Raw genomic sequence first — 115,343 nt, 5'->3', positions numbered from 1 at the left:
TAGATAACCAATAAAAGCCAAAGCGCCAACCAAGATAAATGAAAGCATCAACGCGCCGGTAGCAAACTCCTTTGCTAAATGCGTTTCTCCTGAACCAAGAGAGCGACCAATAGTCGCTGAAGTTCCGATTCCTAAACCAATGTTTAAGCTGATAATGGTAAAAGTAACAGGGAATGTAAAACTAATAGCGGCCAATTCATCGGTGCCTAACATACTGACGAAAAATGTATCGACTAATCCGAATGTCATCAACATTATCATGCCCACAATCATAGGCAATGTCATGCGCTTTAGGGTGTCGTAAATGGGCCCATTCAGCAAATCATTATTTCTGTGTGTTGCTTTTGGCTCACTCACTATTCTTGTACTCTTTTTCGGCTAATCGACAATGATAATAGACATAGCAAAAATTAACTACGTCAAAATGGTTTTAACGTTATTTTTGATGTCGTTTAGGCGCTGCGAAAGCAACCAAATAATTATATGACAATGAGAAAACTGAATATATGGTTTTTTGTTGAGAATTTTACTCCACTCTCCTCCCCTTACATTTTAAAGCGTCACAATGCGGATGCTTTTCGCTTATAAATGAACTTGGCGAAATGTTAATAAAATGTCAATTTTCAATATCTTACTCAACAAAATCAAGGTCTTTAGCAAAACAACACACAACAAAATTGAAACAGGTAACTTTTTAACCCGAGGTCAATACCACTTTAGTGTAAATATTGTAAATTATTGATTTATAATGCTTTTTAATTTTTTAAAGAAAATTTCAATTGCGTTATTGACATCTCAATACAAATTGATTTCCTTTTTTTTGGAGCGTTATGCACAAAGTTATCCACAGGAATAGTGGATAACTGTACCTACACCAATAAACCCGCTATGTTACAGTAATGTGACTAAAAAATAGGTAAGTCGCTACTAACCTGATGGACTGTAAGTTTATGTTTCAGATTTATTAAACACTGTGATAAAACACAGTGATCAACAAAATCTTTATAACAAAATAGAATAGCCTGTAGTATTTTTGGTTATTTTTATTCAGTAAAAATGTGGCACTTTATTTGCCGATTCAAGGGATATTTTATAACCAAAATAGTGCAAAATGTTATTACCAATTATGGGGAATTTATCTTCACCATTTTATAATTTTCACTACGTATCTTTTTACTCGCTATTAACCGTAAAAATCCAATGTTTTTTACTCGGCAAAATATAGTCGATCGAGGTGAATCTAGCTTAGATGTAAAAATAAATTCGAAATAAGCTATTTTTACAGCAATTTTAGCCGCTTATTTGACCAATTTAAAAGAATGCCGAAAAAACTAAGATATTGTATTGACAGGAAGGGTCTTGCTCATTAATATTCGCCTCCGTTGAAAATCTGGTCCCCCTTAGCTCAGTTGGTTAGAGCGACGGACTGTTAATCCGCAGGTCCCCCGTTCGAGTCGGGGAGGGGGAGCCAACTTCAACGATACAATTTGATTCCCCCTTAGCTCAGTTGGTTAGAGCGACGGACTGTTAATCCGCAGGTCCCCCGTTCGAGTCGGGGAGGGGGAGCCAAATCTCCTGGCTCTATCTCTTTATTTCAATTGCACATACAAATTGACCATTTTTTGGTCGCAATAACCTTATGATTATCAAGTTGTTAATCGGTCTGTAAACAGAGATAATACCCACTGTTTGCAACATCGTTAGGCGATACACGAATCAAATGAGTGAATTTTTAGTTTTATTGGTAGGCACAGTACTGGTAAATAACTTTGTATTAGTCCAATTTTTGGGCTTATGCCCCTTCATGGGCGTGTCTAACCGTTTAGAAACGGCCATTGGCATGTCGATGGCTACCACTTTCGTCCTCACTCTGGCTTCGCTTAGCAGTTATTTAGTTGAACATTATATTTTACTTCCATTAGGCATTGGCTATTTACGCACGCTAAGTTTCATCTTGGTTATTGCTGTAGTGGTGCAATTCACCGAAATGGTCGTTCATAAAACCAGCCCTACCCTATATCGCCTACTTGGGATCTTTTTACCGCTTATCACAACTAACTGTGCTGTTTTGGGTGTTGCATTGTTAAATGTGAATAAAGACCACAATTTTATCCAATCCATAATATATGGTTTTGGCGCAGCCGTTGGCTTTTCTTTAGTGCTTATTTTGTTTTCAGCCATGCGTGAACGTCTTGCTGCGGCGAATGTGCCAGCACCATTTAAAGGCGCGTCAATAGCGATGATTACAGCTGGCCTCATGTCTATGGCATTTATGGGCTTTACTGGATTGGTGAAGTTTTAATGACCTTAATGATTGCACTGATTGCGATAGGAATGATGGCGCTTATATTTGGCGCTATCCTTGGTTATGCAGCTATTCGCTTTCGGGTTGAAAGTGACCCGCTAGTAGAACAGATTGACTCTTTACTACCGCAAACTCAGTGTGGTCAATGTGGATTTCCAGGATGCCGCCCATACGCAGAGTCGATAGCGAATGGGGATGAGATTAATAAGTGTCCACCTGGTGGTGAATCGACTATTAAACAGCTAGCAGATTTAATGGGCGTTGAGGCCAAGCCGTTGGATGCAGCTCATGGCCAAGAAGACGTGAAAAAAGTCGCGTTTATTCGTGAGGACGAATGCATTGGTTGTACTAAATGCATTCAGGCATGCCCAGTAGACGCTATTATCGGCGCAGCGAAACACATGCACACGGTTATTACTGATGAATGCACAGGTTGCGATTTGTGCGTCGATCCCTGCCCTGTTGATTGCATCGATATGATTCCTGTAGAACAAAATACGTCTTCATGGCGATGGCAGCTCGATGCTATTCCCGTAAAGCAAGTCAGTTGAGGTAATGTAGTTTTGTATTCTGACTATGACAGTATTTTACAGCGTTTGAAGCAAGGGAAATTGTGGGACTTTCCAGGCGGAGTCCATCCTCCTGAATTAAAAGACCTTTCAAATCAAAAGCCCATTGAAACCATACCAATGCCGAAAACCTTGCATGTAATGGTGAAGCAACATATTGGTGTTGAAGGTGGCTTGTTAGTAACCGAAGGCGATAGAGTCTTAAAAGGACAGGCCTTAACTCACAGCACCAATCCATTCTCGGTCCCCGTGCATGCTCCTACTTCAGGCTATGTGGCTAGGATTGCGCAACACGTTTCAGCACATCCATCCGGTTTACCCGAGTTAGCCATCGATATCACAACCGATGAATTTGAAACATGGGCACCACGACAGCCCATTTTAGACTACCAACAAAAACCCAAAGCCAAAATTATTGAAGCCATTTGTAATGCCGGTATTAGTGGCATGGGTGGTGCTGGATTCCCAACTCACATTAAATCGTCTCCTAAAAAAGACGTCGAATTTTTAATCATCAATGGCGTGGAATGCGAACCTTACATCACCTCAGATGATCGTTTGATGCGTGAACACGCGTGGCAAATCCGTCAAGGTATCGATATTTTGGTGCACTTGTTATCTCCCAAGCTGGTGATCATTGCAGTGGAAGATAACAAACCAGAAGCCATTGAAGCGATGCAAGTGGCTTGTCAGGAAAATGCTAAATATCGCGTTATTTCAGTGCCAACTAAGTACCCTGCCGGTGGCGAAAAACAACTTATTCAAATTCTCACCAATCGTGAAGTACCAGGCCATGGTTTACCTATCGATGTGGGCGTTATTATGCAGAACGTGGGCACTTGTTTCGCCATTGCTGATGCAATATTTACTGGTACGCCATTGATACGCCGAGTTGTTACGTTAACCGGTAAAGCCTTTAAGCGACCGCAAAATGTATGGGCACCGATCGGCACGCCAATTTCGCATTTATTGGATATTGGTCATTATAAACAACATAAACAACGTGCTAAAAAACTTATCATGGGCGGGCCGATGATGGGGTTTGAAATTGTTGATGATGAAGTGCCAGTTGTAAAAATTACCAATTGCATTTTAGCGCCAGCGGCTAGCGAAATTCAGCAACCTGCCGCCGAACAACCTTGCATTCGCTGTAGTGCCTGCGCGGACGCTTGTCCTGCAAGTTTATTACCTCAGCAGCTTTTCTGGCACAGTCAGGCAAAAGAATACGAAAAAGCGAGTGAATTAAACCTATTTGACTGCATTGAATGTGGTGCCTGTGCCTATGTTTGTCCGAGTGAAATACCGTTAGTGCATTATTATCGCGTCGCGAAAGCAGATATTCGTTCACAAGAACAAGAAAAAGCCCAGGCAGATAAAGCCAGAATAAGGTTCGAAGCAAGAAAGGAACGTTTAGAGCGTGAGCAAAAAGAGCGTGAAGAGAAACACGCTCGTGCAGCAGAAGCCCGACGCCAAGCCATGAGCGAGAAAGGCAACGATGCAAAAGATAAAATTGCTGCTGCTTTAGCTAGAGCAAAAGCTAAAAAACAAGCGAACTCAACACAAGCGGATATTGTAGAACCAGACAGTCAAGCAACATCTACACATTCAAATGCCGAACCTGAGCAATCTGCTACGACAAGCAAACAAGATAAAGTAGCGGCAGCGATAGCGCGTGCCAAGGCTAAACGCGCAGCAGCGAAAGCTGACAATAATAACGAATCGACAGAGCAAGCTACATCTACAGATTCAAGTACCGAATCTCAGCAGTCTGAAACGACAAGCAAACAAGACAAAGTAGCGGCGGCAATAGCGCGCGCCAAGGCTAAACGCGCGGCAGCGAAAGCACAGAGCGATGCAGTAAAAACCGATAGTGAAAGTACTGCAAATGGTGACTCTGCTATACAAAATCCTCCAACTGCCAATGAAGAAACTCAAAGTTCCGCAGTAGACGAATCCGCAGCACCAACTAAACAAGACAAAGTTGCCATCGCGATTGCAAAAGCAAAAGCCAAACGCGAAGCAGTGAAAAAAGCACAACAAGCTGAAAAAGAAGCAACTTTGCCTGATTCAAATACGACTGATGCTCAAGAAACTAACACAGTCGCAGCTCAACATAGTGACGAAGTTGAACAAAAAACAGCAAAACAAAAGGCAGTTGCCGCTGCAATCGCGAAAGCAAAAGCAAAGAAATTAGCTAACGCAAAAACGGATGAATTGGCTCAGAACCAGCCAAAATCAAGTACACAAGATTCAGCTGAAACAGCGCCGCCAACTGAGCGTTCTCAAACTCCAGAAAAGTTGACGGCGACACAGTTGCGCAAACAAAAAGTAGAAGCTGCCGTAGCTAAAGCACGTGAAGAAAATAGGCTAAAAAAACTAAAGCGCGAGCAAAAGAACACGGAAACAAAAAAAACTAACCAAAAAAAGGATGAAAGCTAACCTTTTATGAGCTTTAAATTTACTAGTTCTCCGCATCAGAGAGTCAAGCGCAATACCGGTCAGGTTATGCGGTTAGTTATGTATGCGGGCATTCCAGGTTTAGCGGTGCAAACTTGGTTTTTTGGTTGGGGAGCGTTTATTCATTTTCTTATAGCCAGTGTGACCATCATAGTCACTGAAGCCGCTATATTGGAAATGCGCAAGAAGAATTTCGAAGTCGCGATTAAAGATTGCAGCGCGTTGGTAACTGCATTTTTAATTGCAGTCAGCATCCCGCCATTTGCCCCTTGGTGGATAACGGTTATAGGTAGCATTTTTGCCATCGGCGTAGTTAAGCAGCTTTACGGTGGATTAGGATTTAATTTATTTAACCCTGCGATGGCAGCTTATGTTTTGTTACTCATTTCGTTTCCGGTGCAAATGTCGACTTGGGCAATTCCGCAAGCATTGAGTCAGTTTCCACAATCATTTGCAGATTCCTTTAGTATCATTTTTAGTGGTTTTAGCGCTGACGGATACAGCATTGAGCAATTACGAACGCATATTGACGGTTACACTATGGCGACTCCTCTTGATGCCGTCAAGACTGCCGTATCTCAAGGCTTAACAGTATCCGAAAGTTTACAAACTGCGGTATTCAATAATGGGATTGGTGTGGGTTGGTTTTGGGTGAATTTCGCTTACCTACTTGGTGGCTTGTTGTTACTAAAACTCAACGTGATTAAATGGCAAATTCCAGTGGGCGTGATTGCCGGCATCATGGGATTTTCTCTGGTTATGTATCTCATTGATGATGGCATTTATACCAGTCCGCTATTCCACATATTCAGTGGTGGTTTGATGTTAGGTGCGTTCTTTATCGCTACCGATCCCGTTTCTGCCACTACCACCAACAAAGGAAGGATTATTTTTGGATTAGGTATTGGGGCGTGGGTTTATATTATTAGAACTTGGGGGGGATACCCTGATGCAATCGCGTTTGCAGTTTTAATCATGAATATGGGTGTACCTCTAATTGATTATTACACTCGACCTCGCACTTATGGACATCACACAGAACATAAAAACGTGATTAAAATTAAACAGATAGAGAGTAGCAAAAAGGATAAGGGAGCCTAGTTAATGAAAAAAAGCATCGTTAGCAATGGACTCAAACTCACTGCATTTGCGCTTGTCATTACAGCGGTAATTGCGGTTACTTACGCGGTTACTCGAGAGCAAATTGCCACTCAGCAAATAAATAAACGTCTTGGCATATTAAACGCGATCATACCAAGTTCATTATACGATAACGACATTCAACACGACTGCGTAGAAGTTATTGTGCCCGATTATTTAGGTACAAACGAAACGCACTCGATATTCTTAGCGAGAATGGGTAATGAACCAACCGCTGTGGCCATTGAAACCACCGCTCCAGATGGATATAGCGGAAAAATCGAACTGATTGTGGGGATTAATATGCAATCAGAAGTTTTAGGTGTACGTGTTTTAAATCATAAAGAAACCCCAGGTCTGGGTGATAAAATTGATATTCGTATTAGTGATTGGATTACGTCCTTCACGGGTAAATCTATCGATTCTGAAAAAGTAAAAGAATGGCAAGTAAAGAAAGACGGCGGACAGTTTGATCAATTTACCGGTGCCACTATTACACCTAGAGCCGTTGTGAAATCAGTCAAAAATACCGTATTGTATTTTCAGCAGAACAAACACACTCTATTTAGCTTGTCACAACATTGTGACTTGCCAAATGATCCGCCTATGACAGGCAAGGCAGAATAATATGAATCAATTTCAACAACTTAGCTGGCAAGGACTGTGGAAAAACAATCCCGCCATAGTGCAACTTTTGGGCTTATGTCCGTTGCTCGCGGTAACTATGACGGTGATCAATGGTTTAGGGTTAGGGCTTGCTACCACGCTGGTTTTAATTGGTTCTAACTGTACAGTTTCAATGGTGCGTAATCTGGTCCCTAACGAAATTCGCATTCCTATTTTCGTGATGGTAATCGCTGGGTTTGTGACAGTTGTGCAACTGTTAATGAATGCGTATACCTTCAGATTATATGAAGCACTTGGGATCTTTATTCCTTTGATCGTCACCAACTGTGCCATTATTGGTCGCGCTGAAGCCTATGCCTCTAAAAATCCGGTCGGACATGCAGCATTTGATGGATTAATGATGGGCTTGGGCTTTACCATTGTGCTAGTTATTCTTGGTGGCATGCGTGAATTATTGGGATACGGCACCCTGCTTTCAGGTGCAAATTTGTTATTTGGTGAATGGGCAAACGCCTTAAAAATAACGGTATACGAGACTGATAGTCCATTTTTAATCGCAATTTTACCGCCTGGTGCATTTTTAGGCATGGGGTTATTAATCGCGTTAAAAAATGCATTGGATAAACGCGTGGAGTCATGGGTAGTCAAACCCGATACCGACAAAGTTGTGCAGCGCGCCAGAGTGACCGCTGAAAGTTAAGGTAGTAGTTAGATATGAACAATCTTAAACGGAAAGAGATCCTCACTCGCTTACGAGCAGAAAATCCAGAGCCAACAACAGAATTAAATTACAGTAGTCCGTTTGAACTACTTATCGCGGTTATTCTGTCGGCCCAAGCTACAGATGTAGGGGTAAATAAAGCCACAGATAAACTCTATCCTGTGGCAAACACACCAGAATCAATATATGCCCTAGGCGTAGAAGGGTTAAAGCAGTATATAAAAACCATCGGCTTGTTTAATGCCAAAGCCGAAAACGTGATTAAAACCTGTAAAATATTAATCGAAGAGCATAACTCTGAAGTTCCTGAAAACCGTGAAGCGTTAGAAGCTTTACCCGGTGTAGGCCGAAAAACTGCAAATGTGGTGCTCAACACAGCTTTTGGCTGGCCGACCATAGCTGTGGACACCCACATATTCCGAGTCTCTAATCGCACTAAGCTCGCCATGGGTAAAAACGTCGATCAGGTCGAACAAAAACTGCTTAAAGTGGTACCTGCTGAATTTAAGGTCGATGTACACCACTGGCTAATCTTACATGGCAGATACATCTGTGTAGCTCGCAAACCCCGCTGTGGTGCATGTATTATTGAAGACTTGTGTGAGTTTAAAGATAAGATCGAATAAATTTCAAATGGCTTGGAGTTAGGAGCGTTCATAGGTGTTATTGATGGTTAAAACAGTCCCCGTACTCAGATCTTTCCAGCTATTTGAGAGTTAGCGTTAAACTCATTAATATTTTCTACGATTTTTCCATTTATAAACTTCTTTATTTAAGGTGTTCCAATCCGCTAATTCCGACAGCATTTTATTAATAGCATCTCGATTCAACCATCTTCCGTTTACAAACACTCCGTTTATTTTTCGTGTATTTTTAATGTTACTAAGTGGATTTGCATCCAATAACAAAAGGTCAGCATATTTACCAACCTCAACGGTGCCGACCTTTTCACTAATTTCCAACCATTTGGCAGGCAGCCTTGTTGCAGAAGTTAATGCTTCACCCGTCGTTAGCCCCGCGTCAACCAACAACTCAAGCTCATCGTGCAGTGCAAATCCAGTTACAACTCCTGAAACTCCCGCATCAGAACCTGCCAGCATTGGCACTCCAGCGTCTTTAAAAGCTACTACCATTTCTTTATGGAATACAATAAGGTCGTTTAAGTATTTGAGAAATTCTGAGCTGGAATGTTTGTGATAGTTGTTAGAATTTAACCATTTGTCCTGAAGTAGTGGGTGCACATATTTTAGGGCTTCCATTGAGCTAATTGAGTCAAGGGATTGAACTTGTTCCTTTATTTTTACAATTGCTATGAGATTCGGAATTAACCACGTATTATTATTCTTCGATAATTGAGCAAATCTTTCGGCATCTTCTTTTGTCTTTTCTTGTTTTCTTATCTGTTTTGAAAATTCTTCAGCGTGTGCAACCAATCCAAAATTTGGGACAAATGCTTCTTCTGTTTTACCTTTAAAAGCATCTGGAATATGCCCTACAACCTTAAGACCTTGTTTTTGTGCTTCTTCCACGACGGCTTGAAAGGCTTCAATATTTAAATCTGAATAAGCTTTGATGAAGTTATAACCTTCGGCTTTCAAACTTCTTACAGCCTGTTTAGCATCTGAACTGTTGTTCACTGTTCTTCCGCCATTATTCGTGTCCCCACCGTTTATCATTGCTGCTATTGCCATTCGGGGACCAATCACTTTTCCTTTTGCCACTTCATTTCTTTGTCCAAAATGCTCAACTCTACCACCAAGTTCAAATATTGTTGTGACTCCATTCGCTATATATGTAGTCATAACATCTTGTGTGTCCATAAAAAATGTAGCGCCTTGAGTGGGTGAATTTCCTTTGAAATTTAGATCTGCATTGGTGTGAACATGCATGTCAATTAAACCGGGAATTAGCCACTTCCCTGTTCCGTCGATTACTTTTGAATTACTAGGAGTTTGTCCATTAATTGAGAATATTTTCTGACCTTTGATTACCACTGATGCATTTTTTATGACTTCGAAATTACTTTCTGTCATTGGAATGACATTCACATTTTTTACAACATAAGTATTAGGTTCGTGTTTGTTTTCCTTCAGAACGTTATTTGAAGTTTGATTTGCACAACCCCAAAGACTTATTGCGATCACTATCAATAAATTCTTTAAGATATAATTCATAAGGTCGATTCCATTCATCTGCGAGTTAAAGTAATAAACTAAACATAAGTGACATACAATAAAATGTGTCTAATTTTTAATAATATAAACAAGTTCATTTGATTAGTTACTCCGAGTTTGTATTGAAAAAAACAAATAAGGATAATCTTAGCTTACTGAATAGTATCACCAACAAACGTTTTAACCCCATCTAAATCGCAAACTATGTGTTAAAGGTATTTATGTATTTCCTATTTTTTTTGACAGAAATGCACCTGTTCTTTTGAGAAGCTGGCTTCCTTATTTTGATATCAACACTTGCCCCTACCCCTACTAAGAGAGATATTGAATCGACCAACTGAACTAACTCCTCAAAGCAGACAAAGGTTATAATCCCTTAGTTAAAATCTACTTTAATTATCCTTCGGCTGGCCGACCATAGCTGTGGACACCCACATATTCCGAGTGTCTAATCGCACAAAACTGGCTAATCTTACATGGCAGATACATCTGTGTGGCCCGTAAACCCCGCTGTGGTGCATGTATTATTGAAGACTTGTGTGAGTTTAAAGATAAGACAGAGCAGCGTTGCGTCGGCTATTTGAATTCACAGCGAATTTTGAACGGTTGGGTAAGTGTTTAATACAATCACGTATACAATAAACTTATCTAATGGTGTCTGAGAAAAAAGCGCAAAACAATTCTACTGCGCAAGTGCTTGTCTTCTATGACAATCTGAGCACTAGAGCTCACAACTCTGCGCGGTGAACTTAGTTTCCTCCCATATTTTTGATGCTAGAATAAACGAACCTTTCCGGTAGATTCTTTTGCCGCTCGCGCAATAAAGTTGGCAACACCCACGCGTATAATCTGTTTTCGAATCATCACTGGTTACTATTCCTACAGTTCTCAATTCAATGAACGACTATGAAGCTAACTGTTGCTTGCGATACTCTCCTGGAGTGCAATCAGTAAACTGCTTAAATGCACGTGTAAAGGGAGCCGCTGAAGCAAAACCACTTTCAATTCCAATAACAAGCACTGGCCAGTCGAGTTTATCAGGTGAGCTCAATAGGGTTTTAGCGTATTCAACCCGCTTCTGATTAACGTAGTGATTGAAGTTTTTGGCATTGAAATGTTTCAGCATAATAGCGCGAATACGATACTCAGGAACGTCTAGCTCGCGAGCAATATCGGCAACGCGCAAACTCGATTCCAAAAAACGTTTTTCTTCATCCAATAGAGCATGGATTTGATGAGCGAGCATGTTTTCTTCTTCAATGGCGGAATCGGTACTTTTCTCTTTTTGGCTAAGTTGCTGCTGGCGAAAGTGAATCAGCACATGTGAGCTGGTAAATATCAACACATAAGCGAAAACCACCAGCCAGTCTCTTCCTGTGCCAAGTAATAAGTCTGTTGGCAGTGCAACTGCAATTAACATGACACTGACAATACTTACAATGAATGCAGATAAGTAAATAGTGGAAATCATACGTTGGGTTGCTGTGGCGCTTTGCAATACTCGGTAGCCCTCCCAAAATGCAAGAATGAGCATACCTGATGATAATATTGTAATAGTTTCGGATAAAACAGTGATTAACGTATTAAGCCAAGCGGTATCTAACAGCCACATTTTTTCTGAAAAACGTATCAGATGTCGTAATATCAGGCATGATGCTAGTAACCCAGCAAAAAGGAGGTGATGACGATTAATAGGATTGGATTTACGGAAAAATGTGCGTGCAAATAGCCAATACCCGCTACAGGTTGCAAAACCTAATGTACCGATCAAGTGATTATAAGGTGTCCAAAAATCTGCGGTCAACATAGATGCTATATGCATGGACGAAGATACACAAAAAAACGCGAAAGCTAAATGTAAAACATGCTTTTTTCGAAGACGAAAGTGAAAGATAGCAAGTGCCAGACTCAGCAACACAACGAATAATTGCGCAATTTTTAGCAGGTCCAATTTTTACTCCTCTCTAATTTCCAAGGCTATCTTATTTTAAATCCATTCGTTTTCGATAATCTACTTATTCATCGTTTTTTCATGCATCGATTTTCGAATTCGATGCTCCTGAGGCCCCCGCTTGTGTCAGCATTAAGGCGAAATTTGGAAAACGAGTGTGATTCAACACAAAGAAGTGCCCCACCAGTGCCACTTTGGAAAACATGGGGGCTTCGAATCATTTTTGCAGCAATGGTAATAGTTCTTGGCTCAAATCAATTGAATTATATTCTAGGAGGAAGTTCTGATTGGACAAATTGGAGAGGACTAGGACATTCAATGTTATTCACGCTTGCAGTGCTAGCAATTGGAGGTATCTTTCGTCCCTTAGCATTTCTACCAATTATGTTCTATGAAATCGCTTGGAAACTAGTCTGGCTGTATACTGTCGCGCTACCACCATGGCTGGCAGGTCAGGAAATTCCGAACATCGTAAACGCTAGATCATCGATAATTGGAATTTGCATATTAATCGTTTTGATTCCGTGGAGGTACGTTTGGTGGCGATATTTCAGTCAACCTATTGAACCTTGGCGACGCAAAAAGCAAGCAAGCAATAACAAATAATATTTGCAATAGTCAGCCAGTGACTGCGACGATATCTTGGTTATCACCTAAGAATACATCCATCACTGCTTTTGATTCACACTTTAGTAACCCGAGAGCGGATTGCTAGCCGCTCTTGCTTTAAAACATAAAAATAATTTAAGACACAATCCCAAACTAGCGAATACAAAATGTTAGATTGATGGTGAATATGACTTGACCAGCTCAAGCGAATTATGTGAAAGTCATAATTGTACATTTAACAACCAATTATTTAACTCAGTATATAAAATGCGTTGTATCCATGTTTACCAATTCGCTTATCACGACATCAAATTAAAGAAACCTTATGAAACAATCAAATTTGTCCATAAATAATTTAATAGCAATAACATCATTATTGTTCATGGCATTCGCACCTACTTCTGCACGAAGCAGTGAACAAGAGCAAGTTGTCAAACAACTTTGTTCAACCTGTCACAGTATTAGCAATATTGAGCGTAGTTCAGGGTACAATAAAGAGCAGTGGAAAACCCTTATTTCTTATATGGTCGATCATAGTTCTAATCCACAGCAGCTAGACATACTTGGTGAATTTTTAGCTAACAAATACCCCGCCAATAATGATCGTGCTTCAAAAGTAGTCGACGGTGATATCAAACTTCAATTTAAATACTGGCAAGTACCGACACTTGGTCAACGTGCACGCGATCCTGTGCAAGGCAAAGACGGAATTATATGGTGGGTCGGTCAATGGGGAAATATCCTAGGTCGCCTTGATCCCACGAGTGGCGAAACGAAGGAGTATACACTTCCAGCTGGTACCTACCCGCATAGCGTTACGTTGGACAAAAATCTTAGGCCGTGGTTCTTAGGCAATAAGAATGGCACGGTAGGATATTTGGATCTCGATACCGAAACATTCAAAGTATTCAACATGCCAGATGAAAAAGCACGCGATCCCCACACTGGCGTATTCGACGATAACGGAATATTTTGGTTTACGCTGCAACACAGTAATATGATAGGTAAGTTAGATCCCACCAGTGGTGACATTCAATTAGTGTCGTTGCCGACGGAAAAATCTCGCCCATATGGAATAAAGCTTGATTCCAATGGAACACCTTGGGTTTCTTGTAATGGTTCTAATTGCTTGATTAAAGTCGATAAGAATTCAATGGCGTTAAAAGAGATTAAATTGCCAAATCCAAACTCTCATACCAGACGTCTTGCTATAACACCCGATGATATGGTGTTTTATGTCAATTCCGGCATGGGTAAACTGGGCAGATAAAACCCGAAAACTGACGAAATAACCGAGTGGGATAACCCAAGCGGTGAAGATAGTCACCCTTATGCCATCGTATATGGAGATGGTGCAATCTGGTTTAATGAATCGGCGAAAAGGCCCGAAACCTTGGTCAGGTTTGATCTCGCTACTGAAACCATGCAGAGCTGGCAAATTCCAAGTAAAGAAGGTATTTACTCAGGACTAATCCGGCATATGAGGATGGGTAATAAAGGCTTAATAATTCATCAAACTGCGACCAATCAAATAGCTGAAATTACGTGGTCTAAATAACATCGAGTATATTTGTTCATTTGACAGGTGTGATAGTACAAGATTGATATAATTCTTCATGGATTATATAACTGCGTAGCGCGCAAACTTTGATTTAGTTATTGTATAATTGAAAACTTATGTGAGTTTAAAGACAAAACTGAGTAGCAAGGTTTTATCACATACACGCATCTAAACGTAATAACTTGTAACTATTTCCACTGGAGAATCCATGCAACAACTGAAACGCCTTACCTTTGGCGCTGTGTTAAGTATTGTTAGTGTTCAATTAATGGCAACACAAGCCGTAATAACTAACGATCAAAAACAAACTGCGACACAACTCATGCAAACCGCCATCAAAAGCGATTTAGGTATGGAAATAGTGACTTCTCTTACAACCGAAATAGGTCCCCGTTTAGGCGGTTCTGAAGCAGAAGAACGGGCACGCGACTGGGGAGTAAAACTTGGTGAAAGCTTAGGTTTCGACAATGCTAGAATCGAAGAGTTTACTATGCCATTTTGGGATAGAGGTCATTTACATATATCGCTTTCTTCTCCGTACCAACAAGAATTATACGGAACGGCACTCGGTGGCGCTGCGCCGACAAAAGAAAAGATCAATGCCGACGTAGTTTACTTCAGAGATATTCACGCATTGACAGAGGTTAAGGATAATAGCCTAACCGGTAAAATTGTTTTTGTAGATGGCGATAAGATGGTAAAAAGCCAAACCGGAGCGGGTTATGGTCAAGCCAACCAGCGTCGCAGAATTGGCTGGCAACATGCACAACGTAGTGGTGCAAGTGCCTTAGTTGTTCGCTCTGTGGGCTCGGATTCTCATCGATTCCCGCATTCAGGAATGATGAGTAAAGACGGAGAAAATTGGGCTGACATTCCAGTCATTGCAATTTCAAACCCCGATGCTGACCACCTTCGTCGTTTACATAATTTAGGTAAACCGCTGGCGATTTCGCTTCATTCAGAATCAAAATGGAAAGGTGAAGTTAGCAGTGGTAATGTCATTTTAGACTTAATTGGCAGTGAAAAGCCGGAAGAAATCGTCCTAATTGGTGGTCATTTAGACAGCTGGGATTTGGGTACCGGAGCGGTAGACGATGGCGCTGGCGTTGCAATTACCACTGCAGCAGCGGCGCTCATTGCTAAATTACCTAAACGTCCGAAACGCACCATTCGGGTTGTCATGTTTGGCGCAGAAGAAGTCGGCCTACTTGGCGCATTTGCTTACGCTAAGCAACATGAAGCAAATTTACATAATCATGTACTGGCAACTGAATCTGATTTTGGAGCACAAACCATTTGGCAATTAGTCTCAAACGTCAATCCTCAGGCCACCTTATTAGTCGATGAAATTGCCAAAATTTTATCTCCACTTGGTATTGTCAGAGGCGGCTCTGATGTTGTTGGCGGTGGTCCTGATATCATTCCCATGGCAGCAAAAGGCGTCCCTACGATTCGTTTAAATCAAAATGGACGAGACTACTTTGATTTACATCACACGCCAGACGATACCCTAGATAAGATTGATCCTGATGAATTGGCGCAAAATATAGCCGCATATGCAGCGAGTATTTACCTTATTGCTGATTCGGACGTAGATTTAAAACCTTAATTAGATAAACGCGGGTGAAGTCTAGCCTCGCCCGCAATTTTCACTAAACATGCATTTTTGGCAGCGAATAATCTAACGCAACTGTTTCATCGGCTCGCCGTAACTTGTCTGTTTAGCCCATACTTAAAACTACTATCTGAACTTTTGCAGCCACTTTGGTTGTTGCTTAAGGGGTTTCATTTCATTAAATAGCTCGAAAAACAGTAGAATTAGATAAACATTCACTGTTTATTTTTTACCGATATTGTGTGAGATTTATACAACTGTGTATTACTAACGTTTAGCATTAGATATCAAGTCGCACGAAAACGAAAAATCTCAAATAGGTGACACGCTATGACTTCTTGGTATAGTTTGATGTCTTTGCTGACTATTTAGGGCAGGATAACATAGCTTAATGCGGTTCGCAGAGTCCTAATCTAAGTAAGGAAACCCAATGAAAAAATGGAAGAAGATAACACTTAAAATTCTACTTGGGGTTTCCCTAACAACGACAAGCATTTACCTATTCGCTCCTTGGGAATATGCACTGTACTATTTAATGCCTCTTCCCAATTCAGTTGAAGAGCAAGTTAACCAAGCAACTGAGCAAGGAATCGACGGCATAGTTGTGTACGTCCATTCAGCCAATAAACCTGCGAAACTGTATGCAAGTGGCTGGCATAATCGACAAGAAAAAATACCCGCTTACGGGGATGCGCTTTTTAAAATTGCCAGTATTGGCAAACTCTATCAGGCATCTGCCATTGCCAAACTCGTCGCTGCTAAGCAACTCAGCTTGGATGAAACAATCGATAAATATTTGCCAGACTTGGCGCAGCGAATTGAATATGCCGATCAAATTACTCTGCGCATGCTGGTTGAGCATCGCAGTGGTATCCCTAATTTTACCGATCAAGAAGGCTTTGATTGGGCCTCTAACTCCGTGAATGTTTTAGACTTACTATTAGACAAACCCGCTGATTTCGCACCCGGAACTGATTACGCATACTCCAATTCAAACTATCTGTTACTTGAAAAAATAATAACAGAAACCCTAGGCTATCATTACTCTCGCTACATAAAGGAAGAAGTACTTTTGCCGCTGGGTTTAAATCGCACGTTTTTCTCCATCAACGATATCGAGACTGAACAACTCATGAGTGGATATCATGTGGGCTATGAAGACGACTTCAAATACCTCGATCAAGGCTACATTGCATCTGCTCAAGATGTAGGTATTTTTTTAAGAGCACTCAATGACGGTAGTCTTTTCTCCGAACAAGAAAGAAAAATTTATGCGTCAATTTATAAATACGAGCATACTGGCTGGGTACTCGGCTACTCTAGTATTGCTCGATACCACCCTGATATTGATACGGTTGTCATTCAATTTACCAACACTACAGGTGATGACAGAGTAATATTAACAGGCATTATATATGAACGAATTATGCGCATTTTACGCGAGCAATAAAATGAATCGATGTATTAATACTTAACGGTTATTATTTAAGCTTTTGACATTCATTATCAGTGCGTGGATTACCCTTCCCCATACTTGAAAAAACCAAGGAGAGCGCGTAGAAAATCATCTCAGTTGAAGTGAACAAGTATGTCGTCTATTCTGCATACGAACTACTCAATCAAATCACCCTCGGGTGAATTAGCCATCTAGAGTGAGGACAGATTGGTGTTCAACAGACAAAAATGGATGCCCCGTATCATCGAAGGTACGGTAATAATCGCCAGTATTTTATTAGCCTTTTTAATCGATGCATGGTGGCAAGAACGTCAAAAGGCATTGATGGAACGGCAAATAATCCTCGCGGTTATTTCTGAAATTGAATCCAATACAAGCATGGCCAATGATGCTATCGCTTCCCATAAAACCGCGCTTGAAAACATAAAGAAGTTTTTAGTCTCGGATGTTAATCAATTTGTCGAACTGTCCCCAGAAGAAATATATAAAAAAATCGAATATTTTCCCTATTCCATGGAGTATGTCGCAAACTTAAGCGCTGCAAATATGCTCATACAATCCCCCCCACTTAACGAAAACGGCATAGTCGTTCGTCGTTCCGTGGGCGAATACATGCGCGCATCTAGGGAACAAGCGGGAATCGTCATAGATCAAGAAAGGCGCAATATTTTAAGGCTAATGTCAGGTGTGATTTCAGAACGTGAAGACTTTGATTTTACTAACTCTGATTTTCTCTACATACAAAGTTTAGTAGCCCACGTAGGACCCAACACGCTTGCTCAACTCCGCTCAAATCCGGAATTTGTAAAGCATCTTTTAGATAAGTCTCATATACAGATTATTTTGCTTTCACGACTTGAGCAATTAGTTATAAAAATGGAGAAGCTTAAATTGGAATTAAGTGAATTAACTGATTGAAATGTTAAGCCATTTTGGCTTTAGGCAGAAACTTATATCTACATTCCAGTGCCTAAGCTCTATAGCCAGTATCGTAGGAATTGAAAATATGATGAGGATACGGCCATACGGATACTTGTCTTCCTTAGTTTCAGCTGATTTACAGCAGCGACAATGCCACACCAATTAATGGTCGGTGTGCTTTTTGCAAACTTCTTATTTAAAGCGTAATTGCTAAAACTGTTAGCAAAACAAAAAATTTCAAAGTTTATGTACAAGCCATTGAATTGTTGAGCTTTATTTAAGAATGCAGGGGCATAAAGACTGAATCAGTTGCACATTATTGACGGGCAAGAATTACCTAAAATGTAAGTCTTACATTCGCTATGCCTAATTTTATTTAGGAAATACTTATGTTACTAAAAAAGATATATTCGTCTAAATCAAGAAAATACATCAGCATTACAGTGCTATGTACTTTAGTCATTTTGCTACTAGCAAGAGTATCTGCACCTTATTTTGTGCAGCGGTTTATTAATAACACCATAGCATCTACGGATGGCCTTAGTGGCCAAGTTGGCGATGTGGATTTACACCTGTATCGAGGTGCTTATCAAATCGAAGACATCAATTTGTATGTTGTAGGCGAAACAGATGATGCTAGACCTTTAATTAGTGTAAAAAAAATGGATATATCCATTTTGTGGTCAGCATTGCTACGCGGCAATATTGTTAGTGAGTTGACGTTTTACCAACCGAAAATTTATCTAGAGGATCGTGAAAATACCCAAGATATACAAAATGAAGAAGTAAAAAAACAATCTACTTGGGTAGGATTAACACAAAATTTAGTCCCATTTTCGATTGATAAAATTACAATATTCGACGGTGAAATGGCATTAAAGAACATAAATGATGAAGTGGAAAGTGAAACTCGGTTAAGTGAAGTACAGGGGCAGATAAGTAACATTACCAATAGCAAGGAGCTAGGTAAGCCACTTGTTAGTGAGTTCCAATTATCTGCAAAGTTAATGGATGCAGCACCGGTAACATTAGCGGGTAACATCGACCCTTTTGCACAAAAACCGACATTTAATTTAGATCTTACCGTCGCGAAGTTTCCGGTGACATACCTAGATAACGTCATTAAAACGTACACTCCAATTGACATTGAAGCAGGTAGTGTTGATGGTGCGTTAGAGTTAGTCTCAGAAAATGGAAAAATTGACGGCTACGCCAAAGCTGGAATATATAATATGGAAATACTTTCTTGGCGAGAAGATATTGAAAAAGATGGAGACAATATCTTCGTTGCCATCTTTGAAGGTTTAACTGATTTGTTAGGTACTTTGTTAGAAAACGACGAAGAGAATTTAATTGCTGCGAGAGTACCTATTTCAGGCACTTTATCTGATACTGAAACAGAAACGTTCGCGGCGATTTTATCTATGCTACGAAATGCATTTATTGAAGCATTGCAAATGGATATTGAAGATCTTTTTTCGATTAATCCAGAAGAGACAAGCGAAAGTGAGTCAGATAATACAAATTCGAATCCAGACTCAGAGTAAATGTTTGGCACGACAATATTAAATTGCAAAGCCCCATGCAAAACATGTGGAAAAACAGCAATCGTCGATTATTTTAATGAACTATATATTCGTTTAAACAGTAAAAAGACTGAGCGCAATTAAGCGTCGATTAAGGAGCAGCAAATATGCGTTTCGCCCTGCTAATTTTATTATTCATTTCGTTTACAAATCTAGCGCAAGAAGAAAAAGAAGTCGCAAATGATCCGCCAGTCTTTTCAGTTGAAGCTGCAAGCCAAACCTTACAAGAGACAGTGCTAGATATTTGGTATGATTTTATCGCACACACGCCTTATATTATTGTCGCTTTAATAATACTGCTAATTACGGGTTTGGCTTCCACGCTGGTGAGTAAATTAATCGGCAATATGACCGGTCGTAGTAAGATGCGAGGTTCTCTTAGAGAGTTAACCCAACGAATTGTAAGAATCATCGTATGGATACTAGGTATTCTATTGGCTGCTATGGTGATATTCCCAGGGCTTACGCCAGCTAAAGCAATAGGTGGATTAGGTTTAGCCTCGGTCGCTATCGGTTTTGCGTTTAAAGAAATCTTTGAGAATTTTTTCGCCGGTATTTTATTACTATGGAAATATCCGTTCGAAAAAGGTGACTTTATTGAATGCGAGGATATTTTGGGCCGAGTTGAAAATATCTCGGTGAGAATGACAGAGCTTCGTCGTCCAGATGGTGAGCTTGTGGTTTTGCCGAACTCGTTTTTATTTAAAAACCCAGTTTTTGTACTAACCCATGAAGATAGTCGTCGTATGCAATTAATGACTGGAGTTGCATATTCTGAAGACGCTCGCGCCGCATTGCCAATTATAAAAGAAGCGGTAGAGCAATGTGATTTGATCGTAAAAGATAAGGGTGTTGAAGTATTTCTAAATGCCTTCGGTAGTAGTTCAATCGATATTGAAGTGACTTGGTGGGCTGATCCTACCCCTCTAGGTGAAAGGAAATCTCGCAGTGAGGTAGTGGGCGCAATTAAACAAGCCTTAGATGATGCGGGTATTGAAATTCCATTCCCTTATCGTACGCTAACATTTAATGAACCAATACCGGTGCGCTATGAAGACGTCAAAGAATAAGCAGACTTTATACAAATATAACTCATTCACGCTAATGTTAAACTTTGAAGCGAACGCTTATTATTGCGGGTGATTATTAACCATTTGCAAGTTTAAAAACAAAATGAATAAATAATAATAATGGAGAACACATATGAAAGTCTTAATTAGCCTATTTAGCTTGATAGCTATTTTAATGGTCGCCTTACCTGGCCCGCTATATAAGTTTGAAATAATGTCGTTAGGCGTGGCCTTCACTACTATGCGCTGGGGCGTATACGTGGGTATTGCAGCACTAGTACTCATATTAATCCAACTTATTTTTGCTAGAAAATCGATGTCTTGGCTTGGAACTGGTATTGCCTTTGTGTTTGCTATCGTTGCCGTAGCGTTCCCATTAAGTATGATGATGAAAGGAAAATCAGTACCTGCAATTCACGATATATCTACGGATTTATCCACTCCGCCGCAATTTGAAGCTATCGTGCCTCTTAGAATCGATGCACCTAATCCATCGGAGTACGCAGGTCCCGAAACTGCAGTTGAGCAACGTAGAGCATATCCAGGATTAACAACAAAACAGTATTCTCAAAACCAAAATCAAGTATTTGATGCTGCTTTAGTATCGGCTAACACCTTGGGATGGGATATCGTCAATTCTGATAAAACACGCGGAATAATCGAAGCAACAGATACAACTCAATGGTTTGGTTTTAAAGATGATGTTGTCATTCGAATTCGTCAAAACGGACAATTAACTGATGTTGATATGCGCAGTAAATCACGTGTTGGCCGAAGTGATTTAGGTAAAAATGCAGATCGAATTAACACATTTTTTGCCGATCTAGACACGAACTTAATTACTAAAGATTAGGGCTTACAACTAAATTTAATCAACCTTAGCGCCAATGTTTTCCTTTGGACGAATAGGTTATTGAATGTAAAACAATTCTTTCAGATAAAATTGGTTGTAGCCTGTGTAGGCAACAACCAATTTTTGCATTAAATCGTATTCTTTTTAAAAATTATTATTTCGCTTTATTCCAAGCAAACTTTTCAAATGGTTTATCAACTGGCGTGTTTGCAATATGGTTGGTGTAATTACTAATCACTTTTTGCGCTAGGCCAAGAATTATTTCTAAAACCTGTTGCTCACCATAGCCTGCTGAATAAAAGTTATCTAATTCTTGTTGGCTAATATGGCCACGATTTCGCACAAGTATTAACGTGGTATCATACAATGCCTGCAGCTTTTCGTTAGGCATAGACTGTTCGTTTCGTAGTGCATCAATCAAACTAGAATCGACCTTCATTGAATGCGCAATACCAGTGTGAGCAGGGACACAATAGTGGCACTCGTGCTCTACATTAATTGCTTGCCAAACAACTGTCAGTTCTTCTGCATTAAATGACGAATTTGAGAATAATTCATGCAATTGTCGATATCCTTCAAGTGTATTCGGAGAACTAGCTAATACTCCATGTAAATTCGGTAACATTCCGAATGCTTCAACCGACTTTTCAAGTTGCGGTTTACTTTCTTGTGGTGCAGTTTCAATACTGTGAATTGTCAATGTTGTCATGGGGTTTCTCCAAGTTGATTCAAATTAGGTAAATCGCTTTTACGGCACATGCTGAATACTCAAAAACTAAATGTAATTCGCACGCATTAATTAAATACCGATTGGTACAATATGAAACGCATTGTACCAATCGGTACATTAAAGTCAACAGCTTGCAAAATTGCTATCTTGAGCGACGAGAATCTTCAATGGGAAAGTTAAAAAAATAGATATGATTAGTGTCTTAGAAACACGCTTAGTACCGCAGGAGATGGTTTAGATTCTATATCTACAAAATACTAAACTGAGCAAATAGTTAATCTAGACCTATGCCTTTGAGGATACTATCTACCGCATATTCTAACTCAGCAATAGACACTCCAGAGCGGGCCATTGATGCGGTACCTTTTAATAAAGTATAAAGACTTAAACCATTCGCTTGTGCGTTTTTGTCTAGTCCCAATTCAATCGCCTCGGGATCATCTTTAAACAATTCAGCATAAAGCTGTTTTGGAAGCATTTCTGCGTCTTTGAGCAATTGTTCTGCATCGACTGGTATGCTGCCACTGACCAATTCAGACTGACACAGGGCTAAATAACATCCGTATGCACGCTCGCTGTCGCACTGCATGCTAACAATAGACATCATGTGATTCTTCAAGCGTTGCTTTAAACTGATATTAGGAGCATGCAATAATGCTAAATGAGGCTTCATTTTTGTATCAAGATAACGTTGAGTAGCTTTCACAAAAAGCGCTTCTTTATTACCAAACGTGCGGTACATACTAGGCTTATTAATGCCCATACTTGAGATCAAATCGCTTAACGAAGAACCCACGTACCCTTTCTGCCAAAATGTATGCATAGCAGCATCAAGTGCGATATCTGAATCGAATTCTAATTTGCGACCACTTGCCACCCTAACTACTCCTACAGCATAAAACTTAGGTTATGTTACCATTCGGTACAGATAATGCAATTGGCAAGCTTAATCCGAATGACAGCATAGTTGTGAGCGACAATAAAACAGAGGAATGTGAAGCAGACCATAAATAATAGCCTGCTTCAATTGTCGACAGGTTTAAATTTCTACAACAACTTTACCAAGACCTTCACCACTCGCAAGTCTGTAATGGGCTGCGCCAACTTGCTCAAGGCTGAAATGATTTTCATCTAACACAGGAACCAACTGGCCTGCTTCGATGATCTTAGTTAATTCTTTAAGAATAAAACCGTGTTCAGCACGTTTGACGTTATGCAACATCGGGATCAACATAAATACGACGTGTAACGATAAACCTTTAAAGTGCGCTTCAGTCAAATCCATTTCTAACATAGATACGGTAGTCGCTATTTGCCCATTAAGTGCCGCAGCTTTAAATGAAGATTGAATATTTGCTCCACCCACAGAGTCAAAAATTAATTCAAATCCAGCATTATCTGTATGTTTAGCTACATAATCTTCAACGGTTTCGGTTTTATAGTTTATTGATACTGCACCAAGCTTTTCAATTAATGCCAACTGTTTATCTCCGCCGCCGGTTGAATAAACGTTAGCACCGAAATACTTCGCAAGTTGCAAAGCTAGATGTCCTACACCACCTGAGCCACCGTGAACAAGTACAGATTGTCCAGCTTTGATGCCTGCACGCTGCAACCCTTCGTAGGCCGTAATGCCACATAATGGGATCGCCGCCGCTTCACGCATAGAAAGATTATTAGCTTTAAGGGCAATCAAATTCGCATCTGCTACGATATACTCGGTTAATGTACCTTGTAAATCTGCTAAACCACCGGCGCAACCATATACTTCATCACCGACAGTGTAATCTGTAACGCCCTCTCCTACTGCTTCTACTGTACCTGCGAAGTCCATACCTAGAATAGCAGGCAAAGGTGGAGCAATCGGCAAATCATTCCCCATCTGGCGTAACATAGTATCGACAGTGTTTACACTAGTAGCAGCAATTTTAATCAGAACATGACCCGCTGTTACTTCAGGTTTTGCAACTTCGGCCGTTTCAAATTTATCCGTTCCACCAAACTCTTTAATAATCATTGCTTTCATTTTTAGCTCCTCAATTAATTTATGCAACAAGTATAATTACAAATGCATAAATTGATAATGCGAGTTAGAATTAAATCACTTTTTACATATTATTGATAATTGAAACGCTATGAACTTAGATCACCTAAAATTATTTGTACGTTTGGCGGCCACGCACAACATCAGCGCTGCTGGGGCGGAATTTAAGTTGTCTCCCGCAGTTTCGAGCAATTATATAAATAAACTAGAAGAAAACTTAGGTGTTCGATTGGTTCACCGTACCACGCGCAAAGTCTCTTTAACTGAAGAAGGTAAAGTATTCCTACCCCACGCTGAAAATGTTTTGTTGAGCGTTGAGTCCGCTAAAGCAGCGGTAGGTGTAGGGAAAATCACCCCTCAAGGAACCCTTCGAATCACCGCTCCCGCCTCCTTTGGTCGCATGCATTTAGTACCCGCGTTAAATGAATTTTTAGAGCAATACCCAGATCTGAACATAGATCTTAGGTTATCCGATACGATTGTCGATTTAGTTGAAGGCGGGTTTGATATTGCCATCCGTGATGCTGCCTTGAAAGATTCCACGTTAATTGCAAAAAAACTAGCTTCTGACAAACGCATCGTTTGCGCCTCTCCTGCTTACCTGAGCAAATTTGGTGAACCCACCTCCCCATCTAAACTAGCTGAACACAACTGCATTACGCTGGTTGGACTGGAAACCTGGAGTTTTAATACAGGTGCTGAAAATGTTTCGGTGAAAGTGAAAAGTAAATTTAGTACTGACAATGGTGAAGCCACGCGAGATGCTTGTATTTCTGGGTTGGGTATCACTGTCGCGTCAACCTGGAGTGTCTATCAACAGTTACGTGAGAAAACCCTTATCCCAATCTTAACAGACTACCCGTTAATATCTGAATCAGAAATCTGGGCAGTATTTCCTAGCTCCAGATTAATGGCACCTAAGGTGCGCGTATTTATCGATTATTTCGTTGATTACTTTGGCGAACAACCCTATTGGGATGAATGCTAATATTCTGCACTATGGTTACCAACGTCGATATTTGTAAGAAATTTTTTGCTTGTTCACTTAACTTTCATGTATCACTGCTAATGTGAACTAAAATATGCCGTAAGAATCGCTTGCCATTGGGCTTAATGAACACACCAAAAAGAAGAAAATATGCTTTTCAAATTTCAATTAACCTGTCTATTTCTACTCATAATATTTAGCAACCAAGTTTTGGCAAAACCTTTGGTCATAGCGCACCGAGGGGCGTCAGGATACTTACCAGAGCATACACTAGAGGCTGCCATCTTAGCGTATTCCCAAGGCGCTGATTACATCGAACAAGACCTAGTGTTGAGTAAAGATTTAGTGCCTGTGGTATTGCACGATATTCATTTAGAAACAGTCACAAACGTAGAACAAATATTCCCTGACAGACATCGTCCTGATGGTCGCTACTACGCGTTAGACTTTACCTTGGCTGAACTGCAACGTTTAAATGTCCATGAACGTACCGATGCTAATGGCAAACAAGTATTTGCAAATCGATACAGTGGAGCGTCCCCGTTTAAAATTGCCACTTTTGAGCAGCATATTAATTTGATCATGCAGTTAAATCGCCAATTTGGACGGGAAGTTGGCATTTATCCAGAAATCAAATCACCACAATGGCATAAACAAAATGGCGCTGACATTAGTAAAATTACGCTGCAGATTTTGAGAAAGTACGGAGTAGATAACCAAGACAGTTGGGTTTATGTGCAATGTTTTGATTTCGCCGAAACCCAACGTCTGCGCAATGAACTCAATGCCAAGGTAAAAATTGTGCAACTTCTGGCTGACAACAGCTGGAATGAATCCACGTCAGATTACAATTATTTGCGAACCAAACAGGGGTTACAAGAAATCGCTAAGGTTGCACAAGGAATCGGCCCTTGGTTACCTCAGTTGTATGATTTTGCACAAAGAACCCCTACCGGATTGCGTGCTGATGCAAAAGCAGAAGGTCTACTCGTTCACCCTTACACATTTAGAAAAGACGACCTGCCAATAGGAATTAATAGTAATATTAGTTTAGATATACTGTTTAAAGAACTGAAAGTTGATGGTGTGTTTACAGATTTCACCGATGTTGTTACAGCGTATTTAAACCAACAACAATAACCATTTTCAGGGCTTAGATATTGAAAAAGCTCGCAATAATGAGCTTTTAAATCGATTAAACCTTGTCACGTGTTACGGCTTAGCCATGCGAATGACAACTCTGCGGTTCTTGGCTCTGGCCATTTTATTGTCGTTAGTGGCTACATGACGTCGCTCGCCATGTCCGGTCACCTCTATACGTGTTGTATCTACACCCATTTCAGCGAAATAAGCTTTTATTTCTTCAGCACGTCGAATAGACAATTGTTCGTTGTTCCAGCGGCCACCATAGCTATCAGTGTAACCATCTAATAGAACTAACTCTAAGTCAGTGTCTTCTTTTAAATAGTCACCAATCATTTGTAATCGTTTTTTTGAATACTTGGTGAGATCAGTACTATTGCTGTTATAGCTCAATACAGTATATGCAATGTCTTCGAATGCAAATGGTAATAAGTTAGCGACACATTCCGCGAACTCCATATACGGCTGGGCAAAATTACTGGCATTTAACCCCACCGCTATGCGATCAAAATCGCTATACCAATCTTGATAATATAATGTTGGCCAAAAGCCTTTTTCTAACTCGGACAACATGGTCCAAGCCGCTTTTTGTGGTAAATCGCCGTTATATTGCTTACGAATAGGCATTTGTGCGATTTCACGCTGGGCGTGTCCTGGCATCCATTTAGGCGGCACAGAGTAAACTGAGGCTACCGAATAACTATTAGGTAACTTCAGCATCTGTAATTCGAATTCCATATTCAATTGTTTGGATGCTGTACTATAAAAAGTGGCTTCGCCATAACCAGGAAGTTGATGGCTCAATGTACATTGTAATCGGTTCTTTTGGCTAACTTGCCATTGAGAATCTTCCACAGGCGAAGCGTAATGCCTCAACCCTGCTTGAGCTGAAAAGCTAACGGCTAAACCTAAAAAAATCGCGCTCTTTTTCATATAAAACACAAATCCAATCAATGGCATCTATTGTTAATAGATATCGACACCCATATCAAAAAGTTTAATCGCTTTGAACGTACAGATAGTAACCAAGCAGAGTGCGTAATTGCAAATCATAACAAACATATTCATCACTTTTCTGGTACATGCTCGGAAAGGTTGACATAATAGCAGGCTAACTATTCGAATAATAAGGTTTTCATGTCAACCAACATTCCCTTGTTGAACCAGCGATTTAGAGGATACTTTCCGGTCGTCATTGATGTTGAAACAGCCGGATTTAATGCGCAGACAGATGCGCTATTAGAACTTGCTGCTGTGACACTCAAAATGGACACTGCCGGCGACATCCAAATCGATAAAACCTTTCACTATCATATTAACCCTTTCGAGGGCGCGAATCTTGAGAAGGCAGCACTAGAGTTCAATGGTATTGATCCTAATTGCGCACTTAGAGGTGCAATTGACGAGTCAGACGCGATCAAAAATCTGTGTAAAGAAATTAGAAAAGAACAAAAAGCTGCTGATTGTCAGCGTTCAGTGATAGTTGCTCATAACGCATCCTTTGATCAAGGTTTTGTGAATGCTGCAATTGAAAGGTGCAACATCAAGCGCACACCGTTTCATCCATTTGTGTCATTTGACACAACCAGTTTAGCAGGCTTAACGCTGGGTCAAACCGTATTGGTTAAGGCCTGTGAAGCTGCACAAATTGAGTTTGATCAACGAGAAGCACACTCAGCCCTTTACGACACAGTGAAAACCGCAGAGCTATTTTGTTTTATGGTGAATAAGTGGAAAGCGTTAGGTGGATGGCCTATTTAAGCGAGGGCTCAGCCTCGCTTAAACAAATTAATTGCTTAGTCGTCACTATCTAAATCTAGATTGTGCATTTCTAAGTTACTCAACTCAGTTTGAATCATTGCCTTTTTAGCCCCTTCCGAACGCGCACTATCAACGCGTTCTAAATAAGCTTGGTCAATGTCCCCGGTAATATAATCGCCATCAAAGACCGAAGTTTCAAAGCGTGAAATGCTTGGATTTTCAATATTGACAGCTTCAACCAAATCTTGAATGTCTTGAAAAATCAAACCATCAGCCTTAATAAGTTCGCTAACTTCGTCAATATCGCGGCCATACGCTATTAATTCGTTGGCGCTTGGCATATCAATACCGTATACGTTGGGAAAACGAATCTCAGGGGCTGCGGAGGCAAAATACACTTTTTTGGCACCCGACTCTCTGGCCATTTCAATAATCTGCTCAGATGTTGTGCCACGCACAATTGAGTCATCAACAAGTAACACATTTTTACCTTTGAACTCAGATTTGATGGCATTGAGCTTACGCCTAACAGACTTACGTCGCATCGTTTGTCCGGGCATGATAAAGGTACGCCCGATATAACGATTTTTTACATATCCTTGACGATAAGGAAGATTAAGTTCTATAGCAATTTGCAAAGCCACATCAGAAGAAGTTTCAGGAATAGGAATGACCACGTCAATATCTAACTCTGACCACTCTCTGGCAATTTTCTGACCTAACTTTTTACCCATGTTCACGCGAGAAGCATAAACCGAAATACCATCGATAAACGAATCCGGTCTGGCAAAATAAACAAACTCAAAGATACATGGGATGTTTTGTGGATTTTCGGCACACTGTTTAGTAAACAATTCGCCATCTTCGGTAACATAGATAGCTTCTCCAGGTGCAACGTCACGAATAAACGTAAAACCAACCGCATCTAGCGCAACGCTTTCTGACGCAACCATGTATTCGTCGCCCTGCTCTGTTTTACGCTTTCCAAGTGCCAGCGGACGAATACCAAACGGGTCACGAAATGCTACCATACCATTGCCAATTATCGCAGCGACTACAGCATACGCACCACGGATCTTTTTATGCACGTTAGCCACAGTGGTAAACACTTCTTCAGGTGTCAAGGTTAAGCCTGCACACTGCTGCAATTCATGAGCGAAAATATTCAAAAGCAATTCTGAATCAGATGTCGTATTGATATGGCGTCTAGCTATACGAAACACTTCTTCTTGTAATTCATGAGAATTAGTCAGATTACCATTGTGCGCAAATGCAATTCCAAAAGGTGAATTTACATAAAACGGCTGTGCCTCGGCAGAACTTGAAGAACCCGCTGTGGGATAACGAGCATGGCCGATCCCGAGCTGCCCAGTTAGGCGCTGCATATGCCTATTATGAAACACATCACGAACCAATCCGTTGGCTTTACGTAAATGAAACATGCCATCATCGATAGTCATGATTCCAGCGGCATCTTGCCCACGATGCTGAAGCACGGTTAGCGCATCATATAGCGCTTGATTTACTGCACTCTTTCCAACAATTCCGACAATACCACACATGCAATTTACCTATTTATTCGGCGTTAAAAAACTGGAGTTATTTTGTATAAAACTAAAGAACCACTCGATGATAGGAGTGAATTCAGGGATTAATTTTGAACTAATCCACCACTCAGATTCAGACGAGGTAGTGAACGTATCTAAGAAGAAAAGAACTGCGCTGACGATTAAAATACCACGCAAAATGCCAAACACTGAACCTAACGCTCTGTCTGTACCGGTCAAACCAGTAAAATGCACTAGTCTTGAAATGAGATAATTAATCAGCCCACCTAGTATTAGCGTGCTGGCAAATAGAATCGCAATAGACACCCCGTTCCTGACCATCTGATCGTCAAACTTGGTCATATAAACAGCGAGATACTCATAAAATTGGCTTGCGATAAAAAAAGCGGCGAACCAAATGGCTAACGATATAGCCTCTTTAATAAATCCCCTAACCAAACTAATAATGGTGGAGACTGCGATAACGCCAATGATGGTGAAATCTATCCAATTCATAATGACCCGGTCACATTAATTGTTGGTTCGTTAAAATCGCGCGCATTCTATCAGAGATTGGATTTTTTTCTAGTATTCATTTCACTGTGAATGGTGTAACTCGACCCTGCAATTTGGTCAACTCGCGAAGATGGGGAACCGCTTGTTGCAGCTTTTCTTTTTGTAACTCAGGACCTACAAAAACTTTGGTAAGCTCTCCCGTGCTGGTTTGCACTGGTCGGCTAAATGCTTGATATCCTGCTTTTCGTAATTGACTTAACAACTCACTGACATTTTTTTGATGACGAAACACACCCAATTGAATTACCCAACCTGCCTGAGCTAATAATCGGTCATCATTGCCCATTGGATTAACATCGACTTTATCTTCGATTGGACGATCTATATCTGCAGCACTAGCGTTATCCTGTTTCTCACGCTGAGGCATCACATCCGCAGATAAATTAACATTATCTTCGTCCTGATTTATCTCAAAATCATCAGTCGCTACATCAGGCACAATTTCAACTTTACGACTTACATCCTGTTTCACTTGTTCTGTGGGAAAGTCTTCTGCTTTTTGTACATCGCGCATTAGTGGTTGTTCGGGGATTGAGTCGAACAGCTCTTGGCTAGTTTGTTTTTCACCGTCTAATAAATCTGGCAAAAATATCACCGCCAAAGCCACAATGATAATGGTGCCAACTAATCGATTTTGTAGTGCTGAAGTCAAAACTTTCCCTCTTCAATGCTAATAGCGTCATAGCGCTTATTTATTTAGCGATGACGTTTCCATCACTTCACAAACGGTGAAAAAAGAACCAAAAACAACGATTAAATCGGTTTGTTCCGCTTTCTTTTTAGCCGCTTGCAACGCATCGGTTACGTGATCAAACTCTACCACTTTTTGCGATGGAGTGAGCACTGTTTTTAGCGCTTTACTTTGCGCGCCTCTTGGCACGTTAAGAGAGGCAACATACCAATTGGCTTGCAGCGATTCAAGTGGTAATAGACTACCTGCAATATCTTTGTCTTCTAACATGGCCACAACTAGATGCAAACGATTATAATTCATGCGTTTGATGCGCGTTGCTAACAATTCAGTTGCTTGTGGATTATGTGCTACGTCGACGATAACGTCTGGTGCTTGACTGATTAGCTCAAAACGGCCGGATAAGCTCGCTTTTTGCAGCAATAACGCTATATCAGCCTGAGATTGGGGTAAATAGCCTAGCAAACTCAGCACCTGAAAAGCCGTAGATGCATTTTGCATAGGAATTAAAGGAAGTGGCAATTGGGTGAGTTGCCGAGTTTGATTGTGCCAACGCCAAAACTGCTGCCTATCTTCAAAACCGAAGTCCCTACCCTGCCACGTTGCTTTAGCTTCAAATTTCTCAACTTCTTCTAACAAGGTTACTGGTGGCTCAGGTTCTCCAATCACAACAGGGATTTGTGCTCGCATTATGCCCGCTTTTTCCACAGCAATCAGTTCTCGGGTATTGCCTAGCCAGTCTTGGTGATCAAGCGCAATACTTGTAATCACAGCGATATCAGGCTCAACAATATTTACCGCATCGAGTCTGCCTCCTAGCCCTACCTCTAGTATCACATATTGTGGCTGCTGCTGAGCAATGAGCACCAAAGCGGCTAAGGTAGCAAACTCAAAATAGGTTAATGAGGTTTGGCCACGAGCCTGTTCAACCCGCATAAAAGCTTGCACATGTGCCTGTTCACTCAACATATTGCCGTTGACACGCACCCGCTCTTTATAATCAACAATATGTGGCGAGCTATATACAGCAACACTTTGCTGTTGCGCTAACAAACCAACCTCAATCATTCGACAGGTGGTGCCTTTACCATTTGTGCCTGCCACAGTGATGACTTTACTATTGGAAAAATCTAAATTGAGGTGCTCAAACACTTGCTGAGTGCGGGCAAGGCCCATATCGATTGATTTACTGTGAATCGCTTGAAGATAGTCTAACCAGATAGACAAAGACCAGGAAAGCTGCGGCTTTTCCTGGTCTTTTTGCATTGTACTTTTTGGCATTAACGTGGCTGTGAATGAAGTTTTCGTAAGATGCTGTGTACTTTATCACGCATTTCGCGACGATCAACTATCATATCGATAGCCCCTTTTTCCACCAAGAACTCACTGCGCTGGAATCCTTCAGGCAAGGTTTCCCGCACTGTTTGCTCAATTACTCTAGGTCCAGCAAAACCGATGAGAGCTTTAGGTTCAGCTATATTGATATCGCCTAACATGGCTAAACTAGCTGAAACACCACCCATGGTTGGGTCAGTTAACACTGAAATATAAGGTAAGCCTTGTTTACTCATGCGCGCTAAAGCTGCACTGGTTTTGGCCATTTGCATAAGCGAAAACAGGGCTTCTTGCATACGTGCACCACCACTGGAAGAAAAACATACCAAAGGCATATTATGTTCCAAACAAGCTTCTGCCGCTTTAACGAATCGTGCTCCTACGACCGACGCCATCGAGCCGCCCATAAATGAGAACTCAAAAGCGGCACAGACCATGGGCATCCCTTTGAGTTTGCCCTGCATAACCACCAATGCATCTTTTTCGTTTGTAGCTTTTTGCGCGGCTAGAATACGATCTTTATAGCGTTTGGAATCTTTAAATTTCAGAACATCTTGCGGCTCTAAATTTTCACCGATTTCTTTTCTATCAGCCTGATCCAGAAACGAATTAATTCTCGCTCTAGCAGTAATACGCATGTGGTGGTCACATTTAGGACACACTTCAAGCTGCTTTTCTAATTCGGTTTTATACAAGACCGCGCCACAAGAACCACATTTTGTCCAAATTCCCTCGGGCACATTACTTTTAATCGAGGACTGGGTTCGCGGTAGTATTTTTTGTATCCAACTCATTCAATTCATCCTAATTGCAAAAACTAGCGGTGTTTTGCTGCTATTTTCGCCAAAATCATGACTAATATAGGTTAAGCGACATTTATTTTAAATAAAACATCATATCTCGCCATTAAAACATAGTTTAGTCTTGGGAAGAAAACAAAACTGGTCTAAGAAGTTCAATCTAAACTACTTTTAGAAAAACGCAGGTCCCAGTGGAATATCAGGTATTTCGAAATGCTCCGGATATAACACTTTGACCAGATACAACCCATTTGGTTTTGCCGTAGCCCCTGCTTTCGCTCGATCACGTTTGTCCAGTAATTGCTTCATCCATTCTACTGGTTGCTCACCGCTACCAATTACGGCCAGACTGCCAGTAATATTGCGTACCATATGATGTAAAAACGCATTGGCCTGAACATCAATCATAATATATTCTCCACGGCGAGTTACTTGGATATGCTCTAAGCGGCGTACTGGCGACTTTGATTGGCATAAAGATGCCCGAAATGCACTGAAATCATGCTCTCCAACCAAACATTGTGCAGCTTCGTGCATTTTCTGATGGTCTAATTGAGTGTACATATGGGTTAACCCACTGGCTAAAATTGCAGGCCGAAACGGGTTGTTATAGATAACATATCGATAGCGTCTACCTATTGCAGAAAAACGTGCGTGAAATTCGGGATTGACTTGTATAGCCCATTTCACAGCGATGTCTTTTGGCAAATTAGTATTTACCCCTAACGTCCAACTGCGCTCAGGGCGAAAAGCAGAGGTTTCAAAGTGAACTACCTGACCAGTAGCATGTACCCCTGCATCTGTTCGACCTGCGCACAAAACACTCACCGGTTGATTCGCGACCTTGCTCAACGCCTGTTCTAAAAGCAGTTGCACGCTGGTGACTTGGGACTGTCTTTGCCAACCGTAATAATTACTGCCGTCGTATTCGATACCTAAGGCGATTTTATGCGTTTGTTGATGTTCCACTAAAACCCTTGTTATGTAAAAAGCCAAACTGGCACTAAAAGCACTAATTAGAAATAAACCTTTGAAGGTAAATTAACACCGTTAAAGAATTAATTTATGGCCTTTTAACGTTCGCGTCTATTCAGTGCTGAAAAATTGCGTCATTGTAATGAAATTTACCGCAATTTTCATAGCTTGTTTGCAAATAGTAGATTGTGACTAATTTTTAGTTGCCAGACCTTAATTGAAACAGAAAAGTATTACTTAAAATTACAACTCAAAATACAACAGCATTGCCAATAAACATGACTTTTTTATATTTTACGACCTCGAAATTTGCTTAAAACTAACCGTTTTAAAGCTGGCCTGAAGGCTGTTATACCTGATTAAATACTGTGCTAAGCTTGGTAAAAACAATAGGAGGGAATCGACTTGTTACTACGAAGAGTTTCACAGCACGTAAAAACACAGAATTGGTTCGCTGTCGCAATAGACTTTTTTATTGTAATTGCCGGCATCTTAATTGCCTTTCAAATTACAAGTTGGAATGAAGCGCGCAAAGACAGCAAACGGGAGCTGCAAATCATTGATCGTTTGCAATCCGAATTTACTATGCTTGAAAATGAAACAGAGGAGTATATTGAATTTGTTGAGTCAACCAAGCCAATAATAGCAGAATTTGAACAGCAAATTATTAATTATCCCGAAGATGCAAATCTTGAGCTAATGAAACGCTTTTTCGAAACTGCGTTTTCTTTACCTCGTCCTGCAGGCCAGTCAGATACCTATCAGCAACTTATTGCCAGCGGGGATATGAACGTCTTAGACAATCAAACTTTACTTGCTGAACTTGTTAATCACGCTTCTTTAACGGATTACTTTTTACACGTAAACCAAGCTACTCGAGAATGGAGTAGATCATATGTAGTTCCGCTTGTTCGATTAAGGTCCTTGCTCAACGTTTTACCACTAGAAGAAGCAGTCTCCTCGTCAGGCACCAAGGCTGATTTGATAGTTGCAATCAATCTTTATAAAGAAGTGTTTGAAGACCAATTGAATATACTTAAAGCGCATAAAGAAAGCTTTGCAGAGCTCAATAAAATGCTCATCGACGAAAAACACGAAAAGAATTTATAGAGAATAAAAGAGCCTTTTCTGATTTAGCGCAATGGCTGAACGGATAATAATATCGTACTGTGATGGATAAATTTAAAATCACATCCATTAAAAACCTTTGGGAAATCGAAAACATGAATAATTTCAACCGACTTATTTTTATTCTCCCTTTTTTCATACTGCAAATGGATGCTTTTGCTAGTTCAGCAAAAAGTATTTCCTTAGACAACACGCTAAGGACGCTTATTCCAGCTGATGAACCGGGATGTTCAGTGGGTGTATTTGAAAATGGAAATGCCCTGATTAAAAACGGTTACGGATTGGCGAACGCTGAACTAAATGTCGCCATGTCTGATCATAATGTGCATCGAATGGCATCTGTTTCTAAACAATTTACTGCCATGGCAGTGCGCTTGTTGGCGGACGAGGGCAAGATTGACCTTAACAAAGACATCTCAACGTACGTTACCAATTTACCTATGTATGGCACTAAGGTTTCCATAGAAAGTATTATTGGTCATACGGCTGGCATGGGTGACTACGATTTGATTTCAACATACGATTACCCTGATGATTTTAAAGCGGAAAAAGGCGCACTCAATTTAAAAGCGGTTTCTGGGCATCCATTCCGCATCGGTAATGAAGATTATTTAAGCGTGTCAGAATTTCATGATGTAGTGAAAACGTTGCCTTTAATACTGCCACCAGAAACTGAATGGCGATACAGCAATATGGGCTACATCATATTAGCTATTCTAGTGGAAGAAGTAAGCGGGTTAACCCTGCGAGAATATGCCGATAAACATATTTTTAAACCGCTTGAAATGAATAACACATTTTTTGCAGATGATGCTAACGAGTTAGTTAACAATAGAGCATACGGATACACCAAAGACAATGACGGTAACTATATAAATAATATGACAAATTTGTTCGTTGTTGGTGATGGCGGGCTACACACCAACATTAGCGATATGCAAAAGTGGGATGCCCAATTTTATGCACCAAAATTAGGTAAAAACCCTACTGCATTTATACAAGCGTTTATGCAACCAAATAGTTCACTTGCAGTTAACCCTGTGAATGAGAATGAAACACATTATGCAAATGGACAATTTATTAGCAACTCAGAAAATGGACTCGTAGTACATCATTCTGGTGGATGGTTAGGAGCACGTATCATTTATCGGCGCTATCCAGATAGACAATTCATGAATTTAGTCATGTGTAGTAATACATCTATTGATGATAGGAAAATCGCTGATGCAATTGATAAATGGTACTTCGGCGAATAAAAAACTAAATGTGCTAACAAAGCAAAGCGAACAGCAAACATTTTTTGATAACCCTCTGTGTAATCCAAACTAATTACCATTGGACCGGAACAAATCGAAAATCTAACAAATCGACAGTTTGAGGTTTTGCTTAAAGAATATGATCTTATCCAATCAAAAGTGAATGGTTCTGACACTAGAATTTTTTCAACTCTTTATCTTTAATGTCGCGAGTTTATATACTGGCAGGTTAATTGTCCTCGCAGTTATTGGGTATATACTCGAAATGACTTAATTTGATGATGACAGCTCCTAGCAGTCAAACGACTGTCGGTTTGGAGCAAATATCGGATGTATAGAATCAACTAATTAAAAAGGCTCTCTAGTACCGGTTTAACGCCATTGGTAAACGCGCTTTTATCCAAAAAGTATTGTTTAATTTTTATAAATCACGCCTTCTTTCATTACGAAAGTTACAGCTTCCATGACACGAATATCCTCAAGAGGATTAGTAGATACGGCAATAATGTCGGCACGCTTTCCTTGTGCTAGCTCGCCACGATCTTCTACACCTAATAACTGCGCAGCGAAAATGGTTGCCATACGCAGAGCATCAGCTTCTGAAATACCATTACGAACTAGCGCGTTAAACTCCAAAGCCGTATTGTTGTGTGGAAAAACACCATTATCAGAGCCAAATGCCATTTTTACACCTGATTTGTAGGCGAGTTTTAAACTCGCGACAACTAAAGGCTTTAAATAATTATTTTTAGCGACTGTTTCTGCAGGTGTTTCAGGAGGTAGCTCAAACTCATTCAAATAGGTTTGTGGCACCAAAAACGTTCCATTTGCTTTCATCAATTCAACTGATTCTTCAGTTAAAATAGAACCATGCTCAATCGAGTCAACGCCAGCCATAACTGCGGCGTTAATGCCGATAGTGCCATGCGCATGGGCAGCAACTTTTAATCCAAGTTTATGTGCTTCTCTGACGATAACTTCGAGCTCTTCAATCGAATATTGTTGTGCGCCCACTTCGGCGTTTTGAGAAAAAGAATAAACTCCGCCTGTTGCGCAAACTTTGATTACCCTTACACCAAATTTTGCTTGATAGCGTACCGCTTTAATCGCTTCAGCTACGCCATCCGCTATCCCGCCTTCTGGTCCTAAACTTATGATGCCTGGAGCATAACCGGTCCAATCACAATGTCCACCAGTGATAGAAATAGCGTGTCCCGCTGGCCAAATATCGGGGCCTTCTACAAACCCGGCATCAATTGCTCGCATCAATGCGACATCAGGGAATCCAGGCTGAGCACCTAAATCACGAATAGTAGTAAAACCTGCGTTTAACACATCGCGAGAAAACTTAACGCCTTGTAAAGCCCAGTCAGCTGTAGTTTGTTTTGCAATAGCGATAGTCCAGTCATCACCAGTAAAATAGTCACTTGTAATGTGCGTATGCATGTCTATTAAGCCCGGTAACAAAATCTGATCACCTAGATCAATTACCTTTAGATTTTTGGGAATCGTTGCTGGGTTGATGGCGTCGATTATGCCATTGCGAATAATAAGGGTGGCTGGAGATACGATTTTTGCATTACGAACATCCAACATGCTACTCGCTTTAAGAATAAATGATGATGCGGCGTCTGTGGAGCTGGCACTAAATGGCAATATAACGAACAAGAGTACAATAAATACGGAAATTAGCTTTTCATTCGACCTATGCAAGATTAGTCCATTCATGCTTTTCTCGTTTCAATATCATTAATTTAGTTATTAATACTAGCGCACATTAGCTCGCCAACATAATTAATCGTAGTTGATTGATTTTTATGAAAAATTCAATTGAAATAAAAGCGGTTTCAATAGCGGGACGCTGTAATATTGTAGATTTTTCAGCTGTGCTGACAGTATGTTGATGGAGAGATAGCCAGATTCCTCCTGATCATTGTTTAATATTTGGAATCTGACCAATGCACATAGGCTAGTGATACTTCTAAGAAAGTTTTTCCAACAACTCTTTGGCTTCTTCTTGTTGTAACTCATCGCCTTTTTGCAATACTTCTTCGAGTAGTTCTTTGGCCGAATCGATGTCATCTGTTTCGATGTAAGCTTGGGCAAGATCCAATTTAGCGCCAATTCCATGATCACCGTCTACATCTACTTCATCGGCGTCACCTAGGCCTTTGTACGATTCAAACGCCGCAGCTAAATTTAGATCTTTATCGATTTCTAGATTACCTTCCGCTTCTATACTTTCATTGATTAGGTCGTCCACATCTAGAAAGTCATCTTCTGATTTTGTTTCAACGGTTTCAGGCGTGTCATCTATATCATTTAGCAATGCATCAAAATCTAAACCACTATCTAAATTATCTGTGGCGTCTTTGGCTTTTTCCTGTTCTTGAATTTCGTCATCAGTATCATCGATACTATCGAGCAGTTCATCAAAACTTGTGTTTTCTAGTTCATCTATCGAGGTAGATTCATCTGCTTCTTCTGAAGATAGCCAATCACCTAAACCGGGTAAATCATCTAATTCAACGTTTTCTTGTCTATCTGATTTTTGGTTTTCAGTTTGTGATTCTTCTTCGTTTAAATATCCTTCATCAAACGCTTTTAGCGCCTCATCTAGATCTGCATCATCAAAACCATCTGAATCGCTTTCTGACAAACTATCAATATCATCTAGACTAGGAATATCGTCATCTAAATCCGGTATGACTTGCTCAATTTCGCTATCTTGCTCAGATTCTATGATGTGCTCCAATTGCACATCATCGTTTTGTTCACTTGCTTGAGGCTGATCTTCGCTTTCTAACTCAACATCAAAGTTTGTCGCTTCTGATACGACTTCTTGTTCAAATTCAGCTAGCGCTTTATCGAGATCTTCAACTGCTTCGCTTTCTGTTTCTAGCGAATCTTCAGTGTCGTCTATGTCTTGTTCTAATGACGATTCGTCTGCTTCTGAATTTGGTAGGCTTTGCTCAACATCTGCTAGTTCACTTTCAGCATCGCTATGTTGTTGATCAATGTCGTCTTCCAACTCAGCTAAAAGCTCGTCAGCTGATTGTGTTTCAACACTGGTGTTTTCAACGTTTTGTTGCTCCAATAAAGCGTCAATGTCGTCCAAATCAACTTCATTATCTGTAGCATCTTGCTCTTCGATAGCTTCGTTAGGTTGTTGCGCTGCGGCATTTTCATCTAAGCTATGTACCACTTGCTCAGATGATTGCTCGGAATCATCAGGGGCATCAAAAAGCTCATCTGAAATTTCTAAATCTTCTTCACTATCTTCAGGAATTTCTTCTGCATCTACATCATCATCGATGTCTTCAGACAACGAATCCAATTCTTGAATACCCATCTGGCTTTCAGTTATTTCTGGCTCTTGGGCGTCGTCCTCTAACATATCGCCCATTTGTTCTAGCTGCTCAATTTCATTTAACAGCTCATCGGTAATATTATCCAACTGCTCATTCTGCTGATGAATTTCCTTATCGATATTCTGCAACATCTCTTCATTCATTAAATCTGGATTATCAGAAATAACAGAATCAACATCTTCTTCCTGCTGCGGACTTTCTAACAACTCATCGATACTAATTTCAGGTTTATCTGGCTCATCATCAATATCGACTGGTGAAATTGTACTTACGCTGTCGCTTTTATGTGTTTCTTCTACAGTCTCTTGAAGGTCATCTTCATCAGTACTTAGTTGATCAATTTCTGCTTCTTTGAGGTCTGAACTTAGATCACTGATATCCGCGATGTCTTCTTCAATGCTTGCATCCAGATCTGTTTCTGATAATTCAAAATCATCTTCTTGAACATCTTCAGTTTCTAAAACATCAAGATCATCCTCAATCTCAGCGAGTAGATCCTCATCTTCATCTTCGTCAAATAAGCTATCCAACTCATCCTGATCCAATGCTTCAGCATTGTCTTCTAATTCATCAGATGCTTCTTCGATAACCGGATCTAAGCTTTCATCATCTAAGTCATCAAAGGCTTCGAATTCTTCGTCTATAGCTGAATCTAATGACTCTTCGAGTTCATCAGACAACACGTCATCGAGTAAATCATCATCACCAAATAAGTCATCATCCTCGCCATCATCTAGTTCTTCACTCAACTCATTTGTTAAGGCATCAGCTAAATCGTCCATTTCATCACTTTGCTCTAATACTGCAGCGTGATTTTCATCTAATATAGATTCAGAAGGTGTTTCCGCACGATTTCGGCGGATTAACCACATGGCTAATGCACCTAAAAAACTAATAGTGAGTAAAGCGGAAAGGAAAATCAAAAACAAAGGATCAGTTAACCACGCAAAATGGTTATTTTCCATTTCGGCTTTTCGTTGAGCCTCTGCTTCTTTAGATATCGCTAAAAGTTCATTTTGCAGGGCAAGCATTTGGTCCATCTGAACTTGTAGTTCTTCGTCCACACGTCCACGCAGGCTACTTATTTCTGTATCAACTAAGTCTAACCTATCAACCAATTTACGGTTTTCAGTCAATAGCGTTTGCACACTTTCAATTGACTCGGCAAATTGCTGCCGAATTGCCATAAATTGGCGACTTTGTTCCGCATCTAAAGCGGTTAATTTATCTTCTATTACTTGTTTGGTTGCAGTGAGATCATCTTTACTGGCGACTTCGCTGACTTTTTTAACGACAACTTTGTCGGTTTCTCCTCGATTGAACGCTTGCCAAGCACTATCGTCTTGTTCGGCTTTCAACTGAGCTTGTTTAACATCAATTCTTGCGGCGTATTGTTCGGAAGGTAGATTTAGAATACTGCCGTCAATCAAGTGATTAAAGTTTTGGTCATCAAACGCGTCTGGATTGAGTTGATATATCGCCTGCATTACCTGATAAACAGATAAGTTTTTGTTTTGACGATATTTACTGGCAATGCGCCAAAGCGTATCTTCTGGGGTTATTGGACCGTAGGTGCTGCCGGAAAGCTCAGAAGTATTACCTTTTGGGCCCTTAATTTGAAGTTGCTGGGCATCAATAGTGGCGCTGATAGACCAAAGTCCTACGCTGGCAAATAGTAAAAACGCTACCTGTCGCACATTCATATAATTATGTCATCGCCCTATAATAATTATTATTCTTGCTCACAGTATTCGTGGCAATTGCTAAGTGTTCACTTATGAGTTTACGCGCTAAACCGAAATAAAAAGTTGAGCATCTGGATCAGTTACGTAGCAAATCCCATTCCAAGCTTCATCCAATACATTGAACAGCAACTAAATACTTATTACTGCAAATATAAACCACATAAGAAATATGATCTACCAACAAAGGAACTAAACCTCAACTAACTTGTGATACTGCATTTAGTTACAAAGGCTAAGAGTAACCTGGGAGATTAGTCTTAAATTTCAGATTACCTGTAGTTATCGACACTTATGTCAATTTCATTAACCATTAGAGTTTGTAAAATCTCAGTGAAATGGCATTTAAATTGTGAAAAAAAATCATAAAAAAAGGTCAGGCAAAGCACTGACCTTTTAAATTTAATTAGTAATTACATGTAATCGCGAATTAGCACTTCGGCAATTTGCACACTGTTAAGTGCGGCACCTTTTCTCACATTATCTGAAACTACCCACATATTTAGGCCGTTTGGATGAGAGATATCATTTCTCACTCTGCCCACGAAGGTTTCATCATGACCACTGGCATTGCCAACCTGAGTTGGGAAGTCTTCTGGCTTTTCCATCAACTTAACGCCAGGTGCATTAGCTAATAATCTTTTTGCATCTTCAGCATCAAGCGGAGAGTGAGTTTCTAAATGAATTGCTTCGCCGTGGCCATAAAATACTGGAACACGAACAGCAGTTGCATTCACTAAAATTGAATCGTCGCCCATTATTTTCTGGGTTTCCCAGACCATTTTCATTTCTTCTTTGGTGTAATCATTATCAAGAAAAACATCAATTTGAGGGATCACGTTAAATGCAATTTGGCGGCTAAATGCCTTTGGTGTAATTTCTCTTCCACTTAGCAAATCTGTAGTTTGTTTGGCCAATTCTTCCATTGCAGATTTGCCTGCACCAGAAACTGACTGATATGTTGCAACATTAATGCGGGCAATACCAACAGCGTCTTGAATAGGCTTTAATGCAACCATCATTTGAATCGTTGAACAGTTTGGATTAGCAATAATATTGCGATTTCTAAAGTCAGCTAACGCATGGGGATTAACTTCTGGCACAACCAATGGAATATCAGGTTCATATCTAAAATGGGAAGTATTATCGATAACCACACAGCCCGCTTCTGCCGCTTTTGGCGCGAAGATTTCAGAGACACTGCCACCAGCAGAGAAGAAACCTAGTTGGACACTAGACCAGTCAAAAGTATCTGCATCTAATACGGTAATCTCTTTGCCCTTGAAAGTCACTTTTCCACCAGCAGAACGACTACTTGCTAACGGATACAATTTGTTAACCGGAAAATCTCGTTGTTCGAGAATTTCAATCATGTGTTGACCAACTAAACCAGTTGCTCCTAAAACAGCAACATCAAAAGCGCGAGACATTAGTGCATTACTCCAATAAATATGAATAAACTAAGCAAACGGTTATCGTCCAATTCGCTCACTTATGGATGGTATTGAAACCAAGGCCGTAGAGTGCCTCGGAAACGGGAAAATTTCCAGTTTTTAAGGTGACAGAAGCAAATTCTCTTCTTATAGCATAGTGTTTTCGGCTATAAACAAAGTCTGCCGCTGATTTAACCTGCTTTTTAAAGCCTTGACTATCGTCCATCACATTGTAAGTGGCTAAAATAGCGGCACTCACTTGCTCAATCTCTGACTTACCTTCTAATTGACTCATTTCAATCACGTCAGCATTAGGAAGACAACTTTCAAAGCTCAACTTTTGCGGCAATTGAAAGCGCTCACACAATTGTTGATACAAAAAGTACGTCCCCCTCGCCTTTCCTTCTAGCGAATGTCCAGCGATATGAGCTGTGCCAATTCGGCAATGAGGAACCAACTCAAAATCGATTGTGGGTTCATTTTCCCATACATCCATATTAAGACGCATCGCTTTACCACTTTCGAACAGCGTTTTAGCCGCCTGATTGTCGATTACTTCGCCCCTACATGCATTAATCAAAAGCTGCGACTCTTTGAGTTGTGTGAGGCGTTTGGAATCAAACATATGCTTGGTAGAATACTCACCCGTTGCGACAAATGGCACATGTAGACTAATAATGTCACATTCACATATTTCATCAATACTGACAAATTCTCGATGATCTCCGCTTGCGTGCAACGGCGGATCACATAATTTGGTATTTATGCCTAACAACTTTAAACGCTTATCCAATTGTGAACCGACATGTCCTGCACCAACTATTCCCACTGTTTTGGTTAATAAACTTGGTAGGTCACTCGCATACTCAGTCATCAGGCAACTTAAAACGTATTCGGCCACCGCAATTGCATTACATCCAGCTGCACTTCCCCAAGGAATTGATTTACGGGCTAGCATAGGTTTATCAAGATGATCAGAACCGGCCGTCGCCGTGGCTACATATTTTAATTTGTGCGCTTTAGAGAGCAATTTTTCAGTGACTTTTGTGGTGGAGCGAACCAACAGCACATCAACATCTTGAAGCGCTTCCGGAGTCAGAGTCTGACTAGAGTATGCTTGGCACTCTCCAACTTTTGAAAAAAAATGCTCAGCATAAGGCATTGAATCTTCATATAAAATTTTCATTACTACTATTATTCCACAGGGTTATGAAACACCTTTGCAAACGTAAATGCAGAGGCGCTAGGCCCCTGTTCTCGCAATTGTGTGAGACGGGCCAAGGCTTCTGGTATTTCAGGAATATGGCCAGCAGGAATCCACCAGAGTACATAAGTATCTTGTAAATCCGTTTCAAACCATTTTTTACGTTGTTTTAAAAAATCCATATGGTGGGTTTTAAACATGAAGAATTTCAGACTTTCAACATCTTCCCATACAGATAAATTAACCAGCATGTTTGGATCGTCGAAATAGTGAATATCGGTAGCGTTGCCGCTTTCATCTTTGAGTCGCCAAATAAACCCCATTGATTGTTCCGCGATCTGGTTGATGGGATCAAGCCCTTGTGCAAACTCTTGCATCAATTCGCTATCAATACTATCGAGTGCTTTACCGATATTGAGCTGGGCTAAGTGATATTGCATGACAACTCCATCTAAACAACAGCTGCGTAGTTTATACCTTTGCTAGATTAAAATCACGAACTCAGAAGCGGGCAAATAAGCAGTATCGACATACAAGGTCACTAAAAATCAGTCTTTTGAGTGGCCTTGTATCCACGATTGTCAACTAGGTTGGTTAAAATGCTTTAGTTGTTTCCCTTTAATTTTTCCAAAACCGCATCCATTCTCATTTTAACTTGTGAGAGGGTTTTGTTGTCTTTTTGGCATGAATCTGCATGCGTGCTATTCGTTTGAGCTATCGCGTTTATCTCATCCATATTTCCAGCGATATTATCTGTTACCTGCTTTTGCTCGCCCAAAATGCCGGCAATGTCATTGATTAGTGCCGAAACTTTATCAATATGTGTCACGATAGATTGCAACTTGTGATCGGCATCGAGTACTTTATCAACGCCCGCCTCCGTGGCCTTTTGTCCTGAAGCAATAGAAAGAACAGCTTGTTGTGCGCCACTTTGTACGCTGCTAATAATATCCTGAATTTCTTCCGTTGATTTTTGGGTTCTTGCGGCAAGCGTTCTTACCTCATCAGCAACAACTGCAAACCCGCGACCTTGCTCCCCTGCTCTTGCAGCTTCAATTGCAGCATTAAGTGCCAGTAAGTTTGTTTGTTCTGCAATACTTTTTATCACGTCTAACACAGTACCAACGTTGTTGATGTCGTTGGCTAGCCCATCGATTACTTCTGTAGTGGTTTGAATTTGTGATGAGGAGTCACGAATAACACTGATGGTTTCTTGCATAACGCGCATTGAACTTTCTGAGGCAGTATTGGCGTTATTCGCTTCAGTGGTAGCTAAATGGGTTCTTTCAGTAACCAGATGTGCAGATTGACTTAAGTCTCGCGCTGCGTCAGATACAATAGCCGTTTTCGCATTTTGGCTTTGTACACCATTGGTAATGGCACTGGCACTATCCAGCAAACTATCTGACACATTTTCGAGATCACTTTGAGTGACGGCCATTTCATTGCAAATTTGTTTTAGGTTTTGACGTAAAACTTCAATCGCCTTGGACATTCTACCAATTTCATCACTGCGGTAAAAAACCACTTCTTTATCGTAATTGCCTTTACTGACTTCTCTCAAATGATCAATTAGTGCCGTTAATGGCCTAACAACACTGTTATTCATAAACCAGGCGATTAACGTTGTAAATATGATTATGGCTAAAATGATTGCCAATGTTCCGTAATCGATAGCTGCAGTCGCAGACGCTTCCGTTTCAGTGCTGGCTTCAATGGCTCTATTATGCAAAAGTTGCGAAAGTGATTCGAGTAACTGTGTGGGTTCGCGATCAATTCCTCTAACCGCATCATCTCCAACGGAATGATCGAAACCGCTGGAAATAAAAGTTTGATAGCCGCGCTCGTATTGCTTCAATAATCCCTGATGCACCTGGCCAAATTGGCGCATAAGAGAAAGCGTTTTGTCATCAAGCTGCAAAGCCAAATAAGTGTTCACTTCAGTCTGGATTTTTTTGTGCGTCTTTAAAAAACTTTGCCAATACTTCTCTCTATCAGCTTGGTCTTTCCCACGCAATAGTACGTTTTTCCATTCTTGAACTTGGCGCTTAAAATTAAGATTAATCGAATCAGAAATAAAAGTTGCGGTCACTTCTCGTTTAATTAACGAGTCGTATTGATCAATTTTGTTAGACAAAATACTAAATGAAAATATAGCGATTAGGCCAACAGAAATGATACCCACGCCCAGTAAACCTATAATTTTGGGCCGTAACTTTTTAAATTGTTCTGGGATCATAATGATTTTTCTCGCTGATCAGAAAAGCAATATTCATAGAATCAAACGTCTATGCACACGACCTTTTCGATTACTTTTTAAAATGAAGTTGAAAGATGTTTTTAAATCAACTCAACCCTTTTCATCAGAGTATAGGTTTGCTCTGGATTTTTTACCGAGATATAAAAGGTTAATTTAGAATTTTAACGACATTACATTTTGGTTCGCACTAGTATCAACGTATTTCAAAATATCATTGATAAACCAAGCTCTGATGCAAAAGGACTGTGTTTACTATTCGCCAAACCTTACCCACCAATTATGAAACTTTTATTACAAATACAAACCTAGGTAGCGAAAAGTGCGGATATATCGCTGAAATACAGAAATTTACGCTAAACATGATAACCTGACAATAAGCGATTAAATCAAACAGGATAAAATATGAAATTTATAATTTTGGCTATCGTCATTGCACTGGCTGTCTTTTTTTTCAATCGAAGCTCAAACAATAAAAAAATGGCGACTGAGAATATAGCGATAGGAAAAAAGTATCTTGCAGAAAATAAGACTAATCAAGATGTGCAAGAAACAGCGTCAGGTCTGCAATATCAAATTTTACACAAAGGTGAAGAAACGGAGCACCCTAGTGCAAATTCAACCGTAAAAGTTCATTATCACGGCACCTTAATAGATGGCAGTGTGTTTGATAGTTCGGTTGAACGGGGAAATCCAATTAGTTTCCCATTAAACCAAGTAATTCCCGGTTGGACAGAAGGCCTTCAATTAATGGTAGTCGGCGATAAGTTTAGGTTCTTCATTCCATCAATTTTGGCTTATGGCAACCAATCTACCGGTAAGATAAAAGCCGGTTCAGTGCTTATTTTTGACGTTGAACTTTTAGAAATTCAGTAATTGTCAATTAGCGATAAGATTTCCTAAATAACTAGAAATCTTATCGCCTTAGTCATTTTCGTACATTTACCTCACTAAACTACTCGTCATAGCCTGGATTTACTCTATCTAGCTTACGCAAAATACCTGGCCAAGCCAGAGCACCACCAACAGAACGTGTGACTTGTTTTGCCTGTGCTTGGATCCCATCTAAAATTGGTTTTGGGATGCTAATAAGTGGCTGACCAGTAGCTTGAGCCTGAAGCTGAATTTCACAGGCACGCTGTAACAAAAACATATACAAAAAGGCATCGGCAACACTTTCTGAGCAGGTCAATAACCCATGATTTCGCAGAATCATAAAGTGTTTGTCGGCCAAATCAGCTACTAGTCGAACCTTCTCATCTGGATTTAACGCAACGCCCTCATAATCATGATAGGCAAGTGACGCGAGTGGGAATAGCGATTGTTGACTGTAAGCTTCCAAGCCATTTTTCAATGTCGACAAAGCGACACCCGCTGAAGTGTGTAAGTGCATCACACATTGGGCATCTTCTCTCGCTTCGTGAACGGCACTATGAATGGTAAAACCTGCGGGATTAATATTATGCGTAGTGTCCATCACAATATTGCCTTCTAAATCAACCTTAACAAGATTGGAAGCGGTCACCTCTTCGAACAATAACCCGTATGGGTTAATCAAAAAGTGATGTTCTGGGCCCGGTACTCTGGCAGAGATATGAGTAAAGACTAAGTCATCCCAACCATAATGTGCGACGATTCTATAACACGCTGCCAGATCTACGCGCACTTGCCATTCTTGTTCGCTAACTAGCGCTTTTACGCTGGAAGACATAATGAAACTCCAAATAATTACAATTTAATAACATTTCATCACTGTAAGGTATCTTGTTGAGGTAAACTGTCGTCAGTTTGACAATCATAGACAAATCGCAGTGGATATATTAGAAACTGAAAAACTGTTTATACAAAACCAGTGGTTGGAACAGCTGCCGCAAGAAGTGATCCACGATTTAATTTTAGTAAGCAAAATGAAGCTATTGCAGAAAGGCCAAATTTTGCATGCAAAAGGAGATAATGCGGAAGGGTTTTACTGTGTATTAGAGGGCAAGATACGCATTAGTAACGTAAACTCTCAGGGCAAAGAAATGGTATTGACTTGGTTAGAATCCGGCACTTGGTTTGGTGAAATTTCAATGTTTGACGGCTTGCCTAGAACACACGATGCCCACGCTGAAGAAGTAACAAAACTACTCATGATTCCAAATGTCGCTTTTCAATGTTTACTTACTCAAAAACCACAATTTTACCCTTACTTTATGCGCATGTTGTGTCAACGCATACGAGTAACTTTTGATTTGATTGATGAAACCGGCGGATTATCGCTTCAAAGGCAATTAGCTCGGCGAATATTGCTGCTCGTGAATGGGTTACACAATACCAATAAACAAACAGGGAGCAAGCGGATTTCCATTTCCCAAGAATCGTTAGCACATATGATAAATAGCTCGCGGCAAACCGTGAACAAATTGCTAAATGAGTTGAATCAATTGAATATTATTCAGGTGCATTACGGAACGATAGAAATAATAGATATGCGGGCTTTAGAGCGGTTGTGCGAAATATAAAGAGCAAGGTCATTACCTTGCTCTTTTGTACTACGTTTATGCTTCGTATTTTTTAAGTACTAGGGTCGCGTTTGTTCCGCCAAAACCAAAACTGTTAGACATAACAGTATTGAGCTTAGCTTTGCGTGGCTCGGTAACCACATCCAACCCTTTAGCAGCTTCATCCAAATTATCTATATTAATAGAAGGTGCAATGAAGTCATTCTCCATCATTAAGATGCTGTATATCGCTTCATTGACACCAGCGGCACCCAATGCATGACCAGTCATAGACTTAGTTGAGCTGATTGCCGGGCTATTTCCGCCAAACACTTCTTGAATCGCAGCCAGTTCTTTAACATCGCCGACCGGTGTAGACGTACCGTGAGTATTAAGGTAATCAATAGGTGTATCTACACCTTGCATTGCCATTTGCATACAACGTACTGCGCCTTCACCAGAAGGAGCAACCATATCGACCCCATCAGACGTTGCACCGTAACCTACTACTTCGGCATAAATTTTAGCTCCACGAGCCAGCGCATGTTCTAGTTCTTCAACCACGACCATACCGCCACCACCAGAGCTGACAAATCCATCGCGATCTGCGTCATAAGTGCGTGATGCAATGGCAGGGTTGTCGTTATATTTAGAAGACAAGGCACCCATTGCGTCAAACTGCACAGAGAGTGTCCAGTGAAGTTCTTCTCCACCACCTGCAAATACGACGTCTTGTTTATTCAGTTGGATAAGCTCTAAAGCGTTACCGATACAATGCGCACTGGTAGCACAAGCAGATGCAATAGAATAGTTAATGCCTTTGATCTTAAAAGGTGTCGCTAAACAAGCTGAAACCGTACTGGCCATTGATTTGGTAACCATGTAAGGACCAACGCGTTTTACGCCTTTTTCACGTAAAATATCAGCCGCATCGACCTGACTTTTTGATGAAGCGCCACCCGAACCTGCGATTATACCAGTACGTATATTCGACACTTGTTCATCGGATAATCCCGAATCTTCAACAGCCTGCTGCATCGCAATATATGCATAAGCGGAAGCATCACCCATAAAGCGCAGTTGCTTACGATCAATGTGCTCTTTAAAATCTATATCTACCTTACCCCAGACTTGTGAACGCAGACCCATTTCTGCAAACTCATCTGAAAAGGTGATACCTGAACGGCCTTGTTGCAATGAATCCAGAACTTCTTGCTGGTTATTACCTATGCTTGAAACAATACCGATACCTGTTATGACTGCTCTTCTCATTTTTCACCTTTTATTACGATTTAGTCGAAAAATTTTCCGCATATAATAATGATTTTACAGACTTAACTGGTCTGCTCTTCTGCGAAATGAAATAATGCATTCTTTTAATGCTAGCATGTGAATTAGTAAGTTACCTAAAAAACACTATTCTAGTGACAAAATACTGCAAAATTATCCTTAATTGCTATTTAACAACAGAAAAAGGTCACCTATTGAACATTTCTCCCGCCAATATCACTTATAACAATCAAGGCACTCCCGTGGCGGAAGATTTTGACGATGTCTATTTCTCTAATCATAACGGCCTTGAAGAAAGCCGTTACGTTTTTCTTGAAAAGAATAATTTGCCCCAAGCTTGGACAACACACCCAGACAGAAGTTTTGTCATAGCAGAAACTGGATTTGGCACTGGCTTAAATTTCTTAGCTACATGGCAGTCCTTTGAACAATTTCAAACAAAGGCTCAGAATTTACAACTGCACTTTATTAGCTGTGAAAAATATCCAATTGCAAAATCTGATTTAATCACCGCGTTGGCTAAATGGCCAGAACTTAGTCATTACTCAGAGCAACTGATTGCTCAGTATCCAGATTTGTTTGCAGGCTGCCATCGCCTAAGTTTTGCACACGGACGCGTGACACTAGATCTTTGGTTAGGAGAAGCCAGTCAGGTTTTCTTGCAGATGCACAATCAAGCCAACGGTTACATAGATGCTTGGTTTCTAGACGGTTTTGCGCCAAATAAAAACCCACAGATGTGGAATACCACGCTATTTCAACAAATGGCCAGATTAAGTAAGCAAGGGGCAACGTTTGCCACTTTTACAGCAGCCGGAATAGTTAAGCGTGGATTGTCTGAACAAGGGTTTATAGTGAATAAAACGAAAGGATTTGGACATAAACGAGACATGCTGATTGGGCGCTTTGAGCAGCCAGATATTGAGCGTAACACTGCACGTTATTTTCAACGACATGGAATTTTAAAAACATCTTCAAAACCAGCCAAGATAGCAATAGTTGGCGGTGGCTTAGCGGCGGCGAACTTAGCCATGTCTTTGGTGCAAAAAGGCATCGAAGTGACCGTGATGTGTAAAGACTCAAGATTCGCCCAAGGAGCATCGGGTAATCCGCAAGGTGGTTTTTATCCACAGCTAAATGCAGAAGCAAATATTTCAAGTCGAATCCAAGCACTCGCATTTGGATTTGCCTCAAGAAGGTATCATCAATTACTTGACCTTGGTTACGACTTTGCGCACCAATGGTGTGGCGTGTTGCAAATCGGATTTAATCCTAAGGTGATAAAACGGCAACAGGCCTTATTGAACAATAACGTCTGGCCTGACTCCCTAATTGAGTACGCTGACGAAACCCACGCAAGTCAAATTGCCGGTGTCGATTTACCTTATGAAGGACTATTTATCCGCCAAGGTGGATGGTTGAGTCCGCCAGAGTTAGTTAAGGCGATGTTCAAATATGCGCAACATCTTGGGCAATGTAAAATCAATCTCAACTACTTTGTGACAGAGATTTTTAAACAAGACAAACAATGGATAGTGAACGCCTCTGCCCCTGAAAAAGGGCAGAATAATAGTTTTGATGCGGTTGTTGTCGCCAGCGGTTCAGATATACAACAATTTTCCTTTTGTGATGCGATTCCGTATCAATTAGTTCGAGGACAAGTAGAAGCGCTGCCATCTCAAGCGCCCTTGCAAAACCTGAAAACCGTTTTATGTCACAAAGGCTATATGACACCCGCCATCGACGGATTTCATGCATTGGGCTCTACTTATGTAAAACAAGATACCAGTTGTGCGTACAGGAAGGACGAACAAACTACCAATTTAGACATGCATAAAAAAGCGCTCGCTAACACGTCTTGGGCAAATGATATTCGTGGTGACAATAAAGGACGTGCAGCGATTAGATGTTCTCTACCTGATCATCTTCCAACTGCGGGAAGCTTATTTGATAAGCAAATACAAACAGCTCAGTACAAAGATTTATACAAAGCACTACCGCTGCAAAAATATGAGGTTGCCGACGATTTGGGCGGTTTATTTGTATTAGCCGGTTTAGGCTCCAGAGGATTGACCACAGCTCCTTTGTTAGCCGAATTACTTGCATCGCAAATCTGCAACGAGCCTTTACCGCTAGAAAGTCAGTTGTTAGACGCGCTCAACCCTAATCGCTTTTTGATTAAAAACTTAATCCGGCGTGTAGAGCCCTAAGCTTATTCGCCTACCAGCACATACTGCGGCTGCAATGATCTCACAACAAAGTCTGGTACTAATAAAGACGCGCTCGACACCACCACTTTTGAACTGGTAGATATAATACGCGCATTGACTCGAACACCTTTTTCACTGCGAATGAGGGTGCCGGACAGAACGTAATCTAATTCTAGTTGTCGAGACAATCGACCTGCCTCACGACTAAACACCATATCACCACTTGCACCAACGCCAATATGACTAGTGGTTTTAAAATCAATAACCTGAACGCCAAAACTTTGCACCTCTACAATCAACATTTCAGCTAGTTGATTACCTAAAATCGTGGTTTGTGTAAGGCTGTTATCTAAATTCACAAAAGACGCAATGCCCACTTTGCTTGAGGTGTTAAGTTGTCGCCCATTTCTAACCAATTCCATCGTTAACTGCTCGGCATAATCCGCCAAAGATTTATGACTAAACGAAGGTTGGTATAAGGTATTTGGTGCGCGATAAACAGCGACTGGCTGATTATTGTCATTCGCTTGTTTTGCAATTAACTCTTTAGGTTCGGCCCGATAGCGAATACCGGTATCAGGCTTTTCTAGCTTTTCTGTCGTATCTACCGTTTGCGGAGTGTGTTTTTCAGGAGCAGAAAACCAATCCACGAATGACGCACCAGATGATGCACAGCCGCTTAAGAATAAACAGACAGCAACGGACAAGATTGGCATATTTGATGTGCACTTCACGGTGTTACTCTCCTTGGGTCAACTGCACACCATCAACCATATTGTGTTCACTTGGCAATAGTGCGTCCACCACATAAAACGGCATTAACATCTGCGCACTTGCCACCACGGCTTTACTTTGTAAACCAAGAATCCGTGCATTCACGATGTAGCCACCTTGATGCTTGGTTAAGGTGCCGGTAAGAATATATTCAATGGGCGTTTGTTCGGTCAGTTCTAAAAAGTCCCTGCTTAACAAAAAATCACCCTGTTCAGTTACACGAATATAATCCGTCGCTTTAAAATCGATGACTGGGATACGAAACTTATGTAATTCATGCATAAATGACTCGGTTAACTGGAAGCCAAGCAAATTTGTGCGTTGCAGATTACTGTCTATTAACGCAAAGTTAGTAACCCCAACCGGCGTCTTATCAGTTAAATATTCCATGTTAGAAATCAGATCCTGCGTCATATTCTGAACATAGTCGCCCACATGTTTGGTCATAATACGTGAGTTATTCCCGCTGCCATTTCCGTACAAAGCGTCTGCTGGTTCGCTGCCATATAAATCATTTTGTTCAGTGGTTTGATTATAATCCGCAGATAAATAGGCGGGATCGGACATGATATTCACCACATGCATTTGCGGAGCTGCTCGATTGTCAGATTTGCGTTGAGGTTTGTCTGAATCCTGTTCGCCGAACAAAGGCATATTAGCACAGCCTGACAAGATCAAAACCATAGCCAAAGATAATGTTAGTTTAGTCACTTAAGACTCCTTTAATTACGAATCAGTGCGATAGAGCATGCCACCTCGCGTGGTGACTTTTTCTCGTTGCCAAAACAACTCTGCCGGAAAAAATTTAGTCGCAGAAGCGACAACATCTTTACTTTCCACATGAACTATTCTCGCATTTACTATCGCCCCTTCTTGTTGTTCCGTTATAGTCCCGGCGATGTAAAAATCGACATTTTGCAAAGGTGCTAGTCGGGAAACGTCACGACTCAACGCATATTCTGCTTCTTTTGTTATTAATATATCGTTTGTGATCTTATAGTCTTGAGTAATAAATCCACGACGGCTCGCTTCTGTCACCATTCCCTCAGATAATTGATGCCCTAGAAGCCGTAAAGGGTGCTGATGATTTTTATCAAATTGTAGATTGGTTACTGGCACAAAGCTGACAACTGCGTAACGATAATCACGGTTGGCACTCACCCTCGAAAACAACTCGTTGGCCAGCAATGAGGTGTGATATTCAACGTTGCCTAAAGCAGGTACTGACTCTTCGTATTGCACTTGCGGTTGATATTCAGATTCTGACAGAGCGGTACATGCACTAAGACAGGCAACTAACCCTAACCATAAACTATGATATATTTTTTGGATTTTAAAATTTTTCACACGCAATACTCTTTGCAATAACGTCTTCATTTATGAGTATTTGCAATATTCGAGCCACGTAAAAAACACAATTGACGACAATGTGGCTAGCCTCAAAACAGGCTGTCTAAGTTATTTTTGATGATGAGGAACGGCAATCAATGACCTTAAAGCGGCAATGTTTTGACGAGACGTAACAAAACACTATGCATCCAATAATGATTGCCACAATGTCATGACTTTTTTCTGATCTTCTGGCTCAAGTTCGTTTTGAGCAAAGGCGTCATTGAGATTGTTAGTTAATAAAGCATCTAGCGTGGCAACATCGGCTTTTTCACTGTTTAACGCTTGACTGGCTATCAACGAAAAATGGCCATGCAAATAACTCGCGATAAACAACTCGTCGTCAGTACCAGAGTCTACAACTTGATCTAATTGGGTTTCTGCTTGTTGAATAAAGTGTTCTAGTGGTTGCTGTGACACGTAAAAGGATTCCTGTTTTGAGTATTGATATGATGAGTTTAAGATTCAGCAATAGGATATAAAACTTGGTCGCGGTAACCGGTAATCACCGGTATCAATCCGGCTAATTCTGCATCTAAGTGCATATCGCCAGAATCACTAATGAGAGGCCGACCTTGGAGTGATTGTATTTTACTTTTAGTCGCCACCACACATATATTTTGTCGACCAACGGCTCTTAAAACAGCTGGACTTAGTTGCTGATTACCGCGCCCAAATAGGTGCCCCTGCCCTCCTATTAGGGTAATAACTAACTTGCTGGGAGTTTGCTCAACATAATTTAAAATGTCGTTTTCAGTCGCATCTTGGTGAACTAATTGTTGATTAACAACAAGATCAACACCTAATAACGTATTATCTAGCCCTAACTCTTGCATTATCGTGGCAACGGTTGAGCCCGAACCCATAACAAACACGGTCTCAGGTAATTCTTGCATCATCTCGATGATTTGCGCAGCAATATCAATTAACACTAAATTTTCAGATTCTTTGCCGCCCATTTTTACCGCTTGAATATAACGCAATTCCGTTGGCACGCGCATTTCACCATAGTATTTTGCGTTCACTTTACCTTGTCGAAACTTATCTTCATCAATGTCTTTAACCTCGGCTTCACTCAAACTCACGATTTCGCCTTGGATCAACATTTTCACGACTCGACCTGCTGATTTCGGTGTGATCGCATACACACCTGAATGAATTTTACAGCCGGCTGGCACCCCTAAAACTGCGACTTGATCAGCTACTATGTCATAGATATTTCGCGCAGTGCCGTCGCCACCAGCAAATAAAATCAGATCGACTTGAGCATCCAATAATTTCGCAGCCGTATTTTGGCTATCGATGGCCTCAGTTTGATCCGGATCAGTTTGATAGACAACTTGCGTATTGAAGCCCATTGAACGACTTAAATCTTCGCCCATTTCTCCAGATGCCGTATAAATTTCAATATTTTCATGCAATGAGGCTATTTCTTCCAATGCGAGACGGGTCTTCGCATTAGCCCGCTTTTCAGCCCCCATCGCTAATGCCTTTTCACGGATTTCTTTGCCATCACTGCCTTTTAAAGCTAATGCGCCGCCAATACCAGCAAAAGGATTAATAATAAGACCTAATTTAAATGTTCTCACGCAATGCGCCTTTGGACAGATGATAAAGATGAAGCACACATGTTTGCGGTTAAGTCGACCTGATAGAATGCGGCCAACGCATTTAGCATAATTTGCGCTCTAGGAGGAAAACCATTGCGCTGGTATTCATTTAATTGCTGAAAAACATTACTTTGAAACGCTGCCCTATCAGGTTGTTCACCATTGAGGTTGTCTGTGCTGACTTGAAACGGCAGGTTTGCCGCAAGGCTAAATGCCCATTCAATTGCCTGGGGTTTCAATTCAACTTGCTCAAATTCTGCTTGTTGTTGTTTGTTACGTCCATCGGGACAATACCAATAGCCATAGTCTTCTAACAATCGCCTTTGTTTACCGGCAATACACCAGTGCGCAATTTCATGTAAACCACTGGCAAAAAAGCCATTAGCGAACACAATTTGATGATAGTCACAGTGCTCGTTGGCTGGTAAATAGATTGGTTCACTTTCGCCTTTTACCAGTTGGGTATTCTCACTTTTCTCAAAGCATTGATTAAACAGTTTTATGAGGTCGCGATAATGATGCACAAACTACCCGTTACACTAGATCTTATAGTATGGAGATTATTGGATAAAACAAACTGCCAAGAAATTCGACACGCCCAACGACACAAATCCACTTTCTACAAATATTGAATATAAAAACGCATTGTAACCAATTGCCACTGGGTAACTCAACATTGACCTATTGTTCTTTTTGCCCCAGAACTGTTTAGCATATTAATCTTGCCAAAATCGCAATAATTAGCGGTTGTCAAAAAAGCAGCTTTAAGACAAGCTATGATGTAGTTAAGTCATTTAGAGAGCTGAATATGTTTATCGATCGCAGGAAAATGCTCATGGTGCTGGCAATAGTGTTTTGCAATGCAAACGTGCTGGCTATTGATGTTGCCAAAACGGAAATAGCGCCCGTCATTGATGGAATCGATGATGACCAAGTCTGGCAGAGAGCAAAATGGCTTCCGCTAGAACATATTATTCTTGGCGGGCCTTTAGATGAGCAGGATTTTCAGGGCAAATATCGCTTGCTTTGGGACTCAAACAAACTCTATTTACAAGCTCATATCGAAGATGATCGTTTAGTTGATTTTAATGCAGACCCTCTACTTAATTACTGGGATGACGATACGTTAGAGGTATTTATCGATGAAGACGCATCAGGCGGTAACCACCAATACACTTACAATGCGTTTGCTTATCACATTGCATTGGATAACCAAGTGGTTGATATCACTCCTGAACGCTCCCCAGCATTATTTAATGAGCATATTGAAAGTCAATGGCGACGCGATCCAAATGCACCACATAAGGTGATTTGGGAAGTGGCCATTTCTCTTTATGCGGATAATTTCACAGCTAACAAAACAAATACTCCCGTAACTCTTTATAAGGGAAAAAAAATTGGCTTTATGTTGGCCTATTGTGACAATGATAACAGTAACACGCGCGAACACTTCATAGGTTCAAAAGACATACAAGCCGTTAATGGTGATAAAAACCGCGGCTGGATAGATGCCAGCGTATTCGATACATTAATTTTGGGTGAATAAATAATCAATGACGATTCTTCTGGATAACATAATTCAACATCTCCATCATGCTAATGAAATGCATGAGCACACACTGAAAGTTGACTTAACAGACGCATTAAGGGAATTACAGGATTGGCAAACAAAGCGCCTTTTAGCTACCCATCAAGATCTGTGGGAAAGTAAACGATTCCGCCCAGCAATGACGTTTTTCATTGATGAATTGTATGGCCCTAAAGATTTTAGTCAGCGCGACCAAGAGTTGGCGCGCGTTGTCCCTAAAATGGCGAAGATTATTCCCAAACAAGCTCTGGAATCATTAGAGGCGGCACTGAGGTTAAACAGCCTTTCCTTAGAATTGGATATCGCTTTAACCGAACAGCTCGATGGAAAAACGATTTCGCGTGAAACATACGCGATGGCCTATTGTAAATGTGAAAATCAAGCGCAACGGGAAGAACAAATTGTACTGCTTGAGAGGCTCGGTGTTGATTTGGCAGACGTGGTCAAAATAAAAGGTATTTCAACGTTATTAATGCTGTCGCGCAAACCTGCAAGAATGGCAGGTGTTGAAAGCCTCCATCAGTTTTTAGAATCCGGTTATAAATCATTTAAAAAGTTAGGCAACGTGGATGACTTTATTCAGCCCATTGTGTCCCGAGAGAGAGCGCTTAAAAATGCTTTATTTGAGCAGAAACGTCCTAACCCTTTACCTGAGTTTAAAGCCTAGATATGCCTAACGAAAAGCCTATTACAGATACATATGCATGGTTGTTACCCACACCGCACATCATGAAATGGTCTGTGACGCCTGAGCAAATAGATCACTATAACCATGTCAATAATGTGGCGTATGTATCACAGCTAGAACGAGTTTCTTGGTCACATTCGATGTCACTGGGGCTAACCATAGAAATATATCAACAGTTAGACCGAGGTATGGCCATAAGTAAACATGAAATTGAATATCACGCCGCCGCATTGTTAGGTGATAATTTACTATGTGCAACCTGGATTATTGAATGTGATCGCAGATTAAAGTTATCTAGAAAATTTCAATTTATTCGCGAGTCTGATGGAGTCACAGTCTTAACCGCTCGCACGGATTTTGTATGTATCGCGTTGTCATCTGGGAAACCTAAAAGAATGCCAGAACCATTTAGAGATATTTATGGAAAAGCTTGTTTACCTAGCGCTTAGTTTGTCGCTTAAGGCAATCGGTTAATGGCTAAATATATTGCTATATTTGTTTCTGCTTGTTTGCTGGCATCAGTGCTATTAAATCTATTTTTTTGGCAGCAACTAACACGGTTGAATTCGTCCACTAGTTCGGTATCGAATTCGGATGTTAATTTACCGCAATTAACCTCACCTGAAACTCAATACACAAATACAACCAAGCAAAATAAACCGGAAACTTTCGAAGCCCCCTCAGAAGAAGATAATCAACGATATCAAAAAGCAATTTATTGGATTAAACAACAAATTGCTGCTGGCGAGTTGGTTGACGCAAAAGATGCGATTCAAGCATTTCTGAGAAACGAGCCTCAGAACATTGATTATTTGTTGCTCGAGGGACAACTGATTGCCAAAACAGCTCCTATTAGTGAAGTGCTTGCACATTATTATTCGTTACTTGATCTGCCTTTAGAAACAGAACAGAAAGCGCAAATACTTGGATTAATCAATGAACTAACAAATACCAATATTAATAAATTAAAAGCCATTCGTTCATGGGATGTTCTAGCAACATTTCTTGAACCCCTTTGGCAGTTTGATCCAACTCGGCGCTCAATTATCGTATCGTTGGCAGAAGCTTACGCATATCAAAATCAAGAGTTTTTAATGGAAAACGTGTTGGCTTCACTGCAACAAGGAGATATGGATGCTGCCCGTATTAGGCAGATTTTAAAACAACAGGGAACGTCAACAGCAAGTACTGAACCCATTGAAAAAGACGAGCCGCAGCCAGTTGATTACGAACGCTCAGTTAAATTACGTCCACTCGGCGATCATTATACTACTCCGGTTTTATTCGGCAGAAATAAACAAGAACTGATGTTAGACACGGGGGCAACAACAACGGTATTAACGTCTGAGGCGTTTGCAAATATATCGCGTAGGACAAGTTGGGAATATGTTGGTACTTATAAAATAAACACGGCAGGTGGTTTATTGGATGCGCCAGTGTATCAGCTAAAGCAGGTCTTTTTTGCGGGCTTTCGTTTGGACGATGTCGCCGTTGTGGTTTTACCAATGCCTGAATTTGACTATGCCGATGGCTTATTAGGAATGAACATATTACGTCAGTTTGATTTTAAGATTGATCAACAAAATGATCTTTTGTTGTTAAACCGAACACTACGCTAACGTCGCTTAAAAATTAATTTCGATTTCTTGTTCATCTTGCATCAGTTGAAAATCTGAAATACGGTTTTGGATGGCAAAATTACGTAACGTCAAGGTGATCCCCTGACCTTTCATGTTGCCGCTAGATGGTTGAAACGAACACAAACTCAATAACTCTTCAAATTCATCGTGTGGCCAGAAATAACACTGCTTAAACCCAGTTAACAATAGCGCATGTCCGTTTTCAGTTCTCACAAAGTGCGTTTTGGGGGTCACTTGTAGATAATCAAAATATGCTCTAATTAACGCCGAAGATTCACCACGAGTAGGTAAATTAGCAATCAACGAACTTAGTCTTAGCTCACTGTTATTATTTTTAGTGAGGTTTTGCAGTTGTTGAAAGCTTAAAGGATTTCCGTATTTTACTATCGCTTGTTCAACCGTTTTATTGTAAACCGGCAGAATATCCACGTAGCGGCTAGCAACACGATAGGTTAATGAAACTTGGTTAACGAATCCCAGATCTTTGTCAAAATGCAACGACAAATTCTGTAATAGTTCAGACTCTAAGTAAGGTTGTGTAAAGTGTATGTCTACTTTTTCGCTGCGATTGCCACCAGAAATATATTGGATTGCACCACCTTTTTCGATTAGGTTTAAAGCGCGTTCCAATACATTGTCACCCACTCTCACACCACGAATATCCATTTTGGAATACACTTCCAAATCCAAATCAGAGTCAAACCGAGTTAAACTAGACAGGTTTTTGTCCGCTTGGGCAAACGCATTCAATACTAAAAATGTACTCGCAATACAGATACTTCGAATCATAATCAAACAACACACTCTGGGTTCATTGTATAACGCAATGACTTTGAATTAATTAATAGAGTATATACATAAGTGAAGACAAAATGCAGGTTTGTATAACACAGCGCCTTGGTGTGGAACTTTTCGCATTTGTAATTGAAATCTTAAAACAGCTACAACCCCCTATTCCCAGCGGTTAGCAATGAGAATAGGAGGTAAGTTTCCGGCTACTAGAAAATAACCTATGAAATGCTAGCGGCCATTTTGAAACGCAATGACCACCGGCAATCTTGCCGCACGCCAAGCCGGAAATAACCCACTGATAAATCCTATCACTAATGCCATAGTCGCACCTTGCAGGAATAAATCGGAGGTTAACTGAAATTGGAATACAACTTGGGTGAAACTACCGCCTAAAGTTGCTGCACTCAAGCCATCGAAAAAGATAAAGGCAGCAATAGAGCCTAATATTCCACCAATGACAGATAACACCAAGGCTTCGGTTAATGTGCCGATAAATGCCGAAATATGGCTAAACCCTATGGCTCTAAGTGTCGCGATTTCTCCTGCCCGATCTGACACAGAGGTATACATAGTGTTAAGCGCTCCAGCCAAAGCGCCAAGCGCCATAATGGTAGAGATAACGCGTCCGAATAACGCCATGTAACTCAACCCTTTACTTTGTTCAGAGAAGTAACTTTTTTCGCTTTGAACATCTTGGTTGAGTCTAGGATCATTTTCTACAAAAGCTTTAATTGGCTCGATTTGATCTGGTGAAGTTAATTTGGCTCTAACTGATTGATAGCTGCTTCCACGGTTATATAAGCTCTGAATTACTTTTGCATCTGCCCACAGTTCACTTTCAAATACATTTCCTCCGGTAGTAAACACACCGACAACGGTCCAAACGTTTTTCCCTGAACGAATTTCATCTCCCAATTCAAACCCTGCAAACTCATCCAGTATGCCCTGCCCGACAATTAATTCATTGGTCCCTGTTGAATACATACGCCCTTGAGTTAACTTGAAGTTTTCGCGCAATGCTATGCCTTGTTGGTTAATCCCACGTAACGGAATATTGGCTTTGGTTTGACTACTCTTTTTTACCCCATCAACAATCACGTAAAGTTCAGGAGAAATGATAGGCCCGTTTTCGTTTGATGCTATGCCCGGTGCATTGGTTAAGATATTGACTTGCTCATTGGATACAGTGCTGTTGAGTTCTGCAGCCGAACTTACCCTTAAGAAAAAAGCTACGTCATCACTACCCGCACTTTGCATAGTGGTTTCAAAACCTTTCGCCATCGCCAGAAACGCTAATAATATCGCCACCACTACTGCACTGGCGAAGACCATCGCCGCAGACATCCAAAAACGACGCGGAAGACTGCGCACATTCATCATGATAACTGCACTACTTTGTGAAACTAAACTCATGCTTATGCCCCTTGAAATCCAGTGACGATATTAAGTCTAAGTGCGCGTATAGCCGGCACAATTCCGGTAATTAATCCCAATAACAGCATATAACCCAAAGCTTGCAATACGATACCTTGGTCGAGTACTAAGTTTGGTAAAAAGCGCGCCATGGCTTCGGAAGCGCCTTGCACAATAACAAATGCAGCTCCTAACCCAAGCAATCCGCCGATAAACGCTAGCAAGCATGATTCGATTAATATCATTTTGAAAATACGGGGCGAAGAAAAACCTAAGGTCTTAAGCACGGCAATTTCGTTAGTTCTCTCACGAATAGCTAAAACCATTGTGTTTCCGACTACAACTAGAATGGTGAAAAATGCCATAAACACAACACCAAAGATGATAAGGCCAATATTCCCAATCTGTTCAATGAATGCTTTGTTAAATGCCGCTTCAGTGCTAGTTTCTGTTTCCGCTGCTGAATTGGCAAAGTTTGTATCAATGGCATCAGACACTTGCTGATTTAACGCCGAATCTGTCGTGGTCAACATTAACCAGCCAACATTGTCACCGCCCCAAGTTTGCGTTTCCATAAAATACTTGTGATGAAAAACGATATATCCGGTATCGGTTTTTTCATCTTTTGCTGTGAAAATACCATCCACCTGTAATTGCCACGTTTGTGTACCATCTTTGTTGGTGAAAATATTCGAAGACATTGGAATAGTATCCCCCACTTTCCAATTAAACGTTTTAGCCATTCTTTCGCCAACTATCACGCCTCGTTGATTGTTTTGCCATTGTTTCAGTTGAGCTTCAGGTACCACTAACTCGTCATAAACCGTGAAATAAGTCGTCGGGTCAACGGCCATTGTCACCACCTGATTTGCTGGTTCTTGATAAAACCCGCCAAACCAATTGGCGTAGCTTACATCTTTAACCCCTTCGATATTTTTTACTTTATTTACATAGGCAAAAGGTAGAGGTTGCGTAAAATTAATTTTATTCGCGGTAATCAGTCGGTTATCAGCTGACATTTCCACGCCAGCATTTAGCGCACCTTGTAGCGCGGTAATTGCGCCGAAAATGAGAAAGGCAATAAAAATGGCAAAGCAAGTTAAAAAAAGTCTGAGTTTTTTGCGAGTGAGATTCTTATAAATCAAATAGAGATCTTTCATTTCGCCTCCAGAACAAATTCACCTTTATCTAAATGCAAGGTGTGTTTCGCATATTTTGCGGCTGACGGATCGTGGGTCACCATTACAATCGTTTTACCAAACTCTTTATTTAACAGCTGTAAGGTTTCGAGAATTTCATCCGCTGTTTTCCGATCTAAATCCCCAGTAGGTTCATCACACAACAACAGTTTAGGGTCAGAAACAACGGCTCTGGCAATGGCGACTCGCTGTTGCTGACCGCCGGACATCTCGCTTGGCATATGTTTAGCTCTATCATCCAAGCCCACTAATTTAAGTGCATTTTGCACACGCTGAGCACGTTCTTTGCTGCTCATATTAGTCAGTAACAGTGGCAATTCCACATTCCGAAAGGCATTTAGCATAGGCATCAAATTATAAAATTGAAAAATAAATCCAATGTTATTTGCGCGCCATTTTGCCAACTTACCTTCACTTAAATTATCAATTCGTTGGTTATCAAAACTCACTTCACCACTTGAGGGTTGATCGACACCTCCTAGCATGTTCAGTAAAGTCGTTTTGCCTGACCCAGATGGGCCCATAATGGCCACAAAGTCACCTTTATTAATTTGCATATTGAGGCCGTCAAAAATGCTGATTTGTTCTTTCCCTTTTACAAACTTCTTGGAAACGTTAACTAAATCAAACAACACGTCTTCACTCATTTTATTCTCCTAACTATTTTTGAAAGGCAACTTTGACACCCATGTCGGGCAATATTTTTGGATCTGCTTGTTCTATTTTTATTCTCACCTGCACTGTCGCTTTTGCTCTATCAGCTGTGGGAATAATGGCAATGACTGAAGCCGGAATGATCCAATCAGGATAGGCATCCAACTGCGCTTCTACCGGTTGTCCTGGGTATACTCGGCCGATAAACGACTCATTGACATCCACTTCAATTTCTAAAGATTCCATGTCGACGATAGTGCAAATACCGGTTCGGGTAAAACCGCCACCTGCTGAGCTTGGAGCCACAATTTCGCCGGGTTGAGCAGCTTTAACTGTTACTACGCCGGAAAATGGCGCGCGAATAATGTGATCATCTAACCTTTCTTGCTGACGGCGTACCTCGATATTTGCGACATGCAGATCCGCTTTAGCACTTTCAATGTTAGCTTGTAAGCTATGCATCTGCGCTTGTGCTCTGGACTTTTCTGCTGCACTTGAAAACGTATTTGTCATTACTCGCTTGTGATTGTCTTGTGCGTCGTTAAGATTTGCTTGGATACTATTGATTCGCGCTTTTAATACATCCAGTTGCGCTACTGCCAACTCATAATTTGTTTTTGCTAGGGTATTATCTAACCTTGCAAGTATTTGACCTTCTTCTACAGAGGTTCCTTCTTCAATAGTGACTTCTGTTATCAGCCCCATAATTTCCGCTGACACCGTAGCCATTCGTCTTGCAGTGATATATCCGGAAGAATTCAGGATGGCAGTATTTTCCGTAGTTGCTGGAGAAGAAGGGTTTGCTTTATCCAGATTAGCATCGCCAGCTTGTTTATTTTGGCTTGGCGCTTTAGTGGTTTGTATTGCGGAGTTTTGTCCAGAACCAGAGGGGGGATTTATTTGTTCACTGCTGCCCTTGGCAAATTCCAATGTGGCCCATACTGAAATAATCACAACCACTATCAGCAGCAGAATTACCTGCCACAACGTAAAACCTTTGGGCTGTGATTCTTCAACACGATCAATTTTAAGACTTTGTAATAACTCGCTTTTATCCGACACGTAAATTATCTTCCATAACTGTATCTTTATAGTATTGGCACTAATTGCACCGACACGTTTATTTATTGTACAGGTTTAGTTTGGCACAAATAATTTAAATAGAAATAGGCTAAAAGTCACTTTTAGGTGAAACAGGAATGTTACCGAGTCATTTCTTTTCCCTTCACTGCCAATAAAAAAGCACCAGAAACGAGTGCAGTCAGTGCAGAAAAAACAAACGCATTGTATGCGCCAGCTCCTTGTTGCCAAAGGTAGCCAGAGACGTAATTCCCCACAGCTCCACCGATACCAAAAGAAATACTGATATACAGTGCTTGTCCGCGGCTTTGGAAGGCTTTACCAAAATATTCATGGATAAATTTTATTGCAGCGGCATGATGTAAGCCAAAGCTAAAAGCATGCAAAACCTGACTCAATATCAACACCCACAGCCACTCGGCGGCATCAGCCAGTACGTACCATCGAACTGCGGTCAATATTATGCTGGCAAATAACACCCATTTAATCCCGAACAATTTCATGAGTCGGCCAGCTACCAAAAAAATGCCGATTTCAGCTGCTACAGCTAACCCTAGCAAAATACCCGTCGTTTGCCCGCTATAACCAAGATCACGTGTATAAAGTGCGAAAAAACCATAGTAAGTCCCAAAACTCACCTGCAAAAATATGGCGCTGAGCATAAATAATATAAAAGGTGTGGTTTTGGCTTTTCCCCAGATGCTGCTTTGCGAAGATGAGTGAGCAGAATCGCTTTGATTTTCACGAATAAAGAGTGTGGATATAAATAAACATAGGAGGACAACCGCGCTGATAAATATCGGAGCTTCTGAGGAAGTAAAATCAATCCCCACCCCGGTAATGACCGTTAATACAATAAAGCCAACGCTGCCCCACAATCGAATAAGACTATAACGACTAGGATCACTTGCAACACAGTTGAGAGTTAATACTTCGAGTTGAGGTAACACAGCAGTCCAGAACATCATCATCAGCCCAAATGCGAATGTTAATCCCCAGAATCCATCAAGCCAAAATACACAACAAAAGGTGGCGAATGTAAGGAAACTGCCGAGCCGCAGAATAGATAAACCTTTGCCTGACTTATCTGCCATAGAGGCCCATAAATTAGGCCCCAATATTCGCGCAATGGTGATGAGAGCGAACAACTCACCAATTTGTTGTGAGCTAAATCCACGCCCATCGAGGAATATGCCTAAATACGGCACCAGTATCCCTAACTGCCCAAAATAGAGCAGATAGGTAATACCCAACAAAATCAAATTTACACGCGAGCTCGCCTGATTAATACTTGCACTATCAGCAGGCAACTGAATTAAGCCTGCCCGGGTATAATTGGCGTTATTGATGTCACATCGGCATTTTGGCCACGATGACGCAGTAAATGGTCCATCAACACAATCGCAGTCATAGCTTCTGCGATTGGTACGGCACGAATACCAACACAGGGGTCGTGTCGACCTTTGGTAATAATTTCTGCTGCTTGACCGTGAATATCAACAGAATCACCCGGGACACTAATACTTGAAGTAGGTTTGAGTGCTAAATGTACCACGACATCTTGTCCTGACGATATGCCACCTAAGATTCCGCCAGCACGATTTGTTTTAAATCCTTGAGGGGTTATTTCATCGCGGTGCTCACTGCCTTTTTGTTCTACAACAGCGAAACCATCGCCTATTTCAACGCCTTTTACCGCGTTGATCCCCATCATTGCCGAAGCAAGGTCTGCGTCTAAGCGGTCAAATATTGGCTCACCTAAACCGACGGGCATATTTTTAGCGACGACGGAAACTTTTGCACCAATGGAATCCCCAGCTTTAATCAAATCTCGCATATAAGCATCAAGTGCATCTAATTTAGTTTCGTCAGGACAGAAAAAAGCATTCGTATTCGTCACACTGTGATCGATACTATCGATTTTTATCGGCCCCAATTGGGACAGATAACCATGAATTTCGATACCGTGAACTTGTTTTAAATATTTTTTAGCTATTCCACCCGCAGCAACACGAATAGCAGTTTCTCTAGCTGAAGAACGACCGCCGCCGCGATAATCACGTAAACCGTATTTTTGTTGATAGGTGTAGTCGGCATGCCCGGGACGAAATGTATCTTTGATTTTTGAATAATCCTGGCTACGTTGATTCGTGTTGTTAATTAACAAACCGATACTTGTACCTGTGGTTTTACCTTCAAAAACACCAGATAAAATTTGTACTTCGTCACCTTCACGTCTTGCCGTAGTGTAACGAGACGTGCCAGGCTTTCTGCGATCTAAATCAATTTGTAAGTCAGCTTCACTTATCTCTAAATTCGGTGGGCATCCATCTACAATGCCGCCAATTGCAATACCGTGACTTTCACCAAAAGTGGTCACTGTAAAAAGTTTGCCAAAAGTGTTTCCAGCCATGTTTATTTTACTTCCTAACGTTAACTATGTTTCGCCCAGTAGGCAGTTAGGTTTGCATGATTTATTGCAAACACTCCCCTACCACCGTGCTCGAACTCAACCCAATGAATATCCAGTTCCGGATACTTAGCGTTCATATGTACTTCACTATTTCCCACTTCGACAAATAGCCAACCATCTGGGTTAAGATGCTCAACTGCTTGGCGCAAAATGGTATCAACAAGAACTAGTCCATCTTCACCCGCCGCTAAACCCAGCTCTGGCTCGTGATGAAACTCATCTGGCAAATCCGACATGTCTTCAGCGTCAACATACGGTGGATTACTTACTATTAAGTCGTATTTATGTCCTTGTAACGCTTCCATCAGATCCGACTTAATCGGCAACACGCGATCATGTAAACCGTGTTCTTGAATATTTATATCTGCAACTTGCAACGCGTCGTCACTAATATCAACGGCGTCTACTTGCGACTCTTCAAATTCATACGCGAGCGCAATAGCGATGCAGCCACTGCCTGTGCATAAATCCAAGATGTATTGTGGTTCAGACTCTAACCAAGTGGAAAAGTGTTGGTCAATAAGTTCAGCAAAGGGTGAACGCGGCACTAATACCCGTTCATCAACATAAAAGGGCAAGCCACAAAACCACGCTTGATTAGTTAAGTATGCCACAGGCAACTTTTCCAAGATACGTCGTTTTACTAGTGCCAAAATTTGCTTTTTCTCTGCCAGCGTAAGCTTAGATTGCAAGATTAAATGAAGATCATCTTCAGTCATATTTTGCGGTAAATGCAAAACTTGCAGGGCTAGCGTTAACGCTTCACTCCACGCATTATCAGTACCATGACCATAATATAAATCAGCTTGATTAAATTGGCTCATGGACCATCTTACTATATCTAAAATGGACGAAAGCTCAGTTGCAATTTCTTCCAAATCGATGGTATCAATGGATGTCATATAAATTGGGTCTTATTTAAGATGTTTAGTGCTAGGCAGTATTTTGCTATGCTTCAGCCAAAATTGCCTGTTTAATTACGCATAAACCATAACAAATTATGAAAAAGCAGCCCAACAATCCTTTTATTCAAATATCTAAACTAGATGTCAAATCCTCTGAACCAGAGGATATTTCACTGTTTAGAGGTGAGTTTAAAGATGTTGCGCCAATTAAGCAGGACAAAATAACGCCTCCGCGCCCTTCCAGCAAGCACATTTCGCAATCGCAGCTTAAAAAGCACAAAGATAATCTCGACACTAAACAAGCTTTAGCATCTTTTCATTTTTCTGATGGGTTTGAAGCACACTTTCCAGAGCAAGGCCCGCTGAAATACATCAGACCCGGAAAGCCTAGTTATGAAGTAAAACGCCTACGCAGAGGGGAATATCCGCCCGATTTAATTTTAGATTTGCACGGCTTAACGCGCGAGAATGCTAAGTTAGAAATTGCCGCTTTGATTTTAGCCGCCAAAAAGCAAAACATACATTGTGTTTGCATAGTACATGGTCTTGGCTCATTGGTGTTAAAAACAGCCGTTCCCAACTGGCTTGTGCAACATCCTGATGTTGAAGGCTTTCACCAAGCTCCATTAGAATGGGGCGGAAAAGGCGCCCTGCTGGTGTTGATTGAACAACCCGAATCTTTCAACGAGCCTTTCTAATACCGACCAGCAATACTCCCAAGCATTACTTTTATAGATTGTGATTTGTGTTATACAAAAACAAATACATGTAATACGCACAAATTCCTACGACCACTGACAAACCTAACAATGAGCCCCAAACCACCGGATCTTTTAATAATAATTCAATCATGACTTTTCCTCATATCCTTGCAAATTCGTTTTGTTCTATGAATTAAGTATACGAAGTACCGCAAAGTACGAACTGATCTGGATCAAAGGATTGATTAAAATTTCAGGTTTTTTCTAAGGTGTGTATTCAAATTGCGCCACTTAAGCATGTGAACCAAGCAAAATAACAACTAACCCATTGTTTTTAAACGATTATAAAAATTGGAATGAATTATGCGACTTCACTATCACCGATTCGAAATATAAGTTTAATAAATAAAAAACAGGTGATTTATTATGTATAACGCGCTCCAAAATCAGGCAAGAACAAGACCTATCTACAATCACATACACCCAGCCACTTCATCAACTATTGGTAACGATGTATCGGCACAGAACGAACGCATCAGCGTGATTGGACTAGGGTTAATGGGAACCCTATTGAGTGTTTCATTTGCCAACAATGATCACAAAGTGATAGCCATAGATATGGATTCACGCAAAGTGAACGGCGTTAATCAAAATCATTCCCCCATCCAAGATGCCGAATTAGAGCAAGCCGTGGTGTCTGCACGACTTAAACGAAACCTTGTTGCTACCAGTGACTTACACAATGCTATATTGCAAACCGAAGTGACATTAGTGTGCATTGGCAAAATGGAATCTGACGAAACAAAAATGATGAAAAATATGGAAACCGTTTGCCAGCAAATTGGCGCTACTTTAGCTACTAAAGGACAATATCATTTAGTGGTAATTCACAGCGCATTGAAACCCACTACATGCGAAACATTTTTAAAACCTATTATCGAGCAATGGTCTAATAAGCGCTGTGGTAAAGATTTTGGTTTGTGTTATTTGCCATTGCATGTTGCTCACAAAAGCCAATATTCATCTGCGAAGTTACATGACAGCATCTTACTTGGCGCGCACGACAATAAAAGCGCGAATGCTGCGACGAGATTATTCTCAACACTTGATATTGGTTTGAAAAGTGTCGGTGTAGCGGCGAAATAAGTTAGCAAGACAAAATTTAAAAGGGTATTTGACGCACTTGGATTTGAAGGCCTGAGCGTAGCTAAAGGGTTAAGTTGTGATGTGTTGGGAGATTAATCAAACAACTTCCAAAACCAACTTTTATTTAACTCTTCTTCACAGGATTTCAGCTGGGTGGCATAGCGCAATGAGCGAGCATTGACTTTTTTGGATACTTTTATCAACCATGCTTTTTTATTGTAGGTTCTGCGTTTGTATCCCCCCCAGCCTTCGTGATAATTCAGGTATTGGGCGTACGCATCCCATTTTGAAATGCCGTTAACCTGATAGGTCTTGGAAATAAACCACCCCATAAAATCAATTGCGTCATCAAAGTCGTCGCGGTCTGCACCGCTATTTTTAGTTTCTCTTATGTAGTCGGCCCAAGTAGGCGTTTTCGCTTGGGAATAGCCGTATGCGCTACTTATTCGTCCCCAAGGTATTAACCCGAAAAAGACGTAATCTCTGGGCGGTAACGCATCGTGACGAAATGAACTTTCCTGATACATCATCGCCATTGGCACATGAATGGGTACTCCCCACTTTTCATTCATATCCTTTGCGGCGTCATACCAATCTGATTTTTCTTCAAAGATATTACAAATATTACTAATATTTTTGGGAGGCGTAGTGCTACACCCCACTAAAAATACGGATAGATGCGTTAGTAAAAAAGTTTTTATAAAAAAACTAGATTTTATTGTGAACTTTCTCATTACGTCTGACTCTATACCTGTGTGTGTTTAATTTTATGTGTGTTTTCCCTGGTAGTAGTTTAATGCCTGACCTTGAGTCAGGCATTTTTTTGTCTGCTACTTAGGATAGTGCTTACCTTTGTTATGTGAAAATCAATCATTTCAGATGCATTCCAATCACGGCGCAAATTTGCGAGCATAATGGTTCTTCGTTTAAAATCTACATCAAAGATAAACACGACCTAGTTATTTAATTAAATAGTTACTTTGGGGGGCAGCAAAATAATCGGCTAGAAAATCTTCAAATGACAAACTATCTTCCTGCTCTTTCAATTGTTGTTTTTCAATAGACTCTTTCGCTAGTTGCTCAAATAATTCCTTAGAGTAATGTTTATAATCTGCTGAAATTAGTTCATTTCGATATTTTTCAGCTAACTCAACTCCAAATAAACCATTATCTTTATTTTCAGTAAGCAACATTTCTAGTAGTTTAGCCGAAGGAGTTAAAGATGAATCTTCAACTTTTCGTTTTTGCTGCTCAAGAGCTTGTGAATAAAGTGTGCAATCATTAGCTTCATCCAACACCGCAGCAACTTCTGCCATTTCTGAAAACAAGCTTTTCGACCATTGCTGAATAGTTGTCACTTCAGAATCGTTCCGCAAGGTTAATTCGGGATCTCTGCCTTTAACCACGACAGCTTTAAGATTTGATTCCGTTTCAGCATATTGTTGTTGTGACATGTTTTCACTTGGTGCGACCAAACAATAAGTCAAAAACACATCAAGGAAATAGAATTGCTCTTTTTTAATCCCAATTTTACTAAACGGATTTACGTCCAATGCGCGTACTTCAATGTAATTAACACCACGCTTAGCCAATGCATCGGTAGGCTTTTCTAAAGGTAACGTAGGTTGTTTAGGTCGGATCGGTGAATACAATTCGTTTTCAATTTGCAGCACATTACTATTGAGCTGGCGATATGCTTCACCCGCTTGATTTTCAAATTGTTGATATTTTTCTGAAGGTGTATTTATCGCTTTTCGCACCGATGAAATGTAACTATCCATTTGGTTGTAACAGATATTCAAGCCCGCTTGTTCTGAGTTGGTATAACCGAGATCACTCATTCGCAATGACGTCGCATACGGCAAATACAATGTTCCTTTACCTAAACGCTCAAATGGTAAGGTTGTTTTTTTATCCTTAATAAAAGAACCACAAATTGCCGGCGATGCACCAAATAAATAGGGAATTAACCAACAAAAACGTCGATAATTTCTAATCATGGCAAAGTAAGCGTCTGAAATACTGTGCTTATCCGCTTTTTTACCTTCCATGTTGGACAACCATTGTTGCCAAAAAGCTTCGGGGAATGAAAAGTTAAAATGCACGCCAGCGATAGCCTGCATCATACTTCCATAGCGATTTTTCAATCCAACGCGATAAAGACTCTTCATCTTTGCCACATTAGAGCTACCATAATTTGCAATCGGAATATTGTCTTCCCCATTGATAAAACAGGGCATGCTCATGGGCCACAACCGCTCTTCTCCAATGTTTTCAATCACAAACTTATGCACATCCATGAGTTGCTCTAAAGTGACATTAGGGTCGGATTCTGGTGGCGTAATAAATTCTAGCAGCGACTCAGAAAAATCAGTTGTAATGAAATCATGGGTTAATGCAGACCCTAATGCACCATTGTGTGGAGTTTGCGCCAAGCCACCATCTGCATTAATCCTAAGGGTCTCACGTTCGACACCATGTTTAATTTGGGGCAAAGTTGCACGCACTTCGGAGCGTTGCAGAACGGCTAAACGATCTGCAAAAGACGATAAACTGGATGTCAAAATATATTCCTAATGAAGAACTGAATTCTTAAAGTGGGGAAAAATATCAGATTTTCAAGCAAAAAATGCTGGCTCTCTATTCGACACATTTTTCCCCTCCTGTTTCTATTAAGCTGTAAATACAATCTTTAGCTATTGAGGCACTTGTATTTCAACTATCTCGCGTCCCAATTCGCTTAACTGTGGTTTAACCTTCTGCGCATCAGCCACTACAATAACTTGCATGTGCTTTATTTCAAGTAAATCACGAGCAATTTCATTTAATTCAGCCAATGTAACATTTTCTATAATTTCACCTTGCCGATCGCGATATTCGCGCTCTAAACCATATGCAAGTAAGTGATTCAGAAAATTGGCTTTGCTAGACGGTGTTTCATAACTAAGCGCTTCCGATTGACTATAAGCACTGCGCATCGACGCTAATTCACTTTCGCTCATTCCGTGCTCACTAAACGTTTTAATCTCGTTAAGTATCTCAGCGATACTATCACCGGTATTGGCTTGTTTAACGTCTGCTGAAGCTTGAAAACGTCCTAAGGTTTTGCCGCCAATAAACTGACTAGATGCGCCATAAGTATACCCTTTGTCTTCGCGTAAATTAAGATTAATTCGACTATTGAACATGCCACCTAATGGGTAATTCATCAATTTACTTTTAAAATGCTTGCCAGTGGCATCATAGGGAAGCGCACGCTCGACAACGCGCACAACTGATTGTGCAGAATCAGGTTTGTCGACTAAATAAAGTTTCCCTTCGGAGTATTCAGGAAACGGTTTATAGGCTGGTATTTGATAGTCGTTTCCGCGCCATTTAGTTAAGAATTGAATATCTTTTTTCAGCTGATTTTGCTCAATATCGCCAACAATAACTAGGTTTGCTTTTGTTGGTGTGTAGTACTTTTTGTAAAATGATTTTACATCCTCTAACTGAATATTGTTCAACGTGGCTAAATTACCAGAGTCAGGCAAGCTTAATCGGTTGTTTTCACCATACATCAATATGTCTGTGGCCCGAGCAGCTAAAACCGAAGGGTTTTTCAACTGTTGCTGCAATTGTTGCGCTAAATTTTGCTTTATTCGATCAAAATCTTCTTGCAGAAATGCCGGTTCGAATAGTTTCATTTCAAGCAGTGATAACGTTTTTTCTAAATTGTGTACCAATGCATTGACCCGAATCTGTGTATAACGTCCGCTGGCACCAAAACTAATTTCGCTACCTAATAACGCCAGTTGATTTGCCACTTGTTCGTTCGACATTTGCAACGTCGACTCATTCATCATCTGAGCAGTAAAACTAGCTAAACCCGCCTTTTCAATCGGATCCAAAAGAGGACCGCCTTCTAAGCTCAATAACAAGGTCACTGTAGGCGTTTCATCAGTGCTATGCGTCAGCATATTGATACCATTATCGAACTCGGTGCGGGTATACTCTGGCACCTTAACATTTGGGTTTGGGCCAGCCTTTGGCATCTTTGAACGATCAAAATTATCTGTTATCTCGGGAGCCAATACCTTTTCATGTACGGTATCAGTCACAATTTTGCGCTCTGGTAATTCAAAGTTTTGCGATTTTGCAGCTAATGAAGCTTGACCTACTGGCACAATACTCAACACCACTTTAGCTTTGTCTTTGATATATTTGCGATACACTCGCATTACGTCTTCAGCAGTAACGTTGCCGTATCGTTGTAAATCGTAGTCAACCATGTCCGGCTGACCATCGAACGTTTCATTAGCCGCTAAAGTCGACACTTTGCCAGACACACTTTGCAAGCCAAAGATGGTAGAGGATTCTATTCCCGCTTTCGTTCTTGCCAAATCATCAGCATTTACACCGCGGCTTTCGAATTCTAATAATGACTCTTCAATACGTTGTTGCAACTCGGCTAATTTCGTTGACTTTGCTGGGTTGGCCAATGCGATCAATTGAAATTCGCAGGAGAGCTCTCGACACGGATGTGAAACAACAGCTTGTACTGCATGATTATCTTTTACTAGGTTTTTATAAAATAAAGACGTTTTACCACCACCTAAAATGTCAGACAGCACATCTAAAGGGGCTTCATCTGGGTGACGCACATAAACAGTGGGGAACGTTAATTGGATAAGCGGTAAATAAACCTGATCTTCAATTGTGACATATCTATCACTTTCTAAAGTCACCGGCACTTTTGGTGCAGGGTCAACTTCAGGTCCGGCGGGAATACTACCAAAATACTTCTGCACCCATGCCAACGTTTGTTGTTTGTTTATATCGCCACCAATCGTTAATACTGCATTGTTAGGACCATACCAGCGTTTAAAAAATGCTTTTAAATCTTCAACGGTTACGCGGTCGAGATCTTCAACATAACCAATCGTTGACCAAGAATAAGGATGACCCGGCGGATATAAGGTTTCGCCATTACGTTCTGTTCTTAGACCATAAGGTTGATTATCGTAACTTTGTCCGCGTTCGTTTTTTACCGTCTCACGTTGGATTTCAAATTTTTCTTGGGTCACCGTGTCTAACATGAATCCCATACGATCGGCTTCAAGCCAAAGCACTTTTTCTAATTGATTGGCAGGCACTGTCTCGTAATAATTGGTTCTGTCACTATTGGTTGTGCCATTCATATCACCACCTGCCTCGGTAATGATCTTAAAATGTTCATCATCAGCAACGTTTTTTGAGCCTTGGAACATCATATGCTCAAAAAAATGAGCAAAGCCTGATTTTCCAATTTCTTCTCTGGCAGAACCAACATGATATGTCACATCCACATGAACCAAAGGATCACTTTTATCTTCATGTAAAATGACAGTCAGACCATTACTCAATTGGTATTTACTGTAAGGAATAGAAACCTTGCCTTCGCCTAAACCTGAGTGTTGCTCAACCAGCTTGACCCCTACCGGCAAGTTTTCAACTATATTTGGTTGACTTGGCTGATTGTCTGTAGAACACCCCAAAAGAAGTGCGGTGACACTCCCCAGTACCAAAACGATTTTCTTCACATTACTGCCTTATTTTAATTTCTATTCGTGATTTTTTGTTTAACTATGTGTATTTAGTCTACCTTGATGATACAAATAAAGTAATATGTTGTTAGAAAATGTGTGTGAAGAGTGAAAAATGGATAAACGCGAACAAATAATTGACTTAGATTTTGCAATGTCACAACTCAGTGGTAACAAATCGCTGCTAATCAAACTGTTAGTTAAATTTAATGATCAATACAAAGATCTAGCTAAACAACTTACCGAATATACTGAAAATAGTGACTTTAAATCTTATAAAGAAGTCATTCACACGGTAAAAGGGGTAACGGGTAATTTAGGACTTAATGCCTTGCATTTTGCGGCAAAGGATTTAGAAACCGCCGTGATTAACCAAAGTAGCCTTTCAATGGAAGAAGATCATTTTATCGCACAATTAAACGCTACTTTAATTAAAATTAATTTTTTAGCGTCTGAAGACAATGCACAACCCACAGCATCAAATGCTGCTGAAAATGAAAGTCAAAAACAGCTAATTGCAATGCTGGAAAACAATGAATTTATAACTGCAAGCAAGCTAGAAAGTCTTATTCATGACTGCAATATTACGGACCTGCAAAAACAGGAACTAAGTGTAGCAATTAATGACTTAGATTATGCCGAAGCGTTAAATATCATTAATAAACACGCTTAATTTCTTTACGGTCAATAAACATGAATGTAGTTCCTATTGTTTTCGAAAATGACGACTTGGTCATTGTTAATAAACCTGAAGGAATTGCCGTTCAAAACGAACAATTGCAAGCAGGCATTTTGCCGTTGCTGTTACGCCAATTACAACTTGATAAACTCTGGTTGGTCCATCGGCTCGACAAAGTCACTTCTGGTTTACTCATGCTAGCCAAAAACGCGGATGCCGCTGCACGGTTAAGTCAGTACTTCGCTGAGCGTAGAATACAAAAATATTACTTCGCCATCAGCGATAAAAAACCAAAGAAAAAACAAGGCGCGGTTGTGGGAGATATGCACAAAATTCGCGATGGAAAATGGGCATTGAAACCGACGACTGAACAACCGGCTATTGGCCAGTTTTTTAGCGCTAGTATTGGCGATAATGTGCGTTTGTTTGCAATTAAGCCTTATACTGGAAAAACCCATCAAATCAGAGTGATGTTAAAGAGTCTTGGTAGCCCAATACTTGGTGATGCAAGCTATGGCGGTTCTTCATCAGATCGAACGTATTTGCATGCTTTTGGATTAGAGTTTGAAGATCAAGGGCAGCATTTTCGTTTTCATTGTTTACCTAGTTCTGGACAGCATTTCACATTTTCATCTGCCGTTGTCAATAACTCCCCTTTACTCTCTCCTTGGGATTTAGCATGGCCAAGATTAAAAATGAAGTTACCGTGAAATATACCAACAAATATATTCGCCATCCGTTCACAATCATCATTGCACTGGCCATTCTAATCACGTTCTCAGTTGCCATGATAGTGCCAGTAGAATACATTCCACTGGATACCCGATACGATAAAATTCAGCATGCAAGTGTATTTTTTATTTTAACCTGTGCAGTTGCAACATGCCTACGTGTGAATCACTGGCTTATTGGAGGGTGCTTAGTTTTTTTTGCGATTGCGAGTGAAATAGTCCAGGACTTTTTACCCTATCGTAGTGGCAGTTTAGAAGATCTCTATGCTGATGGCATTGGTATAGGTCTGGCCTGCTTGTTGATTGAGCTTTGGGTAAGAATATACGTAGCTTTTAGGACTGCCCGTTAATGTTTACTATTGTTGGTAATGGCGCAATAGGAAACCTGCTGGCATTTCAGTGCGATAACGCAAATCTTGATTATCGCGTAATTGCACGTTTACCACGTCCTTCGAAGCTGAATTGTAAAACGAATAACAGTCATATAGTCATTAAGCCAAACTATCAGTCAAGCCAGTCAATGATTAATGATGGGATCTTTATTCTCCCACTCAAAGCCTATCAAATCATGCCCGCTATCGAACAATTTAAGTCTCTTATAGGCCCTGATGTACCCGTGATGCTGCTACACAACGGTATGGTCAATCACGATTTAATCTTGCAGCATTTAGACAGCAATCCAGTCATAGTCGCGACGACAAGTTACGGTGCGTTTAAATCACAAACCGATACCTTAAATGTGACAGGTATGGGGATTACTCAAGCAGGATGGCTAAGGGACAGCGATGATAATATTTACTACCAAGGTTTGTTTGAAAATGTGCTTCCACCTTGTAGTTGGCACAAAAACATATTAGAAATCTTGTGGCGAAAATTAGCGGTAAATTGTGTAATTAATCCACTGACTGCCCTCCATAATATTAAAAATGGTGAACTTGCTGCGGCAGAGTATCGTTCGCAAATCACTGAGATTACGCTTGAAATAACCAATTTAATGACCGAATTGCGATTGTCAGTAACGCAAAAAGAACTGTTCGAAAATTGTATGTTGGTGATTGAAAAAACCGCATCGAACTACTCTTCGATGCACCAAGATATTCAGAAAAGACGAAGAACTGAAAATGAAAATATAAGTGGATATGTAGTTAGTCAAGGCGAAGTAGTCGGGATCCCTACCCCTTTAAATGAACACCTTTATCAGCAGATAAAAAAAATAGAGACTCATTTCTAGTCTAAACAAGTCTCTATTTCTATTCGGCTATCTATTTATTCCTGCGGTGCTTGAGGTCGCATGTGCGGGAACAAAATCACATCTTTAATAGTCGGGCTATCAGTAAATAGCATAACTAAACGATCGATTCCGATACCTTCCCCTGCGGTAGGCGGTAATCCATATTCTAACGCTGTAATGTAATCTTCATCAAAGTGCATAGCTTCGTCATCACCAGCATCTTTTTCTTCAACTTGTTTTTTAAATCTTGCTGCTTGATCTTCAGAATCATTCAATTCCGAGAATCCATTTGCTAGTTCTCTACCACCAACAAAAAATTCAAATCTATCGGTCACAAAGTGATTGTCATCGTTGCGACGTGCCAATGGAGACACTTCCCAAGGGTATGCGGTAATAAAGGTAGGTTGTATGAGTTTCTCTTCAGCCGTCGCTTCAAAGATTTCACATAAATATTTACCCGCGCCCCAAATTCCATCAACTTCAGGCTCTTTGATATGCAGTTGTTTGGCCATAGCTTTTAATTCTGGCAAATGATTTTCTGGATCTTTAATAGCGGCCTCGTTTGCTTCAGGCCAATATTTTAACACTGCATCATTCATGGTCAGACGTTCAAAAGGCTTTCCAAAATCATATTCAACTTCACTAACCACATTGCCTTCAAGATCTTTTTCAGTGCTTTTAATGATGGTTGTCCCCAACACATCTTTGGCAAGTGTACGCAACATATCTTCAGTTAAGTTCATCAAATCATGATAGTCAGCATACGCTTGATAGAACTCTAGCATAGTAAATTCTGGATTATGGCGCGTAGATAGACCTTCGTTTCGGAAGTTTCGGTTTATTTCAAAAACACGTTCAAACCCACCCACAACTAATCGCTTCAAATAAAGCTCAGGTGCGATACGCAAATACATATCGATGTCTAACGCATTATGATGGGTAACAAACGGTTTAGCCGTAGCTCCGCCAGGAATAACCTGTAGCATTGGTGTTTCTACTTCCATGAAATTTCTTTGGGTAAGGAAGTTTCGAATGCCGGTCACAATTTTACTGCGGATCAAAAAGGTTTCGCGAGTTTGCGTGTTTGTGATCAAATCAACATAACGTTGGCGATACTTAGTTTCTTGATCAGCTAGACCATGAAATTTTTCAGGCAGCGGGCGCAATGACTTGGTTAATAGCTGATATTCGTCCATATTGACGTATAAATCGCCTTTGCCCGATTTATGCAATACGCCTTTTACGCCAATAATATCGCCGATATCTAAGCTACCGTAACGCGCCTTGATATCTTTTTGGGTGTCTTTAGACGCATAGGATTGAATACGGCCAGTCATGTCTTGCAATAATAAAAAAGGACCACGTTTTGCCAGAATACGGCCAGCGATACTGACTACTTTACCTAAGTCTGCCAATGCTTCTTTTTCATGCTCGCCAAATTCATCTTGTAAATCTTGGCTATAGAATTCCCGTCTAAACGAATTCGGAAAACCATTTGAGCTACATTCAGTACGAATTTGCTCCAGTTTTGCGCGGCGTTCCGCAATTAATTTATTTTCATCTTGTTGAATGTCAGTCATCGACTTTCCTGAAAGTATTTTTTGAATTAAAGGCTAAATTGCTTATAGACCAGATTTTAAGCTAGCCTGAATAAATTTATCTAAATCGCCGTCTAAAACAGCTTGAGTATTTCTGGTTTCAACTCCAGTGCGCAAATCCTTAATGCGCGAATCATCCAACACATAAGAACGAATTTGACTTCCCCAACCAATATCAGACTTATTGTCTTCCATCGCCTGTTTCTCTTCGTTCTGTTTTTGCATTTCAAATTCGTAGAGCTTGGCTTTTAATTGCTTAAACGCCTGATCTTTGTTTTTGTGTTGTGAGCGATCATTTTGGCACTGCACCACAATATTCGTAGGCAAATGAGTAATACGAACCGCTGAATCTGTTCGGTTTACGTGCTGACCACCAGCACCAGATGCACGATAGGTATCTATACGTAAATCTGATGGATTAATGTCAATTTCAATATCATCATTTATCTCTGGATAAACAAATGCAGATGCAAACGATGTGTGACGACGATTACCGGAATCAAATGGAGATTTTCGAACCAAACGGTGAACCCCTGTTTCAGTGCGTAACCATCCAAACGCATATTCGCCAGTAAAACGAACAGTAGCACTTTTGATGCCCGCTACATCACCGTCGGAAACTTCTATCAACTCTGGTTTGAAGCCATGTGCTTCGCCCCAACGCAAAAACATCCGCAACAGCATGTTTGCCCAGTCTTGAGCTTCAGTTCCGCCAGAACCAGATTGAATATCCAGATAACAATCATTAGTATCATTGGGGCCTGAAAACATGCGGCGAAACTCGAGTAACTCGAGTTTTTCTACAAGTTGGTTCAGTTCCGTTTGCGCCTCATCAAAGGTTTCCTGATCTTCAGCTTCAATTGCGAGCTCAAGTAAACCTTCAACATCTTCCGCACCTTGATCAAGTTGTTCAATAGTTTCAACCACTTGCTCTAGAGCAACTTTCTCTTTTCCTAAAGCCTGCGCTCGTTCAGGTTCATTCCAAACTTCTGGACTTTCCAATTCACGGCTGACTTCTTCTAGACGTTCTTTCTTGAGATCGAAGTCAAAGATACCCCCGAAGCAACGTATTGCGTTCTCTAACGTCTGTTAGCAAATTTTGTATAGGATTGATTTCAAACATAAATCTTATATAGATATTTTAAATTAAGGCGGGGATTCTACCGGATTTAGCGGCGTTTGGACAGATGTCGAGAAGGATTAAGACGGTATAAATTATACCGCCGTTATAAAACTCACAAATAATGCTTAACTATTCAGTTTATGGCAGGTTTCAACTAAAGTTTTACCGATATTTTTCAATGCTTTTTCAATTTTTTCATCGCTGATTTTGCCATTTTCATCAAACTTTGAAAACGCGTCACTAATCGCTTTTTGATCCGGTAAAACCATTGTCCCCAGATTTTCCATTAACATGCGCAATGTAACCAATACGCGCATTCCGCCAATTGAACCGGGAGACGCGGCCATAATTCCAGCCACCTTTCCTCGGTATGCCTGTAGCGGTGTTTCACCTTCAATTTTGCGCGAAGCCCAATCTATCGCATTTTTAAACAAGGCACTGTATGAACTATTGTACTCAGGTGAAGAAATCAAAAAGCCGTCACTATCCATTAGCAACTCTTTGAATTTTTGCGCGTTGGGATCCATGCCTTTTTCCGCTTCTAAATCTTCGGTGAAAATAGGCAAATTGAAATCTTCCAAATTGACGATAGTTACCTGCGCTCCCGCTTCTTCAGCACCTTTAGCTGCGACAGCAACCACTTTTTTATTTACTGAATCACGGCGACCACTGCCACTAAACGCTACTATTTTTACCATTTTGACCTCTTCTTTTTGCTAGTCTACATTTTTTCTAACGTGCTAATACCAAGCAACTCCAACCCAGACTTAATGGTTTTTGCCGTTAAACCTGTTAGCGTAATGCGACTATTCTTTTGTTCGTTACTTACACCTGCCTTGAATATTGGGCAGGCTTCGTAGAAGCTCATAAAGCTACTCGCTAATTCATATAGGTAGCTACACAATACATGCGGAGTCGCTTCGGCGGTGAGTAAATTTAACGCCTCAACATACTGTAACAGCTTTACGGCTAAAACGCGCTCTTGTGGACTTTGCAGCTCTATGGATGCTGTAAAACTGTCTGAGTTTGCCCCAGCATCTTTGAAAATTTTATTGGCTCGAGTGTAAGCATATTGAATATAAGGTGCAGTATTACCTTCAAAACTTAACATCGAATCCCAATTAAAAATATAATCAGTAGTGCGATTTTTACTTAGATCGGCATATTTAACCGCACTGATACCAATCTTTTCGGCGACTTGCTGACGCTCTGCTTCACTGAAGTCTGACTTTCTGTCAGCCATAAGCTTTTCTGCACGTTCAACCGCTTCATCGAGCAAGTCTGCTAATTTAACCGTACTACCGCTGCGTGTTTTAAAGGGTTTGCCGTCTTGACCTAACATCATGCCAAATGGGCAATGTTCATAACTTTGCTGTTCTGAAATAAAGCCTGCTTTACGGGCAACGATTTCGGTTTGTTTAAAATGCAATGCTTGACGCGCATCGGTAAAGATTAACGTTCTATCTGCACCTAACTTTTGGCAACGATAACGAATGGCAGCTTGGTCTGTAGTTGAGTAAAGATACCCACCACCAGACTTTTGAATAATATACACTGCTGGTTCACCGTCTTTATTGGCTAATTCCTGGATAAAAACGACAAGTGCACCTTGGTCTTCTACCGCAATACCTTTTTGAACTAACTCATTCACCGTAGGTAGCAGATCGTCGTTATACGCGCTTTCACCCATAATATCTTTGCGCGTTAATGAGACATTGAGTTTCTTGTATACTTCTTCGCTGTGTTTAATTGATATATCGATAAAGTCCTGCCACAAGGATAAACAATGTGCATCGCCACCTTGCAACTTGACCACATATTGTCTGGCACGATCTGCAAATCCATCCTCTTCATCAAAACGAACTTTTGCTTCTCGGTAAAAATCTTCTAAATCAGATAATGCAGTTTCAGCAACTTGGTTCGAAGCAATTTTGTCACTCAGATGTGCCAATAACATCCCAAACTGTGTTCCCCAGTCTCCCATATGATTCTGACGAATAACATTATGGCCCATAAATTCTAACGCTTTAACCACAGCATCACCGATAATGGTGCTTCGTAAGTGGCCCACATGCATTTCTTTAGCCAGATTAGGCGAAGAGTAATCTACCACAATGGTTTGAGATTGTTGTTTTTCAACACCTAAGCGCTCGTCATTATAAGCTTCGAGCAGCTGCTCACCTAACCACTGAGATTTTAAATGAATATTTATGAATCCAGGGCCGGCAACTTCTAATTTTTCTGCAATATCATCCAACTCGACTGCAGCCACAATCTTTTCAGCAATATCTCTTGGCTTTTGCTTCAATATTTTTGCCAGCGCCATTGCGCCATTGAACTGATATTCACCAAATTCAGCGCGGGTACTTTTTGCCAGTGGTGCAGGCGAATTCTCAGGTGCGCCAATGTTGATCAATGCGGCTTTAAAACGGTCTAACAAGACTGTGTGTAAATTCATAATTTGGACTTAATATACTTTTTAATTTAATTGTTTAGTGTTCACGAGTTGTATGGAATTCGATATCCGGATAACGCTCGCGAGACAAATTGAGATTTACCATAGTAGGCGCAATATAGGTCAAATTATCGCCGCCATCTAAGGCCAAATTCACTTCTGCTTTACGTCTGAACTCATCCAATTTTTTCTCGTCTTTACTGTATATCCAACGAGCCGTACTGACATTAACATGCTCATAAATTGCGTCTACATTGTACTCAGCTTTTAAACGCGCCACGACGACATCAAATTGCAGTACCCCAACAGCTCCTACAATCAAATCGTTATTAACCAATGGACGGAAAACTTGTACTGCACCTTCTTCAGATAACTGAATAAGCCCTTTTTGAAGCTGCTTTTGTTTGAGCGGGTCTTTTAGTCGTATACGCTTGAATAACTCTGGAGCGAAATTAGGTATTCCGGCAAAGCGGAATTTTTCGCCCCACGTAAAGGTATCACCTATTTGAATAGAACCATGGTTATGCAAGCCGATAATATCGCCAGCGTAAGCTTCCTCAAGTAAAGCACGATCACCCGCTAAAAAGGTTAATGCATCGGATATACGTACATCTTTACCAATCCGAGTTTGGTGCATCTTCATGCCTTTTTCATATTTTCCTGAAACAATGCGACAAAAAGCAATACGATCTCGATGTTTGGGGTCCATATTGGCTTGGATTTTAAATACAAAACCACTGAATTTATTTTGCTCAGATGACACTTTTCCTAGGTCTGACTCTCTTCCCTGTGGCTTCGGAGCCCATTCGACAAGTCCGTCTAACATGTGGTCTACACCAAAATTACCTAATGCCGTACCGAAATACACTGGAGTCAGTTCACCACTTAAAAATTGTTGTAGATCAAATTCGTGTGAAGCACCTTTTACCAACTCAAGCATTTCGCGCAACTCTTCGGCATAACTACCAATGGCGTCATCCAAAAGTGGATTATCAATACCTTTGATTATTCGCTTTTCTTGAATCGTATGGCCCATGCCCGTTTTGTACAAAATGGTTTCATCTCTAAGTAAGTGATATACACCTTTAAATTCTTTGCCCATACCTATAGGCCAAGTGATTGGGGCACACTTTATTTTCATGATGTCTTCAACTTCATCTAACAAGTCGATTGGATCGCGGGTATCTCGATCCAACTTATTGATGAAGGTAATTATCGGCGTATCTCGTAAACGGGTAACTTCCATCAATTTGATAGTCCGTGCTTCAACACCTTTAGCAGCATCGATAACCATTAAGCAAGAATCTACAGCAGTGAGGGTCCGATAGGTATCTTCAGAAAAATCCTCGTGCCCCGGAGTATCTAACAAATTGACTAAATGATCATTGTAAGGGAACTGCATCACAGAAGTCGTAACGGAGATGCCCCGCTCTTTTTCCATTTCCATCCAATCAGACTTGGCATGCTGACCAGACTTTTTACCCTTTACAGTCCCCGCTTTTTGCAATGCGTTTCCAAATAAAAGCACTTTTTCTGTGATTGTGGTTTTACCCGCATCCGGGTGCGAGATGATAGCAAAGGTCCTTCGCTTATTGATTTCATTGAGAAAATCTTGGTTTGCCATGTATAAATTCTTTTAGTTTGTACACGGATTTGTACACACTTTTGGAAGTACTCTCTTTTCAGTTCTTCGCTTGTCAAATCCGTCGTGTTAATCGTAATTGGCCGCTATTTTCGCTGATCTTGACTTTATAAACAATCAATGGTTATCTAATCGGTTACCATTTGCTCTCAGCGTGCGCCAATGCTCAGTTGTAGCTGTTTGCAATCGTTGCTTCTTCAGCTCATGAACAACTGTGGCTAAACCACAAATTCCTTCGCTACCAGAAATCGATGATAGCTTGTCGTACTACACCGATGATGGTGCAGTTGCCGTTGATCGGTATTGCAGGGTATTGCGGGTTCAAAGGTTTTAGATACTTCTGTTCACCATCAATAACCAACTGCTTAAAGGTTGCTTCTTTCGAATCATCCAAACGCGCAACAACCAATGAACCTGAAGAGTAAGGTAACTCAGGATCAACAACGATCACTGCCCCCTCAGGTATGGATTTTTTTCCGCTTGGATTTTCCATACTGTCGCCTTTTACGCGAAGTGCGAAACAACCCTCATGTGCTTTCCCAGTGACTTCACGCCACTCCTCAGCATCTTCATGGGCAAATCCCTCCGCTATTTCAGTCCAATCACCGGCCTGAACCCAGTTAATGAGAGGAATTCTTCCCTTAATATCAGGCCCGACTTCTACATTACCGACCCCCAAGCCAATCTCGCCATCACCTGTGGCGAGCCAATGAGCATTCACGCGAAGCGCCTCCGCGATCTGCATGGTGTAACGAGACCTAGCCGATTTACCAGAGCAAATCTGGCTGATCGACTGCTGTTTGATACCAATGCGACGAGCCAACTCAGACTGAGTTACCCCAGTAAGCTGCAAGGCATGGTTTAGTCGTTCGGATAAAGTTTTCATAAGCCCGCATTCTACAAATAAAACTGTAGTCTTTCAACAATTTTAACTGTTGACTTATCTACAGTTTAAACTGTAACATTCAATCTTGTAACAGTTATTATTGTAACAGGAGACGGTATGGAAGTGTTCAACACGACACAAAAACATCTCCGCCGTGCCATTGACTTGGTCGGCGGGCAATCAGCATTAGCAAGAGCCATCAACTCAAAACAGCAAAACGTCTGGTTTTGGTTGAATAAATCAGGGCGTGTTCCCGCTGAATTCGTTTTACCCATCGAACAAGCTACGCAAGGACAGGTAACCCGATCTCAGTTAAGACCGGACATCTATCCCGAATGCCCAAGCGAGCTGAAAGCCAGTAACCAGTAGGATTAAGGGCAAATAATGGTCAGCATTTTACGTAAACACAAAAGCGAGTTCCTCCATGCGTGATTATGGCAAGGTCTATACCCGCTTTTGGCTAAAGCAAAATGTTTTGTCCTGGAGTGACTCAGCGAAGTTGCTAGGACTGTATTTGCTTACATGCCCACATTGTAATTTGCTTGGCTGCTTTCGACTGCCGATTGGTTACGTTGCTTCTGACTTGAACTGGGATGAGCAACAGGTTGCCAAGACGTTAAGTGAGTTAGAACAAGATCAGTTCCTGATTCGTTGCGAGGCATCTGGTTGGACTTTGATTCGAAGCTTTCTGAAGCACAACCCAATCGAAAACCCAAACCAAGGTAAGGCAGCCTTTCGGTTGCTTAAAGATGTACCTGCCGACTTCATTGGTATGGCATCGCTTTTGAAATCTCTTGCCGCTTTTCAAGCTCGGCTACCAGAAGAATTTTCATCATTGTTTATGCCTGATGGCAACCCGGTAAGGGACTCTCAACGGTCGGATGACTCTGAGAGAAGCAATAAACCAACAGTTAAAACTGTTGACCACATACAGTTTGAAGACTTCTGGGATGTACAAATACGCAAAGAAAAAAAAGCGAAAGCCAAAGAAGAATGGCTACGCATGGGCCTCAATGAAGACCATGAACTCGCCTTGGAAGTGCTAACACGCTGGAAAGAGCAACGAGACAACCGATTACAGTATCAAGATCGGACTAAGACCCCTATGCCACATAACTGGCTTTTAAACCGGCAATGGGAAGACGAGTACGTTCGCATTGATGAAGTACAGCAATCATCGACGAGCCTAAAGGGCAGCAATCACCAATTGAATATTGAAGAAAGCAATCGCCGCATTGCTGAAAGCTGGGCCGGACCAGGTATTCGGGAGGTTCGTTCAAGTGCAGGAGGTTGATAAACGCGAGTTTGCTGAAGTTTGGGGAGCAGCTTGGGCCATGTATGGCAAAAGCGTATCACCACAATTGCTATCCATCGCATTTGAAGCCCTTCGTGCTTATAGCATTGAAGAAGTGCGAATCGGTCTGACTCGGCATATTCAATCACCGGATACTGGGCAATTTTTTCCAAAGCCCGCTGACGTCATCAAGCATATCGACGGCAACTCAGGTTCAAGAGCCATGGTTGCTTGGAACAAAGTTGACAAGGCTGTTCGTCAGGTTGGCGCTTGGACATCCGTGATGTTTGACGATGCGCTTATCCACCGCGTGATTTCAGACATGGGTGGATGGGTTGAACTCTGCAAGGTTGATGACAGGGAATACCCCTTTAAGCAAAAAGAGTTTTTAACACGCTACCAGGCTTACTTGCTACGGGACGAAGTGGGTGAATACCCAAGGCTATTACAGGGTATTGCAGACCATCAGAACCAGCAAAAAGGATTTGATATGCAAGCGCCTGTTGCCGTAGGCGACTGGTCAAAAGCGGCACAAGTTTATACGAGAGGCATCGCCGACTTTAGCGCAGTGCCATTAAAAAGAATAAGCCCGAAAGCCATTCAGGCGCTTCTCGGAAATCAATTAGAGGACAAAAATGAAAACGATTAAAGCAAAAACCATTGCCCTAGTGATAGCCATGTCCGCAAGCACTTCAGTCTATGCGTTTCCGGGCTATCAGTGGGAAAAAGCAGCACAAAGCGTTGGTATTGATCCAGTCATGCTCTACGCCGTTGCCTTGGCTGAGTCGGCCTCACATCGTGGTCTCAACATGACCAGTCCATGGCCATACGCAATTCGCAATGGTTCAAACGCAACCTACGCCAAATCTAAGACAGAAGCAGAGCAACTGTTAAACCAGGCACTGCAAGAGACTGAAAAATATCAGCTCGATATTGGCCTTATGCAAATCAATTTGCATTGGCATGGGCATCGGGTGAGCTCAGCAGCGGAACTGCTAGACCCCATCACCAACCTTACGGTCGGCTCAAGTATTTTGGCCGAAGCAATCAAGTCTTCACCAAATGATTTAGAGCTTGGCATAGGCCGCTATCACAGTTGGAACGAAGAGCGTGCACGCTGGTATGGGCAGAGAGTGCTTTCTATCTATCGCAATATTTTACATGAACTGGAGGTCCGTCAATGACAACCAATCAACAAGACTTCTATCAATTAAATTTGGCGTACCTACACGCAGCACGAGAATTGGCGCGAATTGATCCGCAAGAGGCCGTCTTGCGCTTTGGACTTACACGCGACGTAGTTGATGCTCTGATTAATGCTGGTGTTGACGACCTGCAACGAGTGGCGACCTCATCATTCATGCTGTTTCAACCAAGGGGTAACCAAAGCCAACTGATTGAGATGGTGAAGAGCAAAGGCACAGGTATCCCAAGAATCGCTTATTTATTATCAACCCTAAACAACAAGGGGGATTCATGATTGATAACCTGTCCAAAAGTGAGCTATTTACCCGAGCCTCGCTGCTTATTAAATACGGATTTCGAACAACCATCATCGCGCTCGATACAGGTTTGCCAATCCACATTATCAGAAGGCTCCACAAAGAAGTGACTGGCAAGTCACCTTGTCCTGGTCAATTGCCAGAATCTGATGCCATCGTTAAAAGTAGAAGAGCCTTAGTTGAAGGCTCTCTGCTGATGGCGCTTTATGTCAATATTGGTGGTGACAATGTCTACAAGCAATTAAATATTGATGCTTTGATGAAGGCTTACGATGCGTACTTGGTTGCAAGAGAAGAAGCAGATCTTCCAGCTGAGATCCCATGGAAAAAACTGACCATCAATGAAGGTTGGGTTCTAGCTCGTGATTTAAGGTCACAGCTTGCATCCTTACACCGTTGTCGATGCGGTAGTCTGTATTTGACGGTATCTCAACAGCGCATTCAGCTTAAATGTCCTGTGTGTGAGATTATGGCCGAGCAAACCACTAGAGCACTTTTTGAGAACTAACATGCTGATGCATGATTTGATTGTGCACCTCCCGTGCACTTTGAGAGTACTAAGAAGATGACAAACTTACTTAAATCTTTACCAGCACGCTGCTGGTTTATATCACTGGGACTTTTTCTGGCGACTTTGGCTGCGGCTCATTTTTTTCCATCAGAAATATTAACGGCATCTGCCAAGTTAGCGGCTTTGCCATTTCTGATCTGCACCATCGTTTTTTTCGGCTACTTGGGATTCAAAGCGACCTGTAACCCCATCGGCCTAATAGCCATCATCACGATGCTTTTAGCAATCGCATATTGGCAAGCGAGTTGGACAATTGTTGGTTTGGGACTCTTTTTCATAGCTATTTGTACTGGAATTAGATTCTTGAGTAGCCAAGTTAAAGATTCGGGTAGAACTTTGAGCATTGAAGAAAAATGGTATTGGTATAAGCTCCATTCGTTTTTTGATGGCTTTTATCCAAGGTATCCCAAAAAGCCAAAAAAATAGCCAGCCCACCACAAGCTGGCTACCTTCTATTTTCAGTTCCTTCCTGATGCCTGGTTATAAGCCCTAATATCGATCAAGTTGTTCTGAGCATAATCTCCCGCAAGCGATGCATTTGAGATCACCGCTATCTGCTTATCCACAAATGCTTTATCTTCTTCGGACACACTGTCAGGAATGTAAGCGCCACTCTCATCCTTTTGACGATACTCATTTAGCATTTGCTCCCTTAGACCTAGCATTTCAGGCGCCCAACTCGATGAGTCTTCAGAGTTGAATACGCGTCCCGCCAAACCTTCATTGAAAGCTTGAGCGAACACTTGACTTTGAATCGGGGTCAATCCCATTCTCTGCCCTTCGCTGTATGCTTCCTGTTTGAAATCATCGGCATACTGTTCTAAGAACTCACCATATCGATTGTTAACTGCCGCACCAAATGCCCCCGCCAACATGGCTTCAGACTTAGTGCCCCAGTTTACTTCGGAGGCATACTGCGAACTCGATCCACTGTATGCATCATTAAACGCCGTCAATGGATTTTCCAAAGAGGTTCCGGCATCAACGGCGGCTTTTAACCCATCCCAGGTTGATTTGCTGGCCACCGTTGCGTTGTGCAAGAAACCTCGTGAGCCAGGATCTTCAAGCGCTTGTTCTTTGTAACTCTCATAGTCTTCGCCAAAGTGATTCAAGGTATGCAGAGCTGCATCAGTATGCTTGCCACTGAAATCACCAATAGCACTGGCGCTGTTGAAGAACATTTCAGCACCAGAAACTCCGCTATCATCAGCCATAATGCGTGATCGCCACTGAGATCCAGCTTCACTGTTTAGTCCAGATTGATAGGTACTTGTGTCAGTAGCTACGGCCTGCTGAGCTTGCTGCTGATGCGCATTCAACTGTCCATCTATACCAGACAGATTGGTTTGGTAAGCCGATTGAGCTGCGTTGAACTGAGTTTGAACTGTTGCAGCATCCTCGTAGCCGCCCAATACACCCGATTCAACTTGGCTTTGAGTACCACCAAAAGTAGGTGCAGCTGATGACAAGCCTTCATTAGAGCGCGGTTGAATTGATCGTAAATCGGCTCCGGTAGCCATGGCCATAACAGTCATTGCTGCTTGATAATCATTGTCTCGTTCAGCGGGCGTTGAGGAGTTGCTATAGGTTAAAGACTCCATAGCTGCGGCCACATACGCCTGATTATCATCAGGTAGCAAGCGCTGATACATTGGAAGGTTTTCACGTAATCGGTTACCTGCTTCAACATGCTGGTTCATATAGCGACCTAAATAATCCATGACTTCAGGATTATCCGCTGCTAATCGAGTTAACGTCGCACCATCCGTGTTCCTTTGTCCTGATAGACTGTAGCTGGCCTGATCAAGCTCACTAAAACGGTTTGATGCCGTGATAACGTCTTGTGCTGAACTCTGAAGTGACTGATAGTCTTGGTTAGACAACGACATTTCAACGCCAGAACGTCTTGAATCTGAAAGGTCCTTAACCATCGCATCGCGATACTCAGCACGTCGTGAATCACTTGATGCCAAGCTATGCATCTCCCCAGTGAGCGTATTTGCGGTCGTAGATCGAGAACTGCCTTCTGACGACTCAACTTGGCCACTAAAGTTACCACCTAAATCCAGCCCTGCTCGTACCCTTGATAGTTTTGGTACACGAGATGAGTCTGGCTTATCGACTCCTGGCAAGTTGCCCTGTGGAGAATCATTGCCGCCAGTACCAAGAAGCCTTCCAAGAAAGCCCTTATCAGCAACTTCTTTCTCACCGGGATTAGTAATGGTTCCATCGCCACCGACCCTTAGGCCTCCCGATAGCACGCCCGATACCAAGCCACGTACAGCATCTTTTTTATCGTCTCCAAAACCATACCGAGTTTGCAGGTCATCAGTAACCTGATTAACAACGGCGCTAGATGCGGAGTTAGAAGAACCAATCTGACGTCCAACCGAAGAAAGGTTGTCGTAACTTAGCTTTTCACCAAAGGTTCGACTCATGGTATTGCCAACCTGACGGCTAAAGGCTTGAGTTGCCTGAGTCATGGATTCTTTTGCAGAGCCGACCATTGAACCCACTGCGTTTCCGACAGAGAAACTGCTTAGTAGGTTTGACGCGCCGGTCATAGCAGAACCAGTGAGGGCTGAATTTTGGAACATTGACTGTGATTGCATTACCGGGGCATTTTTCGCGACATCTGGACTTGCCAGCTTTTCATCAATGGCATCACCGTTTTGTAGACGCCCAGCCAAGTGGGTAGCGGTTATTGCTGAGCCATAAACGAGCATGAGCGAAATCGCCGGAACACTCGACGCCAACATGCCGCCAGTAGCTATCCAGGTTTGCAGCACTGAATCCATCTGCATCATCCCAGCAAAAGATGGCACTTCTGTACCTGCAAAGGCATCAAGAGCAGACATTTTCCCTGCAACGGTTAAATGAATATACAGGTTAATGATGGCCATGACAGGCATCCAAAGTTGAATCCAAAGCAGGATTAACAAGTACTTCCCAGCCATTCGCATCCCTATTTGGCCAAGGGCTATCACAAAGGCCATCAATGGGGTGATGGCGTAAATGAACCCCTCAAAAAACGTCATCATCGGACGAACGATACTCTGGAACAGGGTCTGCTCCGCCGCCCATTGCGTATTACGCTGCTCAATCGCTTGGTTAACCATAACGGCTGCGGTGAAAGCTTGATCATCCATATACTTTCCCGTCACGCTTTGCTCATAAATAGGCAAAAGCACTGACGCGGTCATATACTCTTGGGTGTTAACCGAAGCCAAACCAAGGTTATTCAGTGCATTTCGGATCACGTCATCAGTGTCCGTTGCTGACGAAGTCCCCAATGAGGCTGACAGAACCTGTTTAAGCCTTGGAATGAAGGTTGATTCTGTCATGAGTTTCAGTTGGCTATAGGCATCGGTGCAGTCCAGATCGCTACTGCTACCACTGAGCATGATTCGAGTGCCATAAATGCGCGAATCAAACCTAATCGCTGTCATCGGGTTAGGATCACTCAGCACCTGATCGAGGTTCTTTTGGCCGATGTCGATACCAATCAAGGTGCACTCTTTGATGTAGTAAAACCACGATTGCTCGATATCCGAGCCGCCGACACGATTTGCATCACCCAACCCAGAGCGATCCATCACCTGTTTTCTCACTTTAATCAGTGACTGTAAACTGGATGCAAAGCCGTATTCCGTCATGGCGGGAGTTGAGAACGCCGTTTCAAACAATCGCGTGATTTGAAAGCCAACAGTCGAAATCGTACTGCCTGCGGCAGCAACACCGATGGGCACATTATCAACCACTCGAACTTGTCCCGTGTACGCATCCTCAATGCTCACTCGGGTACTGGGCCCAAACATGGTTGCAAAGACTAGCCATGAGACTAAAACGTGTTGAAAGTTAATCCCTCGACCACCTTGCATTAAGGCCTGAACAGAGACCATCAATACCCCAATGAGCAAGCCAATGCGAACCATTGAAGTAAAGTCGCCTGTACCAGTAATCATCGCGACAGCGTTCAAGACCTGCTCTAAAAAAGCCGAATCCCCGATGGAATAGATTTCCCACATTATCTATTCCCCCAGCGCCGTAGATTTAACGGTGTAATAACGCTGTTTGCGAATGGTCTGAATCACCTGGTTAAAATGCGCCAGCAACTCTTGCTCTGAGCCGTATCTTCGCTGCAACGCAGCGTACTCCTCATTGATTTGGCGACGTGCACGTTCAAGGTCTTCCGTTAACAACTTCGCATAGGCATGATCTTCCACACTGGAGGTACTTCTAGCTGCATTGAGCATGTCTTCAACCAATGCTCGGGCCATCTCAACAGCAATAAATGGTGCCGCTCTTGAAGCAAACGACCTAGCGGCCCCTTCATTTAATGCAGAAAGTGTTCGAATCATGCCGCCAATGCTCGCGGGAGCCGAGGTCATAAAAGCCTTTTCGGTGGTGCTAGCAGCCCCTGTATTTCGAGCAAATTTAAAAATAATGCCGTTACTAGAACCTGTACCTAGAAGTAAATTTTCGACCTGAGTTGATAACCCGGTTAGGGTCACGTTAGCGATTGTCGGATTTAGACAGCCGTCTTGTGTCACTGTGTCACATCGGTACATAGCGACGTTACCGCCATGAATTAGATGCTCAATAGTCACTTTATTGCCATTCAGCCTGGTCAGTTTTGGGGCTTTACCTTGGCCATCAGCGGCATTAGCAAGATCACCAACAATGATCGAACCAGTCACCGACATAACCGCTTCAAGAAAACGGTCATCCCCCGATGCAAACCAGCTTGATGCCGAGTGACGTTTCAAGGCCCGCCAAACCAAATTACCTTTAATCGTTTTGTTCACATCAGATGCCGCGACACTCGAAGCGTTCTCATATGGGTTCTTACCATTGGATTCACTCCAACTGGTAAAAACGTCTCCAGCCCCTTTAAGTGAGCTCAACATGCTGGCTTCTGTTTGCCCCTTTTTACCAAAAGCAGCCAGGGTATCGTTCACAACTCCCTGAGCCATTTGACAGGAATTGCCAAAATATTCGTTCAACTGCTGGATTTTCTTTTGCAGTGTCTCCATGTGCTGAGAGCATTTCTCACACATAGCACTGAGCGCTAATTGGAATGCGTATCCCTTGGCGTTTGCAGCAACAGAACGAAGTAATTGAACAAACTGATCTGCATTAACAAATGACAAACTTCCAGCGAACATATCAATGCCGCCACAACCGGCTTGAAATGACGGAGGCACCATAGAGACGAGGTTCTCGTTCATGATCCTGTTACGAACAACAACACTTCCGCCAGATATAACTCCACGCCGCTGACTCTCGAATACACCAGGCGCAGTGGTGTTGGTCATTGAACCAAACAACTGATTCATCTCCTGTTGCAAGCTTGCTTGGCTCATAGATGAAAAACCAATCGCAAAGGCGATTAGCGATACTCGTAATACTTTTTTCATCGTTATAACCCTCCTTGTGCACGCAGATAGCGAACAAGGAACTCAGGATCCTGTAATATCTTCTCGTTAAGCTCTTGGGCTGACATCGCAAGTGACACGCCGGGCTGAACAGGTCTAGTGGCATAGTAAGTTTGATCGTCAATCCAACCAGCTTGATGGGCTGCAAGAATGATTCGATTATTGAGCTCATCAAGGCTCATTGCGCCTTGGCCAATCGAAGTGATGACGTTAGGCGGATCAACTAAGAACACGGCAGGGACAGTCGTAACGGACAATGATTGAGCTTGTCCTGAATCGACTTTGTAATTGGGAAACTCTCCACCGGGTAAAGGCAAGCCATCGACAGCAATAGCAAACACCTCGAACCCATAGTTCAAGGCTATAGATTCGATGATAGGCGCTTGAGCATGGCAATAAGGGCAATCCGAACGATAGAAAAAGAACAAGCCTGCTCGCTTCGCTACTTCACCTAAAGCAACATCACGCTGAGCGCCAGCTTCTCGATCCATCCGATTGGCGGCATAAGTCGCCAAGGGTCTGCGACTGATTTCATCCAAAACTGGATCGCCAATTACCACCTGCTGACTTACATCAGCAAATAGTGAGCTCTTATCCATCATGACGCGCTGGAGATACAGATAGGCTCTGACGTTCTCATTCGTCGGCTCATCAATTGCCTTGTCCATAAACGATTGCATATGCTCTCGGAACCATGCGGCACTGAAGGGCTTTAGTTCGCTCTGACTGGACTCCACGACACCAGCTTCCGGCTCTATCAGCTCATCAGGCAGTTCAGGTTCAGGAATGACCTGATACCAAAACCAGCCTTCCTGACCACGCTGATAGAATGGCCCATCACTGGCATGGGCGGGCAAAATGAATAGAAAGAAAATAATGATTGGGATGGTCACCCATAGGATGAACCAAGGTAACAAGGGGGTTCTCATTGTCAGCTCCAGAAATTTCACAGAGCTAACATGCTAAAGATCCCCGTTAGAGCGATTGGCCAGATAGATGAAGGAATCGTGTGTGTTTCTGACTATCAATTATTTATTAGATACTGACTTCACCTAATCAGAGTTACTTTTCACTTCAAGTATGCTAATTGCCTTCCAGCCCCATTCTGACCTTTTCTTATTGTAATTTAGAACTGCATAGCCAGTTACAAAGTCGCCATCAATAATGCTATTTTCTCTTATCAAAGGCGGTGGAATGAATATTCCATCATCGGTGAACCCCATACCATTTTCTTCTCGAATATCGTCGCTAAAAGGCTTCAAGATGCTGCTTGGAATCGGGTTTGTTGTTTTGGAAGATGTAAGTACCCTGTAACGGGTTCCTTGCCTGCTCGTGTACTTGGCTAAACGTAATGAAATTGCATCGCCTTCTTTGAACCTTTCAGACAGATCTGAAAAATGAATTACGCCATCAATTGTTCTACTAATCATAAAGTGTATTAGCTTTTTGCTTGTATTGACGTGATCTACAATTCCAATTTGCTGCTCGAAAATATCCCAGTGATCATTTGATGATCGATGCTCAATTGCATACACTTGGAAGCGGTTTTCTCTATCAAGCTCGCCCTTGATTTTTAACGCGGCCCCTGGTTTACCAGCATCAAAAGTTAGTTTTGATTCAGGAATTGTGACTTCCATCGGTAATGAACTTGATTGAACGTAAAGTTTGCGTTTAGCTTTATCTTTTTTTCCTTCGATAAAAAATTTGTCGCCTAGCACTGCATTTATCCATGGTAAATCACTGTATAAAAGCTCCTCTGCATGGGTGGCTTTATCTAAGTAGAGCTGATGATTCGATTTACTGCTGATAGCGCCTTGATACCAAGTACTGCGCATGAGTATCTCTGCTGATTCAGGGATTTTTTGATTGTTCTCTGATCGATAGTTGACAAGTTTATCAATTTCCAATTTGGCTTCTGAAGCTAGGCCGATTTTTGAAAGGAGTTCCGCAAGCTTGATTTTAACTTTGCCAACAAAATTAATATCTTTTGAGCAAAGTAATGCCTTGCAGTAACAAGAAATTGCCAGATCGAGAGAGTTTGATTGATGAATATCTCCGAGAAGCTCCCATGCCCAGTAGTCGTTGATCTTATTTTTGACAACTTCTAGACCATAGGAAAAAGCTTCATTACTTTGCTTTGTTGCCATCAATGCTCTGGCCTTGCTCAGTTTCAGCCAGATATTATCTGGGTATCTATTAATACAATCATTGATATAGGGGAGTAGATAGATTAATTCTTCGTATGCGTCATTCGTGAAGGAATCTTTACTGGCGTGTTGAATAACACGTTCTGCTAGAGACGGGTATGAATTTCCGTCATCGGAAATATATGGGTCATAGTCCTCAGGACGAAGATTTTCTAAACCCCATATGCGAGCAAAAGCTCCCATATTTAACTTGCCTTCTTTAGCTATTTTGTCTGCTAGTTGAAGAATGCAAGTGTGCAACAAAGATGGTTTTTCCGTGTTTAGTTTGAGGTAGTCATTAATGAACCTTTTCGCGCCATTGAAATTGACCTGCGTTTGTTCTGTCATGGCTTTTGCGACACGGTATAGCTCCCATGCTAAACCGGTTTGAACATCAATAGATTGATCTCCATTATTGTATATCCGTTTATAAAGATTTAACGCTCCATGATGATCGCCTTGCTTGCTTAATGATTTTGCTTTGAGAATTTCTTGGCCATTGGGGTTGCTGAGCCTGAGTGCATACTCTCTTTGATCCGTTAGTATTTTGTCTGATGCATCAATATTCAAGTTTCGAAGTTGATCAGAGTAGTGGTGAATGTTTTCACTTTTTCCAGATTGTGCGTCTCTTTTAATTAAATCGATTACGCACCAAGCAAAAGCCTTTATATCCCATTCATCATTATCTGGCTTATTAATTAGCTCAATCGCCATTTTGTAGGCTTCATCAAGCTTGCCTTCCTTGCGAGTAGAAAAAACGTCCCTGCTAGTAATCACGAGCTAAGTCCTTCAGTTATAACAGTCTGAATTTCAGAAACTAACGTATCTGATGTGCAGGAATTATTAACGGGTGCGTACTTGGTGAATTGATTTTTCCCGTTATAAAAAATGTCAATCACAGCACACTCTCCAGATTGAATAAATGTGTAGCGCTGTTTCCAATCCATTGACTCAACATTGTTGATCTTGATTCCTAGCGCACTCACAAGAGGTGTAATCCTTGAGTGAAATTCGTTCAGAAACTCTTCGTTGAACGTGAAGTCAGAGTCCGAATCTGAGGTCTCTGGAACAATGAGTATTCCATTAATAGGAGAAAGTATGTCTAGTAACCTAAGGCCAAGGTCTGATTGTGTGGGGGCGGTAATTCTCGTAATTTTTCCCTTACCGTTATAGCCGATATCTATTCGCGTGATCTCATTATTTACTTCAAAAAAATAAACTTCTAGGTACTGACCTTGGCTAACATCTTGGATCTTTACGTCGGATCCCTTTAATAGCCTTCGAACTCGTCCTAATACCTCAAGTGAAAAGTTTGCATGGGGTGGAATGCCGAAGTTATTGTCTTCTTCTGTGTCAATGGGGTTGTCGCTAGCGTTTATATGTTGATGGTTTGACTTGGGAGTATTCTGGCTGCTTACCTTAGAGCTTAATATATTTGGAGAGTTAACAGCTTTGATGCCAGCACCAATCTTTATATTTGGCGGGTCTAAAAGGTATAGGTTTTTTGATGTTCTGGTGATTGCCGTATAGAGCCAGCGAAAATAATCAGCGGATAGCTGACTCTGATGTGTTTTACATTTTACAAACACGTGATTCCATTCGCTGCCCTGTGCTTTATGGCAAGTAATGGCGTAGCCAAACTTAAGCCTCAAAGCATTAAAATATGAATCTGATCGAAGGGTCTCTTTGAATTCCAAACTTCCGCGCTTTAAATGTGGATGACGGATACAAAAATCCAAATACAAGGCCTTGCTCTCGTCTGAAGTAAGACCTGGATGTTCGCTGTAAAGTAAGTCTTCTAGAATTTTTGCGTTGAAGAAATGTGGAGTTCCTTCTAAGTCTTTAAAGCCAATAATGACGTCTTTAAAAGCTAGCGAAACTGAAATCTCTTCAACTTCGTTCGTTTCTGAGTTCTTTCTGCGCAAGGTTATTTGTCTGCGTTCGGTTGGGCTTAAAATCTCTCTGACCAGGCCGAAGTCACCATTTGATATAAAGAACCCATAAGCATTACTGTTGCTTACAGCCATCACTTTATCGCCCGCAGAAACCTCTGGGTTATCTGGGAAAAAATGCTGTCTTATTTTTCGATTGTAAGCAGCGACATCAGAATTAGAATGCGCAAGGACTATAGACTCTGCATTAATTTTTCTATTGCAGGATTCAAGATATACATCTAACAAGTCTGCATGGCTTACGTTGATGATGTCTGGGAAGCTTGAGTCTATTGATAGCTGGTTAAATACCCCGTTCTTTAAAGATTTACGAAGGTTTATGGAGTTTAGCATGACTCCGCTACCTGACTTTTGACGAACAACTTCAGTCAATTCAAACAGAGTGCTTTTGATATTGTGCTCTCTAGATAGATACTTCTGGTCAAGAGCAGGAGAGAAATTCATCCCGACAGGTGGGAGCTGAGCATCATCGCCAATAAAGATTACTTTTTTTCTGTGGTCATTATGGTCTAGATTTACAAACTTGAAAAAGTCTCTGAGCAAGTAGCCAGTACCGAATCTAAAGAATTCTTCCTCATGATATACATCTGCAATCATTGACGATTCATCAACAATGTAGACAGTATCAGCAGACATTTCATTGACAGCCAGTTGAGCATAGAACTTAAATGTCTCAGACCCATCAAGGTTGTCTTCTTTATACTCAGAAATATCTTTGAATGAATAGATTGTCTTGTGAATCGTGTAAGCGGGAGATTGTGTTTTTTTAGCAATTACTTTTGATGCCTTTCCAGTAGGCGCGGCTAGGACATAGTTTCTTCCAATAGCCCTAAAGTACGTAAGCGATCTATAAACACCATTCTAGCCTGAGCCAGCACGGCCTGTCATAGTCGCCCCTCCATTTATCGAGGGCATTCCCATGAAAAAACAGCAATGGCAAACTCATGTTAAGGCGTACAATAGCAGCGGCCTATCTAAGCGGGAGTATGCTGACAGTCACAAGCTGGTTTATCACCAATTCGTGTACTGGTCTCAAAAATTCAATAAGCCCAAATCACCAAACGCATTTATTCCAGTCAATGTAACAGCTAAGGCTCAACTTCAGCCACAACCTAAAGCCGCACCCGATGTTCCACTAGGTGTCCTAGAATATCCCAATGGTGCACGTCTAGTGATTCACTCCCCTGAATTACTGGCACTGTTACCCAGCCTTCTCACGAGATAATCAGCCATGCTGTTACCGTTCAATACCACTATTTGGTTTTACCGGCAGCCGATTGACTTTCGTAAACAGATCGATGGCATTGTTATTTTGGTGGCTGATACGCTGCAAAAAAATCCTGTTTCAGGTCAGCTCTTCGTTTTTAGAAATAAAAAGGCCGACAAATTAAAAATGTTGTATTGGGAGTCGGGTGGTTTTTGGCTGCTATACAAACGTTTTGAAAAAGGGATATTTAAGTTTCCCGGTGTTGTCGACGAAGCAATGGAGCTGTCCATGCAGCAATTGCAGTGGTTGTTGTCAGGGATTGATTTTACGCAACAAAAACCGCCTGAAAAATGCCAATACACGCGGTTTTATTAACACTATTTTCACTTTTGACTATCAGAATAGTCTATAATAATAGGCATAAAAACACTGTGCAGTCCATCATGACCGACACTGAAAAATCCTTACAGCATCAAGTCGACCAGCTAACACTGGAATGCGATTTATTGCGTAAGAAGTGTCAACAATCTGATGATGCCTATGCAGTGTTAATGGATCAGCTGAAACAAATGCTACGCCACCGGTTCGGTCAAAAATCAGAGCGCTATATCGATCTCGAAAACCCTCAGCTGTCTTTGTATGGTGAAGTAGTTCTTAATGAAGCGCTGGATGAAGAAGATGAAGTCAGCGACAATTCCTGTGACAATGATATTGAGCGCCAGAAAAAACGTCGGGCCAAAAAATCAAGGAATGCCTTTGCTGCACATTTACCCCGTACAGAACAGCTAATCCCCGTTGATGCTCACGACAAAACCTGTCAGTGCGGCTGCCCAAAAAAGGTGATTAACCATGAGCGGCATGAACGTTTAAATTACCAGCCGCCCGTCTATGAAGTCATTGTCGAACTGCGTGAAGTAGTAGCCTGCCCTAAAGGTTGCGTGGGTGAAGTGATCACAGCCGATAAGCCTAAGCATATTCTTCCCAAAGCATCCTTTACCGAATCCGTGTTAGCCCACATTATCGTCAGCAAGCTCGATGATCGTCAACCGTACTACCATCTAGAAAAACAGTTTGAAAAAAGGGCGGGGTTTCGCTTATCTCGCCAAACTATGGCCCGCTCAGTGATTGATTGCAGTGATTCACTACAACCGCTAATCAATTTAATGAAAGACGAAGTGATTGACTATGATGTAGGGGCTTTAGACGCCACTACCCTGCAAGTATTAAACGAACCCGGACGATCGGCGTCCACAAAATCCTATGCGTACTGCTTTAGGGGTGGAGCACCCGGTAAAGACGTCATTCTTTACGAGTACAACGCCATAAAACACAAGCCCTTTGTTAATAATTGGTTTGCGGGTTTTAGTGGTGGGCTGCATTGTGATGGTGATCCGTTTTTTGATTTATTATTTGAATCTGAGGCGGTAAGCCCCAGTTTCTGTAACACCCACGCTAGACGCAAATTCGAGCCGATTGCTATCGCGTCAAAAGGGAATGGACTAGCCAAACAGGCGATGCGTTTTTATAAGCGCCTCTACAAAATAGAGCGCAAGGCCAAAGATGAGAAAATGTCACCAGAGCAACGCTATAGCCTGCGACAACAGTGTTCAAAACCACTGATGGCTGAATTTAAACAATGGCTTGATGAGCATTACCCGACTGTGCCGCCGAAATCATCGCTGGGTAAAGCTTTTGCCTATACCCTTAAGTTTTGGGATGGCCTGTGTGAATTTCTCAACGATGGTCGCTTAGAAGCGGATAACAATTTGACGGAACAGGAAATCAAACCCTTTGTCATTGCCAGAAAGAATTTTATGTTTTGTAGTTCGGTGAAAGGTGCTGAGGCTCTGTGTCTTCATTTTAGTTTGATTAGAACGGCCAAGCGCCATGGATTAGACCCTTATCGATATTACCAGGAAATCCTAGAAGCGATTCCTCACTGCCAAACGGTGGAAGACTACGAAGCATTGCTACCCTGGAATATTGCCTTAGAAAAAGTGGGTGCCATCAATCTCGCGGCCTAACGCTATAACGAAACCTACATCTCGTAGGTGGTTGATCTTTAACAATGTGTTTACTTTAGGGGGTACCGATATTAATACAGGTGCCCCTCTAATGTTGTTGTATGTCAGTAGATATAACGGGCTGATACACTCATCGCCATGAAATAACGCAAGGATGCGTTGTATGATCCAACCAAGGCCGGAAGGGATGTCTGGCGGTGATGTGTTTAGCTATGCCCGACACCGACCAGAGCAAACACTGCTTTATCAACTCATCGAGCGCTATTGGCCCGAGTTTCAGTCGCATCTCAGTGAGACAGACCGTTACTTGCCTCGCCATGTCGCACGAGAATTTGATGAGTACCTCGAATGTGGCAGGCTCGAAAATGGGTTTCTGCGGGTCCGCTGTGAAGACTGCCACCTTGAACACCTGGTAGCTTTTAGCTGTAAACGCCGAGGCTTTTGCCCCAGCTGTGGAGCAAGGCGAATGGCAGAAACAGCAGCGCTGTTAGTCGATGACGTCTTACCTTACAAACCTATCCGCCAATGGGTACTCAGTTTTCCATACCCGCTGCGATTCCTTTTATCCAGCAACCCTCTGGTCATGAGTAAGGTGCTGGGCATTGTTAACCGAGTCATTTCAACGCACTTGATCAAAAAAGCGGGGGTTAAAGCCACACAAGCACAAACAGGCGCCGTTACTCTGATACAGCGTTTTGGCTCCGCGCTAAATCTCAATGTCCATTTTCATATGCTCTTCATTGACGGTGCCTACCAAGAAAAACACAACGGCCAATTGAGATTTCACCGAGTAAATGCACCTACAGCCAGCGAACTTAATACTTTAGTCGCTGCCATTAGCCAGCGCGTTGCAGGTCATTTGGAGCGCCAGGGTTTATTGGTGCGCGATGATGAAAGCAGTTATCTGACACTAGATTTACAAGACGACGATGCGATGCATCAGCTTCAGGAACACTCCATCACCTATCGAATTGCAGTGGGCCCACAACAAGGCCGCAAGGTCTTCACACTACAGACAATCCCATCCTGGGAAGATGATGATTTTGGTACAAACCAGGTCGGTAAAATCGCCGGTTTCTCCCTGCATGCTGGGGTGGCAACAAAAACACGAGAACGCAAAAAGCTGGAACGCTTGTGTCGCTATATCTCCCGCCCGGCGGTATCAGAAAAGCGACTGGCACTGACTTCGCAGGGCAAGGTCAGGTATCAGCTAAAGACGCCCTACAGAGATGGCTCGACGCACGTCATCTTCGAGCCGTTAGATTTCATGGCGAAATTGGCAGCCTTAGTGCCGAAGCCACGCGCAAATTTGACGCGGTACCATGGTGTACTGGCCCCTAACAGCAAGCAGCGTATCTTTGTTACTCCCGCTAAACGTGGCAAGGGCAACACTCAAAAGCAGGGCGTGAAGGACGATGAGCCTGCGCTGGTTGATTGCCATCAAAGCATGACGTGGGCCGAGCGGCTTAAGCGCGTATTCAATATTGATGTCACGATCTGTAGCCGCTGTGGTGGTGCAGTGAGGATTATTGCCTGTATCGAGGACCCGTCGGTCATCAATAAGATTTTAGCTCACCTGGATGCGAAGTCTGGGACGCCCGCCACCGTGAATCAAATACCAGAGCCACGAGCACCGCCACAAGAGAGCTTGTTCGATTAGGAAAGCAAGGGAGAGGATGATAGGTGCTGCTCAAGGATGAGGTCGGTAGGATAGGTTGCGTGTCGGAATGCGCAAAACGCTAAAAAGGCCGGCGCATTATTGATTTGTGCTTAATCATTGTGCAGCTAATGGGTTGATAATAACTTGGCGATTGCTAATAGCCTGTTTTTTATTGTAGATTGGGAAGATGACGGGGGTATTAAGAAGATGACGGGGGTATTAATCCTACCTATACCCCACTAGCAAGAATTCTTCTGACCCATAACGCTTAGTAATTTGGCGGGAATACTCTAGGTCTTTATCACCCTCCAAAACTAAAGAGTCGGCAGAAGCATCTAATTTAAAATTAGGTAGATGGCTTGCCAGCCAACCCAAAATTAATACGGTCACTAGTAGCGTTATTAACGGCCTACGCAGGATCATTAGCTCGTACAGTGAAAATAGTTTTTTTGACATGGAGAGCATTTCTCTTGTTATTTTTAATAACGACATCTGACTTGAAGCGAAATACTCAATAGCGATTACGCTGATTAGTATTGCTTGTTGAGACAATAGTTACTTATCGTTTAGCGCCTGCAGCAGTTGGCCATGAATACCACCAAAACCACCATTACTCATGATAACAATATGATCGCCTGATTTAGCTTCAGCAACGAGGTTAGCCACGATGCTATCAACGGTGTTAAACACTTCTGCTCGGCCATCGCTGTCGGCTATGACTTGCTCTAACGACCAATCTAGGCCCTTGGGCTGATACCAAATAACACGATCAGCATCGCAACTAGCGTCGGCCAACAAGGCCAAGTGAGTCCCTAAACGCATGGTATTTGAACGCGGCTCAATAACTGCGATTAAACGCTGCTCACCAATTTTAGCGCGCTGACCAGCTAAGGTAGTAGCAATGGCTGTAGGATGATGTGCAAAATCGTCGTAAACACTAATGCCGGCGATCACAGCTAACAGCTCCATTCGGCGCTTAACGCCTTTAAACGTTGAAAGCGCCTGACAGGCTATATCGGCAGTAACGCCTACATGCCTAGCCGCTGCTATAGCTGATAATGCATTGCTAACATTGTGATTGCCGGTGTGAGACCAATGCACCTCGCCCTGTTTTTGTTGCTTTAAGAAAATAGCAAAAGCACTGCCATCAGCGCTCAGCAGTTGCGCCGACCAAGTTGTATTCTCTTGGTCAAAGACATCATGATGAATATTGGCAGCAGCGTTGTTTAGGGGTTTTTTACAAACAGCATCATCAATCGAACAACGCTCAACTTCTGACCAAAGCCCCTGAGAGAGAACGGTTTCTAAGTTGTCATTGCTCGCGGGCAACAACACCCTGCCCGTCGAGGGGATAGTGCGCACCAAATGATGAAATTGTTTTTGGATGGCCGCTAAATCTTCAAAAATATCGGCATGATCAAATTCAAGGTTATTAAGAATCGCGGTGCGCGGTCGGTAGTGCACAAACTTTGAGCGCTTATCAAAAAAAGCGCTGTCATATTCATCGGCCTCAATAACAAAAAACGGAGAGTCACCCACCCGTGCCGAAACACCAAAGTCGGCAGGCACACCACCAATTAAAAAACCCGGCGCCATATTGGCGTCTTCTAGAATCCAGGCAAGCATACTCGAAGTAGTGGTTTTGCCGTGTGTACCGGCAGCTGCGAGCACCCAGCGGTCTTGCAGCAAATGTTCAGATAGCCACTGCGGCCCGGAGGTGTATTTAAGGCCTTTATCAAGGATATATTCGACGCAAGGATTACCTCGCGACATGGCATTGCCAACCACAACAAGATCAGGCGCAGGTTCAAGCTGAATTGGATCAAAGCCCTCAACCAACGTAATGCCCTGCTCTTCTAGCTGGGTACTCATCGGTGGATAAACATTGCTGTCAGAGCCTGTAACTTGATGTCCAAGCTGGCGGGCCAAAATAGCTAAGCCGCCCATAAATGTCCCGCAAATACCCAAAATATGGATATGCATAATGATCCTTATTGTTACCCTTAGCAGCGACTCAAAAAAACGCTGTTTTTAAAGACCGCAAATAGTAGCACTCAGGTGAGACAAAACCTAGCTGACATGATGCAAACCGCACTCACCACTACACTTAGGAGAGCGTTTCAAAAAAACCGATAACTGCACATAGCAGTAACAATAGTGACTATAAAAAGCTGGGGGGAGTTAACAGAGAGGCTTAAACAATTTAAGTGCCCTACCCTAAGATCAAATCACCACTGACACTTTCTTCACGATAAGAGAGGCACGATTGAAGTGACCCAAATTGCTAAGCTTAGACAGTAGAAAACGAGCCATTAAAATCCACTTTCTCGAATTAAAACGGCCGCCACACGTTTGAATTGCTTAGGCAGCCATGCGCGGGCTTCACCTTGCACGGTGACATCGGCTAACCCCATTCGGGTTGAAACCGGCGGTTCGAGTAAACGGATTCTTACCCGAAATAATACCTGCTGCGGTTGGCGTTTATTTTTGCCGTGAACCACCGTATTGATCGGCCCACCCGATGCGGCATCGAGCATCGGGTGCGGCAAAAGTGCTAAGGGTGATATATCAACCGATTCGACCACACCGTCAATAAAATATGGCACTTGCTCTTTTAATTTAACCCGGGCCTTTGCCCCCACAATCACTCGCGCTATATCGTTTTCGGGCAGGTAGGCTTCGACTATCCAGGCGCTATTATCGGCGAGCACTGCCAATGGTTGATGTGATTTAACCCATACGCCGTTGGCCAAGTAAGGATCAATATCAAATAACTGGCCGCTAAAACTTGCTGTTAACACCAACCGCTGTTGTTCTTGTTGATATAGTCGTGCCTCGGCCAAGTAATGGTCATAGCGAGACATTAAGCCTGTACGCCGCTGCTCGCCGTTACTAACGCCCATTAAACCATTGAGTTCATGCCACGTATGCTCAGCTAGAGTGCGTGCTTTCATTTCTGAATGCGCGAGATCAGGTGAGCGCAATACGAACAAGGTATCACCTTGAGTGACCTGATCAGTCGATGGCAATTGCTGCAACTGGCCTGCTAATGGCGAAAATATGATTTGTTGCCGTGCTGAGTGAACCCAGCCGATACTTGAAATACTGGTATGCCAAGGTATCATCGCTATCGCCAGTAAAACGATAAAAAAACCTAACCAACGCTTTTTCTTAATCACACTCATCTCGCTACGTCGCTGCCACCAAACGGTCAACTCGGCCAATACCGGTCTGCCAATAAAGACAAAAAGCTCAATAATAAAAAGCGCGATACCTGCCAATTTAAAAAAGAAAAAATACACCAGCAATGCAATACCGATATAAACAAAAAAACGATAAACCCAGGTGAACAGTGCAAAAATAATCAGCCAAGGCCGCCAGTTTGGTTGCTCAGTGGCTGGCCAATCATCTTCAATACCCAGTAATGCACGCCTTAACCAAACCTTAGCCATGGCGGCTGAGCGCTCATGAAGGTTAGGCATATCGAGTATATCAGCCAAAATAAAATAACCATCAAAGCGCAAAAAAGGGCTTACATTAATCAATAATGTAAGCACCCAACTGGTCGTGGCAAGATAAAACATCGCCTCGCGCACGGCACCATTTGGAAGCAAACACCACGCTAGCGTAGCAATGATTGCCAAGCCGAGTTCGGCAATAATGCCCGCACTGGCGATCGCCATTCTCTGCTTAGAGTTTGATAGCTTCCAGCTTTCACTGGTATCGGTGTAGAGCATTGGGAACATCACCACCATGGCAACCCCCATATGTGCAACACGCACACCATAGCGAGTAGCCGTATAAGCGTGCGCTAGCTCGTGCAGCGCTTTAGCGATAACAAGGGCAATAGCAAAACCAACTAGGCTATCAAAACCCAGTTGATTTATTAGCGTTGCACTAAAAGTATCCCACTGACGACTAATTAAATAGCCGCCTAAAACAGCGAAAAAAACCAAACTAACCAACATCGCTTTTGAATAGAGCCAAGCAACATAAGGGTAGCTATTTTTGAGTAAGCGTTGCGGCTTAATTAGCGGTATACGAAAAAAAAGATAGTGCTGCAACAACCACTGAAAGGTATTTTTTTTCTGCTGCTGTGCTCGCTGCTGCAAAGCATTAGCGGTTTTAGAGTTGCTGGCTTGAAGCAAATTATGCTGTTGTAAGAAAACAATTAAACTTTCAATATCAGCTTCGTCAACATGGAGTGCTGTCTGTTGGTTAATAGCGGCGATTATCGCCTCGGCTGGGCCTGTATTCCATCGAACTAGCAACTCAAAATCTAACCAGCCAATTCGATAAAAACGATTAATAACTGGGTCTACTATCATCCATGCCGGCGAACCATCACTATTGGCCGCAGCGGGTAATAATTTTAGTTCTTCGCGCAACGCAGGCAGGTTTTCAATCACAACCCAGTGAACTCACGCACCGCAGCAATAGGCCGACGAAATAAATAATATCCCAATACTGTCCAGTCTGATGAAATCCGTGCTGTACCGCGAAGCCCCAAACGTGGCAAGTCTTTGCGCTCACTAAAATGACCAAATAGCGTATAAGCCGAAATACCTTCTGGGCTTTGGCTAGCCTGATAACTGGTCTGCAATAAACTGGCATCTAAAGGTGATAAGGGCTGGGTATGCAAAAAGACGCGAATAGGAGCGCCGATATCTAAATTAATCGCATCGGCCACCGGTAGCCAAATTTCGATGCCCGCATCTTCGGCACTAGCCAACTGCATAATACGCTCACCAATTTGAACCGGCCGACCGATCCAGTCATTTTTGTCGGCAAAAATAGCTAAACCTTTACGATCAGCTTTTACCGTGACTCTCTGCAACAACAATTCAACAGCGCCAAGCTCGGCCTCTTTCTCTCTGACCCTGCCCAGCGCTGATGCCAATTCAGCTTTGCTGCTGTAATCATTAAACGCTTGTTGTTCAGCAACTAATGCATCGGCTCTTGCAATGACTAGGGCTTTTAGCGCGATATTTCTTCGGCTTTGTAAAGCGCTGTCATCCAGTGAAAATAGCGCATCGCCTACCTCAACTTCGGCATTAGGCTGCACATGAATTTTGCCAATAACACCATCTATAGGTGAAGCTACGGCTTTGGCATTTAAGGCCACGACCTCGGCCGGGGCCAGTACCGATAAACGGATAGGGATAAACAACGCTAACACCATAGCCAATACAACCCAACGCAAACGCCCAGATTGAATAAACTGACGCAGCTTGCGAGCTAGGTTATTTTCACGTTTGTTCATCGCGCGATAACAGTAAGCATAACAATCGTGTAAACGATGCAATAAATCTAAATCTAATGGCGACCAAGTTTGCTCTCTAGCATACAGCACTAGCATGGCAACATTCTCATCAACATCGAGCACAGGGATAATCAGCAAATGTTCCGGTAACCACTCCAACCAGCCCGTCTGCAGATCTTCTCTGATGGATTCACTTTTAACCAACATAGATTGCGCTTGGTGATTGCTAATGTCTAAACTGGCAATCAACGACTGCAGCCAAATTGAAAAAGGGGAGTCTTCAACAATATTGGCTAAACCCGACGCCTGTCGCAGGCTAAATTGACCACTGATATTTTTGTCCATAATCAGTGACTGCCGAAACGGCGTAAGCATGTGAGTTTCATTTGCAATCACAAAGCATAATGCTTGGTTATCTTGCGCCGCCAAAGCGCGCTTTTCGAGATGTAACAAAACCGACAACTGAGTATGCTCGGCATTTTTTTTAGCTGTCGTGCGTGGGGGAGGCACAGGCTGATGAGTAGCGGCTTGTTTTTTTTCGGCTACTGGGGGTTTATTTGTATTCATAAAAATAACTTTTTAGAAGCGCCACTGAGCAATCAATATAAGCCAAGATTAATATTATGCTTGGGGTAATCACTCAGCGTTTAGATCAGCAAGCATTGCGGTACCACTCATGCCGGCTAGTAAGCCAGGATAATCCTCAATCATCCGACCTTCGATTTCAATTGTTTGGCTAACCGAGTCAATACGGCTGTTGATAGCCACTATTCTAGCTCGGTAACGCTTGCCGGTTTCGTCGATGGTGACATTGAACAAATCGCCAACCTGCAGGGAGTTTATTTTTTTTGAAGGTACATTAAGGCGGATTTTTAAGCGGCCATCCTTCACCAGTTCTAACAGCGGCTCCCCTGCCGCCACACTCATGTGGTTACTTACAAAGACTTTTGAAACCCTACCTCGCCAAGGTGATTTGACTTCGCAGTTTTTTATTTGCACGGCACTCAGCGCTAATTGCGCCCGTAATCTAGCGACTTCACTGGCTGCCAAAGCGACCTCGATGCTACTCGCCTGTTTTAAACCTTGCATTTTCACTTTGCCTTCGTGTGACTCTAGGGCCCCTGCCAACTCGGCCTGCACCATATTGTTGCGAGCTATGGGCTCTTCACATGAAAATTTTAGCAGTAGTTTATCTTTATCGAACGAAGAACCCAACGAAACATTAAGCTGATTAATTTTAGCGGCCACCGAACTCGACAACACCGTTTCTTTTTCAGGTGCCAATAAAACTCTTATGGCAGCATGCCGATAATCAGTTTGCCGGGTCTGGCTGGTACTAGGGTAGTTATGAAGGGTTTGTAAAGCGGTTTTCCCAGCGAACTGGGCTTGTGCAAGTTGGGCGGTGAGCCCAACAAGCACTATTAAAAAACAACAAGAACGGTGTGTCATTTACATCTCCAACGGTTGAGCAGTAGGTAGCGATTGCGATAACCAGTTACGTGTTGACGATAAGCTAGCTGAAGCTGCAGCCAATAAACTTGCTTCATAAGTCGAAGCACGCGCATTTTGTGGCAAGGTCGTTTCATACTCCATGCTGTTGGATACTTCTTTGCTATCCATGGTTACTAACCATAAAGCTTTTTGCAAACCATTAGCATCGTTACGACTCAAACTAAACGTCAGTGGCGTCCCTGATGCTTGATTGACCTTAATATCATTTCTCTCGAGCATAGTGACCAACTGCTCGGTCATGCTGTTTTTTAATACAGGGTCATCAATGCCTTGCACGCGAATGCTAACATCAGCTTGATGGCCAAATAGGTGCGACTTTAGGCTGAAAGAATTATTTTGCAACTGAGCCTGGTGTTCACTAATCAGTTCAGTCAATTGAGCCAAGTCTAAACCCTCGCCATCGTAGGGAAGTGGATCAAAACCTAATGTGTTATACAAACGACCAAAAGCAATTTGCGAATTAGCGTAAGCATTAGCACGTTGATAGTCACCTAACAGTGCTTTGGCTTCTGTTCGAATAACTTCAAGTTCGCTATCCATTTTTGAGCTTAACGCATCGCGAGCATATTGTGATAAACGATGATCAACCCCTGCGGCTTTATCGGCCAAATTAAATTCACTGGCTGCTAAACGGTAGCGCTCTATCGAAATGCGTACCTGAGTTAAAATCGCCATTGACAGTGCCATGCGGCGCGCAGTATCAGCTTTCTCTTGCTCTTCGCGAGAATCATTCAACGAGGGGATGCTGGCTAATTTCATTAAATTCCACGACAACGAAATACCGCCCTGTGACCATTCATTGTTATAGAGGTATTTATTAGAGTCTTGAAAAAATCCGTAATTAAAGTTTATTGCAGGGAATAAACTTAAGATTTGTTTACGCGTTTCGTCAGCAGTAATGCGTTTTCTAAAATCTTCTTCACGTAATTCAGGGCGCTGTAATAACGCCATTTCTTCTAGTTGATTAATGTTGTCGGGGGCTGCTGGCAGTGCATGCTCTTTAGTATCAGCCAAACTAAAAGTAACGCCAGAGGGCACGTTCATTAAAGCGGCCAGCTCACTTTTTGCGTAGGCTAAATCTTGGCGACGCTTATTGAGCATGTAGGCAGCATCTAATAATGCGCGCTGATAATTCAGTGCCGTTACAGGAGCAATAATTTGCTGCGACTCTGCTTCACGTGATTGTTCAAGCGCTCGGTCAATTCGCTCAATAGTGGCATTCACCTGCTGCTCTAAACGTTGCGCCCCTAGCGCACGCCAATACGATGCGCGAACATCTTGAAATAAACCTTGAACTACTTTTCTGCGGCGCTCTTCAGCAATTAAATACTGATCGGCTTGTTGCCTTGCCCGATAATAAGAAACACCAAAGTCTAAACTATTCCAGCTGAATTCAATATTTTCAGTATGGTAGCTTTTCTCTTGCGATGAAGAAGGACGCAGCGACTCTAGGCCATCTTCAATACCATAACTGGAGCCACCCGAATCATTATTGCGCCGACTATAACCTGCCGATGCCAAAACACGCGGCAGCATATCGAATTTTGATAGCTCATTTAAACCCAGAGCCAAGGCCGACTCCATATTTTTTAATCGATAATCCAAGTTATATTTCAACGCTCTAGCTAGTGCCTCGTCTAAAGTTATAGGCGCACTAATAGCCACTTGGTTCTCAAACATTTGCGCTGTATCGGCCGCTACTCTATCGCGAACTTCATCCTGCGTTGCCAACTGAGGCGAAACGGAGCACCCTCCCAAGACAAGGCAAAAGATCGGCGCATTAAAACGCCAAGCACGGGTTGCTGTCCCAGTAAAAAACCGTTTATTTAAAAGGGCTTTCATTACACACTTACTCCAAATTCACTGTTAATTATTATAAAAATAGTCATTACATTGTAACCATACAAACCAATACCGCTTAGGCTTTTTTGTAGTAGCTAATGGTATTTTCTGAACCGCTAGCCAACCTCGATGCTGCTGACTGTTTGAGCTGCTCACTAAAGCTACTCGCAGCGGTAATTTTTTCATCGCCTTGATCACCACCAAGCGCAATAACGATATCGGTATTGGCGATGTCTAAAACACTCGGTGAACTTTCAGCTGTTATTGTGCCCTGCAGCTCGATGGTGTCATCGTTAACTTGCTCGCTGCTGCTATTAGCCGCTATTTTTGTGGCCGATAATTCTGGTTTAGCAAAAGGGTCAAGTAAATGTTTAACGCCGGGCGATGCTGAATTAAATGAATCAACCAGACCATTGCGCGCCGCAGATTCAAGCTGCGATTGATTAACGGCTAACTGCACAAAAACAGCATGCGATGTAGGTAACGGAATTTGTCGGACTGACTGCTGCACATAAAGTGCGTTGTCGGGATAGCGATCAATACCCAGCGGAGAAAAGTCCTTGCCGCCTAATTCGCCTAAGCCATTATCACCAGAGGCAAACGCTAGGCCGATATCTAAACCACCGAGTAGCTCTTTATAAGCAACAGAATCAATATCTAACAAATTCAAACCAGAGCTGAGTTGGATTTCATTTCTGGCTTGTTGAACGCTCAATAACACATGCAGCGCAGGGTCAACCGGACGAATAGGGACTGTAAATACAGGTCTAAAGTTACCGTAATCACGAAATTCTCCATCCACCCGAGGCGCGGGTGTAATGTCAATTGAAACGGTTGCCGAAGCCGTACCACCTTGGCCGTCACTGATTTCATACTCAAAACTAAAGTCGCCAATAAAACCAAGGTCAGGGTAAAAAGTGATTACACCACTGGCGCTGATAACCACTTCACCATTAGGCACAGACAATGTTTGTGCCTGGCCTGCAATGACCGGCTGGCCGGCAATACTAGAAACAACAAGCGTGTCGCCATCAACATCGGTGTCATTATCCAGTAAATTCAGCACAACACCGGCTGCACCGGCTGCACCATCAACGCTATAGCTATCATCAGTTGCCACAGGGTTATCGTTGACAGGCAGTACTGTTATCGTAACCGTTGCTGTTTCAGTGATGCCATTAACAGTCGCCGTATAAGTGAAGCTATCGATGCCTTCAAAATTAACATCAGGCGTATAAGTAAAGGTACCATTTGGGTTTAACACCACGGTGCCATTTTGAGCTTGGGTAAACACTGAAACGGTGGCGACACCTTCAAAATTATCATTAGCCAGCACATCAAGCGTGACCGGCTGTTCTTCATTAGTGGTAGTAGCATCATCACTAATATCAACAACAGGTAGTACCGTTAGAGACAGCGAAGACACATGCGTTTCAATGCCATCAGTGATTTCAACACCGATAGCAATCGGCCCCGATGCAGAAGTATTAAAATCGTCCGTGGGCGTGTAATCAACGGCTAATAAAGCCGCATTGATTTGAGCGGATGTACCCGTAATAACAACCGTATTAGTGCCGTTATCAGTAATGGTTGCACCGCCCCCCGCGATCACATTAATAACACCAGCATTAGCAGGCAACGTTAACGTGGTGGTAAGGATCGCGTTGTCAGCATCCTGCACAGCAATACCATTGATCGTAAGGGGAGTATCTTCGGTTGCGATTTGCGGCGCAGGTAACGTACTCACTGCAATATCATTGAGGCCGGTGACAGTAATAGTGACCGTCACCGGTGCACTTACACCGCCGTTGTTATCACTGGTTGTGTAAGTGAAGGTAACGTCACGGCTGCCACCCGGTGCCAAATCATCAAAATCGCCAGTCGGGTCAAAACTATAAGTACCATCTGGGTTGAATGTCAGAACACCTTCACCCACATTAGTCACTAATGCAAAACCATTAGGGTCAATGGTGCCGTCGATATCACTGCCAGCAGGCACGGCAGCATTAAGGACGGTGTCTTCGTCGGTAGTCTGAGCATCGCTAGCGGCAACCGGGTTATCATTTGTACCGTTAATGGTGATTTCTATCGTGGTCGGCGTACCATCTACCGTGGTGACGTTAAATACTTCATTTATCGAGTCACCGACATCTAAACTGTCAAACGCGCTATTAGCCGTAAAAGTCCAAGCACCTGCAGCATTTAAAACTAGCTCGCCAGTGGGGCGTGTAATCGTCACTGGTGTAAACGTGTTGTATGGACTATCAGGATCGGTGCTGGTGAGAGTGCCAGTAAAGACTAAGGGCGCATCGGTTTCGTCTAAGCTAACATCGGCGCTACTCACGGTTGCCG

99 protein-coding genes, 2 tRNA genes and 1 pseudogene (1 of these 102 running past the window's edge) are annotated in these 115,343 nt (G+C 41.9%); 46 read left to right on the top strand and 56 right to left on the bottom strand.

Going from position 1 to position 115,343, the window contains the following annotated elements; translation table 11 throughout:
* Positions 1 to 357, bottom strand: the start of a protein-coding gene (locus tag GLIP_RS04185; protein ID WP_008843330.1) for an MATE family efflux transporter. Its footprint begins 1,026 nt before the window's first position; only the first 357 of its 1,383 coding nucleotides appear in the window; it begins with the start codon at positions 355 to 357; its stop codon lies off the left edge, out of view.
* Positions 358 to 1,394: 1,037 nt separating this feature from the next.
* On the opposite strand from GLIP_RS04185, the gene GLIP_RS04180 reads away from it, so the two are divergent.
* From GLIP_RS04180 to nth, 9 genes are all read left to right on the top strand, one after another.
* Positions 1,395 to 1,471 (top strand) — tRNA-Asn (locus GLIP_RS04180).
* 21 nt (positions 1,472 to 1,492) lie between these two features.
* Positions 1,493 to 1,569 (top strand) — tRNA-Asn (locus GLIP_RS04175).
* A 151-nt stretch (positions 1,570 to 1,720) separates the two neighbouring features.
* The gene (gene rsxA, locus GLIP_RS04170; RefSeq protein ID WP_008843327.1) at positions 1,721 to 2,302 is read left to right on the top strand and encodes an electron transport complex subunit RsxA; all 582 of its coding nucleotides are present in this window, start codon (positions 1,721 to 1,723) and stop codon (positions 2,300 to 2,302) included.
* Positions 2,302 to 2,856, top strand: coding sequence for an electron transport complex subunit RsxB (gene rsxB / locus GLIP_RS04165; RefSeq protein ID WP_008843326.1), 555 nt, complete (start codon positions 2,302 to 2,304; stop codon positions 2,854 to 2,856). The genes rsxA and rsxB overlap by 1 nt, the downstream gene beginning before the upstream one ends.
* 12 nt (positions 2,857 to 2,868) lie before the next feature.
* Complete coding sequence (rsxC, locus tag GLIP_RS04160; protein WP_008843325.1) at positions 2,869 to 5,313, top strand: electron transport complex subunit RsxC; 2,445 nt, start codon at positions 2,869 to 2,871, stop codon at positions 5,311 to 5,313.
* Positions 5,314 to 5,319: 6 nt separating this feature from the next.
* Positions 5,320 to 6,432 carry an electron transport complex subunit RsxD gene (gene rsxD, locus GLIP_RS04155; RefSeq protein ID WP_040521821.1) on the top strand — a complete coding sequence of 371 codons (1,113 nt, stop codon included), beginning with the start codon at positions 5,320 to 5,322 and terminating at the stop codon, positions 6,430 to 6,432.
* 3 nt (positions 6,433 to 6,435) lie between these two features.
* A complete protein-coding gene (rsxG, locus tag GLIP_RS04150) occupies positions 6,436 to 7,098 on the top strand; it encodes an electron transport complex subunit RsxG (RefSeq protein WP_008843323.1) in 663 nt (220 codons plus the stop codon).
* A 1-nt stretch (position 7,099) separates the two neighbouring features.
* On the top strand, positions 7,100 to 7,798 hold the full coding sequence (locus GLIP_RS04145) for an electron transport complex subunit E (protein ID WP_008843322.1): 699 nt from the start codon (positions 7,100 to 7,102) through the stop codon (positions 7,796 to 7,798).
* Between the two features lie 14 nt (positions 7,799 to 7,812).
* Positions 7,813 to 8,445: an endonuclease III gene (gene nth, locus GLIP_RS04140; RefSeq protein WP_008843321.1), complete on the top strand. Its 633-nt coding sequence runs from the start codon at positions 7,813 to 7,815 to the stop codon at positions 8,443 to 8,445.
* Positions 8,446 to 8,550: 105 nt separating this feature from the next.
* Here the strand turns inward: nth and GLIP_RS04135 are convergent, their stop codons facing one another.
* Positions 8,551 to 9,993 carry an amidohydrolase family protein gene (locus tag GLIP_RS04135; protein WP_008843320.1) on the bottom strand — a complete coding sequence of 481 codons (1,443 nt, stop codon included), beginning with the start codon at positions 9,991 to 9,993 and terminating at the stop codon, positions 8,551 to 8,553.
* Positions 9,994 to 10,392: 399 nt separating this feature from the next.
* Between GLIP_RS04135 and GLIP_RS21625 the strand changes: the two are divergent.
* A pseudogene (locus tag GLIP_RS21625) lies at positions 10,393 to 10,615 on the top strand (hypothetical protein); the annotation flags it as partial.
* Positions 10,616 to 10,897: 282 nt separating this feature from the next.
* Here GLIP_RS21625 and GLIP_RS04130 read toward each other — a convergent pair.
* Positions 10,898 to 11,944, bottom strand: coding sequence for a helix-turn-helix domain-containing protein (locus GLIP_RS04130; RefSeq protein WP_008843318.1), 1,047 nt, complete (start codon positions 11,942 to 11,944; stop codon positions 10,898 to 10,900).
* A gap of 934 nt (positions 11,945 to 12,878) precedes the next feature.
* Between GLIP_RS04130 and GLIP_RS04120 the strand changes: the two genes are divergently transcribed.
* From GLIP_RS04120 to GLIP_RS04090, 7 genes are all read left to right on the top strand, one after another.
* Positions 12,879 to 13,823 (top strand): Vgb family protein, encoded by a 945-nt coding sequence (locus tag GLIP_RS04120; RefSeq protein ID WP_226992178.1) that lies wholly within the window; start codon positions 12,879 to 12,881, stop codon positions 13,821 to 13,823.
* Between the two features lie 499 nt (positions 13,824 to 14,322).
* On the top strand, positions 14,323 to 15,723 hold the full coding sequence (locus GLIP_RS04115; protein WP_008843314.1) for a M20/M25/M40 family metallo-hydrolase: 1,401 nt from the start codon (positions 14,323 to 14,325) through the stop codon (positions 15,721 to 15,723).
* 436 nt (positions 15,724 to 16,159) lie between these two features.
* The gene (locus tag GLIP_RS04110) at positions 16,160 to 17,179 is read left to right on the top strand and encodes a serine hydrolase domain-containing protein (RefSeq protein WP_008843313.1); all 1,020 of its coding nucleotides are present in this window, start codon (positions 16,160 to 16,162) and stop codon (positions 17,177 to 17,179) included.
* Positions 17,180 to 17,395: 216 nt separating this feature from the next.
* Positions 17,396 to 18,103 (top strand): hypothetical protein, encoded by a 708-nt coding sequence (locus GLIP_RS04105; RefSeq protein ID WP_008843312.1) that lies wholly within the window; start codon positions 17,396 to 17,398, stop codon positions 18,101 to 18,103.
* A gap of 392 nt (positions 18,104 to 18,495) precedes the next feature.
* The gene (locus GLIP_RS04100) at positions 18,496 to 19,653 is read left to right on the top strand and encodes a DUF748 domain-containing protein (RefSeq protein WP_008843311.1); all 1,158 of its coding nucleotides are present in this window, start codon (positions 18,496 to 18,498) and stop codon (positions 19,651 to 19,653) included.
* A 146-nt stretch (positions 19,654 to 19,799) separates the two neighbouring features.
* On the top strand, positions 19,800 to 20,762 hold the full coding sequence (locus tag GLIP_RS04095; protein ID WP_008843309.1) for a mechanosensitive ion channel family protein: 963 nt from the start codon (positions 19,800 to 19,802) through the stop codon (positions 20,760 to 20,762).
* A 133-nt stretch (positions 20,763 to 20,895) separates the two neighbouring features.
* On the top strand, positions 20,896 to 21,615 hold the full coding sequence (locus GLIP_RS04090; RefSeq protein ID WP_008843308.1) for a DUF1499 domain-containing protein: 720 nt from the start codon (positions 20,896 to 20,898) through the stop codon (positions 21,613 to 21,615).
* 154 nt (positions 21,616 to 21,769) lie between these two features.
* Here GLIP_RS04090 and GLIP_RS04085 read toward each other — a convergent pair whose 3' ends face one another.
* From GLIP_RS04085 to GLIP_RS04075, 3 genes are all read right to left on the bottom strand, one after another.
* Positions 21,770 to 22,324 (bottom strand): carboxymuconolactone decarboxylase family protein, encoded by a 555-nt coding sequence (locus GLIP_RS04085; protein ID WP_008843307.1) that lies wholly within the window; start codon positions 22,322 to 22,324, stop codon positions 21,770 to 21,772.
* 295 nt (positions 22,325 to 22,619) lie between these two features.
* Positions 22,620 to 23,222: a TetR/AcrR family transcriptional regulator gene (locus GLIP_RS04080; protein ID WP_008843306.1), complete on the bottom strand. Its 603-nt coding sequence runs from the start codon at positions 23,220 to 23,222 to the stop codon at positions 22,620 to 22,622.
* A gap of 162 nt (positions 23,223 to 23,384) precedes the next feature.
* Positions 23,385 to 24,371, bottom strand: coding sequence for a zinc-dependent alcohol dehydrogenase family protein (locus GLIP_RS04075; RefSeq protein ID WP_008843305.1), 987 nt, complete (start codon positions 24,369 to 24,371; stop codon positions 23,385 to 23,387).
* A gap of 109 nt (positions 24,372 to 24,480) precedes the next feature.
* Between GLIP_RS04075 and GLIP_RS04070 the strand changes: the two genes are divergently transcribed.
* Both GLIP_RS04070 and glpQ read left to right on the top strand, forming a co-directional pair.
* A complete protein-coding gene (locus tag GLIP_RS04070; RefSeq protein WP_008843304.1) occupies positions 24,481 to 25,377 on the top strand; it encodes a LysR family transcriptional regulator in 897 nt (298 codons plus the stop codon).
* Positions 25,378 to 25,527: 150 nt separating this feature from the next.
* Positions 25,528 to 26,517 (top strand): glycerophosphodiester phosphodiesterase, encoded by a 990-nt coding sequence (gene glpQ / locus GLIP_RS04065; RefSeq protein ID WP_008843303.1) that lies wholly within the window; start codon positions 25,528 to 25,530, stop codon positions 26,515 to 26,517.
* A 72-nt stretch (positions 26,518 to 26,589) separates the two neighbouring features.
* On the opposite strand, the gene GLIP_RS04060 is transcribed toward glpQ, so the two are convergent.
* On the bottom strand, positions 26,590 to 27,453 hold the full coding sequence (locus tag GLIP_RS04060) for a flagellar protein MotY (protein WP_040521819.1): 864 nt from the start codon (positions 27,451 to 27,453) through the stop codon (positions 26,590 to 26,592).
* A 204-nt stretch (positions 27,454 to 27,657) separates the two neighbouring features.
* Here GLIP_RS04060 and rnt point away from each other — a divergent pair, with 204 nt between their 5' ends.
* Positions 27,658 to 28,281 (top strand): ribonuclease T, encoded by a 624-nt coding sequence (gene rnt / locus GLIP_RS04055; protein ID WP_008843300.1) that lies wholly within the window; start codon positions 27,658 to 27,660, stop codon positions 28,279 to 28,281.
* Between the two features lie 35 nt (positions 28,282 to 28,316).
* Here the strand turns inward: rnt and purF are convergent, their stop codons facing one another.
* The 6 genes from purF to truA all read right to left on the bottom strand — a co-directional run bounded on the left by purF (position 28,317) and on the right by truA (position 34,199).
* A complete protein-coding gene (gene purF, locus GLIP_RS04050; RefSeq protein WP_008843299.1) occupies positions 28,317 to 29,843 on the bottom strand; it encodes an amidophosphoribosyltransferase in 1,527 nt (508 codons plus the stop codon).
* Between the two features lie 9 nt (positions 29,844 to 29,852).
* Entirely contained in the window at positions 29,853 to 30,344 is a 492-nt protein-coding gene (locus GLIP_RS04045) for a CvpA family protein (RefSeq protein ID WP_008843298.1), read from the bottom strand.
* A 76-nt stretch (positions 30,345 to 30,420) separates the two neighbouring features.
* Positions 30,421 to 31,056, bottom strand: coding sequence for an SPOR domain-containing protein (locus tag GLIP_RS04040; protein ID WP_008843297.1), 636 nt, complete (start codon positions 31,054 to 31,056; stop codon positions 30,421 to 30,423).
* A 36-nt stretch (positions 31,057 to 31,092) separates the two neighbouring features.
* Positions 31,093 to 32,361 carry a bifunctional tetrahydrofolate synthase/dihydrofolate synthase gene (folC, locus tag GLIP_RS04035; RefSeq protein ID WP_008843296.1) on the bottom strand — a complete coding sequence of 423 codons (1,269 nt, stop codon included), beginning with the start codon at positions 32,359 to 32,361 and terminating at the stop codon, positions 31,093 to 31,095.
* Positions 32,362 to 32,375: 14 nt separating this feature from the next.
* The gene (gene accD, locus GLIP_RS04030) at positions 32,376 to 33,224 is read right to left on the bottom strand and encodes an acetyl-CoA carboxylase, carboxyltransferase subunit beta (protein WP_008843295.1); all 849 of its coding nucleotides are present in this window, start codon (positions 33,222 to 33,224) and stop codon (positions 32,376 to 32,378) included.
* Between the two features lie 177 nt (positions 33,225 to 33,401).
* Positions 33,402 to 34,199 carry a tRNA pseudouridine(38-40) synthase TruA gene (gene truA, locus GLIP_RS04025; RefSeq protein ID WP_008843294.1) on the bottom strand — a complete coding sequence of 266 codons (798 nt, stop codon included), beginning with the start codon at positions 34,197 to 34,199 and terminating at the stop codon, positions 33,402 to 33,404.
* 411 nt (positions 34,200 to 34,610) lie between these two features.
* Here truA and GLIP_RS04020 point away from each other — a divergent pair, with 411 nt between their 5' ends.
* Positions 34,611 to 35,315, top strand: a complete 705-nt coding sequence (locus tag GLIP_RS04020; protein ID WP_008843293.1) for a hypothetical protein — start codon at positions 34,611 to 34,613, stop codon at positions 35,313 to 35,315.
* A gap of 113 nt (positions 35,316 to 35,428) precedes the next feature.
* Entirely contained in the window at positions 35,429 to 36,589 is a 1,161-nt protein-coding gene (locus GLIP_RS04015; RefSeq protein ID WP_040521849.1) for a serine hydrolase domain-containing protein, read from the top strand.
* A gap of 414 nt (positions 36,590 to 37,003) precedes the next feature.
* Here GLIP_RS04015 and GLIP_RS04010 read toward each other — a convergent pair whose 3' ends face one another.
* From GLIP_RS04010 to GLIP_RS03985, 6 genes are all read right to left on the bottom strand, one after another.
* A complete protein-coding gene (locus tag GLIP_RS04010; protein ID WP_008843290.1) occupies positions 37,004 to 38,317 on the bottom strand; it encodes a metal-dependent hydrolase family protein in 1,314 nt (437 codons plus the stop codon).
* Between the two features lie 253 nt (positions 38,318 to 38,570).
* A complete protein-coding gene (locus GLIP_RS04005; RefSeq protein WP_008843289.1) occupies positions 38,571 to 41,663 on the bottom strand; it encodes a FimV/HubP family polar landmark protein in 3,093 nt (1,030 codons plus the stop codon).
* A 452-nt stretch (positions 41,664 to 42,115) separates the two neighbouring features.
* Complete coding sequence (locus GLIP_RS04000) at positions 42,116 to 43,132, bottom strand: aspartate-semialdehyde dehydrogenase (protein WP_008843288.1); 1,017 nt, start codon at positions 43,130 to 43,132, stop codon at positions 42,116 to 42,118.
* Positions 43,133 to 43,190: 58 nt separating this feature from the next.
* Positions 43,191 to 44,321: a 4-phosphoerythronate dehydrogenase gene (locus GLIP_RS03995; protein WP_008843287.1), complete on the bottom strand. Its 1,131-nt coding sequence runs from the start codon at positions 44,319 to 44,321 to the stop codon at positions 43,191 to 43,193.
* Positions 44,322 to 44,329: 8 nt separating this feature from the next.
* Positions 44,330 to 44,779, bottom strand: a complete 450-nt coding sequence (locus GLIP_RS03990; RefSeq protein WP_008843286.1) for a DUF3291 domain-containing protein — start codon at positions 44,777 to 44,779, stop codon at positions 44,330 to 44,332.
* A gap of 164 nt (positions 44,780 to 44,943) precedes the next feature.
* Positions 44,944 to 46,578, bottom strand: a complete 1,635-nt coding sequence (locus GLIP_RS03985; protein ID WP_008843285.1) for a methyl-accepting chemotaxis protein — start codon at positions 46,576 to 46,578, stop codon at positions 44,944 to 44,946.
* A 423-nt stretch (positions 46,579 to 47,001) separates the two neighbouring features.
* Between GLIP_RS03985 and GLIP_RS03980 the strand changes: the two genes are divergently transcribed.
* A complete protein-coding gene (locus tag GLIP_RS03980) occupies positions 47,002 to 47,472 on the top strand; it encodes an FKBP-type peptidyl-prolyl cis-trans isomerase (protein WP_008843283.1) in 471 nt (156 codons plus the stop codon).
* 79 nt (positions 47,473 to 47,551) lie between these two features.
* Here GLIP_RS03980 and GLIP_RS03975 read toward each other — a convergent pair whose 3' ends face one another.
* A complete protein-coding gene (locus tag GLIP_RS03975; RefSeq protein ID WP_008843282.1) occupies positions 47,552 to 48,307 on the bottom strand; it encodes a class II aldolase/adducin family protein in 756 nt (251 codons plus the stop codon).
* 100 nt (positions 48,308 to 48,407) lie between these two features.
* On the opposite strand from GLIP_RS03975, the gene GLIP_RS03970 reads away from it, so the two are divergent.
* Complete coding sequence (locus tag GLIP_RS03970; protein WP_008843281.1) at positions 48,408 to 49,100, top strand: Crp/Fnr family transcriptional regulator; 693 nt, start codon at positions 48,408 to 48,410, stop codon at positions 49,098 to 49,100.
* A 36-nt stretch (positions 49,101 to 49,136) separates the two neighbouring features.
* Here the strand turns inward: GLIP_RS03970 and fabB are convergent, their stop codons facing one another.
* Positions 49,137 to 50,351 carry a beta-ketoacyl-ACP synthase I gene (fabB, locus tag GLIP_RS03965; RefSeq protein ID WP_008843280.1) on the bottom strand — a complete coding sequence of 405 codons (1,215 nt, stop codon included), beginning with the start codon at positions 50,349 to 50,351 and terminating at the stop codon, positions 49,137 to 49,139.
* Positions 50,352 to 50,563: 212 nt separating this feature from the next.
* On the opposite strand from fabB, the gene mnmC reads away from it, so the two are divergent.
* Positions 50,564 to 52,579, top strand: a complete 2,016-nt coding sequence (mnmC, locus tag GLIP_RS03960) for a bifunctional tRNA (5-methylaminomethyl-2-thiouridine)(34)-methyltransferase MnmD/FAD-dependent 5-carboxymethylaminomethyl-2-thiouridine(34) oxidoreductase MnmC (protein ID WP_040521817.1) — start codon at positions 50,564 to 50,566, stop codon at positions 52,577 to 52,579.
* A gap of 2 nt (positions 52,580 to 52,581) precedes the next feature.
* Here the strand turns inward: mnmC and GLIP_RS21280 are convergent, their stop codons facing one another.
* From GLIP_RS21280 to GLIP_RS03930, 6 genes are all read right to left on the bottom strand, one after another.
* On the bottom strand, positions 52,582 to 53,313 hold the full coding sequence (locus GLIP_RS21280; RefSeq protein ID WP_008843278.1) for a FlgO family outer membrane protein: 732 nt from the start codon (positions 53,311 to 53,313) through the stop codon (positions 52,582 to 52,584).
* A gap of 4 nt (positions 53,314 to 53,317) precedes the next feature.
* On the bottom strand, positions 53,318 to 54,064 hold the full coding sequence (locus tag GLIP_RS03950) for a FlgO family outer membrane protein (protein WP_008843277.1): 747 nt from the start codon (positions 54,062 to 54,064) through the stop codon (positions 53,318 to 53,320).
* Between the two features lie 15 nt (positions 54,065 to 54,079).
* Positions 54,080 to 54,700 (bottom strand): FlgO family outer membrane protein, encoded by a 621-nt coding sequence (locus tag GLIP_RS03945; RefSeq protein WP_226992177.1) that lies wholly within the window; start codon positions 54,698 to 54,700, stop codon positions 54,080 to 54,082.
* Positions 54,701 to 54,883: 183 nt separating this feature from the next.
* Positions 54,884 to 55,162 (bottom strand): YfcL family protein, encoded by a 279-nt coding sequence (locus GLIP_RS03940; RefSeq protein WP_008843275.1) that lies wholly within the window; start codon positions 55,160 to 55,162, stop codon positions 54,884 to 54,886.
* Positions 55,163 to 55,200: 38 nt separating this feature from the next.
* Positions 55,201 to 56,331, bottom strand: coding sequence for an ATP-NAD kinase family protein (locus GLIP_RS03935; RefSeq protein ID WP_008843274.1), 1,131 nt, complete (start codon positions 56,329 to 56,331; stop codon positions 55,201 to 55,203).
* Positions 56,328 to 56,876 (bottom strand): elongation factor P hydroxylase, encoded by a 549-nt coding sequence (locus GLIP_RS03930; protein WP_008843273.1) that lies wholly within the window; start codon positions 56,874 to 56,876, stop codon positions 56,328 to 56,330. The genes GLIP_RS03935 and GLIP_RS03930 overlap by 4 nt, the downstream gene beginning before the upstream one ends.
* Before the next feature lie 284 nt (positions 56,877 to 57,160).
* On the opposite strand from GLIP_RS03930, the gene GLIP_RS03925 reads away from it, so the two are divergent.
* Genes GLIP_RS03925 through GLIP_RS03910 form a run of 4 tightly spaced genes read left to right on the top strand, consistent with a single transcriptional unit; the run spans position 57,161 to position 60,247 of the window.
* On the top strand, positions 57,161 to 57,898 hold the full coding sequence (locus GLIP_RS03925) for a sugar-binding protein (protein ID WP_040521815.1): 738 nt from the start codon (positions 57,161 to 57,163) through the stop codon (positions 57,896 to 57,898).
* 7 nt (positions 57,899 to 57,905) lie between these two features.
* Positions 57,906 to 58,607, top strand: a complete 702-nt coding sequence (locus GLIP_RS03920) for an FFLEELY motif protein (protein ID WP_008843270.1) — start codon at positions 57,906 to 57,908, stop codon at positions 58,605 to 58,607.
* A gap of 2 nt (positions 58,608 to 58,609) precedes the next feature.
* Positions 58,610 to 59,077, top strand: coding sequence for an acyl-CoA thioesterase (locus tag GLIP_RS03915; RefSeq protein WP_008843269.1), 468 nt, complete (start codon positions 58,610 to 58,612; stop codon positions 59,075 to 59,077).
* A gap of 24 nt (positions 59,078 to 59,101) precedes the next feature.
* Positions 59,102 to 60,247, top strand: a complete 1,146-nt coding sequence (locus GLIP_RS03910; protein ID WP_008843268.1) for a retropepsin-like aspartic protease family protein — start codon at positions 59,102 to 59,104, stop codon at positions 60,245 to 60,247.
* Between the two features lie 6 nt (positions 60,248 to 60,253).
* On the opposite strand, the gene GLIP_RS03905 is transcribed toward GLIP_RS03910, so the two are convergent.
* The 8 genes from GLIP_RS03905 to prmB all read right to left on the bottom strand — a co-directional run bounded on the left by GLIP_RS03905 (position 60,254) and on the right by prmB (position 68,781).
* On the bottom strand, positions 60,254 to 61,063 hold the full coding sequence (locus GLIP_RS03905; RefSeq protein ID WP_153886261.1) for a hypothetical protein: 810 nt from the start codon (positions 61,061 to 61,063) through the stop codon (positions 60,254 to 60,256).
* Between the two features lie 225 nt (positions 61,064 to 61,288).
* On the bottom strand, positions 61,289 to 62,473 hold the full coding sequence (locus GLIP_RS03900; RefSeq protein WP_008843266.1) for an ABC transporter permease: 1,185 nt from the start codon (positions 62,471 to 62,473) through the stop codon (positions 61,289 to 61,291).
* 2 nt (positions 62,474 to 62,475) lie between these two features.
* Positions 62,476 to 63,633 carry an ABC transporter permease gene (locus GLIP_RS03895; protein WP_008843265.1) on the bottom strand — a complete coding sequence of 386 codons (1,158 nt, stop codon included), beginning with the start codon at positions 63,631 to 63,633 and terminating at the stop codon, positions 62,476 to 62,478.
* The gene (locus GLIP_RS03890) at positions 63,630 to 64,319 is read right to left on the bottom strand and encodes an ABC transporter ATP-binding protein (protein WP_008843264.1); all 690 of its coding nucleotides are present in this window, start codon (positions 64,317 to 64,319) and stop codon (positions 63,630 to 63,632) included. The genes GLIP_RS03895 and GLIP_RS03890 overlap by 4 nt, the downstream gene beginning before the upstream one ends.
* Before the next feature lie 13 nt (positions 64,320 to 64,332).
* Positions 64,333 to 65,388: an efflux RND transporter periplasmic adaptor subunit gene (locus tag GLIP_RS03885; protein WP_008843263.1), complete on the bottom strand. Its 1,056-nt coding sequence runs from the start codon at positions 65,386 to 65,388 to the stop codon at positions 64,333 to 64,335.
* Positions 65,389 to 65,528: 140 nt separating this feature from the next.
* Positions 65,529 to 66,716 carry an MFS transporter gene (locus GLIP_RS03880; RefSeq protein ID WP_008843262.1) on the bottom strand — a complete coding sequence of 396 codons (1,188 nt, stop codon included), beginning with the start codon at positions 66,714 to 66,716 and terminating at the stop codon, positions 65,529 to 65,531.
* Positions 66,717 to 66,721: 5 nt separating this feature from the next.
* A complete protein-coding gene (gene aroC, locus GLIP_RS03875) occupies positions 66,722 to 67,819 on the bottom strand; it encodes a chorismate synthase (protein WP_008843261.1) in 1,098 nt (365 codons plus the stop codon).
* A gap of 20 nt (positions 67,820 to 67,839) precedes the next feature.
* A complete protein-coding gene (gene prmB, locus GLIP_RS03870) occupies positions 67,840 to 68,781 on the bottom strand; it encodes a 50S ribosomal protein L3 N(5)-glutamine methyltransferase (protein ID WP_008843260.1) in 942 nt (313 codons plus the stop codon).
* Between the two features lie 98 nt (positions 68,782 to 68,879).
* On the opposite strand from prmB, the gene smrB reads away from it, so the two are divergent.
* Positions 68,880 to 69,482, top strand: a complete 603-nt coding sequence (smrB, locus tag GLIP_RS03865; protein ID WP_008843259.1) for an endonuclease SmrB — start codon at positions 68,880 to 68,882, stop codon at positions 69,480 to 69,482.
* A gap of 31 nt (positions 69,483 to 69,513) precedes the next feature.
* Here the strand turns inward: smrB and GLIP_RS22380 are convergent, their stop codons facing one another.
* Positions 69,514 to 69,636 carry a hypothetical protein gene (locus GLIP_RS22380; RefSeq protein ID WP_008843258.1) on the bottom strand — a complete coding sequence of 41 codons (123 nt, stop codon included), beginning with the start codon at positions 69,634 to 69,636 and terminating at the stop codon, positions 69,514 to 69,516.
* A gap of 275 nt (positions 69,637 to 69,911) precedes the next feature.
* Between GLIP_RS22380 and GLIP_RS03860 the strand changes: the two genes are divergently transcribed.
* Positions 69,912 to 70,631, top strand: coding sequence for an NAD(P)-binding domain-containing protein (locus tag GLIP_RS03860; RefSeq protein WP_008843257.1), 720 nt, complete (start codon positions 69,912 to 69,914; stop codon positions 70,629 to 70,631).
* 92 nt (positions 70,632 to 70,723) lie between these two features.
* On the opposite strand, the gene GLIP_RS03855 is transcribed toward GLIP_RS03860, so the two are convergent.
* From GLIP_RS03855 to GLIP_RS03845, 3 genes are all read right to left on the bottom strand, one after another.
* A complete protein-coding gene (locus GLIP_RS03855; RefSeq protein ID WP_008843256.1) occupies positions 70,724 to 71,365 on the bottom strand; it encodes a transglycosylase SLT domain-containing protein in 642 nt (213 codons plus the stop codon).
* 225 nt (positions 71,366 to 71,590) lie between these two features.
* Positions 71,591 to 73,195, bottom strand: a complete 1,605-nt coding sequence (gene gshA, locus GLIP_RS03850; protein ID WP_008843255.1) for a glutamate--cysteine ligase — start codon at positions 73,193 to 73,195, stop codon at positions 71,591 to 71,593.
* A 132-nt stretch (positions 73,196 to 73,327) separates the two neighbouring features.
* Positions 73,328 to 76,192 carry a M16 family metallopeptidase gene (locus tag GLIP_RS03845; RefSeq protein WP_008843254.1) on the bottom strand — a complete coding sequence of 955 codons (2,865 nt, stop codon included), beginning with the start codon at positions 76,190 to 76,192 and terminating at the stop codon, positions 73,328 to 73,330.
* A gap of 118 nt (positions 76,193 to 76,310) precedes the next feature.
* On the opposite strand from GLIP_RS03845, the gene GLIP_RS21275 reads away from it, so the two are divergent.
* Genes GLIP_RS21275 through GLIP_RS03825 form a run of 4 tightly spaced genes read left to right on the top strand, consistent with a single transcriptional unit; the run spans position 76,311 to position 78,836 of the window.
* Positions 76,311 to 76,868 carry an Hpt domain-containing protein gene (locus GLIP_RS21275; protein ID WP_008843253.1) on the top strand — a complete coding sequence of 186 codons (558 nt, stop codon included), beginning with the start codon at positions 76,311 to 76,313 and terminating at the stop codon, positions 76,866 to 76,868.
* 20 nt (positions 76,869 to 76,888) lie between these two features.
* Positions 76,889 to 77,584 (top strand): TIGR01621 family pseudouridine synthase, encoded by a 696-nt coding sequence (locus GLIP_RS03835; protein WP_008843252.1) that lies wholly within the window; start codon positions 76,889 to 76,891, stop codon positions 77,582 to 77,584.
* Positions 77,581 to 77,955: a VanZ family protein gene (locus tag GLIP_RS03830; RefSeq protein WP_161602035.1), complete on the top strand. Its 375-nt coding sequence runs from the start codon at positions 77,581 to 77,583 to the stop codon at positions 77,953 to 77,955. Before GLIP_RS03835 ends, GLIP_RS03830 begins: the two co-directional genes overlap by 4 nt.
* Positions 77,955 to 78,836, top strand: coding sequence for a ketopantoate reductase family protein (locus GLIP_RS03825; protein ID WP_008843250.1), 882 nt, complete (start codon positions 77,955 to 77,957; stop codon positions 78,834 to 78,836). The genes GLIP_RS03830 and GLIP_RS03825 overlap by 1 nt, the downstream gene beginning before the upstream one ends.
* A gap of 35 nt (positions 78,837 to 78,871) precedes the next feature.
* On the opposite strand, the gene lysS is transcribed toward GLIP_RS03825, so the two are convergent.
* From lysS to GLIP_RS03795, 6 genes are all read right to left on the bottom strand, one after another.
* Positions 78,872 to 80,416 carry a lysine--tRNA ligase gene (gene lysS / locus GLIP_RS03820; RefSeq protein WP_008843249.1) on the bottom strand — a complete coding sequence of 515 codons (1,545 nt, stop codon included), beginning with the start codon at positions 80,414 to 80,416 and terminating at the stop codon, positions 78,872 to 78,874.
* A 42-nt stretch (positions 80,417 to 80,458) separates the two neighbouring features.
* Positions 80,459 to 81,557, bottom strand: a protein-coding gene (prfB, locus tag GLIP_RS03815; protein ID WP_161602034.1) for a peptide chain release factor 2 whose coding sequence is annotated in 2 segments (ribosomal slippage) — positions 80,459 to 81,481 and positions 81,483 to 81,557 — 1,098 coding nt in all. Because the reading frame shifts where the segments join, the coding sequence is not laid out codon by codon here.
* 125 nt (positions 81,558 to 81,682) lie between these two features.
* Positions 81,683 to 82,255 carry an NADPH-dependent FMN reductase gene (locus tag GLIP_RS03810; protein WP_008843247.1) on the bottom strand — a complete coding sequence of 191 codons (573 nt, stop codon included), beginning with the start codon at positions 82,253 to 82,255 and terminating at the stop codon, positions 81,683 to 81,685.
* Positions 82,256 to 82,278: 23 nt separating this feature from the next.
* Entirely contained in the window at positions 82,279 to 84,015 is a 1,737-nt protein-coding gene (argS, locus tag GLIP_RS03805; RefSeq protein ID WP_008843246.1) for an arginine--tRNA ligase, read from the bottom strand.
* A 34-nt stretch (positions 84,016 to 84,049) separates the two neighbouring features.
* Positions 84,050 to 85,636 carry a peptide chain release factor 3 gene (gene prfC / locus GLIP_RS03800; RefSeq protein ID WP_008843245.1) on the bottom strand — a complete coding sequence of 529 codons (1,587 nt, stop codon included), beginning with the start codon at positions 85,634 to 85,636 and terminating at the stop codon, positions 84,050 to 84,052.
* A gap of 256 nt (positions 85,637 to 85,892) precedes the next feature.
* Positions 85,893 to 86,507 (bottom strand): LexA family protein, encoded by a 615-nt coding sequence (locus GLIP_RS03795; protein WP_001955070.1) that lies wholly within the window; start codon positions 86,505 to 86,507, stop codon positions 85,893 to 85,895.
* Between the two features lie 156 nt (positions 86,508 to 86,663).
* Here GLIP_RS03795 and GLIP_RS03790 point away from each other — a divergent pair, with 156 nt between their 5' ends.
* Genes GLIP_RS03790 through eexS form a run of 7 tightly spaced genes read left to right on the top strand, consistent with a single transcriptional unit; the run spans position 86,664 to position 90,333 of the window.
* The gene (locus GLIP_RS03790; protein WP_435786256.1) at positions 86,664 to 86,909 is read left to right on the top strand and encodes a helix-turn-helix domain-containing protein; all 246 of its coding nucleotides are present in this window, start codon (positions 86,664 to 86,666) and stop codon (positions 86,907 to 86,909) included.
* 55 nt (positions 86,910 to 86,964) lie between these two features.
* The gene (locus GLIP_RS03785) at positions 86,965 to 87,834 is read left to right on the top strand and encodes a hypothetical protein (RefSeq protein WP_008843243.1); all 870 of its coding nucleotides are present in this window, start codon (positions 86,965 to 86,967) and stop codon (positions 87,832 to 87,834) included.
* Positions 87,821 to 88,483: a DUF6475 domain-containing protein gene (locus GLIP_RS03780; RefSeq protein WP_007105460.1), complete on the top strand. Its 663-nt coding sequence runs from the start codon at positions 87,821 to 87,823 to the stop codon at positions 88,481 to 88,483. The genes GLIP_RS03785 and GLIP_RS03780 overlap by 14 nt, the downstream gene beginning before the upstream one ends.
* Positions 88,470 to 89,018, top strand: a complete 549-nt coding sequence (locus GLIP_RS03775; RefSeq protein WP_008843242.1) for a lytic transglycosylase domain-containing protein — start codon at positions 88,470 to 88,472, stop codon at positions 89,016 to 89,018. Before GLIP_RS03780 ends, GLIP_RS03775 begins: the two co-directional genes overlap by 14 nt.
* On the top strand, positions 89,015 to 89,314 hold the full coding sequence (locus tag GLIP_RS03770; RefSeq protein WP_008843241.1) for a flagellar transcriptional regulator FlhD: 300 nt from the start codon (positions 89,015 to 89,017) through the stop codon (positions 89,312 to 89,314). Before GLIP_RS03775 ends, GLIP_RS03770 begins: the two co-directional genes overlap by 4 nt.
* Entirely contained in the window at positions 89,311 to 89,844 is a 534-nt protein-coding gene (locus GLIP_RS03765; protein WP_000566753.1) for a FlhC family transcriptional regulator, read from the top strand. The genes GLIP_RS03770 and GLIP_RS03765 overlap by 4 nt, the downstream gene beginning before the upstream one ends.
* Positions 89,845 to 89,901: 57 nt before the next feature.
* Complete coding sequence (gene eexS / locus GLIP_RS03760; RefSeq protein ID WP_008843240.1) at positions 89,902 to 90,333, top strand: entry exclusion protein EexS; 432 nt, start codon at positions 89,902 to 89,904, stop codon at positions 90,331 to 90,333.
* 32 nt (positions 90,334 to 90,365) lie between these two features.
* Here eexS and GLIP_RS03755 read toward each other — a convergent pair whose 3' ends face one another.
* From GLIP_RS03755 to GLIP_RS03735, 5 genes are all read right to left on the bottom strand, one after another.
* Positions 90,366 to 93,935, bottom strand: a complete 3,570-nt coding sequence (locus GLIP_RS03755; RefSeq protein WP_008843239.1) for a conjugal transfer protein TraG N-terminal domain-containing protein — start codon at positions 93,933 to 93,935, stop codon at positions 90,366 to 90,368.
* Between the two features lie 3 nt (positions 93,936 to 93,938).
* A complete protein-coding gene (locus GLIP_RS03750) occupies positions 93,939 to 95,327 on the bottom strand; it encodes a conjugal transfer protein TraH (RefSeq protein WP_008843238.1) in 1,389 nt (462 codons plus the stop codon).
* 2 nt (positions 95,328 to 95,329) lie between these two features.
* Positions 95,330 to 96,274 carry a thioredoxin family protein gene (locus GLIP_RS03745; RefSeq protein ID WP_008843237.1) on the bottom strand — a complete coding sequence of 315 codons (945 nt, stop codon included), beginning with the start codon at positions 96,272 to 96,274 and terminating at the stop codon, positions 95,330 to 95,332.
* A 123-nt stretch (positions 96,275 to 96,397) separates the two neighbouring features.
* The gene (locus GLIP_RS03740) at positions 96,398 to 98,308 is read right to left on the bottom strand and encodes a DUF7017 domain-containing protein (protein ID WP_008843236.1); all 1,911 of its coding nucleotides are present in this window, start codon (positions 98,306 to 98,308) and stop codon (positions 96,398 to 96,400) included.
* A complete protein-coding gene (locus GLIP_RS03735) occupies positions 98,305 to 100,308 on the bottom strand; it encodes an ATP-dependent DNA helicase (protein WP_151194710.1) in 2,004 nt (667 codons plus the stop codon). The genes GLIP_RS03740 and GLIP_RS03735 overlap by 4 nt, the downstream gene beginning before the upstream one ends.
* Before the next feature lie 94 nt (positions 100,309 to 100,402).
* Between GLIP_RS03735 and tnpA the strand changes: the two genes are divergently transcribed.
* The 4 genes from tnpA to GLIP_RS03715 all read left to right on the top strand — a co-directional run bounded on the left by tnpA (position 100,403) and on the right by GLIP_RS03715 (position 104,374).
* Positions 100,403 to 100,708, top strand: a complete 306-nt coding sequence (gene tnpA, locus GLIP_RS03730; RefSeq protein ID WP_008843234.1) for an IS66 family insertion sequence element accessory protein TnpA — start codon at positions 100,403 to 100,405, stop codon at positions 100,706 to 100,708.
* A 6-nt stretch (positions 100,709 to 100,714) separates the two neighbouring features.
* A complete protein-coding gene (tnpB, locus tag GLIP_RS03725) occupies positions 100,715 to 101,065 on the top strand; it encodes an IS66 family insertion sequence element accessory protein TnpB (protein ID WP_008843233.1) in 351 nt (116 codons plus the stop codon).
* A gap of 68 nt (positions 101,066 to 101,133) precedes the next feature.
* Positions 101,134 to 102,714, top strand: coding sequence for an IS66 family transposase (gene tnpC, locus GLIP_RS03720; protein WP_008843232.1), 1,581 nt, complete (start codon positions 101,134 to 101,136; stop codon positions 102,712 to 102,714).
* 163 nt (positions 102,715 to 102,877) lie between these two features.
* Positions 102,878 to 104,374, top strand: a complete 1,497-nt coding sequence (locus GLIP_RS03715) for a transposase (RefSeq protein ID WP_008843231.1) — start codon at positions 102,878 to 102,880, stop codon at positions 104,372 to 104,374.
* A 555-nt stretch (positions 104,375 to 104,929) separates the two neighbouring features.
* Here GLIP_RS03715 and mpl read toward each other — a convergent pair.
* From mpl to GLIP_RS03680, 6 genes are all read right to left on the bottom strand, one after another.
* Positions 104,930 to 106,357 (bottom strand): UDP-N-acetylmuramate:L-alanyl-gamma-D-glutamyl-meso-diaminopimelate ligase, encoded by a 1,428-nt coding sequence (gene mpl, locus GLIP_RS03705; RefSeq protein WP_008843230.1) that lies wholly within the window; start codon positions 106,355 to 106,357, stop codon positions 104,930 to 104,932.
* A gap of 329 nt (positions 106,358 to 106,686) precedes the next feature.
* Positions 106,687 to 108,783, bottom strand: coding sequence for an HlyD family efflux transporter periplasmic adaptor subunit (locus GLIP_RS03700; protein WP_008843229.1), 2,097 nt, complete (start codon positions 108,781 to 108,783; stop codon positions 106,687 to 106,689).
* Positions 108,780 to 110,204 (bottom strand): efflux RND transporter periplasmic adaptor subunit, encoded by a 1,425-nt coding sequence (locus GLIP_RS03695; RefSeq protein WP_008843228.1) that lies wholly within the window; start codon positions 110,202 to 110,204, stop codon positions 108,780 to 108,782. Before GLIP_RS03695 ends, GLIP_RS03700 begins: the two co-directional genes overlap by 4 nt.
* A 69-nt stretch (positions 110,205 to 110,273) precedes the next feature.
* On the bottom strand, positions 110,274 to 111,086 hold the full coding sequence (locus GLIP_RS03690; RefSeq protein ID WP_008843227.1) for an efflux RND transporter periplasmic adaptor subunit: 813 nt from the start codon (positions 111,084 to 111,086) through the stop codon (positions 110,274 to 110,276).
* Positions 111,087 to 112,991, bottom strand: a complete 1,905-nt coding sequence (locus GLIP_RS03685) for a TolC family protein (RefSeq protein ID WP_008843226.1) — start codon at positions 112,989 to 112,991, stop codon at positions 111,087 to 111,089.
* Between the two features lie 76 nt (positions 112,992 to 113,067).
* Positions 113,068 to 115,343 (bottom strand): tandem-95 repeat protein (locus tag GLIP_RS03680; protein WP_040521808.1); only part of this gene is annotated, 2,276 nt, incomplete at its 5' end.

Origin of the sequence: Aliiglaciecola lipolytica E3, from assembly GCF_000314975.1 — a bacterium.
GTDB lineage: Bacteria > Pseudomonadota > Gammaproteobacteria > Enterobacterales > Alteromonadaceae > Aliiglaciecola > Aliiglaciecola lipolytica.
The sequence above is the reverse complement of the archived record's forward strand: the minus strand, read 5'-3'. Positions and strand labels throughout refer to the sequence as shown.

Bases quoted from the DNA above. Each gene is read 5' to 3' on its own strand.
- folC (WP_008843296.1), bottom strand. From the start codon at position 32,361: ATGCAAAAAGACCAGGAAAAGCCGCAGCTTTCCTGGTCTTTGTCTATC.
- GLIP_RS03750 (WP_008843238.1), bottom strand. From the start codon at position 95,327: ATGAAAAAAGTATTACGAGTATCGCTAATCGCCTTTGCGATTGGTTTT.
- GLIP_RS03925 (WP_040521815.1), top strand. From the start codon at position 57,161: ATGTTTATCGATCGCAGGAAAATGCTCATGGTGCTGGCAATAGTGTTT.
- GLIP_RS04075 (WP_008843305.1), bottom strand. From the start codon at position 24,371: ATGAAAGCAATGATTATTAAAGAGTTTGGTGGAACGGATAAATTTGAA.
- GLIP_RS04095 (WP_008843309.1), top strand. From the start codon at position 19,800: ATGCGTTTCGCCCTGCTAATTTTATTATTCATTTCGTTTACAAATCTA.
- GLIP_RS04000 (WP_008843288.1), bottom strand. From the start codon at position 43,132: ATGTCTCGCGCTTTTGATGTTGCTGTTTTAGGAGCAACTGGTTTAGTT.
- rnt (WP_008843300.1), top strand. From the start codon at position 27,658: ATGTCAACCAACATTCCCTTGTTGAACCAGCGATTTAGAGGATACTTT.
- GLIP_RS04090 (WP_008843308.1), top strand. From the start codon at position 20,896: ATGAAAGTCTTAATTAGCCTATTTAGCTTGATAGCTATTTTAATGGTC.
- GLIP_RS03860 (WP_008843257.1), top strand. From the start codon at position 69,912: ATGTATAACGCGCTCCAAAATCAGGCAAGAACAAGACCTATCTACAAT.
- GLIP_RS03825 (WP_008843250.1), top strand. From the start codon at position 77,955: ATGTTTACTATTGTTGGTAATGGCGCAATAGGAAACCTGCTGGCATTT.
- GLIP_RS03765 (WP_000566753.1), top strand. From the start codon at position 89,311: ATGATTGATAACCTGTCCAAAAGTGAGCTATTTACCCGAGCCTCGCTG.
- GLIP_RS03890 (WP_008843264.1), bottom strand. From the start codon at position 64,319: ATGAGTGAAGACGTGTTGTTTGATTTAGTTAACGTTTCCAAGAAGTTT.
- GLIP_RS04070 (WP_008843304.1), top strand. From the start codon at position 24,481: ATGAACTTAGATCACCTAAAATTATTTGTACGTTTGGCGGCCACGCAC.
- rsxD (WP_040521821.1), top strand. From the start codon at position 5,320: ATGAGCTTTAAATTTACTAGTTCTCCGCATCAGAGAGTCAAGCGCAAT.
- glpQ (WP_008843303.1), top strand. From the start codon at position 25,528: ATGCTTTTCAAATTTCAATTAACCTGTCTATTTCTACTCATAATATTT.
- GLIP_RS04100 (WP_008843311.1), top strand. From the start codon at position 18,496: ATGTTACTAAAAAAGATATATTCGTCTAAATCAAGAAAATACATCAGC.
- GLIP_RS03920 (WP_008843270.1), top strand. From the start codon at position 57,906: ATGACGATTCTTCTGGATAACATAATTCAACATCTCCATCATGCTAAT.
- prmB (WP_008843260.1), bottom strand. From the start codon at position 68,781: ATGACATCCATTGATACCATCGATTTGGAAGAAATTGCAACTGAGCTT.
- tnpB (WP_008843233.1), top strand. From the start codon at position 100,715: ATGCTGTTACCGTTCAATACCACTATTTGGTTTTACCGGCAGCCGATT.
- GLIP_RS03690 (WP_008843227.1), bottom strand. From the start codon at position 111,086: ATGACACACCGTTCTTGTTGTTTTTTAATAGTGCTTGTTGGGCTCACC.
- fabB (WP_008843280.1), bottom strand. From the start codon at position 50,351: ATGAGAAGAGCAGTCATAACAGGTATCGGTATTGTTTCAAGCATAGGT.
- purF (WP_008843299.1), bottom strand. From the start codon at position 29,843: ATGTGTGGTATTGTCGGAATTGTTGGAAAGAGTGCAGTAAATCAAGCG.
- GLIP_RS03980 (WP_008843283.1), top strand. From the start codon at position 47,002: ATGAAATTTATAATTTTGGCTATCGTCATTGCACTGGCTGTCTTTTTT.
- GLIP_RS03900 (WP_008843266.1), bottom strand. From the start codon at position 62,473: ATGAGTTTAGTTTCACAAAGTAGTGCAGTTATCATGATGAATGTGCGC.
- GLIP_RS04060 (WP_040521819.1), bottom strand. From the start codon at position 27,453: ATGAAAAAGAGCGCGATTTTTTTAGGTTTAGCCGTTAGCTTTTCAGCT.
- aroC (WP_008843261.1), bottom strand. From the start codon at position 67,819: ATGGCTGGAAACACTTTTGGCAAACTTTTTACAGTGACCACTTTTGGT.
- smrB (WP_008843259.1), top strand. From the start codon at position 68,880: ATGAAAAAGCAGCCCAACAATCCTTTTATTCAAATATCTAAACTAGAT.
- GLIP_RS03995 (WP_008843287.1), bottom strand. From the start codon at position 44,321: ATGAAAATTTTATATGAAGATTCAATGCCTTATGCTGAGCATTTTTTT.
- GLIP_RS04135 (WP_008843320.1), bottom strand. From the start codon at position 9,993: ATGAATTATATCTTAAAGAATTTATTGATAGTGATCGCAATAAGTCTT.
- GLIP_RS21275 (WP_008843253.1), top strand. From the start codon at position 76,311: ATGGATAAACGCGAACAAATAATTGACTTAGATTTTGCAATGTCACAA.
- nth (WP_008843321.1), top strand. From the start codon at position 7,813: ATGAACAATCTTAAACGGAAAGAGATCCTCACTCGCTTACGAGCAGAA.
- GLIP_RS04005 (WP_008843289.1), bottom strand. From the start codon at position 41,663: ATGAATGTGCGACAGGTAGCGTTTTTACTATTTGCCAGCGTAGGACTT.
- GLIP_RS03855 (WP_008843256.1), bottom strand. From the start codon at position 71,365: ATGAGAAAGTTCACAATAAAATCTAGTTTTTTTATAAAAACTTTTTTA.
- GLIP_RS03755 (WP_008843239.1), bottom strand. From the start codon at position 93,935: ATGTGGGAAATCTATTCCATCGGGGATTCGGCTTTTTTAGAGCAGGTC.
- tnpC (WP_008843232.1), top strand. From the start codon at position 101,134: ATGACCGACACTGAAAAATCCTTACAGCATCAAGTCGACCAGCTAACA.
- GLIP_RS03810 (WP_008843247.1), bottom strand. From the start codon at position 82,255: ATGGTAAAAATAGTAGCGTTTAGTGGCAGTGGTCGCCGTGATTCAGTA.
- GLIP_RS03695 (WP_008843228.1), bottom strand. From the start codon at position 110,204: ATGAATACAAATAAACCCCCAGTAGCCGAAAAAAAACAAGCCGCTACT.
- argS (WP_008843246.1), bottom strand. From the start codon at position 84,015: ATGAATTTACACACAGTCTTGTTAGACCGTTTTAAAGCCGCATTGATC.
- mpl (WP_008843230.1), bottom strand. From the start codon at position 106,357: ATGCATATCCATATTTTGGGTATTTGCGGGACATTTATGGGCGGCTTA.
- GLIP_RS03745 (WP_008843237.1), bottom strand. From the start codon at position 96,274: ATGAGAACCCCCTTGTTACCTTGGTTCATCCTATGGGTGACCATCCCA.
- GLIP_RS04145 (WP_008843322.1), top strand. From the start codon at position 7,100: ATGAATCAATTTCAACAACTTAGCTGGCAAGGACTGTGGAAAAACAAT.
- GLIP_RS03775 (WP_008843242.1), top strand. From the start codon at position 88,470: ATGAAAACGATTAAAGCAAAAACCATTGCCCTAGTGATAGCCATGTCC.
- rsxA (WP_008843327.1), top strand. From the start codon at position 1,721: ATGAGTGAATTTTTAGTTTTATTGGTAGGCACAGTACTGGTAAATAAC.
- GLIP_RS04120 (WP_226992178.1), top strand. From the start codon at position 12,879: ATGAAACAATCAAATTTGTCCATAAATAATTTAATAGCAATAACATCA.
- prfC (WP_008843245.1), bottom strand. From the start codon at position 85,636: ATGGCAAACCAAGATTTTCTCAATGAAATCAATAAGCGAAGGACCTTT.
- lysS (WP_008843249.1), bottom strand. From the start codon at position 80,416: ATGACTGACATTCAACAAGATGAAAATAAATTAATTGCGGAACGCCGC.
- GLIP_RS03685 (WP_008843226.1), bottom strand. From the start codon at position 112,991: ATGAAAGCCCTTTTAAATAAACGGTTTTTTACTGGGACAGCAACCCGT.
- GLIP_RS04010 (WP_008843290.1), bottom strand. From the start codon at position 38,317: ATGAATGGACTAATCTTGCATAGGTCGAATGAAAAGCTAATTTCCGTA.
- GLIP_RS03985 (WP_008843285.1), bottom strand. From the start codon at position 46,578: ATGATCCCAGAACAATTTAAAAAGTTACGGCCCAAAATTATAGGTTTA.
- GLIP_RS04045 (WP_008843298.1), bottom strand. From the start codon at position 30,344: ATGAATTGGATAGATTTCACCATCATTGGCGTTATCGCAGTCTCCACC.
- rsxG (WP_008843323.1), top strand. From the start codon at position 6,436: ATGAAAAAAAGCATCGTTAGCAATGGACTCAAACTCACTGCATTTGCG.
- GLIP_RS04085 (WP_008843307.1), bottom strand. From the start codon at position 22,324: ATGACAACATTGACAATTCACAGTATTGAAACTGCACCACAAGAAAGT.
- eexS (WP_008843240.1), top strand. From the start codon at position 89,902: ATGACAAACTTACTTAAATCTTTACCAGCACGCTGCTGGTTTATATCA.
- GLIP_RS04115 (WP_008843314.1), top strand. From the start codon at position 14,323: ATGCAACAACTGAAACGCCTTACCTTTGGCGCTGTGTTAAGTATTGTT.
- GLIP_RS03785 (WP_008843243.1), top strand. From the start codon at position 86,965: ATGCGTGATTATGGCAAGGTCTATACCCGCTTTTGGCTAAAGCAAAAT.
- GLIP_RS03835 (WP_008843252.1), top strand. From the start codon at position 76,889: ATGAATGTAGTTCCTATTGTTTTCGAAAATGACGACTTGGTCATTGTT.
- GLIP_RS03770 (WP_008843241.1), top strand. From the start codon at position 89,015: ATGACAACCAATCAACAAGACTTCTATCAATTAAATTTGGCGTACCTA.
- tnpA (WP_008843234.1), top strand. From the start codon at position 100,403: ATGAAAAAACAGCAATGGCAAACTCATGTTAAGGCGTACAATAGCAGC.
- GLIP_RS03990 (WP_008843286.1), bottom strand. From the start codon at position 44,779: ATGCAATATCACTTAGCCCAGCTCAATATCGGTAAAGCACTCGATAGT.
- GLIP_RS04015 (WP_040521849.1), top strand. From the start codon at position 35,429: ATGAATAATTTCAACCGACTTATTTTTATTCTCCCTTTTTTCATACTG.
- GLIP_RS03895 (WP_008843265.1), bottom strand. From the start codon at position 63,633: ATGAAAGATCTCTATTTGATTTATAAGAATCTCACTCGCAAAAAACTC.
- GLIP_RS22380 (WP_008843258.1), bottom strand. From the start codon at position 69,636: ATGATTGAATTATTATTAAAAGATCCGGTGGTTTGGGGCTCATTGTTA.
- GLIP_RS04110 (WP_008843313.1), top strand. From the start codon at position 16,160: ATGAAAAAATGGAAGAAGATAACACTTAAAATTCTACTTGGGGTTTCC.
- GLIP_RS03910 (WP_008843268.1), top strand. From the start codon at position 59,102: ATGGCTAAATATATTGCTATATTTGTTTCTGCTTGTTTGCTGGCATCA.
- GLIP_RS03975 (WP_008843282.1), bottom strand. From the start codon at position 48,307: ATGTCTTCCAGCGTAAAAGCGCTAGTTAGCGAACAAGAATGGCAAGTG.
- GLIP_RS03715 (WP_008843231.1), top strand. From the start codon at position 102,878: ATGATCCAACCAAGGCCGGAAGGGATGTCTGGCGGTGATGTGTTTAGC.
- accD (WP_008843295.1), bottom strand. From the start codon at position 33,224: ATGAGTTGGATACAAAAAATACTACCGCGAACCCAGTCCTCGATTAAA.
- rsxB (WP_008843326.1), top strand. From the start codon at position 2,302: ATGACCTTAATGATTGCACTGATTGCGATAGGAATGATGGCGCTTATA.
- GLIP_RS03915 (WP_008843269.1), top strand. From the start codon at position 58,610: ATGCCTAACGAAAAGCCTATTACAGATACATATGCATGGTTGTTACCC.